Source organism: Mesorhizobium sp. WSM2561, from assembly GCF_000513915.1.
GTDB lineage: Bacteria > Pseudomonadota > Alphaproteobacteria > Rhizobiales > Rhizobiaceae > Mesorhizobium > Mesorhizobium muleiense.
Map to the genome: position 1 here is coordinate 56834 of NZ_AZUX01000004.1, position 113034 is coordinate 169867.

Annotated in this window: 113 protein-coding genes, 1 tRNA gene and 2 pseudogenes (2 of these 116 only partly in view); 55 read left to right on the plus strand and 61 right to left on the minus strand. The window is 62.5% G+C overall.

What is annotated here, in order from left to right; translation table 11 throughout:
* The 7 genes from M727_RS0106745 to M727_RS0106780 form a co-directional block, all read right to left on the minus strand.
* A protein-coding gene (locus M727_RS0106745) for a PAS domain-containing sensor histidine kinase (RefSeq protein ID WP_027152035.1) crosses the window boundary here: on the minus strand, positions 1-639 show its 5' end (the start). Its footprint begins 1941 nt before the window's first position; the window shows 639 of its 2580 coding nt (coding positions 1-639); its start codon is at positions 637-639; the stop codon falls past the left edge of the window.
* A gap of 187 nt (positions 640-826) precedes the next feature.
* The gene (gene ahcY, locus M727_RS0106750; RefSeq protein ID WP_027152036.1) at positions 827-2227 is read right to left on the minus strand and encodes an adenosylhomocysteinase; all 1401 of its coding nucleotides are present in this window, start codon (positions 2225-2227) and stop codon (positions 827-829) included.
* Between the two features lie 191 nt (positions 2228-2418).
* Positions 2419-2715 (minus strand): HPr family phosphocarrier protein, encoded by a 297-nt coding sequence (locus M727_RS0106755; RefSeq protein WP_023796904.1) that lies wholly within the window; start codon positions 2713-2715, stop codon positions 2419-2421.
* Positions 2712-3113: a PTS sugar transporter subunit IIA gene (locus tag M727_RS0106760; RefSeq protein WP_027152037.1), complete on the minus strand. Its 402-nt coding sequence runs from the start codon at positions 3111-3113 to the stop codon at positions 2712-2714. Before M727_RS0106760 ends, M727_RS0106755 begins: the two co-directional genes overlap by 4 nt.
* A 162-nt stretch (positions 3114-3275) precedes the next feature.
* Positions 3276-3737, minus strand: a complete 462-nt coding sequence (locus M727_RS0106770; protein WP_027152038.1) for a type IV secretion system DNA-binding domain-containing protein — start codon at positions 3735-3737, stop codon at positions 3276-3278.
* A gap of 64 nt (positions 3738-3801) precedes the next feature.
* Complete coding sequence (locus M727_RS0106775; RefSeq protein ID WP_023796908.1) at positions 3802-5583, minus strand: sensor histidine kinase; 1782 nt, start codon at positions 5581-5583, stop codon at positions 3802-3804.
* Between the two features lie 194 nt (positions 5584-5777).
* Entirely contained in the window at positions 5778-6479 is a 702-nt protein-coding gene (locus M727_RS0106780; protein ID WP_023796909.1) for a response regulator transcription factor, read from the minus strand.
* Positions 6480-6823: 344 nt separating this feature from the next.
* Here M727_RS0106780 and M727_RS0106785 point away from each other — a divergent pair, with 344 nt between their 5' ends.
* The 4 genes from M727_RS0106785 (at position 6824) to M727_RS0106800 (ending at position 10393) form a co-directional block, all read left to right on the plus strand.
* Positions 6824-8434, plus strand: a complete 1611-nt coding sequence (locus M727_RS0106785) for a phosphoenolpyruvate carboxykinase (protein ID WP_027152040.1) — start codon at positions 6824-6826, stop codon at positions 8432-8434.
* Between the two features lie 131 nt (positions 8435-8565).
* Entirely contained in the window at positions 8566-9003 is a 438-nt protein-coding gene (gene arfB / locus M727_RS0106790) for an alternative ribosome rescue aminoacyl-tRNA hydrolase ArfB (protein WP_027152041.1), read from the plus strand.
* 180 nt (positions 9004-9183) lie between these two features.
* A complete protein-coding gene (gene lysM, locus M727_RS0106795; RefSeq protein ID WP_027152042.1) occupies positions 9184-9663 on the plus strand; it encodes a peptidoglycan-binding protein LysM in 480 nt (159 codons plus the stop codon).
* Between the two features lie 112 nt (positions 9664-9775).
* Entirely contained in the window at positions 9776-10393 is a 618-nt protein-coding gene (locus tag M727_RS0106800) for an alpha-ketoglutarate-dependent dioxygenase AlkB (protein WP_027152043.1), read from the plus strand.
* A 513-nt stretch (positions 10394-10906) separates the two neighbouring features.
* Here the strand turns inward: M727_RS0106800 and coaA are convergent.
* The 9 genes from coaA to hisB all read right to left on the minus strand — a co-directional run bounded on the left by coaA (position 10907) and on the right by hisB (position 16698).
* Positions 10907-11866, minus strand: coding sequence for a type I pantothenate kinase (coaA, locus tag M727_RS0106805; protein ID WP_027152044.1), 960 nt, complete (start codon positions 11864-11866; stop codon positions 10907-10909).
* A gap of 24 nt (positions 11867-11890) precedes the next feature.
* Positions 11891-12208, minus strand: a complete 318-nt coding sequence (locus M727_RS41405) for a phosphoribosyl-ATP diphosphatase (RefSeq protein WP_027152045.1) — start codon at positions 12206-12208, stop codon at positions 11891-11893.
* Between the two features lie 86 nt (positions 12209-12294).
* Complete coding sequence (hisF, locus tag M727_RS0106815; protein ID WP_027152046.1) at positions 12295-13089, minus strand: imidazole glycerol phosphate synthase subunit HisF; 795 nt, start codon at positions 13087-13089, stop codon at positions 12295-12297.
* On the minus strand, positions 13086-13922 hold the full coding sequence (locus tag M727_RS0106820; RefSeq protein ID WP_027152047.1) for an arginase family protein: 837 nt from the start codon (positions 13920-13922) through the stop codon (positions 13086-13088). Before M727_RS0106820 ends, hisF begins: the two co-directional genes overlap by 4 nt.
* A complete protein-coding gene (hisA, locus tag M727_RS0106825) occupies positions 13919-14668 on the minus strand; it encodes a 1-(5-phosphoribosyl)-5-[(5-phosphoribosylamino)methylideneamino]imidazole-4-carboxamide isomerase (protein ID WP_027152048.1) in 750 nt (249 codons plus the stop codon). Before hisA ends, M727_RS0106820 begins: the two co-directional genes overlap by 4 nt.
* Before the next feature lie 3 nt (positions 14669-14671).
* Positions 14672-14962: a DUF1330 domain-containing protein gene (locus tag M727_RS0106830; protein WP_023796919.1), complete on the minus strand. Its 291-nt coding sequence runs from the start codon at positions 14960-14962 to the stop codon at positions 14672-14674.
* A gap of 4 nt (positions 14963-14966) precedes the next feature.
* The gene (gene hisH, locus M727_RS0106835; RefSeq protein ID WP_023796920.1) at positions 14967-15617 is read right to left on the minus strand and encodes an imidazole glycerol phosphate synthase subunit HisH; all 651 of its coding nucleotides are present in this window, start codon (positions 15615-15617) and stop codon (positions 14967-14969) included.
* Position 15618: 1 nt separating this feature from the next.
* Positions 15619-16095, minus strand: coding sequence for a DUF2628 domain-containing protein (locus M727_RS0106840; RefSeq protein ID WP_027152049.1), 477 nt, complete (start codon positions 16093-16095; stop codon positions 15619-15621).
* 3 nt (positions 16096-16098) lie between these two features.
* Positions 16099-16698, minus strand: a complete 600-nt coding sequence (gene hisB / locus M727_RS0106845) for an imidazoleglycerol-phosphate dehydratase HisB (RefSeq protein WP_027152050.1) — start codon at positions 16696-16698, stop codon at positions 16099-16101.
* Positions 16699-16920: 222 nt separating this feature from the next.
* Between hisB and hslV the strand changes: the two genes are divergently transcribed.
* From hslV to M727_RS0106870, 5 genes are all read left to right on the plus strand, one after another.
* A complete protein-coding gene (gene hslV / locus M727_RS0106850) occupies positions 16921-17472 on the plus strand; it encodes an ATP-dependent protease subunit HslV (protein ID WP_023796923.1) in 552 nt (183 codons plus the stop codon).
* Between the two features lie 72 nt (positions 17473-17544).
* Entirely contained in the window at positions 17545-18075 is a 531-nt protein-coding gene (locus M727_RS0106855; protein WP_027152051.1) for a GNAT family N-acetyltransferase, read from the plus strand.
* Positions 18076-18115: 40 nt separating this feature from the next.
* Positions 18116-18715: a DUF2585 domain-containing protein gene (locus M727_RS0106860; RefSeq protein WP_027152052.1), complete on the plus strand. Its 600-nt coding sequence runs from the start codon at positions 18116-18118 to the stop codon at positions 18713-18715.
* Between the two features lie 4 nt (positions 18716-18719).
* A complete protein-coding gene (gene hslU, locus M727_RS0106865; RefSeq protein WP_023796926.1) occupies positions 18720-20033 on the plus strand; it encodes an ATP-dependent protease ATPase subunit HslU in 1314 nt (437 codons plus the stop codon).
* Between the two features lie 245 nt (positions 20034-20278).
* Entirely contained in the window at positions 20279-21238 is a 960-nt protein-coding gene (locus tag M727_RS0106870; RefSeq protein WP_027152053.1) for a DUF1402 family protein, read from the plus strand.
* 100 nt (positions 21239-21338) lie between these two features.
* Here M727_RS0106870 and M727_RS0106875 read toward each other — a convergent pair whose 3' ends face one another.
* Genes M727_RS0106875 through M727_RS0106885 form a run of 3 tightly spaced genes read right to left on the minus strand, consistent with a single transcriptional unit; the run spans position 21339 to position 24053 of the window.
* Positions 21339-22568, minus strand: a complete 1230-nt coding sequence (locus M727_RS0106875) for an FAD-dependent oxidoreductase (protein ID WP_084646659.1) — start codon at positions 22566-22568, stop codon at positions 21339-21341.
* 5 nt (positions 22569-22573) lie between these two features.
* Positions 22574-22888, minus strand: a complete 315-nt coding sequence (locus M727_RS0106880; protein WP_023796929.1) for a MocE family 2Fe-2S type ferredoxin — start codon at positions 22886-22888, stop codon at positions 22574-22576.
* 55 nt (positions 22889-22943) lie between these two features.
* Positions 22944-24053, minus strand: a complete 1110-nt coding sequence (locus M727_RS0106885) for a fatty acid desaturase family protein (protein WP_027152055.1) — start codon at positions 24051-24053, stop codon at positions 22944-22946.
* Positions 24054-24218: 165 nt separating this feature from the next.
* Between M727_RS0106885 and M727_RS0106890 the strand changes: the two genes are divergently transcribed.
* The 7 genes from M727_RS0106890 (at position 24219) to M727_RS0106920 (ending at position 31822) form a co-directional block, all read left to right on the plus strand.
* Positions 24219-25250, plus strand: a complete 1032-nt coding sequence (locus tag M727_RS0106890) for a LacI family DNA-binding transcriptional regulator (protein ID WP_027152056.1) — start codon at positions 24219-24221, stop codon at positions 25248-25250.
* A 371-nt stretch (positions 25251-25621) separates the two neighbouring features.
* A complete protein-coding gene (locus M727_RS0106895) occupies positions 25622-26563 on the plus strand; it encodes a sugar ABC transporter substrate-binding protein (protein WP_027152057.1) in 942 nt (313 codons plus the stop codon).
* Between the two features lie 160 nt (positions 26564-26723).
* Entirely contained in the window at positions 26724-27800 is a 1077-nt protein-coding gene (locus M727_RS0106900; protein ID WP_027152058.1) for an ABC transporter permease, read from the plus strand.
* 2 nt (positions 27801-27802) lie between these two features.
* On the plus strand, positions 27803-28570 hold the full coding sequence (locus tag M727_RS0106905; RefSeq protein ID WP_027152059.1) for an ATP-binding cassette domain-containing protein: 768 nt from the start codon (positions 27803-27805) through the stop codon (positions 28568-28570).
* A 127-nt stretch (positions 28571-28697) separates the two neighbouring features.
* Entirely contained in the window at positions 28698-29699 is a 1002-nt protein-coding gene (gene iolG, locus M727_RS0106910; protein WP_027152060.1) for an inositol 2-dehydrogenase, read from the plus strand.
* A 23-nt stretch (positions 29700-29722) separates the two neighbouring features.
* The gene (locus M727_RS0106915) at positions 29723-30517 is read left to right on the plus strand and encodes an SDR family oxidoreductase (protein ID WP_027152061.1); all 795 of its coding nucleotides are present in this window, start codon (positions 29723-29725) and stop codon (positions 30515-30517) included.
* A gap of 213 nt (positions 30518-30730) precedes the next feature.
* Positions 30731-31822, plus strand: a complete 1092-nt coding sequence (locus tag M727_RS0106920; protein ID WP_027152062.1) for a 3-deoxy-7-phosphoheptulonate synthase — start codon at positions 30731-30733, stop codon at positions 31820-31822.
* 318 nt (positions 31823-32140) lie between these two features.
* Here M727_RS0106920 and M727_RS0106925 read toward each other — a convergent pair whose 3' ends face one another.
* Positions 32141-33250 carry a Gfo/Idh/MocA family oxidoreductase gene (locus tag M727_RS0106925; protein ID WP_027152063.1) on the minus strand — a complete coding sequence of 370 codons (1110 nt, stop codon included), beginning with the start codon at positions 33248-33250 and terminating at the stop codon, positions 32141-32143.
* A 154-nt stretch (positions 33251-33404) separates the two neighbouring features.
* Between M727_RS0106925 and M727_RS0106930 the strand changes: the two genes are divergently transcribed.
* From M727_RS0106930 to phnN, 9 genes are all read left to right on the plus strand, one after another.
* Positions 33405-34250, plus strand: coding sequence for a MurR/RpiR family transcriptional regulator (locus tag M727_RS0106930; RefSeq protein WP_027152064.1), 846 nt, complete (start codon positions 33405-33407; stop codon positions 34248-34250).
* Between the two features lie 130 nt (positions 34251-34380).
* Positions 34381-36315 carry a 5-dehydro-2-deoxygluconokinase gene (iolC, locus tag M727_RS0106935; RefSeq protein ID WP_027152065.1) on the plus strand — a complete coding sequence of 645 codons (1935 nt, stop codon included), beginning with the start codon at positions 34381-34383 and terminating at the stop codon, positions 36313-36315.
* Between the two features lie 35 nt (positions 36316-36350).
* A complete protein-coding gene (gene iolD / locus M727_RS0106940) occupies positions 36351-38201 on the plus strand; it encodes a 3D-(3,5/4)-trihydroxycyclohexane-1,2-dione acylhydrolase (decyclizing) (RefSeq protein WP_027152066.1) in 1851 nt (616 codons plus the stop codon).
* 171 nt (positions 38202-38372) lie between these two features.
* Positions 38373-39290, plus strand: coding sequence for a myo-inosose-2 dehydratase (gene iolE, locus M727_RS0106945; protein WP_027152067.1), 918 nt, complete (start codon positions 38373-38375; stop codon positions 39288-39290).
* Between the two features lie 48 nt (positions 39291-39338).
* A complete protein-coding gene (locus M727_RS0106950) occupies positions 39339-39557 on the plus strand; it encodes a DUF3329 domain-containing protein (protein WP_027152068.1) in 219 nt (72 codons plus the stop codon).
* Between the two features lie 6 nt (positions 39558-39563).
* A complete protein-coding gene (gene iolB, locus M727_RS0106955) occupies positions 39564-40376 on the plus strand; it encodes a 5-deoxy-glucuronate isomerase (RefSeq protein WP_027152069.1) in 813 nt (270 codons plus the stop codon).
* A gap of 154 nt (positions 40377-40530) precedes the next feature.
* Positions 40531-41238 (plus strand): DUF1045 domain-containing protein, encoded by a 708-nt coding sequence (locus M727_RS0106960; protein WP_027152070.1) that lies wholly within the window; start codon positions 40531-40533, stop codon positions 41236-41238.
* A gap of 80 nt (positions 41239-41318) precedes the next feature.
* Positions 41319-42458: an alpha-D-ribose 1-methylphosphonate 5-triphosphate diphosphatase gene (locus M727_RS0106965; protein WP_027152071.1), complete on the plus strand. Its 1140-nt coding sequence runs from the start codon at positions 41319-41321 to the stop codon at positions 42456-42458.
* Complete coding sequence (gene phnN, locus M727_RS0106970) at positions 42455-43075, plus strand: phosphonate metabolism protein/1,5-bisphosphokinase (PRPP-forming) PhnN (protein WP_027152072.1); 621 nt, start codon at positions 42455-42457, stop codon at positions 43073-43075. Before M727_RS0106965 ends, phnN begins: the two co-directional genes overlap by 4 nt.
* 89 nt (positions 43076-43164) lie before the next feature.
* Here phnN and M727_RS0106975 read toward each other — a convergent pair whose 3' ends face one another.
* The 3 genes from M727_RS0106975 to M727_RS0106985 all read right to left on the minus strand — a co-directional run bounded on the left by M727_RS0106975 (position 43165) and on the right by M727_RS0106985 (position 46979).
* The gene (locus M727_RS0106975) at positions 43165-44160 is read right to left on the minus strand and encodes an ABC transporter permease (protein ID WP_027152073.1); all 996 of its coding nucleotides are present in this window, start codon (positions 44158-44160) and stop codon (positions 43165-43167) included.
* Between the two features lie 82 nt (positions 44161-44242).
* A complete protein-coding gene (locus tag M727_RS0106980) occupies positions 44243-45787 on the minus strand; it encodes a sugar ABC transporter ATP-binding protein (RefSeq protein WP_027152074.1) in 1545 nt (514 codons plus the stop codon).
* Between the two features lie 229 nt (positions 45788-46016).
* On the minus strand, positions 46017-46979 hold the full coding sequence (locus tag M727_RS0106985; protein ID WP_027152075.1) for a sugar-binding protein: 963 nt from the start codon (positions 46977-46979) through the stop codon (positions 46017-46019).
* 232 nt (positions 46980-47211) lie between these two features.
* Between M727_RS0106985 and M727_RS41410 the strand changes: the two genes are divergently transcribed.
* The 3 genes from M727_RS41410 to M727_RS35965 all read left to right on the plus strand — a co-directional run bounded on the left by M727_RS41410 (position 47212) and on the right by M727_RS35965 (position 51907).
* Complete coding sequence (locus tag M727_RS41410; RefSeq protein ID WP_156941493.1) at positions 47212-47850, plus strand: hypothetical protein; 639 nt, start codon at positions 47212-47214, stop codon at positions 47848-47850.
* A gap of 135 nt (positions 47851-47985) precedes the next feature.
* Positions 47986-50541: a protein translocase subunit SecDF gene (gene secDF / locus M727_RS0107000; RefSeq protein WP_027152077.1), complete on the plus strand. Its 2556-nt coding sequence runs from the start codon at positions 47986-47988 to the stop codon at positions 50539-50541.
* A gap of 397 nt (positions 50542-50938) precedes the next feature.
* Positions 50939-51907 (plus strand): LysR family transcriptional regulator, encoded by a 969-nt coding sequence (locus M727_RS35965; RefSeq protein WP_051505542.1) that lies wholly within the window; start codon positions 50939-50941, stop codon positions 51905-51907.
* A gap of 137 nt (positions 51908-52044) precedes the next feature.
* Here the strand turns inward: M727_RS35965 and M727_RS0107010 are convergent, their stop codons facing one another.
* A complete protein-coding gene (locus tag M727_RS0107010; RefSeq protein WP_027152078.1) occupies positions 52045-52647 on the minus strand; it encodes a helix-turn-helix domain-containing protein in 603 nt (200 codons plus the stop codon).
* Between the two features lie 230 nt (positions 52648-52877).
* On the opposite strand from M727_RS0107010, the gene M727_RS0107015 reads away from it, so the two are divergent.
* Positions 52878-53270, plus strand: a complete 393-nt coding sequence (locus M727_RS0107015) for a GFA family protein (protein ID WP_027152079.1) — start codon at positions 52878-52880, stop codon at positions 53268-53270.
* Between the two features lie 46 nt (positions 53271-53316).
* Here M727_RS0107015 and M727_RS0107020 read toward each other — a convergent pair whose 3' ends face one another.
* The gene (locus tag M727_RS0107020; protein ID WP_027152080.1) at positions 53317-54834 is read right to left on the minus strand and encodes a winged helix-turn-helix domain-containing tetratricopeptide repeat protein; all 1518 of its coding nucleotides are present in this window, start codon (positions 54832-54834) and stop codon (positions 53317-53319) included.
* A gap of 134 nt (positions 54835-54968) precedes the next feature.
* Here M727_RS0107020 and M727_RS0107025 point away from each other — a divergent pair, with 134 nt between their 5' ends.
* Positions 54969-55214, plus strand: coding sequence for a DUF1127 domain-containing protein (locus M727_RS0107025; protein WP_023796960.1), 246 nt, complete (start codon positions 54969-54971; stop codon positions 55212-55214).
* Between the two features lie 149 nt (positions 55215-55363).
* Here M727_RS0107025 and M727_RS0107030 read toward each other — a convergent pair whose 3' ends face one another.
* The 3 genes from M727_RS0107030 to M727_RS0107040 all read right to left on the minus strand — a co-directional run bounded on the left by M727_RS0107030 (position 55364) and on the right by M727_RS0107040 (position 57326).
* Entirely contained in the window at positions 55364-55636 is a 273-nt protein-coding gene (locus M727_RS0107030; protein ID WP_027152082.1) for a hypothetical protein, read from the minus strand.
* A gap of 324 nt (positions 55637-55960) precedes the next feature.
* A complete protein-coding gene (locus M727_RS0107035; RefSeq protein ID WP_245268499.1) occupies positions 55961-56842 on the minus strand; it encodes an ankyrin repeat domain-containing protein in 882 nt (293 codons plus the stop codon).
* 160 nt (positions 56843-57002) lie between these two features.
* Positions 57003-57326 (minus strand): helix-turn-helix domain-containing protein, encoded by a 324-nt coding sequence (locus tag M727_RS0107040; RefSeq protein ID WP_027152084.1) that lies wholly within the window; start codon positions 57324-57326, stop codon positions 57003-57005.
* A gap of 586 nt (positions 57327-57912) precedes the next feature.
* Between M727_RS0107040 and M727_RS35970 the strand changes: the two genes are divergently transcribed.
* Positions 57913-58692 carry an NADP-dependent oxidoreductase gene (locus M727_RS35970; protein ID WP_198032606.1) on the plus strand — a complete coding sequence of 260 codons (780 nt, stop codon included), beginning with the start codon at positions 57913-57915 and terminating at the stop codon, positions 58690-58692.
* Positions 58693-58739: 47 nt separating this feature from the next.
* Here the strand turns inward: M727_RS35970 and M727_RS0107050 are convergent, their stop codons facing one another.
* The 6 genes and pseudogenes from M727_RS0107050 to M727_RS0107075 all read right to left on the minus strand — a co-directional run bounded on the left by M727_RS0107050 (position 58740) and on the right by M727_RS0107075 (position 65171).
* Positions 58740-59771, minus strand: coding sequence for an S-adenosylmethionine:tRNA ribosyltransferase-isomerase (locus M727_RS0107050; RefSeq protein WP_027152085.1), 1032 nt, complete (start codon positions 59769-59771; stop codon positions 58740-58742).
* The gene (locus tag M727_RS0107055) at positions 59768-60490 is read right to left on the minus strand and encodes an SDR family oxidoreductase (protein ID WP_027152086.1); all 723 of its coding nucleotides are present in this window, start codon (positions 60488-60490) and stop codon (positions 59768-59770) included. The genes M727_RS0107050 and M727_RS0107055 overlap by 4 nt, the downstream gene beginning before the upstream one ends.
* 392 nt (positions 60491-60882) lie before the next feature.
* Positions 60883-61279: pseudogene (locus M727_RS35975) on the minus strand (cupin domain-containing protein).
* Between the two features lie 137 nt (positions 61280-61416).
* Positions 61417-63534 (minus strand): xanthine dehydrogenase family protein molybdopterin-binding subunit, encoded by a 2118-nt coding sequence (locus tag M727_RS0107065; protein ID WP_027152087.1) that lies wholly within the window; start codon positions 63532-63534, stop codon positions 61417-61419.
* Positions 63531-64529, minus strand: coding sequence for a xanthine dehydrogenase family protein subunit M (locus tag M727_RS0107070; RefSeq protein ID WP_027152088.1), 999 nt, complete (start codon positions 64527-64529; stop codon positions 63531-63533). The genes M727_RS0107065 and M727_RS0107070 overlap by 4 nt, the downstream gene beginning before the upstream one ends.
* 3 nt (positions 64530-64532) lie before the next feature.
* A complete protein-coding gene (locus M727_RS0107075; protein ID WP_027152089.1) occupies positions 64533-65171 on the minus strand; it encodes a (2Fe-2S)-binding protein in 639 nt (212 codons plus the stop codon).
* A gap of 341 nt (positions 65172-65512) precedes the next feature.
* On the opposite strand from M727_RS0107075, the gene M727_RS0107080 reads away from it, so the two are divergent.
* A complete protein-coding gene (locus tag M727_RS0107080; RefSeq protein WP_027152090.1) occupies positions 65513-66406 on the plus strand; it encodes a LysR family transcriptional regulator in 894 nt (297 codons plus the stop codon).
* Positions 66407-66465: 59 nt separating this feature from the next.
* Here the strand turns inward: M727_RS0107080 and M727_RS0107085 are convergent, their stop codons facing one another.
* Together M727_RS0107085 and M727_RS0107090 are read right to left on the minus strand one after the other, a co-directional pair.
* Entirely contained in the window at positions 66466-67104 is a 639-nt protein-coding gene (locus M727_RS0107085) for a ribbon-helix-helix domain-containing protein (RefSeq protein WP_027152091.1), read from the minus strand.
* Positions 67094-67240, minus strand: a pseudogene (locus M727_RS0107090) (HlyD family type I secretion periplasmic adaptor subunit); the annotation flags it as partial. The gene M727_RS0107085 and the pseudogene M727_RS0107090, both read right to left, overlap by 11 nt.
* Before the next feature lie 357 nt (positions 67241-67597).
* On the opposite strand from M727_RS0107090, the gene M727_RS0107095 reads away from it, so the two are divergent.
* A complete protein-coding gene (locus tag M727_RS0107095) occupies positions 67598-68134 on the plus strand; it encodes a hypothetical protein (RefSeq protein ID WP_027152093.1) in 537 nt (178 codons plus the stop codon).
* A 204-nt stretch (positions 68135-68338) separates the two neighbouring features.
* On the opposite strand, the gene M727_RS0107100 is transcribed toward M727_RS0107095, so the two are convergent.
* The 10 genes from M727_RS0107100 to M727_RS0107145 all read right to left on the minus strand — a co-directional run bounded on the left by M727_RS0107100 (position 68339) and on the right by M727_RS0107145 (position 76500).
* Complete coding sequence (locus M727_RS0107100) at positions 68339-68926, minus strand: hypothetical protein (RefSeq protein ID WP_027152094.1); 588 nt, start codon at positions 68924-68926, stop codon at positions 68339-68341.
* On the minus strand, positions 68923-69501 hold the full coding sequence (locus M727_RS0107105) for a L,D-transpeptidase (protein ID WP_027152095.1): 579 nt from the start codon (positions 69499-69501) through the stop codon (positions 68923-68925). The genes M727_RS0107100 and M727_RS0107105 overlap by 4 nt, the downstream gene beginning before the upstream one ends.
* A complete protein-coding gene (locus tag M727_RS0107110; RefSeq protein ID WP_027152096.1) occupies positions 69485-70648 on the minus strand; it encodes an AAA family ATPase in 1164 nt (387 codons plus the stop codon). Before M727_RS0107110 ends, M727_RS0107105 begins: the two co-directional genes overlap by 17 nt.
* Positions 70645-71235 carry a TadE/TadG family type IV pilus assembly protein gene (locus M727_RS0107115; RefSeq protein ID WP_245268490.1) on the minus strand — a complete coding sequence of 197 codons (591 nt, stop codon included), beginning with the start codon at positions 71233-71235 and terminating at the stop codon, positions 70645-70647. Before M727_RS0107115 ends, M727_RS0107110 begins: the two co-directional genes overlap by 4 nt.
* A gap of 41 nt (positions 71236-71276) precedes the next feature.
* A complete protein-coding gene (locus M727_RS0107120; RefSeq protein ID WP_027152098.1) occupies positions 71277-71768 on the minus strand; it encodes a TadE/TadG family type IV pilus assembly protein in 492 nt (163 codons plus the stop codon).
* Positions 71769-71775: 7 nt separating this feature from the next.
* A complete protein-coding gene (locus M727_RS0107125) occupies positions 71776-73272 on the minus strand; it encodes a TadE/TadG family type IV pilus assembly protein (RefSeq protein WP_027152099.1) in 1497 nt (498 codons plus the stop codon).
* Positions 73273-73326: 54 nt separating this feature from the next.
* Complete coding sequence (locus M727_RS0107130; RefSeq protein ID WP_027152100.1) at positions 73327-73596, minus strand: hypothetical protein; 270 nt, start codon at positions 73594-73596, stop codon at positions 73327-73329.
* 4 nt (positions 73597-73600) lie between these two features.
* Positions 73601-75049 carry a type II and III secretion system protein family protein gene (locus M727_RS0107135; RefSeq protein ID WP_027152101.1) on the minus strand — a complete coding sequence of 483 codons (1449 nt, stop codon included), beginning with the start codon at positions 75047-75049 and terminating at the stop codon, positions 73601-73603.
* Positions 75050-75093: 44 nt separating this feature from the next.
* Positions 75094-76134, minus strand: a complete 1041-nt coding sequence (gene cpaB, locus M727_RS0107140) for a Flp pilus assembly protein CpaB (RefSeq protein ID WP_027152102.1) — start codon at positions 76132-76134, stop codon at positions 75094-75096.
* A 102-nt stretch (positions 76135-76236) separates the two neighbouring features.
* On the minus strand, positions 76237-76500 hold the full coding sequence (locus M727_RS0107145; protein ID WP_245268491.1) for a Flp family type IVb pilin: 264 nt from the start codon (positions 76498-76500) through the stop codon (positions 76237-76239).
* Positions 76501-76983: 483 nt separating this feature from the next.
* Between M727_RS0107145 and M727_RS0107150 the strand changes: the two genes are divergently transcribed.
* From M727_RS0107150 to M727_RS39120, 6 genes are all read left to right on the plus strand, one after another.
* Positions 76984-78369, plus strand: coding sequence for a CpaF family protein (locus M727_RS0107150; protein ID WP_027152104.1), 1386 nt, complete (start codon positions 76984-76986; stop codon positions 78367-78369).
* Entirely contained in the window at positions 78369-79340 is a 972-nt protein-coding gene (locus M727_RS0107155) for a type II secretion system F family protein (RefSeq protein ID WP_027152105.1), read from the plus strand. The genes M727_RS0107150 and M727_RS0107155 overlap by 1 nt, the downstream gene beginning before the upstream one ends.
* 17 nt (positions 79341-79357) lie before the next feature.
* Entirely contained in the window at positions 79358-80308 is a 951-nt protein-coding gene (locus tag M727_RS0107160; RefSeq protein ID WP_027152106.1) for a type II secretion system F family protein, read from the plus strand.
* Between the two features lie 66 nt (positions 80309-80374).
* Entirely contained in the window at positions 80375-80908 is a 534-nt protein-coding gene (locus M727_RS0107165; RefSeq protein ID WP_027152107.1) for a tetratricopeptide repeat protein, read from the plus strand.
* A gap of 9 nt (positions 80909-80917) precedes the next feature.
* A complete protein-coding gene (locus M727_RS0107170) occupies positions 80918-81442 on the plus strand; it encodes a prepilin peptidase (protein WP_027152108.1) in 525 nt (174 codons plus the stop codon).
* 538 nt (positions 81443-81980) lie between these two features.
* Positions 81981-82781 carry an SMI1/KNR4 family protein gene (locus tag M727_RS39120; protein WP_198032607.1) on the plus strand — a complete coding sequence of 267 codons (801 nt, stop codon included), beginning with the start codon at positions 81981-81983 and terminating at the stop codon, positions 82779-82781.
* A 765-nt stretch (positions 82782-83546) separates the two neighbouring features.
* On the opposite strand, the gene M727_RS0107185 is transcribed toward M727_RS39120, so the two are convergent.
* Entirely contained in the window at positions 83547-84197 is a 651-nt protein-coding gene (locus M727_RS0107185; RefSeq protein ID WP_027152110.1) for a hydrolase, read from the minus strand.
* 155 nt (positions 84198-84352) lie between these two features.
* Here M727_RS0107185 and M727_RS0107190 point away from each other — a divergent pair, with 155 nt between their 5' ends.
* From M727_RS0107190 to M727_RS0107200, 3 genes are all read left to right on the plus strand, one after another.
* Complete coding sequence (locus tag M727_RS0107190) at positions 84353-85246, plus strand: LysR family transcriptional regulator (RefSeq protein ID WP_027152111.1); 894 nt, start codon at positions 84353-84355, stop codon at positions 85244-85246.
* A gap of 265 nt (positions 85247-85511) precedes the next feature.
* Complete coding sequence (locus tag M727_RS0107195; protein ID WP_027152112.1) at positions 85512-86447, plus strand: pirin family protein; 936 nt, start codon at positions 85512-85514, stop codon at positions 86445-86447.
* Positions 86448-86575: 128 nt separating this feature from the next.
* Positions 86576-87829 (plus strand): DUF5996 family protein, encoded by a 1254-nt coding sequence (locus M727_RS0107200; protein WP_027152113.1) that lies wholly within the window; start codon positions 86576-86578, stop codon positions 87827-87829.
* Positions 87830-88011: 182 nt separating this feature from the next.
* Here the strand turns inward: M727_RS0107200 and M727_RS0107205 are convergent, their stop codons facing one another.
* The 4 genes from M727_RS0107205 to M727_RS0107220 all read right to left on the minus strand — a co-directional run bounded on the left by M727_RS0107205 (position 88012) and on the right by M727_RS0107220 (position 91795).
* Complete coding sequence (locus tag M727_RS0107205) at positions 88012-89883, minus strand: tetratricopeptide repeat protein (RefSeq protein ID WP_027152114.1); 1872 nt, start codon at positions 89881-89883, stop codon at positions 88012-88014.
* Between the two features lie 361 nt (positions 89884-90244).
* A complete protein-coding gene (locus tag M727_RS0107210; RefSeq protein ID WP_023796993.1) occupies positions 90245-90730 on the minus strand; it encodes an SRPBCC family protein in 486 nt (161 codons plus the stop codon).
* Positions 90731-90734: 4 nt separating this feature from the next.
* On the minus strand, positions 90735-91049 hold the full coding sequence (locus M727_RS0107215) for a metalloregulator ArsR/SmtB family transcription factor (protein ID WP_027152115.1): 315 nt from the start codon (positions 91047-91049) through the stop codon (positions 90735-90737).
* Positions 91050-91135: 86 nt separating this feature from the next.
* Positions 91136-91795, minus strand: a complete 660-nt coding sequence (locus tag M727_RS0107220; protein WP_027152116.1) for a metalloregulator ArsR/SmtB family transcription factor — start codon at positions 91793-91795, stop codon at positions 91136-91138.
* A gap of 192 nt (positions 91796-91987) precedes the next feature.
* Here M727_RS0107220 and M727_RS0107225 point away from each other — a divergent pair, with 192 nt between their 5' ends.
* Positions 91988-93235: an MFS transporter gene (locus M727_RS0107225; RefSeq protein ID WP_027152117.1), complete on the plus strand. Its 1248-nt coding sequence runs from the start codon at positions 91988-91990 to the stop codon at positions 93233-93235.
* A gap of 152 nt (positions 93236-93387) precedes the next feature.
* On the opposite strand, the gene M727_RS0107230 is transcribed toward M727_RS0107225, so the two are convergent.
* Together M727_RS0107230 and M727_RS0107235 are read right to left on the minus strand one after the other, a co-directional pair.
* A tRNA-Arg gene (locus M727_RS0107230) sits at positions 93388-93464 on the minus strand.
* A gap of 149 nt (positions 93465-93613) precedes the next feature.
* On the minus strand, positions 93614-95101 hold the full coding sequence (locus M727_RS0107235; protein ID WP_027152118.1) for a HAMP domain-containing sensor histidine kinase: 1488 nt from the start codon (positions 95099-95101) through the stop codon (positions 93614-93616).
* A gap of 329 nt (positions 95102-95430) precedes the next feature.
* On the opposite strand from M727_RS0107235, the gene rpmH reads away from it, so the two are divergent.
* From rpmH to yihA, 5 genes are all read left to right on the plus strand, one after another.
* A complete protein-coding gene (rpmH, locus tag M727_RS39755) occupies positions 95431-95565 on the plus strand; it encodes a 50S ribosomal protein L34 (RefSeq protein WP_008833937.1) in 135 nt (44 codons plus the stop codon).
* Between the two features lie 16 nt (positions 95566-95581).
* Positions 95582-95935: a ribonuclease P protein component gene (gene rnpA / locus M727_RS0107245; RefSeq protein WP_027152119.1), complete on the plus strand. Its 354-nt coding sequence runs from the start codon at positions 95582-95584 to the stop codon at positions 95933-95935.
* A 13-nt stretch (positions 95936-95948) separates the two neighbouring features.
* Complete coding sequence (gene yidC / locus M727_RS0107250; RefSeq protein WP_027152120.1) at positions 95949-97772, plus strand: membrane protein insertase YidC; 1824 nt, start codon at positions 95949-95951, stop codon at positions 97770-97772.
* 197 nt (positions 97773-97969) lie between these two features.
* On the plus strand, positions 97970-98608 hold the full coding sequence (locus tag M727_RS0107255; protein ID WP_023801588.1) for a CatB-related O-acetyltransferase: 639 nt from the start codon (positions 97970-97972) through the stop codon (positions 98606-98608).
* Positions 98605-99264 carry a ribosome biogenesis GTP-binding protein YihA/YsxC gene (gene yihA, locus M727_RS0107260; protein WP_027152121.1) on the plus strand — a complete coding sequence of 220 codons (660 nt, stop codon included), beginning with the start codon at positions 98605-98607 and terminating at the stop codon, positions 99262-99264. The genes M727_RS0107255 and yihA overlap by 4 nt, the downstream gene beginning before the upstream one ends.
* Positions 99265-99363: 99 nt before the next feature.
* On the opposite strand, the gene M727_RS0107265 is transcribed toward yihA, so the two are convergent.
* Complete coding sequence (locus tag M727_RS0107265; protein WP_036261701.1) at positions 99364-100083, minus strand: TetR/AcrR family transcriptional regulator; 720 nt, start codon at positions 100081-100083, stop codon at positions 99364-99366.
* Between the two features lie 140 nt (positions 100084-100223).
* Here M727_RS0107265 and M727_RS0107270 point away from each other — a divergent pair, with 140 nt between their 5' ends.
* Complete coding sequence (locus M727_RS0107270) at positions 100224-101405, plus strand: HlyD family secretion protein (protein ID WP_027152123.1); 1182 nt, start codon at positions 100224-100226, stop codon at positions 101403-101405.
* A 34-nt stretch (positions 101406-101439) separates the two neighbouring features.
* Complete coding sequence (locus M727_RS0107275; protein WP_245268500.1) at positions 101440-103020, plus strand: DHA2 family efflux MFS transporter permease subunit; 1581 nt, start codon at positions 101440-101442, stop codon at positions 103018-103020.
* Positions 103021-103060: 40 nt separating this feature from the next.
* Here M727_RS0107275 and msrB read toward each other — a convergent pair whose 3' ends face one another.
* The 4 genes from msrB to M727_RS0107295 all read right to left on the minus strand — a co-directional run bounded on the left by msrB (position 103061) and on the right by M727_RS0107295 (position 105805).
* A complete protein-coding gene (gene msrB / locus M727_RS0107280) occupies positions 103061-103561 on the minus strand; it encodes a peptide-methionine (R)-S-oxide reductase MsrB (protein WP_027152125.1) in 501 nt (166 codons plus the stop codon).
* 217 nt (positions 103562-103778) lie between these two features.
* Positions 103779-104336 carry a fasciclin domain-containing protein gene (locus tag M727_RS0107285; protein WP_027152126.1) on the minus strand — a complete coding sequence of 186 codons (558 nt, stop codon included), beginning with the start codon at positions 104334-104336 and terminating at the stop codon, positions 103779-103781.
* 234 nt (positions 104337-104570) lie between these two features.
* The gene (locus M727_RS0107290; protein WP_027152127.1) at positions 104571-105269 is read right to left on the minus strand and encodes an anti-sigma factor; all 699 of its coding nucleotides are present in this window, start codon (positions 105267-105269) and stop codon (positions 104571-104573) included.
* Positions 105266-105805: a sigma-70 family RNA polymerase sigma factor gene (locus M727_RS0107295; RefSeq protein WP_027152128.1), complete on the minus strand. Its 540-nt coding sequence runs from the start codon at positions 105803-105805 to the stop codon at positions 105266-105268. The genes M727_RS0107290 and M727_RS0107295 overlap by 4 nt, the downstream gene beginning before the upstream one ends.
* A 198-nt stretch (positions 105806-106003) precedes the next feature.
* On the opposite strand from M727_RS0107295, the gene M727_RS0107300 reads away from it, so the two are divergent.
* On the plus strand, positions 106004-107527 hold the full coding sequence (locus M727_RS0107300) for an amidase (protein ID WP_027152129.1): 1524 nt from the start codon (positions 106004-106006) through the stop codon (positions 107525-107527).
* A 75-nt stretch (positions 107528-107602) separates the two neighbouring features.
* Complete coding sequence (gene argB, locus M727_RS0107305) at positions 107603-108496, plus strand: acetylglutamate kinase (protein ID WP_027152130.1); 894 nt, start codon at positions 107603-107605, stop codon at positions 108494-108496.
* Positions 108497-108553: 57 nt separating this feature from the next.
* On the opposite strand, the gene M727_RS0107310 is transcribed toward argB, so the two are convergent.
* Positions 108554-109030: an Lrp/AsnC family transcriptional regulator gene (locus M727_RS0107310; protein WP_023801577.1), complete on the minus strand. Its 477-nt coding sequence runs from the start codon at positions 109028-109030 to the stop codon at positions 108554-108556.
* Positions 109031-109165: 135 nt separating this feature from the next.
* Here M727_RS0107310 and phhA point away from each other — a divergent pair, with 135 nt between their 5' ends.
* Entirely contained in the window at positions 109166-110002 is an 837-nt protein-coding gene (gene phhA / locus M727_RS0107315) for a phenylalanine 4-monooxygenase (protein WP_027152131.1), read from the plus strand.
* A 106-nt stretch (positions 110003-110108) separates the two neighbouring features.
* On the opposite strand, the gene M727_RS0107320 is transcribed toward phhA, so the two are convergent.
* The gene (locus tag M727_RS0107320; RefSeq protein WP_023801575.1) at positions 110109-110870 is read right to left on the minus strand and encodes a GGDEF domain-containing protein; all 762 of its coding nucleotides are present in this window, start codon (positions 110868-110870) and stop codon (positions 110109-110111) included.
* A 162-nt stretch (positions 110871-111032) separates the two neighbouring features.
* Here M727_RS0107320 and M727_RS0107325 point away from each other — a divergent pair, with 162 nt between their 5' ends.
* On the plus strand, positions 111033-111740 hold the full coding sequence (locus M727_RS0107325; protein ID WP_023801574.1) for a pyrimidine 5'-nucleotidase: 708 nt from the start codon (positions 111033-111035) through the stop codon (positions 111738-111740).
* 36 nt (positions 111741-111776) lie between these two features.
* Here M727_RS0107325 and M727_RS0107330 read toward each other — a convergent pair whose 3' ends face one another.
* Positions 111777-112616 (minus strand): LOG family protein, encoded by an 840-nt coding sequence (locus M727_RS0107330; protein ID WP_023801573.1) that lies wholly within the window; start codon positions 112614-112616, stop codon positions 111777-111779.
* A gap of 143 nt (positions 112617-112759) precedes the next feature.
* Between M727_RS0107330 and dapD the strand changes: the two genes are divergently transcribed.
* Positions 112760-113034: the beginning of a 2,3,4,5-tetrahydropyridine-2,6-dicarboxylate N-succinyltransferase gene (gene dapD / locus M727_RS0107335; RefSeq protein WP_027152132.1), read on the plus strand. 580 nt of this gene lie beyond the right edge of the window; 275 of the gene's 855 nt are visible here — the first part of the coding sequence; it begins with the start codon at positions 112760-112762; the stop codon falls past the right edge of the window.

Genomic DNA, 113034 nt, shown 5'->3' on the forward strand with positions numbered 1-113034 from the left:
CACTTCGAGCGGCGCCCCGGCCTGCGATTCGATGACCAGATCGAACGGCTTCGCCTTTTCCCGCAGTCCCGCCACGGCATTCTCGAGCGCCGCCGCCGAGCGCGGCATCAGCCAACGGCCAAAGGCGAGGAAGGCGGCACGGTCTTCCGGAGCCCCGCTTTCAACCGGCAATGTCCCGACGAGCTCGGGCTTTTTGTTTTCCGATGCCCATACGACGACACGCTGGTCGCGCAGGTTGAGCAGCGCCTCGGAGCGCTGCAGCGCAGCGTTGACGTCGGCCAAGCGGGTTCTGAGTTCGCCATTCTGGGCCGAGGTGCGCGCCCGTTCGCGGATCAGGAAAATGGCCGAGACAAGTGCCGCGCCCATGACGCCGACAAACATGGCGAGTTGCATGACCTCGACCGTGCTGACCGACAGCCCGGCTTTGGGCGCAGCCGCTTGGGATGCAGCAGCCGGTCCAGCATGTGCCGAAAGGCCAAGCAGCGGGCCGGCGAGCGCGGAAGAAGCAAGCAAGTTTACGACGCGGGCGCCAGCGCGCCATAAGAGGCTTCCGCCTCTGGCAGCGGAACCCGTGGTCACCATATCGTTGTGGCCGCCGGAAACGGCCTGTCCCGCGCAAGGCGGGTAATCCCCCGGCATGTCCTGGTCCTCTTCGCCGCCTGAATGCAAGACCGCCCTGATGCGGGCCTCGGCCCTCGTCCCCGGGTCCGCGAATCAGCACCATAGCGCTTGCGCGAATCGGCGTGAAGAATCAATCAGCGCAAAAATAAAGCCGGGCGAAAGTCAATCGCCCGGCCTCAATATCTAGTGGTAATTTCCGCTGTGGTTAATAGCGGTAGTGTTCCGGCTTGAACGGTCCCTGCGGGGTCACGCCGATATAGGCGGCCTGTTCGCCGGACAGTTCGGTAAGCCGGGCGCCGAGCTTGTCGAGATGCAGGCGCGCGACCTTTTCATCGAGATGCTTCGGCAGGACATAGACCTGGTTCTGATACTGGCCGGGCTTGGTGTACAGCTCGATCTGGGCCAGCACCTGGTTGGTGAAGGACGCCGACATGACGAAGCTCGGGTGGCCGGTGGCGTTGCCGAGATTGAGCAGGCGGCCTTCCGACAAAAGGATCATCCGCTTGCCGTCCGGGAAGGTGATCATGTCGACCTGCGGCTTGATGTTGGTCCACTTCAGATTGCGCAGCGACGCCACCTGGATCTCGTTGTCGAAGTGGCCGATATTGCCGACGATCACCATGTCCTTCATCGCCCGCATATGGTCGATGGTGACGACATCCTTGTTGCCGGTGGTGGTGATGATGATGTCGGCGGTCGGGGCGGCATCTTCGAGGGTGACGACTTCGAAGCCATCCATTGCCGCCTGCAATGCGCAGATCGGATCGACCTCGGTGACCTTGACGCGGGCGCCGGCGCCCTTGAGCGACGCCGAAGAGCCCTTGCCGACGTCGCCATAGCCGCAGACGACCGCAACCTTGCCGGCCATCATCGTGTCGGTGCCGCGGCGAATGCCGTCGACCAGCGATTCCTTGCAGCCATATTTATTGTCGAATTTCGACTTGGTCACGCTATCGTTGACGTTGATCGCCGGGAACGGCAGCAGGCCCTTCTTCTGTAACTGATAGAGCCGGTTGACGCCGGTCGTCGTCTCTTCGGTGACGCCGCGGATCGCTTCCTTCTGCTTGGCGAAGAAACCGGGCGATGCCGCCATCCGCTTCTTGATCTGGGCAAACAGGATTTCTTCCTCCTCGCTGCCCGGATTGGAGAGCACATCCTCGCCGGCTTCGGCGCGCGCGCCGATCAGGATGTACATGGTGGCATCGCCGCCATCGTCGAGGATCATGTTGGAGGTGCCGCCATCGGCCCACTGGAATATCTGGTCGGTGTAGACCCAGTAGTCCTCGAGCGACTCGCCCTTGACCGCGAAGACCGGAATGCCGGCCTCGGCGATGGCCGCGGCCGCGTGGTCCTGGGTCGAGAAGATGTTGCAGGAGGCCCAGCGGATCTCGGCGCCGAGCGCCTTCAGCGTTTCGATCAGCACCGCCGTCTGGATGGTCATGTGCAGCGAGCCGGTGATGCGCGCGCCCTTGAGCGGCTGCGCCTTGCCGAATTCTTCGCGGCAGGCCATCAGGCCCGGCATTTCGGTTTCGGCGATCTCGATCTCCTTGCGGCCCCAGCCGGCAAGCGAGATGTCGGCGACCACATAGTCATTGCTACCCGTCATGGCAGTGCTCCGATCAAGAATTGTCTTCGGGATGCGCCCGCGCCGGAAGGCGTGTCGAAGGGCGCGGGTTGCCGGCCTGACTAGCAGATCGTCGGTCGGACGACAATGGGATATAAAGAAATCTTTATCCGTGCATGTCTTCGAAGGCGCGCCGGCGCGAAATCGGGTTCAGCCGCGACGCGCTCCAGGCGTCAGGACTCTTCGCCGAAGCGGGAGGCGACCAGTTGCTCCAGCGCGTCGATCACCTGCTCGGCCTCCGGGCCGCTGGCGGTGACGCGGATCGAATAGCCGGGGCTTGCCGCCAGCATCATGAGGCCCATGATCGAGGTGCCACCAACCGTGACGCCGTCCTTCTCGACCTGGACGGAGGCGTCGAAACCGCTGGCGACCTGAACGAATTTTGCCGAGGCGCGGGCATGCAGGCCACGCTGGTTGACGATTGGAAATTCCCGGACGATGTCACCCTTGTTGGCCGACAGCGCGCTCATTTGCTGCTCAGAAGCTGGCTGGCGACATTGATGTATTTGCGGCCGGCCGCCTGCGCCTCGTCCAGCGCTGCGCTCATATTGTCGCCCTTGCGAATGCTGGACAGCTTGATCAGCATCGGGAGGTTCATGCCGGCAATGACCTCGGTACGACCGGATTCCATCACCGAAATTGCAAGATTGGAAGGCGTGCCGCCGAACATGTCTGTCAAGACGATGACGCCCGCTCCCGTGTCGACACGGGCAACGGCGTCGATGATGTCGCTGCGGCGCTGCTCCATATCGTCATCGGCGCCGATCGCCACGGTCTCGAAACTGTCTTGTGGCCCGACGACATGTTCCACGGCATGGCGGAATTCGGCGGCCAGTTGACCGTGCGTTACAAGCACGAGTCCGATCATTCTTTGGTGGCTCCCGTCATCGCCGCTTCACAGGCGTTTCATGCTCGCCGGCCTTTTCAGGCGGCGGGAGCGCTATCTTGTCGACGCGAGGCGCGTTGACAAGCCCAAAATTGCACAGGCACTGGCCATTTTGACGCATTGCAGCAACAATTCGAAATCGCATCATACGAAAGGCGCAATTGGCAGCCGCGCCATCACGGCCGGCAAGGCCGCTGGAACATTGCGTTCGGCAAGATCAATACGCGGCAGCGGACAGCCCGCGATGGGCTCGCTGGCATCTTCCTGGAAGCGGTCCATTTCGCTTGCCGGGACCAGCCGGACGCAAAGGTCGATGACGCCGCCGGGCTCGAACGACAATGGCCGCGGGCCGAATCCGGGCACCTCGGCGAGGCCGGCGATGGGAGCGGGCACCCGGCAGACCAGCCGCCCCGCGTGATCGGCCGCGAGGAGCCTGTCGTCACCGATCAGCCGCGAAAACAATCCACGTTGGCGGCAATGATCGATGAGGGCGAACGCCAGCGTCGTCTTGCCCGAGCCGGACGGTCCCGTGATGAGGACACCACGCTCGCCGATCAGGATCGCCGTGCCGTGAATGTTCTCAGCCTTCACAGTCGGCTCAGGCATTGTCGTGCCCGAAAAAACCGATTCCCACTTTTCGCTGCGCGGATCTTCGGTTCGGGATCATGCGTCAGCCTTCCGCCGGCAGTGTCACGACGAAACGCGCGCCCTTGATCTCGCCGGGTTTGGTGCCCGGGATGTTCTCGGCGGTCAGCGTGCCGCCATGGGCTTCGACGATCTGCCTGCTGATCGACAGGCCAAGACCCGAGTTCTGGCCGAACGCCTCGCCGGCCGGCCGGTCGGTGTAGAAGCGCTCGAAGATGCGGTCGATGTTGTCGGCCCTTATACCGGGACCATTGTCGTCGACGGTGATGATGTTGACCTTGCCGGCGCGCGCCAGCGATATGGCGATGTGGCCGCGCTCCTCAGGAACGAAGGAGCGGGCATTCTCGATCAGGTTGGTGATGACCTGGCCGATCCTCAGGTCATGACCGGCGACAAAATAGCCTTTGACGCCCTGCGGCAGTTTGGCGACCTTGAACTCGATGTCGACCGTCTTCTTGTTGCGCGTGGCCGTGCGCGAAACGTCGACCAGATCCGTGATGAATTTCTTGAGATCCACGGTTCCTGCGTCTTCGCGCGCGAGCTCGGCGTCAAGGCGGGAGGCATCGGAAATGTCGGTGATGAGACGGTCCAGCCGCCTGACGTCGTGCTGGATGATCTCCATCAGCCGGGCGCGCGACGCCTCGTTCTTGGCCAGAGGCAGGGTCTCTACCGCGCTGCGCAGCGAGGTCAGCGGGTTCTTCAACTCGTGCGATACGTCGGCCGCGAAACTTTCGATCGCCTCGATGCGGGCGTAGAGCGCATTGGTCATGTCGCGCACGGCGATCGACAGATTGCCAATCTCGTCCTGCCGATCGGAGAAGTCCGGGATTTCCTCGCGATTTTTGACACCGCGCCGCACCCTGACCGCCGCCGCCGACAGCCGGCGCAGCGGGTTGGCGATGGTCGAGGCAAGCAGCATCGACAGGATGGCGGTGACAAGGGCGGCGATACCGAAGACGCGCAGGATCGCCTTGCGCTCAGCCGCGACGATCTTGTCGATGTCGCCGCCTTCCGTCGACAGCATCAGCACGCCGAGGACGGCGCGGAAGCGCTGGATCGGCACGGCGACCGAAACAATCTGCTCGCCCTGTTCGGAGATCCGCACGATGGTCGACGGGCTGCCGGTAAGCGCCTTGACCACCTCCGGAAATGCAGCGCCGTTGCCGCCCGGCTGCTCATGGTAGACCGGCAGCGCGGTGTTGCGGAAGAAGTCGAAGACGAATTTCTGGATTCGCTCGAGAAGATCGGGCTCTTCCTTGTCGGTCGGCGGCAGATCGTAGCGAAGGATCTGGCCGCGCGAATAGAGGTGGCGCGAATCGAGCAGCAGATTGGCATCGCGGTCATAGATCCGGGCGCGCGTCCGCGTCGGCGAAATCAAGCGCCTGAGCACCGGCGCGACGCGCTCCGGATTGATTGGAAAGTCCAGATTGTCGAGCTGATCGGAGCCGGGGCCCAGGCTTTCGCCGGCCTGCAGTTCAAGCAGCTTTTCCGGATCGATGCTGATCGAATCGGTCTCGACCGTCGCCGATGCCGCGATCGCGCCGGCGATGATCTCGCCCTGGGTCATCAGGCTCTCGACGCGGGCATCGATCAGCCCGTCGCGAAACGTGTTGAGGTAGAGAATGCCGGTGACCAGGACGGCCAGGCCGGCGAGGTTGAGGAAGAGAATGCGCCGCGTCAGGCTGGAAAAGATATGGTGGCCGAGGAAGCGGCGCATCGGCACCGTGATCCTCGACAGGAATGCGGGCAGAATCCGCGACGGGCGCCGGGCGCCCGTCCGTCTCACTCGCTCTACGTCCACTGCCATCGAATAGCAGCCCCCGCTCAGTCCTGGTTTTTATGCATGTCGGTGTCCCAAAACCGGGACCACTTTTGGGCGACATGCATTAAGTTTGAGCATGTCGGTGTCCCAAAACCGGGACCACTTTTGGGCGACATGCATTAAGTTTTGAGCATGTCGGTGTCCCAGAACCGGGACCACTTTTGGCGACATGCATCAATTCATGCTTCGCGAAACCGATATCCGACTCCGTAAAGGGTTTCGATCATCTCGAAGTCATCATCGACGGCCTTGAACTTCTTGCGAAGCCGCTTGATGTGACTGTCGATGGTGCGGTCATCGACATAGACCTGCTCATCATAGGCCGAATCCATCAGCGCATCACGGCTTTTTACCACACCGGGGCGTTGGGCCAGTGAATGCAGGATCAGGAATTCGGTGACGGTAAGCGTCACCGGCTCGCCTTTCCAGGTGCAGGTGTGGCGCTCCTGGTCCATGACAAGCTGGCCGCGCTCAAGCGAGCGGGCCTGCTGGTTGGGCGTCTTGGCCGACGCCTCGCGGGCGCTGGCACGGCGTAGCACGGCGCGAACCCGCTCGACCAGAAGACGCTGCGAAAAGGGTTTGCGGATAAAGTCGTCGGCGCCCATCTTGAGGCCGAAAAGCTCATCGATCTCGTCGTCCTTGGAGGTCAGGAAGATCACCGGCAGGTCGGATTTCTGGCGCATCCGGCGCAGAAGCTCCATGCCGTCCATGCGCGGCATCTTGATGTCGAGGATGGCGAGATTCGGCGGGCGCGCTGCCAGGCCTTCCAGCGCCGACGCCCCATCCGTATAGGTTTCGACGCGATACCCCTCCGATTCGAGGGCGATCGACACCGAAGTCAGAATGTTGCGGTCGTCGTCGACAAGCGCGATTGTTGCCATTTCAAGTGGCTCCCTCATGAGCTGTCCCTTCTTTGGTCGAGAAGGGGCTTTTGCAGGACAAATTAGGTACAAAATGTGGCACAGGCTTCGTCCGCTGTCACGAGCGGCATGCCGGCGGCCACAATCTCACCTCAACATGGATTGGACCGATACAGACCGCCAATCCTTTGGGCACCCGCCTGATTTTTCGCACATATAAACGATTTAAACAACTTTCAAAATATTTAAATCGATTAAATATTTGATATCATTTGGCTTTTCTGGTTCTGACCGTTACAGTCTCCATCGTTGGGGGCTCCGGAAGTTCGCCGGCCAGGATGCTGCAATCGAAGAAGGAACCCCTCATGTCGGAAGCCGGCAAACGCAATCCCGCATGGGCGATCGACCGGATCGGCCTGAAAACCACCGGCGCGGTGTGCTATAATTTCGGCGAGGCCGTCCTTTACGAGGAAGCGATCCGCCGCGGCGAGGCCCGGCTCACCGCGCATGGCGCGCTGGTCGCCGAGACCGGGCAGCACACCGGCCGCTCGCCCAAGGACAAATTCGTCGTGCGCGACGAGACCACCGGGCCGCATGTCTGGTGGGACAACAACAAGTCGATTTCGCCGGCCCAGTTTGACACGCTGCTCGCCGATTTTCGCGTCCACGCGGCGGACAAGGATCTTTATGTGCAGGACCTGGTCGGCGGCGCCGATGAGGACTTGAAGCTGACGACCCGGGTCGTCACCGAGCTTGCCTGGCACTCCTTGTTCATCCGCAATCTGCTCATTCGCCCGCAAGCCGCCGAGCTCGAGCATTTCGTGCCCGAGTTGACGATCATCGACCTGCCGTCGTTCCGTGCCGATCCCGTCCGCCACGGCACCCGAACCGGAACGGTGATCGCCGTCGATCTGACGCGCATGATCGTGCTGATCGGCGGCACCTCCTATGCCGGCGAAATGAAAAAATCGGTGTTCACCGTGCTCAACTATCAGTTGCCGGCGAAGGGCGTGATGCCGATGCACTGCTCGGCCAATGAAGGCGCCGGCGGAGACGCGGCCATCTTCTTCGGCCTCTCGGGAACCGGCAAGACGACGCTGTCGGCCGATCCGTCGCGCACGCTGGTCGGCGACGACGAGCACGGCTGGGGTCCGCATGGCATCTTCAACTTCGAAGGCGGCTGCTATGCCAAGACGATAAAGCTCTCGGCCGAAGCCGAGCCGGAGATCTTCGCCACCACCCAGCGCTTCGGCACGGTGCTGGAGAATGTGGTGCTCGACGCCGGCCGCGTGCCGGATTTCAACGACGGCAATCTCACTGAAAACACGCGCTGCGCCTATCCGCTCCACTTCATCCCCAACGCCAGCAAGACAGGCCGCGCCGGTCACCCGAAAAACATCATCATGCTGACCGCCGACGCATTCGGCGTGATGCCGCCGATCGCCCGGCTGACCCCGGCGCAGGCGATGTATCATTTTCTCTCCGGCTACACCGCCAAGGTGGCAGGGACCGAAAAGGGCGTCACCGAACCCGAAGCGACGTTTTCGACCTGTTTCGGCGCACCGTTCATGCCGCGCCATCCGTCGGAATACGGCAATCTGCTTCGCGAGCTGATCGCCCATCACGGTGTCGATTGCTGGCTGGTCAACACCGGCTGGACCGGCGGCGCCTACGGCACCGGCAAGCGGATGCCGATCAAGGCGACGCGGGCGCTGCTCGCCGCGGCGCTCGACGGCTCGCTGAAAGGGGCCGATTACCGGACCGACGCCAATTTTGGTTTCGAGGTGCCGGTGGCGGTCGCGGGCGTCGACCGTGCCATTCTCGACCCACGATCGACTTGGGCCGATACCTCAGCCTATGACCTGCAGGCGGCGAGGCTGGTCGGCATGTTCGCCGTCAATTTCGAAAAATTCGAACCTCATGTCGACGCCATCGTGCTCGGCGCCGCGCCGCGCATGCGCGAAGCCGCGGAATAGTCGCCGCTGCGTCTCGAGACACCGGACCGGGGATCGGGAACGCCTCCGGGACCGGGATCGGGAAGGCCCGACCCGGGGGAAGGCCCGACCCGGGCCTTTTCTTTTTTCGTTCGCCGCGCCATGACTGCGGCATGAACGCCGACGACAAGATCATCATTGCCGACGATGCGGTGATCCATCCGGATGACCTGCACGAGGACTTCATCCGCTCGTCCGGCCCCGGCGGCCAGAACGTCAACAAGGTGGCGACGGCCGTGCAATTGCGCTTCGATGCAGCGAATGCGCCTGGCCTGTCGGAGCGCGTCCGCGAGCGAACCATTAAGCTGGCCGGCCAGCGCGCCACCAAGGACGGCGTCATCGTCATCGAGGCCGGTCGCTTCCGCACGCAAGAGCAGAACCGGGCGGACGCCCGGGCGCGGCTTGCGGAACTGGTCGCCAGGGCCGCCGAACCGCCGCCGCCGCCGCGCAAGAAGACGAGGCCTTCGAAAGGCGCGGTCGAAAGGCGGCTGAAGACCAAGGCTGGGCGCGGCACGATCAAGAAGCTGCGCGGTCGGGTGGACGACGATTGACGCGCGTCCACCCGGACGCAAAGGGTGCGCGCTCGGGCAGCCACGCATGGTGCTTTTCCAAAAATCGATTCCGAGTTCTGGGCCGATGCGGCAGGCGCGACATCGATCGCGGTCGAGACCGCTTCCAATTCGAGGTTGCAGGTGGCAAGTTCGGTATTCGTCACAGCAAGGAGACCGCAGATGGGCATGTTTGATTTCGTCAAGGGCGTCGGCAAGAAGCTCGGCTTCGGCGACGATGAGCCGGAGCCGACCGCCGATACGCTGAAGAAGGAACTCGATTCGCACGCGCTCGGCACCGACAATGTGGAAGTCGACGTCAAGGGCGATACGGCTGTGCTGAAAGGCGTGGTCAAGGATCAGTCGATCTTCGAAAAAGCCATCATCGCCGTCGGCAACACGCTCGGCGTGTCCAAGGTGCAGGCGGATGAATTGCAGGTCGCCGCACCCGAGGCCGGCACGCCCGCAGCCCCGGCCAAGGAACCGACCTTCTACACGGTCAAGAAAGGTGACAATCTCTGGAAGATCGCCGAAAAAAGCTATGGCAAGGGCAAGGGTGCGAAGAACACGATCATTTTCGAGGCCAACAAGCCGATGCTGACCGACCCGGACAAGATCTATCCAGGGCAGGTCCTGCGCATCCCGGACCTCGATCAGGCCTGACCAGATCGAGCCAGATCGGCAACAGCAATCGACAATGGCGGCGGCTTTCGGGTCGCCGTTTTCGCTTGATGGTGGCATTCTGGTCGTTTGCAGACCAACGGATCAAGCGACCATGCTCGTTCTGCCCAAAGGCGTCCGCCACATGCCGCTCTATCTGTCCCGCGCCGTGCAGGAAGCGCTGGTCGAGGATGTGAGGCAGGTCGTGCAGGAAGCGCCGCTGTTCGTGCCGGCGATGCCGCGCACCGGCAAGGAGATGAGCGTGCGCATGACCAATTGCGGTTCGCTTGGCTGGGTCACCGACAAGCAGCACGGCTATCGCTACCAGCCGACGCACCCGGTAACCGGAACGCCCTGGCCGCCGATCCCGGACGTGCTGCTGGAGCTGTGGCGCGAGGTGTCTGCCTATCCCCATCCGCCGGAGGCTTGCCTGGTCAATTTCTATTCGCCCGACGCGAAGATGGGCCTTCATCAGGACCGCGACGAGATCGATTTCTCTGCGCCGGTCGTCTCCGTTTCACTGGGCGACGATTGCCTGTTCAGGGTCGGCCAGAGCACGCGCGAAGGCGGCACCAAATCGTTCAGGCTGAAAAGCGGCGACGTCGTCGTGCTTGGCGGCGAAGGCCGCCTCTGTTTCCACGGCGTCGACCGTATCTATCCGTCGACCTCGGCACTGCTCGGGAATGGCGGGCGGATCAATCTGACGCTGCGGCGGGTGACCTATCCTGGCTAATGCTGTCGCGCAAAAGCGCGGACTTTCAAGTCGAGCCGTATCGCCGCCCATCACTTTTTTCAGGCATCGGATTTTCCCAAAACCGGCACCCGCTTCGTGTCACGGCCGAGGCCCGCGACTGAGCGACCGGAAAGATTGCCGCGACCGCATAGGCGGCGACGGAGGCTGTGGCCGGTGACAGGTCGCTTGACCCGGCACTGGTGAAGAGGCCGGCGCAAAGCGCATAGAGGACTGTGGCCGCAAGTCCTATCGAGGCGAATTTGAGAAGCCGGCGCGGAGCGTTCCGCGCCAGGCGGAAATGTCAGGCCGGCGCAATGCAGGCATATTGATCACCGGCTGCTCCCGACAAATGCTCTGGAATTGCAATCGAACGATAACGGGCACTGCCTGAAGCGCGTCGCGTTTGACCGGCCTCATGCGACGCGCTTCAAGTTGTTGTTTTATGCATGTCGTTACCGCAAAACCGCTGCACACTTTTGCGCGACATGCATTAAAGCGCCGTTAACCGCTTTGTTACAGCTTCCTGAGCGCCACTTCCTCGACCAGATGATTGGCGCCCTTGCGCAGGATGAGATCGGCGCGGGCTCGCGTCGGCAGGATGTTCTCGCGCAGATTCTTCAGATTGATGTTGGCCCACAGGCCTTCGGCGATGGCGCGGGCCGCTGCTTGCGAAAGTTGCGAATAGCGGTGGAAGAAGGAGTCCGGATCGCGGAAGGCGGTCTCGCGCAGCCGCATGAAGCGGGCGATGTACCATTGATGGATCAGTTCCTCTTCGGCATCGATATAGATGGCGAAGTCGAAGAAATCCGACAGGAAAGGCACGATCTTGCCGTCCTTTGGCAGCTTGCCCGGCTGGAGGACGTTGATGCCTTCGAAGATCAATATGTCCGGCCGGTCGATGGTCTGGAACTCACCGGGAACGACGTCGTAGGTCAGGTGCGAATAGACTGGCGCGCGGACACTGCGCTGCCCCGATTTGATGCCCGACAGGAAACGCAGCAGGGCGCCGACATCGTAGCTGTCGGGAAACCCCTTGCGCTCCATCAAATTGTTGCGGCGCAGGATTTCGTTGGGAAGCAGGAAGCCGTCGGTGGTGATCAGATCGACCTTGGGGCTCGACGGCCAGCGCGCCAGCAATTCCTTGAGGACGCGCGCCGTGGTCGATTTGCCGACCGCGACGGAGCCGGCAATGCCGATGATGAAGGGCGTCTTGACGACATCCACCGCGTTGAAGAAGGCTTGGCGCTGCCTGAACAGCAGTTGGCTGGCCTCGACATGGGCCGACAACAGCCGAGATAGTGAAAGATAGATGCGCTTGACCTCTTCGAGGTCGACCGGATCGTTGAGCGAACGCAGGCGACGGATCTCGTCCTCGCCGAGCGTCATTGGCGTGTCGGCGCGGAACTGCGACCATTCTTCCGCCGAGAAAAAACGGAAGGGCGAATATTTCTCGGTGGGGGCGAGCTGGTCCATCGAGTTTCCTGCCCTCCGCAGCGATCAGCGCCGAGACGCCTTTTCGGCGATGCCCGAACGACCGGTGCGGCGCTCGAGTTCGGTCAGGACATCGGCAAGCGGAACGCCGGCGACGCCCAGAACGACGAGCCAATGATAGATGAGATCGGCGCTTTCCGAAACGAGGGCTTGTCTGTCACCGCCAACGGCCGCGATCACCGTTTCGACCGCCTCTTCGCCGAGCTTCTGCGCCGCCTTGTCGATGCCACGTGCGAACAGCCTTGCCGTCCACGAATCCGGATCGCCGGAATGCGCGCGTTCCCTGATGATTGTCTCCAGATCGGAGAGCGAAAACTCAGCCATGGCGCCATCTATTGTTTAAGCATGATCTTTTCCGAAACCGGTTTCCCCCTCTTGGCTGGCGCGGACCTTCGGTTCGGGATCATGCTTTAGAGCCGATCCCCTGACGAGTCCAGTCGCATCGGCAGGCCGGCTCGGGCCATGTGCGACTTGGCTTCAGCAATGCTGTACGTGCCGAAATGGAAAATCGATGCCGCCAGCACCGCGCCGGCATGGCCGTCGCGAATGCCCTCGATCAGGTGATCGAGCGTGCCGACGCCGCCGGAGGCGATGACCGGCGCACGCACCGCGTCGGCGACCGCGCGGGTGAGCGCGATATCGTAGCCGGCCTTGGTGCCGTCGCGGTCCATCGACGTCAGCAGAATCTCGCCGGCGCCGCGATCGACCATCTGCTGAGCGAATTCGACCGCGTCGATGCCGGTCTTCTCGCGGCCGCCATGGGTGAAAATCTCCCAGCGGTCGGCCTCGCCTTCGCCTGACACTATCTTGGCATCGATGGCGACGACGATGCACTGGTTGCCGAACTTGTCGGCCGCCTCGGCGATGAAATCGGGATTCCTCACCGCCGCCGTGTTGATCGACACTTTGTCGGCGCCGGCCAAAAGCAGCTTTCTTATGTCGGCGACCTGGCGCACGCCGCCGCCGACGGTCAGCGGCATGAAGCATTGCTCGGCGGTGCGGGCGACGATGTCGAAGATGGTCTCGCGATTTTCGGACGAGGCGGTGATGTCGAGGAAGCAGAGCTCGTCGGCGCCGGCGGCATCATAGGCCTTGGCCGCTTCGACCGGATCGCCGGCATCGATCAGGTCGACGAAATTGACGCCTTTGACGACGCGGCCGTTCTTGACGTCGAGACAGGGGATGACGCGGGCTTTCAGCATCAGATCCTCGCATGCGCGGCAAGAAAATCGCCAAGCAATTGCCCAACGACAGGCGGAACCTCGCCTTTGGCGTCAAAGGCAGGATCGTAGGCGGACAGGGTGATGCCGACGATCGGGATCGACTTGGCCAGCCCGCAAACCAGTTGCCGCAGCTGTTCCGGGTTTGGACCTCCCGGCAGCGCATAGCGGTTCACTTGCAGCACATCCGGATCGTGAACATCCAGATCAAGATGCAAATGCGCTTGGGCCGCGCCGGCCGCCTTGAGCTTTCCGACGTTGTCGAGTGCATCGGTCAATTGGGCGCGAATGATCGGCAACGTCTCCAGAAGCCGCTTTTCGTCTGGATCGAGGTCGCGCGCGTCGACCAGCATGCAGCGCGACGGGTCGATCGCCTGGAAGCCGGGAATGGCTGACGTCATCGGCCGCCAGCAGAGCCCCAGCGTCGTCGCCAGCGCCATGCCGTCGAGAAAGCCGTAGGCCGACGTCTCGGGCGTGTTGAGATCGCCATGCTGATCGATCCAGATGATCGAATCAGCGGCGTCGCCGGCCACCGCACCGGCGGCGGTCAGGCAATTTCCGGCGAGCACGATGGGAAAACGCTCATCGTCGCGCGCCATGTCGACCTTGGTGGCGACTGCCCGACAAACCGCGAAACCTGTCGCGATTTCGCGTCTCTGGGCATCGCCGACCTCGCCGATGTCCTCGACGATGACATCATGGCCGCGCAAGGCAAGTTCATCGACAAGGCCGCCGGCAATGATGGCGTCGGGGCCCTGGCCAAAGCCGGCGTGGTAAAGGCCGCTGTCATAGGGTGCGAGGATGATCGAAAGTTTCATCGCGCCCTCGCCCTCTCCGGTCCGGCCGCCAGGATCGCCAACGCCTCGGCCGGGTCGATACGTCCGTCATAAAGTGCACGCCCTGAGATGGCGCCTTCGAGCATTTGCGCATCGGGCATCGTCATGCGCACGATGTCGTCGATCGAGGCGAGCCCGCCGGAGGCGATGACCGGGATGGACACGGCGTCGGCAAGATCGATGGTGGCGTCCCAGTTGATGCCGGTCAGCACACCGTCGCGGTCGATGTCGGTGTAGATGATGGCGGCAACGCCGGCGCCCTCGAACTTCTTCGCCAGTTCGATGACGCCGAGACTAGAGGCCTCGGCCCAGCCCTCGACCGCCACCTTGCCGCCCTTGGCGTCGATGCCGACGGCGATCTTGCCGGGGAATGCCTTGCAGGCCTGCCTGACCAGATCCGGATCGCGCACCGCCACCGTGCCGAGAATGATGCGGGCCAGGCCGCGATCGAGCCAGTCCTCGACCTGCGCCAGGGTGCGGATGCCGCCGCCGAGCTGCACCGGGTTTTTCGTTGCCTTGAGAATGGCGCCGACCGCCGCGCCGTTGACGCTCTGGCCCTTGAAGGCGCCGTTGAGGTCAACGACATGCAGCCATTCAAAGCCTTGTTGCTCGAAAGCCCTGGCCTGCGCGGCCGGGTCGTCATTGTAAATCGTCGCGGTCGCCATATCGCCGTGCTTCAGGCGGACGCACTTGCCGTCCTTGAGGTCGATGGCCGGGAACAGGATCACCGTTCAGGCGCCTTCAACAATGACGAAGTGACCGGTCGAGGCGGCAAGCCTGTACTTCAATGCCTCCCGGTATTCAGGCGATTCGTAGCATTCTATCGCCTTGTCGTAGGACTCGAACTCGACCAGGACGTGGCGGTTGCCTGTCGGCCCTTCCGGGTTCGCATAACGCCCCGCCCGCACGGGAAACTTCGCGCCATATTTCGCAAAAGCCGCCGCGTTCGCCTCGATATACTGCTTGTAGCCCTCGGGATCGCGGACATCGACCATCGCCATCCAGTAGCCTTTCTTGCTCATTTTCTTAGGGCCTCCAGCGCAGGAAATTGGTGATCAGCGCCAGGCCAAGCGCCTGGCTCTTTTCGGGATGAAACTGCGTGCCGGCGAGATTGTCGCTGATAACAGCAGCTGTAACCGGACCACCATAGTCGGCAATCGCCAGCACCTCGTCCGGCTTCTGCGCGTCGAGATGGTAGGAATGAACGAAATAGGCGTGCAGCCCCTTGCTGCCGGTCGGAATGCCGGAAAACAGCGGATGCTTGCGCGTGAGCTCGATCGTGTTCCAGCCGATCTGCGGGATTTTTAGCGCAGGATCGGCCGGGGTGATCTCCTTGACGTCGCCGGCGATCCAGCCAAAGCCTTTTGTGACAGTCTTTTCCAGGCCCCGCTCCGACATTAGCTGCATGCCGACGCAGATGCCGAGAAACGGCCGCGCCTTGACGATCGCGACCTCCTCGACCGCCTCCCACATGCCGGCCACGGCGCGCAGCCCGGCCGCGCAATCGGCATAGGCGCCGACGCCGGGCAGCACGATGCGGTCGGCGGTTCTGACACGCTCGGCATCGGCGGTCAGGTCGATGGCGGCGGCGATGCCGGCTTCGTGCGCGGCGCGCTCGAAGGCCTTGGTGGCCGAGCGCAGGTTGCCCGAGCCGTAATCGATGATCGCGACCCGCATGTCAGGGTCTTCCCGGCGTGTGGGTCAGTCCGAGCACCATGCCAGTCTGTGCCGGCCGGGCATGGGCAGCGTCCGGAACGATGCGCGGCACTGGCGCTGGCTCATCCGCATGCGCTTCGGCTTCCAGCACATAGCGCGTATCGGCATCGTCGAGCCTGTCGGCCTCGACGATGCCCCATTCGTGCCAGCCACGACTGCGCAGTGCGGCGATCCGCAAGGCCTGCCCTTCCAGCCCGACATAGAGCGATACCAGCAGCGACAGCAGCGGGCCGGCCAGCCCAAGGCTCAGCCCTTCGGCAAGCATCGAAAGCAGAGCCATGGCGACAAACGCCAGTGCTGCCTCGATCCACAACCGGTGCCAGAGCAGCCATAGCGGCGGCACGAGGAAGCCGAGCCAGGAAAACCCATCACGGACAAAGGCCGTTGTGTCCGGCTTTTTGCCGCGGCCCGGCGGTTCCATCACGACATAGACGGCCATGGCCTATCCCTTCAGAGATCCCTTGGTGGAAGGAACCGCGTCAGGCTGGCGCGGGTCGCTTTCAAGCGCGAAACGCAGCGCACGCGCCACCGCCTTGAAGCAGGTCTCGGCGATGTGGTGATTGTTGGCGCCATAGTGGTTGGTGACATGCAGCGTGATGCCGGCATTTTGCGCCAGAGCCTGGAAGAATTCGCGCACCAGTTCGGTGTCGAACGTGCCGATCTTCGGCGACGAGAACACAACGTTCCAGACAAGGAAAGGACGGCCGGAAACGTCGATCGCCGCGCGCGTCAGCGTCTCGTCCATGGCGAGATCGATCGAGGCATAGCGCATGATGCCGCGCCGCTCGCCCAGTGCCTTGGCCAGCGCCTGACCGAGCGCGATGCCGGTGTCCTCGACCGTGTGGTGATCGTCTATGTGGAGGTCGCCCTTGGCCTTGACCGTCATGTCGATCAGCGAATGGCGCGACAGCTGGTCCAGCATGTGATCGAAGAAGCCGACGCCCGTCGAAATATCGGATTTTCCGGAGCCGTCGACCTGGAGCGATACGGAGATGTCGGTTTCCCTGGTCTTGCGGCTTGCGTTGGCGGAACGGGGCGGCATGTTCATCCTTGTCCAGAGTTCAGGCGTTCCAAGCGTCCACATGCTTGAAAACGAGAGCCTTCTAGCAGCATGATCCGGCGATTGCCAGTTGCCGTGCCAAGCAGTATCGAGCCTGGCCGATGACCGGTTGGCAATCATCGGACCTATGCATACATAGGGTCGATCAAGTCACTCGTAATGCGCCAAATCGCCTTGTCGGGACCGGTGCTGATCGGAGCAGAGATGTCGAACGAACTGACCATGCACGCCACGACGATCCTGACCGTGCGCAGGGGCGGCAAGGTGGTGATCGCCGGTGATGGCCAGGTCAGCCTTGGCCAGACGATCATGAAAGGCAACGCCAAGAAGGTGCGCCGAATCGGCAAAAGCGGCAATGTCATTGCCGGTTTCGCCGGCGCCACCGCTGACGCCTTCACGCTTCTGGAGCGGCTGGAGGCCAAGCTCGAACAATATCCGGAGCAATTGACGCGGGCCTGCGTCGAACTCGCCAAGGACTGGCGCACCGACCGCTATCTGCGCCGGCTGGAAGCGATGATGCTGGTTGCCGACAAGTCGGTCTCGCTGGCGCTGACCGGCACCGGCGACGTGCTCGAACCCGAACATGGCGTCATGGCGATCGGCTCGGGCGGCAATTATGCGCTGGCCGCGGCGCGCGCGCTGATGGACACCGACAAGGATGCCGAAGAAATCGCCCGCAAGGCGATGCAGATCGCATCCGACATTTGCGTCTACACCAACAACAATTTTGTCATCGAAATCCTCGATGCCGGCTGAGCCGGCCGCTGGCCATGATCCCGAAAAGTGGAAACCGTTTTTGCTTCGCTGACCTTCGGTTCGCATGAGATCATGGCCAAACAAGAAAATAGATATGATTTTCGACCGGTGACCGAGGCGGACCTGCCGATGATCGCGGCATGGCTGGCCGAGCCGCATGTCGCGGAGTGGTGGGACGATCCCGAGACGGAGATCGCGCAGATCCGCGAGCATATCGACAGCATTTCCGTCGAGCCGCTGATCATCGAGCTCGACGGCGAGCCGATCGGCTACATACAGAGCTACGATCCGCATCTGGAGGACGGCCACCCCTACAGCGACCAGCCTTTCGGCACGCTCGGCATCGATCTGTCGATCGGCAGGCCCGAGCTTGTCGGACGCGGCCACGGCTCGGCAATTGTCCGGCAGTTCGTGGAACAGCTGTTCGAGGAAGGGGCACCGCGTGTCATCATCGACCCGGATCCATCCAACGGACGAGCGATCCGTGCCTATCAAAAGGCCGGGTTCAGAGCTATCGATCGCAGGCAATCGGAATATGGCGACGCCGTGCTGATGGCAATTGACGCCGAAGAGGGCGACGCCCAAGAGGGCAATATCGAATAGGGTGACGCCGAATAAGGCGCCGAAGAGGGGCAGTAACAGCATGAGTACAAGCGGCGCCGACAAGACCGTCTCGGCCTATGAAGACAGCTGGCGGATGGGACTTCTGCTCGTCCTCGGCCTGATTATATTCCAGGCTGGAGCCCTTTACGGCATGGGCCGAACGCCTATCTGCGAATGCGGCTATGTCAAGCTGTGGCACGGCATCGTGCAGAGCTCGGAGAATTCCCAGCATATTTCCGACTGGTACACATTCTCGCACCTCATCCACGGCTTCCTGTTCTACGCGCTGGCGTGGGCTCTGTTCCCGCGCTTGCCGATCGGGCTCAGGCTGGCATTTGCGGTCGTCATCGAGGGCGGCTGGGAGCTTCTCGAGAACAGCCCGTTGATTATCGAGCGCTACCGCGCCGGCACGATCTCGCTCGACTATTACGGCGACAGCATCATCAATTCGGTGGCGGACACGCTGGCGATGGTGCTGGGATTTGTGATGGCGCGCAGGCTTCCTATATGGGTGATCGTGACCCTCGCTCTCATCTTCGAATTCGGTGTCGGCTACATCATCAGGGACAATCTGACACTCAACGTGATCATGCTGCTGCATCCGTTCGAGTCCATCCGGCAGTGGCAAAGTGGAATTTAGCGATATGACGACATTCTCGCCCCGCGAAATCGTTTCGGAACTCGATCGCTTCATCATCGGCCAGAAGGACGCCAAGCGCGCCGTGGCCATCGCCTTGCGCAACCGCTGGCGCCGCCAGCAGCTCGAAGGCCAGATGCGTGAAGAGGTGATGCCGAAGAACATCCTGATGATCGGCCCGACCGGCGTCGGCAAGACCGAGATCTCGCGCCGCCTGGCGCGCCTTGCCGGTGCGCCGTTCGTCAAGGTCGAGGCGACCAAGTTCACCGAGGTCGGCTATGTCGGCCGCGACGTCGAGCAGATCATCCGCGACCTGGTCGAGATCGCCATCGGCCTGGTGCGCGAGAAGATGCGCGAGGACGTCAAGGCGCGCGCCCATATCAATGCCGAGGAACGCGTGCTGGAAGCGCTCGTCGGCAAGACGGCGAGCCCGGCGACGCGCGACAGTTTCCGCAAAAAGCTGCGCGACGGCGAGCTCGACGACAAGGAGATCGAGATCGAAGTGAGCGATACCGGCACTGGCGGCATGCCCGGCTTCGAGATACCCGGCATGCCGGGCGCCAATATCGGCGTGTTGAACATCAACGACATGCTGTCGAAAGCGATGGGCGGCCAGAAGACCAAGACCCGCAAGACGACAGTGAAGGAATCCTACGCGGTGCTGGTCGGCGACGAGTCCGACAAGCTGCTCGACCAGGACGAGGTGGTGCGCAGGGCGCTCGAATCGACCGAAAACGACGGCATCGTGTTCCTCGACGAGATCGACAAGATCGCCTCGCGCGAAGGCGGCATGGGCGCCGGTGTTTCCCGCGAAGGCGTGCAGCGCGACCTGCTGCCGCTTGTCGAAGGCACCACGGTCGCGACCAAATACGGACCGGTGAAGACGGATCACATCCTGTTCATCGCATCGGGCGCGTTCCACGTTGCCAAGCCATCCGACCTATTGCCCGAATTGCAGGGCCGTCTGCCGATCCGCGTCGAGTTGCGTGCGCTGGAGAAGGACGATTTCGTCCGCATCCTGACCGAGACCGAGGCCAGCCTGATCAAGCAGTACATCGCGCTGATGAAGACCGAGGGCGTCGATCTCGTCTTCACCGACGACGCCATCGATTCACTGGCCGGCATCGCCGTCGATCTCAACGCCAGCGTCGAGAACATCGGCGCCAGGCGACTGCAGACGGTGATGGAGCGGGTGCTGGACGAGATCTCCTATGACGCGCCGGACCGCCACGGCACGTCCGTGACAGTCGACGCCGCCTATGTGGAGAAGCATGTCGGCGATCTGTCGAGAAACACGGATCTGTCGCGATTCATCCTGTAGCAGGCGATCCATCCGCAAGAGTCGGACCGGCGGAGCCGGCACGTGTGGCCAAATGGAAGCATCTGGCCAGCTTTTGTCTTGCCGGGCGACGGGGCTCTCGACTCCCGTTGCAGCTTTACCTAGTTTGCCGGCAACTCCAGCGCCGCGCAGCTTTTTGGATGCGCAAAGGACGCTGTACAGTTGGTTCTGCGCATGACCCCCGAAAATCGGTTCCGAGGGTCATGCGTTGTTGCAGGCGGCGGCGCATGAAAAAAACGATCCTCGTCACTCTCGGGCTGACGCTGGCGACAACCATGTTCGCCGCCGAAGCGGCGACGATGGTGCCGCCCGGCAACAGTCATGTCGAGCAGCCCAACATACCGGGCGCCTCGAGCCGGCGCACCCAGGCCACCAACACCACCTTCCAGTCAAAATACCGCAAGGTCTATGCGCTGCTGCAGCACGACGCCGGTCTTCGCGGCAAGATCGAGCAGGCAGCAGCGACCTATGGCATCGATCCTATGCATATCGTCGGCGCCATCGTCGGCGAGCACACCTACAACGTCGACGCCTACGACCGGCTGCAGACCTACTACGTCAAGGCGATCTCCTATCTGTCGAGCAAGCTGTCCTTCGCCTATGAAGGCGAGGACATCACCGACTTCGTGCAACGGCCGCAATTCCAGGAATGCGTCGGCAAATCGGATAGTTATGAGCTCTGGGAATGCCGCGAGCAGGTGTGGAACCTTTCCTTTCGCGGCAAGACCGTCGGCGGTGAGAGCTTCCCCGACGACCGCTTCGGCGCGACTTTCTTCCAGCCCTATTATGCCGGCCAGACTTTTGGCCTGGGCCAGCTCAATCCGCTGACCGCCTTGCAGATGAGCGATCTCGTGCACCAGGTTTCCGGCCTGCCGAAGCTCGACGTCGGCGATCCGAATGCAGTCTACAAGACCATCATGGATCCGGATCTGACCTTGGACTATGTCGCGGCGACGATCCGGAAATCGATCGATGCCTATCAGAGCATTGCCGGCTTCGACATATCGGGCAATCCCGGCATCACATCGACCCTCTACAATGTCGGCAATCCTGAGCAGCGCGCCCATGCGCTGAAGGCCGAAAACGACAGGCGCCGCGCCGCGGGCGAACCGGAGAAACTGCCCGAGGAAAATTACTATGGCTGGCTGGTCAACGACAAACTGCCGGAGCTCAACGCGCTGTTTTAGTGGGTATTGAGATCTGGACTTTGAGCTGAAACCGAAGTCGCCCCTTAGGCGTTTGCGCTGCCCCTCATCGCCGGCTTTCGACAATCGGCACGCACCAGGCTCACGCCGCCAGCAGCGACTTCAGCTTGATCGTTTGCGAACCGAGCGCCTCAGGCGCCGGCTTTGCCCTTCTTGCGATCAGCATCTCGGCCAGCCTGATGTCGCGGGCGACAGAATTGCCCGGACCGATGCCGCTCGCTGCGACCAGTCTGCCGTCCTGCGCCAGATGGAACAGGATGAAGGCGCCGTCGTCGAGATCGCGGCGCACGACCTTGCTGCCCTCGTCCGACAGCCCAGCGATCTGCAAGGTCAGGCCGTACTGATCCGACCAGAACCATGGCACAGCCGCGTGGGTCTCACCGGCGCCAAGCATGTTGCTGGCCGCAAGCGCGCCCTGCTCCTGCGCGTTGCGCCAGGCCTCCAGCCGCACGCGCCGGCCGCCATAGACGGCAAGCGGAAACGAGCAGCAATCGCCGGCGGCAAAAATGTCCGGATCGGTGCTGCGAAGCGCGGCATCGACGGCTATGCCGTTGTCGATCGTCAAGCCCGCCTCTGCGGCAAGTCCGGTCACCGGCACGGCGCCGATGCCGATCACCGCTAGGTCGGCGGCGATGTCCTGCCCGCCGGCAAGCGCGATGCGCACTTCGGTGCCGTCGTCGGCGATCGCCGCGATGGCACCGCCGCACAGGATTTTGACGCCTTCGGCTTCATGCGTCTGGTGGATGATTTTGGCGATCTCGGCCGGCACGCCTCGCATCAGGATGCGCGGCTGCGCCTCGATGACGGTGACCACTGCGCCCAGTCTGCGTGCGGCGGCGGCGAGCTCAAGACCGATGAAGCCGCCGCCAACGATGGCGATGCGGTTTCCGGCGCGGAGATGGGCGCGAATGGCCAGCGCGTCGTTGAAGGTCCGGAGATAGACGCTACGCGGCCCGAGGCCCGGCATTGGCAGTCTGCGCGGCAGGGAACCGGTCGCCAGCAGCAGCTTGTCGTATAGCAGCGCCGAGCCGTCCGACAGGCGCACGCCATGCGCAGCGCGGTCGATCGCCACCGCCTGAACCGAATGGATATGCCTTATCGATCTCTCGGCCAGGATTTTGTCGCTGGCGATCGCCTTGATCACCGGCGCATCGCCGGCCATCGCGTCCTTCGACAGCGGCGGCCGCTCATAGGGCAGATGCGGCTCGTCGCCGACCAGCGTCACCGGGCCATCATAGCCGAGATCGCGCAACGCCAAGGCAGCCCGCCCGCCGCATTCGCCGGCGCCGATGATGAGCATTCCTTTCGCCATCACCGTCACCCGATCTGAATGAGGATTTTGCCGGCGTCGAGTTTGACCGGATAGGTCCTGAGATTGACGCAGACCGGCGCGCCCCTGGCTGCGCCAGTCTTGTAGTTGAAGCGGCCATTGTGCTTCGGGCATTCGATGATGTCGTCCATCACCAGCCCGTCGGCCAGATGCACCTTCTCATGCGTGCAAAGACCGTCCGTCGCGAAATATTCGTCGTCGGGACTGCGATAGATGGCGAAGGTGCGGCCGTCATGGTCGAACCGCATCACGTCCTCTTCATCGATGTCATCGGCACCACAGGCCTCGACCCAGTCGCTCATTGGTCCTCCCGGCATAATTTTGCTTGGTCAACATGCCCCGGCACAGGCGCGCATATCATTCGGCTGCTGCCGCGACGGCATCGTTGTCGTTGTGGAATTCCTCGCGATAAGGCTTGGCAGTCGGCGGCAGTTCGCGCTTGAGGAAATAGTCTTCATTGCGCAGCTGGCGCAGGAAGGCAGGCACCATCTCGCGATAGCCGGCCAGGATCGATGGCGTCGGCGCCGGCAGGTCGTGCTTGATCAGCTCATGCAGCCTCGGCAGCGCGTGGTAAGGCACCATCGGGAACATGTGGTGCTCGACATGGTAGTTCATGTTCCAGTAGATGAAGCGGCTGATCGGGTTCATGCGGACCGTGCGGCTGTTGAGGCGGTGGTCGATGACGTTTTCGGCGAGGCCGCCATGCTGCAGCAGGCCGGTCATGACATGGTGCCAGGCGCCGTAAAGCCTGGGCAGACCGACCAGCATCAAGGGCAGGAACGAGCCGCTATAAAGCGCCAGCGCGATTGTCGCGGCATAGATCGCGGTCCAGATGCGGGCAATGCGGATCGCCTTTGGCTGCTCCTGCTCGGGAATGAAGGTCTTTTCGGCCGGGCTGATGATACCGGCCGCGTTGCGCACCATGTCGGTCATGGCATGCCAGGCATCGACAATGCCGAAGAAATTGAGCACGACGCGCAACAGGTCCGGCGGGCGCATCACCGCGATCTCCGGATCGCGGCCGACGATGATCGTGTCAGTGTGATGCCGCGTATGGCTCCAGCGCCAGGTCACCGGGTTGCGCATGATCATGAAGCAGGCGATCTGATAGACCGCATCATTCATCCACTGCGTCCTGAACGCGGTGCCGTGGCCGCATTCGTGCCAGCGTGAATCGGTGGAAGAGCCGTAGACCACGCCATAGACGAAGAAGAACGGCACGCACCACCATGTGCCCCAGAACCAGGCGCCGCCGGCGCCGCTCAGGACCAGGGCGGAGAGCCAGATGATGGTGTCGCGGATCGCCGGCCCATCGGAGCGCTGCATCAGCTCCTTCATCTGCTTGCGGGGCACGTCGGTATGATACCATTCGGCCGCCGCCAGCCCGGTCTCGACGGCGCGCTTCGCGTCGCGGCCGAGCAGGCTGTAGTCTCGCCGCGACGGCATTGCGGATAGTGTCGCTTCCATTGAGGCTGCCTCCGTCGGCATCCGTCGGAATGGATGCCTCTGCCACAGGTGCTTATGCCCTAAAATAACGCCGAGAAGTGATAGGCTCAACATCATGAAGATAGTTTCTATCATTTCCCATCAGAATGATGTATAGTCTGTGCCAGGCAATCAGGCAGGAAGCGTATGGCAAAACGGCCGACCATCACCGATCTGGCGCGTATTTCGGGGGTCAGCGTCGCCACCGTCGATCGGGTGCTGAACAATCGCCTGCCGGTGCGCGAGGAAACCGCGCGCCGCGTCTATGAGGCCGCCACCAGCATCGGCTACCACGCCGCCGGGCTGATCAAGCAGCGGATGCGCCAGGAACTGCCGGAATACCGGCTCGGCTTTCTGCTGCTGAGGGGCAATGACGTTTTCTACAGCGATTTCGCCCGCGAGATCGAACTGGCTGTTTCGCAATCGCAGCGCTTCCGCGGCGTCGCAACCATCGATTTCGCCAGTTCGCTGGCCCCCGACGAGATCGCCGCGCAGATGCGCAAGCTGGCGGCGAAATCCAGGGCAGTCGCCCTTGTCGGTCCGGACCATCCGACGCTGACGGCAGCCGTCGAGACCCTGAAGGCGAGGGGGCAACCCGTCTTCTCCCTGCTATCCGACTTTGCAGCCGGCATCCGCGAGGGCTATGTCGGCCTCGACAACCGCAAGGTCGGTCGTACCGCGGCCTGGATGATCGCCAGAGCGGCGAGGAAGCCCGGCAAGGTCGCCCTTTTCGTCGGCAGCCATCGCTTCCATGGCCATGAGCTGCGCGAGATCGGCTTCAGATCATTTTTCCGCGAGCATGCGCCGGAATTCACGGTGATGGAGACGCTGGTCAACCTGGAGGCCAACCAGGTGACCCATGATGCAATGATCGATCTTCTGGCGCGGTACCCGGATCTGGCCGGCTGCTATGTCGCTGGCGGCGGCATGGAAGGCGCGGTTTCCGCGCTACGGGCGGCCAGGCCGGCAAACATGCCAGTGGTCGTCTGCAACGAGATCAACGCCGACTCGCGCGCGGCGCTCGCCGACAACATCCTGACCATGGTGATTTCAACGCCGCTGGCAGCACTATGCCGCGAGCTTGTCGGGCTGATGGTGCATGCCATCGAGGCAGGCGCCGCCAATGCGCCGGGCCAGACCTTCCTGCCCTTCGACATCTATCTGCCGGAAAACATCTAGGCTCGGGCAGAACGTCTGGGCCCAGCCAAGACATCCTGTTTAGATCGGGGCGGCGGCAGTGATGTAAACCATCAGCCTGATGGATTCTTGCAGAAGGTTTGCCGGCCCTCAGCCGCGTTGTCCGAAAAAACCGGCAGCCGCTTTCGGAATCTCCTTGACGCCCGCCAGTAGAATGGAATAAATATTTCACCAACTAGGTATTTTGGTTCTTTCGTTCCGGAACATCTGTTTCAACGGAGGGCTTGGCGTTCCAGCCAACGCGGAAATCGCCATCGGAAACGGAGAAGCAATCGGGAGAGATTCCCTGGGAGATCGGGGATTCCGGGTAGATCGGTGCAGCCGGACACCAATTCTGTGGAGGAGAGAATAAAATGAAGAAACTGCTTTTGGGCGTCGTGTTTTCGGCGCTGATGAGTTCGTCCGCCCTCGCTGCCAAGATCGGCGTGTCTATGGCGCTGTTCGACGACAATTTTCTCACCGTGCTGCGCAACGGCATGATCGAGCAGGCCAAGGGCATGGAAGGCGTAGAACTGCAGGTCGAGGACGCGCAGAACGACGTCGCCAAGCAGCTCGACCAGATCAAGAACTTCGTCGCCTCGGGCGTCGACGCGATCATCGTCAATCCGGTCGACACCTCGGCCACCCAGGCGATGTCGGATGCCGCCGCTGCGGCCAAGGTTCCGTTGGTCTATGTCAACCGCGAGCCGGTCAACGTCGACACGCTGCCGGACAACCAGGCCTTCGTCGCCTCGAACGAGGTTGAGTCCGGCACTCTCGAAACCCAGGAAGTCTGCCGCCTGTTCAAGGAGGCCGGCAAGACCGAGGCCAATGTCTATGTGATCATGGGCGAGCTGTCGAACCAGGCCGCGGTGCAGCGCACCAAGGATATTGACGATGTGATCGCCACTCCGGAATGCAGCTTCATCAAGATCATCGACAAGCAGACGTCGAACTGGAAACGCGAGGAAGCGCAGAACCTCATGACCAACTGGCTGTCGACCGGCACGCCGTTCGATGGCGTGATCGCCAACAATGACGAAAGCGCCATCGGTGCGATCCAGGCCATGAAGGCTGCCAACGTCGACATGAAGTCGGTTGTCGTCGGCGGCGTGGACGCCACCCAGGACGCGCTTGCCGCGATGCAGGCGGGCGACCTCGACGTGACCGTGTTCCAGGACGCGGCCGGCCAAGGCGCCGGGGCACTGGACGCCGCGCTCAAGCTTTCCAAGGGCGAGGCGGTCGAACAGAAGGTCTACATCCCCTTCCAGCTGGTCACGCCGGCAAACATAGACAAGTTCCTGCAGAAGAACTGAGGCAGAGGAGCGTTCTCGATAGGAGCGGCGCGGCAGAGCATCGGACCGGTTTTTGGAAATCCGACGTTTTAAGAACAAGAAAGCAGCGCCGCTCCCTCTTTTCCCTCATCGCCGAAACAAGCGGCGGGAGGGCGACTGCGGCTGATGGAGGAAGCAAAAGTTGACACAGACAACCCATGGCGTCGGCGGACTCAGCTATGATGCGAAGAAGCGCACATGGCCTGCCGAATTCAACGTTTTCCTGGCGCTCATCATCCTTGTCGGCGCCTTCGAGCTGATAGGCCGTGTCTTTCTTGGCGACAGCTTTCTGTTCAACACCCGCCCCAATGTCGATACGATCTTCAACGAGGCGCGCCTGCAGATCATCATCCTGCAGGTGTCGATCGTCGGCATCATCGCCATCGGCGTGACGCAGGTGATCATTTCCGGCGGCATCGACCTTTCCTCTGGTTCGATCGTCGGCGCCACGGCGATGATCGCCATGAGTTTCGCCCAGGTGGCGACGGTCAACGGCAACCCTAATCCCAAGGCGGTGTTCCTCGCGCAAGGCTGGACCGACCTGCCGGTGATCGTCCCGGTGCTGGTCGCGATCGGCTGCGGCCTGCTGGCGGGCCTGGTCAACGGCTCGTTGATCGCCTACACGCGCATTCCGCCGTTCATCGCCACGCTCGGCATGATGGTGACGGCGCGCGGCATCGCCAAATGGTGGTCCAAGGGGCAGCCGATCTCGTTTCCCACCGAGAGTTTCGCCGCGATCGGCAAGGGGCTGATGCCGGTCATCATCTTCATATCGCTGGCAATTCTGTTCCAGCTGATCCTGTCATACACCAGGTACGGCAAGCACTGTTATGCCATCGGCTCCAACGAGGATGCCGCGCGCATGTCCGGCATAAATGTCCAGAACCACAAGATCCTCGTCTTCGTCATTGCCGGCATCCTCGCCTCGCTCGCCGCCGTGGTGCTGAGCTCCAAGAACCTCACCGCTCAGGCCGGCATGGGTGTAATGTACGAACTGGACGCGATCGCCATGGCGGTCATCGGTGGCGTCTCGCTGTCGGGCGGCCGCGGCTCGATCATCGGAACGGTGATCGGTGCGCTGATCTTCGGCGTCATCATCTCCGGCTTCACCTTCCTGCGCCTCGACGCCTACTACCAGGAGATGGTCAAGGGCGTGATCATCATCGGCGCAGTCGTTCTCGACCAGTGGCGCCAGCGCCTGCGGGCAATGAGGGCTTGATCATGTCAGACATCGTCCTGAAGACCGAAAACCTGACCAAATACTATGGCGGCGTGCATGCGCTCGAAAGCGCGAACTTCGAACTGCGCAAGGGCGAGCATGTCGCCATCATGGGTGACAACGGCGCCGGCAAGTCGACCTTCGTGCGCCAGATCACCGCCGTCGAGCAGCGCACCAGCGGCAAGGTCTGGTTCGACGGCAAGGAAGTGAACTTCGCCGGTCCGATCGCGGCGCGCGAGGCGGGCATCGAAACGGTGTTCCAGAACCTGGCGCTTGCCGACGATCTCGACGTGCCGTCGAACCTGTTTCTTGGCCGCGAAAAGGTGCTTTTCAATCTCGGGCCTTTCTCGATCCTCGATCGCAAGTTCATGCGCAAGGCGACCGAGGCAGCGTTGATCCGCACGGCGGTCAAGATTCCCAACCTTTCCAACACCATCCGACACATGTCGGGCGGCCAGCGTCAGTGCGTGGCGATCGCCAGAACCGCTACCTTTGCGTCCAAGCTCATCATCATGGACGAGCCGACGGCAGCACTTGGTGTGCAGGAGACGATGCAGGTCGAAAACATCATCCGCACGCTGAAATCCAATGGCGAGCCGCTGATCCTGATCAGCCACAACATGCGCCAGGTGTTCGACCTCGTCGACCGCATCGTCGTCTTCCGGCGCGGCCGCATCGTCGCCAATCTGCGCAAGCAGGACACCGACGGCAACGACATCGTCTCATACATCACCGGCGCCAAGACCGGGGAGGCCGAACTTGCGGCCTAGGGCGGATGCCGGCGCGGTCATCGACCCGTCGCCGATCTGCCGCGATAAGAAAATCTACTGCGCCTCGCGCTGAACGGTGCAGGAAAGACGTACTTCCATTTTCGAACAATCCTCAAAGGAAATTCCCATGCCTCTCCGCTTCGCTCTTCTCGGTGCCGGCCGCATCGGCAAGGTCCACGCCCGCGCCGTCGGTTCCAATCCGCAGGCCAGGCTGGTCGCAGTTGCCGATGCCTTCGAGAAGGCGGCGACGGATCTGGCGTCGGCCTATGGTGCGGAAGTTCGCACCATCGACGCCATCGAAAAGGCCGGAGATATCGATGCGGTCATCATCTGTACGCCGACCGACACCCATGCCGATCTGATCGAGCGGTTCGCCAAGGCCGGCAAGGCGATCTTCTGCGAGAAGCCGATCGACCTGGACGCCGACAGAGTGGAAGAATGCCTGGCCGTGGTCGACAAGGCCGGCGCCACTTTGATGGTCGGCTTCAATCGCCGCTTCGATCCGCATTTCGCTGCCGTGCGCAAGGCGATCGACGATGGCGCCATCGGTACGGTCGAGATGGTCACCATCACGTCGCGCGATCCCGGCCCGCCGCCGCTCGACTATATCGGCCGCTCGGGCGGCATCTTCCGCGACATGACCATCCACGATTTCGACATGGCGCGCTTCCTGCTCGGCGAGGAGCCGGTGGCGGTCAGCGCCCATGCCTCGGTGCTGGTCGACAAAAAAATCGGCGAGGCCGGCGATTTCGACAGCGTCAGCGTCATCCTCGAAACCGCCTCCGGCAAGCAGTGCATCATCTCCAATTCACGCCGTGCCACCTATGGCTACGACCAGCGCATCGAGGTGCATGGCTCGAAAGGCATGGTTGCGGCCGAGAACCAGCGACCGGTATCGATCGAACTGGCCAATGAGAAGGGCTATACGCGCCCGCCGTTGCACGACTTCTTCATGACCCGCTACCTCGACGCCTATGCCAACGAGATCGCTGCCTTCATCGCCGCAACGACATCAGGCAAGAAGGCGGCGCCGAGCGGTGGGGACGGGCTCCTCGCGCTGCGGCTGGCGGACGCGGCGCTGAAATCGGCCAAGGAGGGCAAGACCGTCCGCCTCGACAAGACAATCTGAGTATCAAGCACAGGAGCAAGGCGATGAACGATTCCGCCGGTCGCAATTCCGAAACACGCGCAATCGTCACCGGCGGCGCGCAAGGCATAGGCTTCGCCGTCGCCGAGGCGCTGGCCGACGAGGGCTGCCGAGCGCTGGCGCTGATCGGTCGTTCCAAGGAGAAAGGCGACAAGGCTGTCGCCGCACTTGGGAAAAGCGGCGTCGACGCCATCTTCATCAGTGCTGATGTTTCCAAAGTGGCCGACTGCAAACGCGCCGTCGACACGGCGATCAGTCATTTCGGCACCATCAATGCGCTGGTCAACGCCGCCGCCACCTCGGCGCGCGGTTCACTGGTCGAGACGAGCGAAGAGCTTTTCGACACGATCTTCGCGACCAATGTTCGCGGCCCCTTCTTTCTGATGCAGGGTGTGGTGGCGCAGCTGCTCGCCCGCAAGGCGCCTGGCTCGATCGTCAATGTGCTGTCGATGTCGGCGCATTGCGGCCAGTCGTTCCTGGCGCCCTACTCGTCGAGCAAGGGCGCACTGGCGACGCTGACCAAGAATATCGCCAATGCCTATCGCAGCAATCGCATCCGCTGCAACGCCGTGCTGCCCGGCTGGATGGATACCGAGGGCGAGGCGATCGTGCAGAAGAAATGGCACGACGCGCCGGACGACTGGCTGGAAAAGGCCGAGGCCGCGCAGCCGATGGGCCAGTTGGTGAAGCCGGCGCAGCTTGCCCGGCTGATCAGCTATATGATCAGCCCGCAGTCGGGCGTCATGACCGGCTCGCTGGTCGACTACGACCAAACCATTGCAGGGTCTTCGCCGGAGTAGCGTCATCTGAACGTGACAAGCACCCTGGCTTCAGCTATAGGGCTGGCATGATCCACCTGACCGCCTCGTTCTGGTACTTTAGCTACGGCAGCTCGCTGGCGGCGGGAGGATTGCGCTCGATCTGAAGATTGCAGCAACAACATCCGAACAGCCGCCAGACCTGGCGGCTTTTTTGTTTCAGCCGGCAGGTCTCCCAACCAGGAGCAGAAAGCCGTGTTGACCACCACAGATGATCTTCGGGTCAAGGAAATCCGAGAGCTGAGTACGCCGGACGACGTGATGCGGGAGATACCGCGCACGCTGACGGCGACGCGCACCGTTGCCGCGTCACGCAACGCTATCCACGCGGTGCTGACCGGCGCTGACGATCGGCTGGTCGTCGTCGTCGGCCCCTGTTCGATCCACGACCCAGTCGCTGCCGTCGACTATGCCAGCCGGCTGGTGGCGCTGCGCGAGAGCCTGTCGGACCGGCTGGAAATCGTGATGCGCGTGTATTTCGAGAAGCCGCGCACGACGGTTGGGTGGAAGGGCCTGATCAACGATCCCGACCTGGACGGCAGCTTCGACATCGACAAGGGCCTGCGGATGGCCCGTAACGTGCTCTCTGCGGTCAACAATCTTGGCCTTCCGGCGGCGACGGAATTCCTCGACATAGCCACCCCGCAATACATTGCCGACCTCGTCGCCTGGGGCGCGATCGGCGCGCGCACGACAGAGAGCCAGATCCATCGCGAACTCGCATCCGGCCTGTCCTCCCCGGTCGGCTTCAAGAACGGCACCGACGGCAATCTGCGGATCGCCGCCGAGGCGGTGAAGTCCGCCGCCCAGCCGCACCATTTCATGGCGGTGACGAAGGGCGGGCGCAGCGCCATCGCGACGACGACCGGCAACCAGGACTGCCACGTCATCCTGCGCGGCGGCATTGTCCCGAACTATGACGCAACGAGCATAGCTGCCGCCTGCGCGGAACTCGGCCGGATCGGCGTAGCACCACGGCTGATGATCGACGTCAGCCACGCCAACAGCAACAAGAAGCCGGAGAACCAGCCGATGGTGGCGGCCGACGTCGCGGCACAGGTCGCGGCAGGCGACGAACGCATCATCGGCGTCATGATCGAGAGCAACCTCGTCGCCGGACGGCAGGAGGTCATGCCCGGCAAGCCGCTCGTCTATGGCCAGAGCATCACCGACGGTTGCATCGACTGGACAACCACCGAGACGGTGCTGCACGGCCTTGCCGACGCTGTCGAGCGGCGCCGGTCGGCGCGACGCGCCCTGATCGCCAGCCGTCCGGGCGCCGCCTGAAGCGGTTGGCACGGAATTTTGCGGGCGGTTGCTACCTTGCTGCTTGGCTTTGAAAGGCCGGCGCAGCCCCTCATTGCCCTGCCGGGCATTTCTCCCCGTATAGTGACGGGGAGAAAGACGCCGTCATCGACGGTTTCGCCGACTACAAGCGTTGCAGGAAGAGCGCCGAGGGGGCGGTCAGCTTCTTTCTCCCCGTTTACGGGGAGAAATGCCCGGCAAGGCAATGAGGGGCTGCGTCAATATCGACAATTGGCCCTCTCCGACACAAGCTCTCCCTTGCTCTCGCATGGGTGGCGTCGAGGCGCGGATTGCGGGTCGCTACCGCACCGCGATCCAGCGCTGTTCCTCGAACGAGCGCGCCATGGCATGCACCGTCCGCTCGATCTCAAGGCCTTCGTCGAAATCGATGATCCGCGCCGGCTTGCCGGCCAGCCGCGTCAAAAGCTCGCGGCATTCGATGAGCTTGAGGTCGTTGAAGCCGAGACCGTGGCCGGGCGCCGGCAGGAAGGCGTCGTAGGGCTTGTGGTGCGGCGCCACCAGGATGGTGCGATAGCCTTGCTCGGTCGGGCGGTCGGCTGTCAGGTAAAGCTGGAACTCGTTCATCCGCTCCTGGTCGTACAGGATCGAGCCCTTCGAGCCGAAGATCTGAATGGCGATCCGGCCCTTGCGGCCCCAGGCCGAACGGTTGACCAGCAGTGTGCCGGCAATGCCGTTTTCGAGATGCATCAGCACGCTGGCGATGTCGTAGGTCTCGACCGCCCGGCGCCCGCCTGATGCGACGCGGCGATCGGCATAGGGTTTTGCCATGTCGCAAATGACGCGGGCGACGCGACCGAACAGCACCGAGACCAGCGACAGCGGATGCACGGCGAAATCGTCGAGCGCGCCGTAACCGGACGCCGCCTCGTGCTTCCAGAAGAAAAGCGCCTCCGGGTCGGCCATGAAATCCTCGTCCATCTCGATGCGCAGATGGTTGACTTCACCGATGATCTTCTCGTCGAGCAGCGCACCGATATGGCGGATCGCCGGATTCTGGATGTAGTTGTAGCCGAGCGCGGCCACCTTGCCGGATTTCTTGGCCGCCGCCGCCATGGCTTGCGCCTCGGCAAAGCTCGGCGCCATCGGTTTTTCGCACCACAGATGCTTGCCGGCTTCGAGGATGGCGATGGCCATCTCCGGGTGGAACTGGTTCGGCGTGGTCAGCGAGACGATATCGACGTCCGGGTCATCGACGACGGCGCGCCAGTCGCCGGAGCCCTTGGCGAAGCCGAACTCGGCCGCCCGGCGCTTGGCAAGGTCGTCATCGACCTCGCCGAGATGGACCAGCCTTGGCTTGGCCACGTCGGGAAAGACGGTGCCGACCGCGTTCCACGCGATGGCGTGGCACTTGCCCATGAACCCCGTGCCGATAAGACCGACTCCGACCATTTCCTTGTCTCCACTGCCAGAAAGGTTGCGTGGATGAATTAGTCCATTTTTTCCAGAAATGGAACGCATGGCTCATTTTTTATGGCCTTCTTGCACAGGCTCGCTATGATGGGGCATCACACCGCATCGACTGATGGACCTGGGCGGAGCGACGATGGACGAACGGGTGCCCCGCGATTTCGAGACGCTGCGTACGACGATCCTGGAACGGCGCCAGAGCCTGCCCAAGCGCATCGCGCAGATCGCCGCCTATGCGCTCGACAATCCCGACGATATTGCCTTCGGCACCGCCGCCAGCATCGCCGCTTCCGCCGGCGTCCAGCCTTCGACCCTGATCCGCTTCGCCCAGCAACTCGGCTTCGACGGCTTCACCAGCCTGCAGCTGGTGTTTCGCGAGCGTCTGCGCGAGCGCAATTCGTCCTATGATGAAAGGCTGGCGGCATTGCGCGCCAAGGCCGAGGAAGGCGCCGGTCACCGGGCGATTTTCGACGGCTTCGTCGCCGCGGCGAGCACCTCGCTCAACGATATTTCAGGCAGGTTGAACGAAGACCATTTCGAAGCTGCCATCGCCTTGCTGGCAAAGGCGGAGACGATTTACGTGCTGGCCAAGCGCCGCTCCTATCCGGTCGCCTCCTACATCGCCTATGCGCTGGGCAAGCTCAAGATCCGCAACCAGCTGATCGAATCGGCCGCCGGCCTCAACGCCGAGATGATCAGCTTTGCCTCGCCCAGGGATGCCGTCATCGCCATCAGTTTCTCGCCTTATGCCCCGGCGACCATCGAGGAGGCGCGCGTCATCTCGGAGCAAGGCGTTCCGATCGTAGCGATTACCGACAGTTCCTTTTCCCCGCTCGCCCAGTTCGCCAAAGTCTGGTTCGAGGTCGCCGAGGCCGATTTCGCCGGCTTCCGCTCGCTGTCGGCGACGATGGCGCTGGCCATGGCGCTGACCGTTGCGGTTGGCGAAAAGCGGCGCGACACCGGCGGGAAGCGCAAGGCCTGACAGGCTACTTTTCGGCAAAGGAACGCGCGTTCCATATTGACTATCGATTGGAATTCTTATTTCATATTGCCGGCGCCACGCTGCCGCTCGCGCGTGTTACCCAAGACAACAAGGCTGATGGGAGGTTCGAATGAGCGAAGCCGTGGACGCGAAACATGCGCCGCTCGACGTCATCACCATTGGCCGCGCCTCCGTCGATCTCTATGGCCAGCAGATCGGCTCGCGCCTGGAGGACATCACCTCCTTTGCCAAGTCGGTCGGCGGCTGTCCGGCCAACATTTCGGTCGGCACGGCGAGGCTCGGCCTACGCTCGGCGCTGCTCACCCGCGTCGGCGACGAGCAGATGGGCCGCTTCATCCGCGAGCAGTTGACGCGCGAAGGGGTTTCGGTTGACGGCCTCAGGACCGATCCGGACCGGCTGACCGCGCTGGTGCTGCTGTCGGTCGAGGACGAGGGCGTGTCGCCGATGATCTTCTATCGCACCGACTGCGCCGACATGGCGCTTTCGGAAGACGACATCGATGAGACGTTCATCGCTTCGGCACGCGCGATCGTCGTCACCGGCACGCATTTTTCGCGGCCCAACAGCGACGCCGCGCAGCGCAAGGCGATCCGTGCCATCAAGGCCACGGGCGGCAAGGTGGTGTTCGACATCGACTACCGCCCTAATCTGTGGGGCCTTGCCGGCCATGCCGAAGGCTTCGAGCGCTATGTGAAATCCGACCGGGTCTCCGCCCAGCTGAAGACAGTGCTGCCCGACTGCGACCTGATCGTCGGCACCGAAGAAGAGATCATGATCGCCTCCGGTGCCGATGAATGCCTGAGTGCGTTGAAGACGATCCGCTCGCTGTCCAAGGCCACGATCGTCTTGAAGCGCGGCGCCATGGGCTGCATCGTCTATGACGGGCCGATCAGCGACGACCTCGTGGACGGCATCGTTGGCAAGGGTTTTCCGATCGAGGTCTACAATGTGCTCGGCGCCGGCGATGCCTTCATGTCGGGTTTTTTGCGCGGCTGGCTCGGCGAGGAGAGCCTGGAGACGGCAGCGACCTGGGCCAATGCCTGCGGCGCCTTCGCCGTGTCGCGGCTGCTCTGTGCGCCGGAATACCCGACCTTCGAGGAATTGCAGTTCTTCCTGAAGAATGGCAGCAGGCACCTGGCGCTGCGTAAGGACGAGGCGATCAACCATATCCATTGGGCGACGACGCGCCGGCGAGACATTCCATCGCTGATGGCGCTGGCCTGCGATCACCGTATCCAGCTTGACGATGTCGCCGCGAAGGCCGGCGCCGACCCGTCGCGCATCGATGATTTCAAGGTGCTGACGGTCAAGGCGGCGGCAAAGGTTGCCGCCGGCCGCGCCGGCTACGGCATGCTGCTCGACGAAAAATACGGCCGCGAGGCGATGTTCGAGTTCGCCCGCCATTCCTTCGCCTGGCTCGGCCGGCCAGTCGAATTGCCCGGATCGCGGCCGCTTCGTTTCGAGTTCTCGCAGGATATCGGCTCGCAATTGATCGAGTGGCCGATCGACCATTGCATCAAGTGCCTGTGCTTCTACCACCCCGACGACCCGGAGGCGCTGAAGACCGAGCAGCAGCAGAAGCTCAAAAGCCTGTTCGGGGCCGCGCGGAAGGTAGGCAGGGAACTTCTCATCGAGATCATCGCCGGCAAGCACGGCGAGCTCGACGACACGACGATCCCGCGGGCGCTGGAGGAACTCTATGCGCTTGATATCAAGCCCGACTGGTGGAAGCTTGAACCGCAGGCCTCAGCCGGGGCCTGGGCGAAGATCGAAGCGGTGATCCTGAAGAACGATCCGTGGTGCCGCGGGGTTGTGCTGCTCGGCCTCGAAGCGCCGCCGGACGAGCTGGAAGCGGCCTTTGCCGCCACCGCCAAGGCGCCCATCGTCAAGGGCTTCGCCGTCGGTCGCACCATCTTCATCAACGCGGCCGAACAATGGCTTGCCGGCAAGATGTCGGACGAGGAGGCGGTGGCCGACATGGCGTCGCGCTTCGAGAGGCTGACCGAGGCATGGCTCGCCGCGCGCGGCCGCAAAGCAGCATAAGAAGGCGCGGCATAAGGACTGCGGAGGAAAACAACATGACCAAGACAATCCGCCTGACGATGGCGCAGGCGCTGACCCGCTTTCTTGCTCGCCAGATGACCGAGATCGACGGCAGGAAAATGCCGATCTTCGGCGGCGTCTGGGCGATCTTCGGCCACGGCAATGTCGCCGGCATCGGCGAGGCGCTTTATCAGGTGCGCGACGAATTGCCGACCTTTCGCGCCCACAACGAACAGGCGATGGCGCATGCGGCGATCGCCTATGCCAAGGCCAATTTCCGCCGCCGGTTCATGGCGGCGACCAGTTCGATCGGCCCCGGCGCGCTCAACATGGTGACGGCGGCGGCACTTGCGCATGTAAACAGGTTGCCCGTCCTGTTTCTCCCCGGCGACGTCTTCGCCAATCGTATCCCCGATCCCGTCCTGCAGCAGGCAGAGGATTTTTCCGACGGTACCGCGACGGTCAATGACTGCTTCCGGCCGGTGTCGCGCTATTTCGACCGCATCACCCGGCCCGAGCAGATCATCCCGGCGCTCAACCGTGCCATGCAGGTGCTGACCGATCCGGCCGAATGCGGACCGGTGACCTTGGCGCTCTGCCAGGACGTGCAGGCCGAGGCCTATGATTACCCTGAGAGCTTTTTTGCCGAACGGGTCTGGCATCAGCGCCGGCCGCGTCCGGACCGTGGGGAATTGGCGGCCGCGGTGGCGGCGCTGAAGGCGGCAACAAAGCCCTTGGTGATTGCCGGTGGCGGCGTTCTCTATTCGCAGGCTTCCGGCGAACTGGCGCAGCTGGCGCAAGGCGCCGGCATCCCGGTCTGCGAGACGCAGGGCGGCAAATCCTCGCTGCCGGACGATCATCCGCTCAACATGGCGGCGGTCGGCGTCACCGGCACTTTGGCGGCCAACCGGCTGGCTGAAGAAGCCGATGTCGTGCTTGCCGTCGGCACCAGGCTGCAGGATTTCACCACCGGCTCGTGGGCGCTGTTCAAGAATTCCGGCAAGACCATCATCGGGCTGAACGTCCAGCCTTTCGACGCGGGCAAGCACCAGGCGTTGCCGCTGGTCGCCGATGCGGCGGAAGGGCTGGCCGAACTCGGCGCGGCGCTGAACGGCTGGCAGGCGCCGGCAGCCTGGACCGATAATGCGGCCAGCGGGAAGAAAGAATGGCAGGCCGAAGCCGGCAAGGTGACGGCCTCGACCGATGCCGCCTACCCGTCCGACGCGCAGGTGATCGGCGCCGTGCAACGCGCCATAGGCTCCGACGTGATATTGCTTCATGCCGCCGGCGGCCTGCCCGGCGAATTGCACAAGCTCTGGCAGGCGGGCGCACCCGGCTCCTACCACGCCGAATACGGCTTCTCGACCATGGGCTACGAGATCGCAGGCGGGCTCGGCGTCAAGATGGCCAAGCCTGACGATGAGGTCGTCGTCATGATCGGCGACGGCTCCTATCTGATGCTCAATTCCGAGATCGCAACGTCGGTCATGCTCGGCCTCAAGCTGACCATCGTGCTGCTCGACAACAGAGGCTATGGCTGCATCAACCGGCTGCAGATGGCGACCGGCGGCGCCAACTTCAACAATCTGCTGAAGGACGCCCGCCACGAGATTATGCCCGACATCGACTTCGCCGCGCATGCGGCAAGCCTCGGCGCCATCGCCGAGAAAGTTTCGTCGATCGCCGGGTTGGAAACGGCGCTGGCAAAAGCGAAAGACAATAGCAAGACGACGGTACTGGTCATCGACACCGATCCGCTGGTGTCGACCGATGTCGGCGGCCATTGGTGGGATGTCGCCGTGCCGGAAGTTTCTTCGCGGCCGCAGGTCAACGCCGCACGCAAAGCCTATGAAGAAAAGCGGCGGATGCAGAGTGTTGGTGATTGATTTCGGCGCTGCCCCTCACCCTTACCCTCTCCCCGTAAGGACGGGGAGAGGGGGTCGCCGGCGTAGGAGCTTGTCCCTTCTCCCCGGCCTTACGGGGAGAAGGTGCCGGCAGGCGGATGAGGGGCAGCGCCGACGAATGAAAATTGAACGAACTGACATTGGAGTGACGACTTGAAAGCCAAACTGGGCATGTCCCCCATTGCATGGTGGAACGACGATCTTGCGGAACTCAGCGATGATGTGTCGCTGGAGGAATGCTTGGCGCAGTCGCGATCGGCGGGCTTCACCGGCATGGAAATGGGCCGCCGTTTTCCCAGTGATCCGAAAATCATGCTGCCGATCCTGAAGGAGGCCGACGTGACGCTCTGCGGCGGCTGGTTCTCCGGTACTCTGGTCGACGAAGACATGGCCAGGAACAAGGATCGCATCCAGCAGATGATCGATCTGTTCAAGGCGGTGGACGCGCCCTGCATCGTCTATGGCGAGGTCGGCCGCTCCATCCAGGGTGACCGCTCAAAGCCGCTCGCCACCAAGCCGAGGCTTTCGGACGATGAGATGAAAGCCTATGCGAGGCGCCTCACGCAGTTCGGCGAATGGTGCGCCGAGCAAGGCATGCCGCTCTCCTACCACCATCATATGGCGGCGGTCGTCGAGACCGAGCCGGAGCTCGACGCGTTCATGCGCCATTCGGGAGAAGGCATTCCACTGCTGCTCGACGCCGGCCATCTGGCTTTTGCCGGCGGTGACGTGCTGCGCGCCATCGACAACCATCACCGGCGCATCAATCATGTCCATGTCAAGGACGTTCGCATGGACGTGATCGAAAAGCTCGATCGCCAGAAGCAATCCTTCCTTGATGCCGTGGCGCTCGGCGCCTTCACGGTGCCGGGCGACGGGTCGCTGGATTTTGGTGCCATTGTGGAAAGGCTGGCGAACTACGGCTATGAAGGCTGGTTCGTGGTCGAGGCCGAGCAGGACCCCAAGAAGAATCCGCCGCTCAGGATGGCGCAAGTCGGCTACAAGGAATTGATGCGGGTGATGACGGCCGCCGGCTACACGGTTGAAACGCAGGGCTTCCCCAATGCTTGAGCGAGTCTATTCCCGTCGACGGGGTGATCCGATGCGGGGGCTGATCCGATGAAGGACTCTGAGCATCCGTTCTTCCGGCCGCTGTGGCGGCGTGTTGCCATCGTCGCGGTCTGCCTGGGCTGGGCCGTGGTCGAGTTTGCCACCGGCGCGCCGTTCTGGGGCACGATCGCGCTCGGCTTCGCCGGCTATGCCGTCTGGCAGTTCTTCTATCTCTACAAGCCGGCCGACAGCGGCAAGGGTTCGGCCGACGCCGAACCAAAGGAGTGAAGTGCGATGTCGAAACTGCTCGTCAAGGCCGATAAGGGCCATGGCCGCGTCGCCCATGTGACGCCGCAAAACGCCGGCTGGACCTATGTCGGTTTCGATCTGCATCGATTGCGGCCCGGCGAGACCGTCTCCGGACAAACCGCGAGCCGTGAAGTCTGCCTGGTGTTCGTCACCGGCAAGGGCAAGGCCAAGGCCGGCGGCAAGGATCTCGGCCTGCTCGGCGAACGCATGTCGCCCTTCGAAGGCAAGCCGTGGTCGGTCTATGTGCCGCAGGGCTCTGACTGGTCGGTGACCGCCGACACCCGTCTCGAACTCGCGGCCTGCTCGGCGCCGGGACTTGGCGGTGGCCTGCCGGTCCGCGTCATTGCGCCAAAAGATCTCGGCCAGGAGGTTCGCGGCAAGGGCACCAACACGCGCTATGTCACCAACATCCTGCCGGAAGGCAAGCCGGCCGATTCATTGCTGGTGGTCGAGGTCATCACGCCCGGCGGCCACACGTCGAGCTATCCGCCGCACAAGCATGACCAGGATAATCTGCCGGCCGAATCCTATCTCGAGGAGACCTATTACCACCGCCTCAATCCGCCGCAGGGCTTTGCCTTCCAGCGCGTCTACACCGATGCCGACCGGAACGGCGCTCGTTCGCTCGACGAGGCGATGGCGATCGAGGACGGCGACGTTGTGCTGGTGCCCAAGGGTTATCACCCTTGCGCCGCCTGCCATGGCTACGACCTCTACTACCTCAACGTCATGGCCGGGCCGAAGCGGACGTGGAAATTCCACAACGCGCCCGAGCACGAATGGCTGATGAAGGCCTGAGGCGCTGCCCGTCCGGGTCGGCAAACTGGCCCAAGGCGAAAAAAATCGTCGGCTAATGACCCGCCTGAACAAGTTTGTTATCAGGAGCGATCATCAGCTTCGTCATTTCGTCATGCAAATCGCCTATGGCAGCGGGAGTTGACGAGGACTTTCGATGCGCTACGCTATCTATTTCACCCCCCGGCAGGACGAACCGCTGGCGCGGATCGCCGCCAATTGGCTCGGCCGTGACCCGTTCGGCGCCGCCACGAGGCCGGTCGAGGCCATGGGCGAACTGTCGGCGGCGGAAGTCGCCTTCCATACCGCTTCGGCGCGCCGCTACGGCTTTCATGCGACGCTGAAGGCGCCCTTCCGGCTGGCTTCGAACGAGACGGAAGCCGCGCTTCGCGCGGCACTGGACGATTTTGCCGAGGCAACGCCGGTGGTGACGATCCCGCGGCTGGTCGTCAGCCAGATCGACGGCTTCTTCGCGCTGGTACCGGAAGGACCGCTGCCGGCGCTCAACCGCTTCGCCGACGACGTCGTGCGCGACTTCGACCGTTTTCGCGCGCCGCTGAGCGAGGCTGAGATCGAACGGCGCAGCCCTGACTCGCTGAAGCCGGCTGAATTCCGCAATCTCTGCCAGTGGGGTTACCCCTATGTCTTCGAGACCTTCCGTTTTCATATGACGCTGTCCGGCCGGGCCTCGTCACAGGAAAGCCCTCGTCTTCGCGCAGCAATCGACAGCCTGTTTGCGGGAGTCCTGCAACGGCCGGTGCCGGTGGACGCGCTGACCCTGTTTGTCGAAACCGAACCTGGCGCTCCGTTCATGGTGCTTTCCCATCATGCGCTCGGGCGCCGCCCGGCTAGAAAAACTGCCTGAAATGACTATTTGTTTTAACCGCGTTTGTGCGACGCCAATCGATTCCAATTGGCTGCAAAATGCTCCAAGGACTGCCTGAAATGACCGCCGAGACCGTTCTCAACAACGCCCGCATCGTGCTTGCCGACGAGATCGTCGAAGGGTCGATCGTGCTGCGCGACGGCTTGATCGCCGGGATCGATGCCGGTGCCGGCCGGAGCGGCGAGGACATGGACGGCGATTTCATCATTCCCGGGCTGGTCGAGCTCCACACCGACCACCTGGAGGGTCACTACGCGCCGCGGCCGAAGGTGCGCTGGAATCCGATCGCCGCCGTTCTCGCCCACGACGCGCAGGTGGCGACTGCCGGCATCACCACCGTGCTCGATGCCTTGCGCGTCGGCATGGACGACGACGCCGACATGAATTCGGCCGACATGCGCAAGCTGGCCGATGCGATCGAGGACAGCGTCCAGCAGGACCGGCTGCGGGCCGACCATTTCATCCATCTGCGCTGCGAGGTTTCGGCGCCGGATTGCCTCGCAGCCTTCGCGCATTTTGACGGCGATGACAGGATCAAGCTGGCGTCGCTGATGGACCATGCGCCGGGACAGCGCCAGTTCGTTGATTTGGAAACCTATGCCTATTACTACCAGCGCAAGCTGAAGCTGACGGACCGCGAATTCCAGCAATTCTGCGAGAAGCGGATGGCTGAGTCGGCGACGAATTCGGGGGCGAACCGCGCCTTCATCGCTGCCGCCTGCCATCAGCGCGGCATCGTGCTGGCCAGCCATGACGACGCCACGACCGGCCATGTCGACGAGGCGATCGAACAAGGCGTCCGCGTCGCCGAATTCCCGACCACCAAAGAGGCCGCAAAAGCTTCGAAGGCGGCCGGGCTCGGGGTGCTGATGGGCGCCCCGAACGTCATCCGCGGCGCCTCGCATTCGGGCAATGTTTCGGCCCGGACACTCGCCAGCGAAGGCTTGCTCGACATACTGTCGTCCGACTACATCCCCTTCAGCCTGATCCAGTCGGCGTTTTTCCTCGGCGACGTTGTCGACGGCATCTCCCTGCCGCAGGCGGTGGCGATGGTCTCGAAGAACCCGGCCGAGGCAGTCGGCCTCGCCGACCGTGGTGTCATCGAGCAGGGCCGGCGCGCCGATCTGGTTCGCGTCCGTCTCGACGATCATGTCCCGGTTGTCCGCACGGTCTGGCGGCAGGGGCGTCGGGTCGCGTGATGGCGTCGGCGTCGATCGAGCGTGAATTGTCCGCCGCGGCGTTTCCGATCCGCGACGGCGTTTTTGTCGCCGTCGTCGGGCCGAGCGGCGCCGGCAAGGACACGGTGATCGGCTATGCCCGGTCGCTGTTTGCCGACGAGACCCGGCTGGAGTTCGTGCGCCGGGTCATCACCCGGCCGAGCGATACGACGAGCGAGGATCACGACACGCTGGCCGATGCGGCCTTCGTCGAGGCCGAGGCGGACGGCGCCTTCGCCATCGCCTGGGAGGCGCATGGCTTGCGCTATGGCATCCCGGCTGAAGTCGACCGGTCGGTGGCCAATGGCCGCGTCGCCATCGCCAATGTCTCCCGCGCCATCATCCCGGCGCTGCGCGATCGCTATGCCAATCTGGCTGTCGTCGAGATCACCGCATCGCCGCAGATCCTGGCTGAGCGACTGGCGATGCGCGGCCGCGAGTCGCGCGGCGAAGTGCTGGCGCGGCTGGCGCGCAGCGCCAATGTGGCGTTGTCCGGGCCTGGCGTCACCTCGATCGACAACAGCGGCCCGCGCGAGGCGGCCGGCGAGCGTTTTGTCGAAGTGCTGCGCAAGGCAATGGCGTTCTCCGGCCGACCGTGACATCGATCAAAGAATGCAGCGGGGCAAAACTAATCTGTAGCGATCCTTCGCGCGCCCCTCTGTCCCGCCGACTCAAAGTTCGTGAAGCGCTACTCCGCCGCCGCACCGGCCACGCCCTTGCGGGTTGCCTCCAGCATCAGCCGCCGCTCCCGGTACACGCCCCATTGCTGGTCGACCAGCACGCCGATCAAGATCACGCCGCCCATCACCGCGAAATTGAGCGAGGACGGGATGCCGAGCAAGTTGACGAGGTTTTGCAGTTCCTGCAGCAGGACCGTGCCTAGGATCACGCCGATCAGCGAGCCTTCGCCGCCGCGCAGCGAGAAGCCGCCGAGCACGGCTGCGGCAATGGCGTAGAGTTCGTAGAACTGGCCGTGGCTGGCCGGCGAGATCGAGCGCGTGTACATGGCGAAATAGATCGCCGACAGCGCCGTCAGCACACCGCAGATGACATAGGCGGCCATGACGACGCGGCCGGTGCGGATGCCCGAATATTTCGCCGCCTCCTCATTCTTGCCGATGGCGTAGAGGTAGCGGCCGAACACCGAACGGTGCAGCACCACCCACATCACGATGGCGATGACGATCAGCGCGATGAAGCTGTTCGGCACGCCATAGGATCGCCCGGCGGTCAGGAATTCGAGCTCCGGAAAGTTCTGTCCGAAGGCAAAGCCCGCCGTGCCGTCGGCTGTGTAGAACCGCGCCACGCCGCGATAGATCAACAGACCGCACAGCGTCACCACGAAAGGCTGCAATTTTAGCCGCGTGATCAGCCAGCCATGTGCCAGCCCGATGATGCCGCCAAGCACCAGGATCAGCGGCAGTGCCACCGGCCATGCCATGCCGCGCGTGGCGATGAAATCGACGAACAGGACGCCGAGCAGCGCAACCACCGAGCCGACCGACAATTCGATGCCGCCGGTGATGATGACGAAGGCCTGGCCGATCGCCAGGATGCCGAACAGCCCGATCAGGTTCGATGTGTTGGCGAGGTTGATCGGCAGCAGGAATCGCGGGTTGATGATCGCCACCACCGCTCCGACCACAAGGATCAGGATCAGCAGGCCGAGATCTTTCTTGCTCATCGTCTTCTCCCCAATGCCTGCCTAAGCAGTTTCCGCAAAAGTATTGCTCGGTTTTGCGACCGGAACCTGCGCCAAACAAAAGCTATTTCGGCTGCTTGCCGACGGCCAGCAGCAGCACGTTTTCCTGGCTGAACTGTTGCTTGTCGAGGATGCCTGAGATCTGGCCCTCATGCATGACTGCGATGCGGTCGGAGACGCCGATCACCTCCTCCATGTCGCTCGATATCATCAGCACGGCGACGCCGGCATCGGCCAGCGCCCGCATCAGCCCGTAGATCTCCGCCTTGGCGCCGATGTCGATGCCGCGCGTTGGCTCGTCGAGGATCATCACCTTGGGGCTCATGGCCAGCCACTTGGCCAGCACCACCTTTTGCTGGTTGCCGCCGGACAGCGTGCCGGTGCGCGTCGCCACCGAGGGCGCCTTGATGCCGAGATCGCGTTTCTGCTTCTCGGCGGTGACGGCTTCGGCACGGGCAGAGACCAGGGATCGCCGGGCATGGGCCGGCAGATTGGGGAGCGAAATATTCTGGGCAATCGACAGGTCGAGCAGGATGCCGGTCAGCTTGCGATCCTCGGGGACGAGGAATATCCCGTTGGCCACAGCGTCGGCCGCCGAACCAAGAACCAGATCTTTTCCATCAAGCTGGAGCGCGCCGCCAAGGCTCTTCTCGATGCCGAAAAGCACGCGCGCCAGTTCGGTGCGGCCGGAGCCGACAAGACCCGCCAGGCCAAGGATTTCGCCGCGCCTGACGCCGAGAGCGACCGGTCGGTCTGGATAGGCGCTGGTGCGAACGGCCTTGGCCGACAGCGCGACGGCGCCGGGCGGGCGGCCCGATTCTGCGGCCTTCTCCCGCTCCTTCAGCATGCGGCCGATCATCAGCTTGACCATCTGGTCATGGTTGATGGCGTTCTTCGGCAGCGTGCCGGCAAGCATGCCGTCCCTCAGCACGACGACGCGATCGGCAACCCGCTCGACCTCGTGAAGGCGATGGGAGATGAAGATGACGCTGATGCCGTCGGCCTTCAGCGCCTTGATGACATCGAGCAGCTTGTCGGTTTCGGCAAGGGGCAGGCTCGACGTCGGCTCGTCGAGGATGACCAGCCGCGCCTCGATCGACAGCGCCTTGGCGATTTCGACCATCTGCTGCTGGGCAAGCGACAGCGCCGATACCGGGGTGTCGGCCGAGAAATTGGCGCCCACGCGTTTGAGCAGTGGCGCCGCCAGTGTGCGCAGCCTGGTGCGGTCGACAAGCCTGAGCGGACCGGCGCGCAACGGCTCGCGGCCGAAAAAGATGTTGGCGGCAACGTCGAGGTTTTCGAACAGGTTGAGTTCCTGGTGGACGAAGGCGATGCCGGAACCGATGCTGGCCTCGACCGACAGCCCGTCATGGGCGACGCCGTCGACGGTGATCGTGCCGGTGTCGGGTGTGGTCACGCCGCCGAGGATCTTCATCAGCGTCGACTTGCCGGCGCCGTTTTCGCCGACGAGGCCGATAACCTCGCCAGGCCTGACCTCCAGCGAAAACCCGTCCAGCGCGACCACGCCGGGATAGGTCTTGCGCACGCCCTCGAGACTGAGGAACGGGGCAATCGTGGATGCGCCGATGGATGCGTCGGAATAGTTCATCATGCCTGACAGCAGTTGGCGGGCCGGCCTCCCCGCAGATTGACGAGCCTGATCAAGCCCGTCAATAACAAGCGGAGCCAGTCACGCCAGCGTCGCGCTGCCCCTCACCCCTACCCTCTCCCGTAAAGAACGGGGAGAGGGATTCGCCAGCGTTGCAACCACTGCCCTTCTCCCCGTTCTGCACGCGGAGAAGGTGCCGGCAGGCGGATGAGGGCAGCGCCGACGACGCTTAGTTTCCGGACATCGCCTTCAGATTGGCGGCATAGGCGTCGACGTCGTCCTTGCCGATGATCTTGGTCGGGATGATGATCAGGCCGTTCTCCGGAATGCCCGACTTGTCGCCCTCGAGATAGGCTGCCATCAGCTTCATGCCCTGGTAGGCCCATTCGAACGGCTGCTGCACGACGGTGGCGGCAACGGTGCCTTCCTTGACGCCGCCGAGCGTGATCGGATCGTCGTCGAAGCCGACGACCGTGATCTGGCCGAGCTTGCCGGCGTCGCGCAGCGCTTCATAGATGCGCGGGGTGTTGTAGGAATAGAAGCCGACCATGCAGGTGACATCGGGGCTGGCGACCAGCGCGTCCTCGACGTTCTTCTTGGCGCGGGCCTGGTCGATGTCGTCGCCACGCACGTCGATCAGCTCGATCTTGGTGCCGGCGAGCCCTTCCTTCATGCCTTCGATGCGCTCCTTGGCATTGTCGGCGCCGAGCAGGCCGACGAAGCCGAGGCATTTGCCGCCGTCGGGCATCGCCTTCTTGGCGATCTCGGCCGCCTGCTTGCCGGCATCGATGTTGGACGAGCCGATATAGGCGATACGCTTGGTCTGCGGCGCGTCGCTGTCGGTGGTGAACAGCGCCGTCTCCGAGGCGATCTTATTGAGCCCGTCGGTCGAGGTCTTGGGATCGACGGCCGAAACCATGATCGCCTTGACGCCGGCCGTCACCAGATCATCCATCAGCCGCTGCTGGATGGCGACCGACGACTGTTCCGGATATTTGAGCTCGAGATTGTAGTTGGGCAATTCGGCCTGGGCCTTCTTGACGCCGGCTTCGGCCGCCTTCCAGAAATCGGAAGCGCCGTTGACGACGAAGGCCAGCGTCGGTTTGTCCTGGGCACGGGCGATCGCCGTGAAGGACAGACCGAGAGCCAGGGCCGCTGCAGCGACGGACACATTTCGTATCGCAGATTTCATGTTCAACCTCCCATTTGATTCAGTCATTTTCGCTGATCTGAACTTTGTCGAATGCGGCTTGGACGCCCTCCTCCTCAAGGGTGCTGGCAGCGAAAGAACGGCGCCATCCCAGCCACAGTCTGAACTCTAGAGACTCATTGGCTACTCGTAAATAGTCCGATTTGTCTGATATTTCGTGATCGTGGAGCGTTGCCCCGCAGCGCAAACGTCCCGGACGAAGGTGGCCAAAGCTATGCGGATGAGGCTCCTGTGGGAGACAAACTCGCGGATACTGGTATACGAGTATACCAGTATCCAGTTCGGCTACCCGAGAACAGCTTCTGCAGCCACCTTCCAGTCCCGTGAAAGCTGCGCTTCAATTCGCAACGCAAGTGCTATAGTGAGACCAGGAAAGCGGCTCGCCGCTTACCGAGGCAACGAAAGCGAAAGCGTATTGGTCGCAGTGTATGAAAGCCGTAGCGATGGGATGAGACGAGGCGGCCGAGGACGGGCCGGGCCCGGCGTCCTGCTCAGCCTGGGTGCCGGTCTGCGGCTGCTGGCTTCGCTGCTCTTTCTGATCTGGACCATTCCTGCGGCAACAGCCGACCAGGTCGCGCACGACCTTGCCAAAGGCCAAATCGGCGCCACCGAGCCGGTCACACACCCGACTGCCCTTGCCCGCAGCATTGCGCGCCACGTCGGCGCTGAGACTTCCCGTTTCAAGACACCTGTCATTGCGAGAGATGGCAAACCCTTTTGCATTATCCCGGATTTGCGGCTGCCGCCCGAAACCGCGTCAGCCGCGCCGTTTGGCATATGGTCTGAAGGCCGGCCGGAACTGTCACCGATCCGCGCCTTTGATGCGCGCGCGCCTCCGCTTCTCACGGCGTGAACCTGGCCGCGACCGCGGCCCTAGACTCGCAAAACTTTCACATCGCGTTCCGTTCGTCGAGTTGCTCGCCGATCGGAACGCCAAAGCTCTTGTCGGAGGCGGTTTGCGCCCGATATGGGCTGAACGGACAAGAACATGCTGCATTTTTCGCGCTGGAAGACCATTCTCATCTGGCTGACAGTCCTGGCCGGTATTCTTTACGCAGCTCCCAATTTGGTTCCCGCCTCCACTCTGGCATCGCTGCCGAATTGGCTGCCAAAGCAGCAGCTGACGCTGGGGCTCGACCTGCAGGGCGGCTCGCACATCCTGCTCCAGATCGATCGGCAGGACCTTGCCAACGAACGTCTCGAATCGGCACGCGACGAGGTCCGCACGTCGCTGCGCGATGCCCAGATCGGCTATACCGGGCTTGCCGGCACCGCCAATTCCATCCAGGTCCGCATTCGCGACCAAGGCCAGATCGAAGCGGCGAAGAGCGCGCTCGAAAGATTGGCGCAGCCGATCTCGACGGGCATGTTCATGAGCGGCTCGGTGACCGAGATGGAGATGACCGAGCCGGAACCGGGCCTGCTCCGCTTCACGCTGACCGAAGCCGGGATCGACTACCGGATCGCCGCGGCGCTGACCCAATCGATCGAGGTGGTGAGCCGGCGCGTCAACGAACTCGGCACGACCGAGCCGATCATCCAGCGCCAGGGATCGGACCGCATCATGGTCCAGGTGCCGGGCCTGCAGGATCCGCAGCGGCTGAAGGATATCCTCGGACAGACGGCTAAGCTGACCTTCCAGATGGTCGACCAGTCGATCCCGGTCGAGGAGGCGATCTCCGGCCGCCCGCCGGCGGGCTCGACGGTGATGTATTCGACGGAAGAGCCGCGGGTTCCGCATCTGATCGAGAACCGGATCATCGTTTCCGGCGAAAACCTTGTCGATGCGCAGGCAACCTTCGACCAGCGCACCAACGAGCCGGTGGTCTCGTTTCGCTTTGACAGCCGCGGCGCCACCCGCTTCGGTCAGGCTACCCAAGCCAATGTCGGGCGCCTGTTCGCGATCATCCTCGATAACGAGGTGATCTCCGCGCCTCAGATCCGCGAACCGATCCTGGGCGGCACCGGGCAGATATCCGGCAGTTTCACGGTGGAGAGCGCGAACGATCTTGCGGTCCTGCTGCGCGCCGGTGCACTGCCTGCCGACCTCACCATCGTCGAGGAGCGCACCGTCGGTCCGAGCCTCGGCAGCGATTCGATCGAGGCGGGCCAGTTCGCGGCAATCATCGCCGGGGTCCTCGTCGTCGGCTTCATGCTGTTCGCCTATGGGCGACTGGGGCTGATCGCGAATATCGCGCTCCTCGCGAACGTCGCACTGATCATCGCCGTCCTGTCCGTGCTCGGGGCGACGCTGACGCTGCCTGGCATCGCCGGCATCGTGCTGACGATGGGCATGGCGGTCGATTCCAACGTCATCATATTCGAGCGCGTCCGCGAGGAGAACCGCCAAGGGCGCTCGATCGTGCAGTCGATGGATTCCGGGTTCAAACAGGCGCTGGCGACTGTCGTCGACGCCAATGTGACGACGCTGATTGCCGCCGTCATCCTGTTCTTCCTCGGCTCGGGGCCGATCAAGGGGTTTGCTGTCACCCTCGCCATCGGTATCGTCACCACCGTATTCACGGCGTTCACGCTGACGCGTTGGCTGGTCGCGTTCTGGCTTCGCCGGCAGCGGCCGAAAACCATGCCCGCCGGTGTCATGCGGCTGGTGCCCGACGACACGCGCGTGCCGTTCATGGCATTCAGAAAATACGCCTTCACGCTGTCCGTGCTGTTGTCGATCGCTTCGGCGGTGCTGTTCTTCACTGTCGGCATGAACTACGGCATCGACTTCCGCGGTGGTTCGAGCATCGAGGTGCAGGCAAAGGGCCAGCAGGCTGACATCGGCGACATCCGTGAGCGGCTGACGGGTCTCGAACTGGGTGAGGTGCAGGTGCAGGAGTTCGGCTCGGCCCGGGATGTGCTGATCCGCATTGGCACCCAGGGGGGCGGCGACGTTGCCGAACAGTCCGCCGTCGAGAAGGTAAGAAGCGCGCTCGAAACCGACTACGAGTTCCGCCGCATCGAGGTCGTCGGTCCGACAGTGTCCTCCGAACTCGCGTTCAACGGCACAATGGGCGTGCTCGCCTCGCTGCTGGCGATGCTCGTCTACATCTGGATCAGGTTCGAGTGGCAGTTCGGGCTCGGCGCCATCATTTCGACGTTCCACGACGTGATCCTGATGGTCGGCTTCTACGTCGTCGCCGGCATAGAGTTCAATTTGACCTCGATTGCCGCGATCCTGACTATTGTCGGCTATTCCATCAACGATACGGTTGTCGTCTATGACCGGGTCCGCGAGAATCTGCGCCGCTATAAAAGGATGCCGATTGCCGAGCTGCTCGACCTGTCGATGAACCAGACGCTGGCGCGAACGGTCCTGACCGGCGTGACCACGCTGTTTGCGCTGGCGGCGCTTTCGATCTGGGGCGGCGAGGTGATCCAGTCCTTCACGATCGCAATGATCTTCGGCATCCTCGCCGGGACCTATTCCTCCATCTTCGTCGCCGGGCCGCTGCTGATCCTGTTCAAGCTCCGGCCGGGCGCCCTCAGCCAGGAGGAGGCCGCAGTGGCGAAAGAGCCGCCGGCGCAACAGGCCTTGTAATGGGCGGTGCCATCTCTTTGGGTCCGCTGTAGCTTTTGATCTGGCGCATGATCGCTTGCGAAATCGATTCCGATTTTCGGGGTCATGCGCCAACTGGCTAGACCGTCTCTCGCATCGCCTCGTTGCCGTGCAGCCAGTCGGCGGCAATCATTTTGGCGACCGGCAAGGACGGCGGCGGCGACCTTGGGAGCTTCAGAGCGCGGCAATTTCGTCGTGAATGCCGGCACAAGCGTCAGCGGCGGGCCAGCGCGGCCCCCTGCTCCAGGCTGACACCCCGGACGAGCGCGTCTGCATGCCGATGCGCAAGCCGCCATTCGCGTTCGTCCGAGCGATGTACAGCTCAGCCGGCAGAATTGCATGTTGATCTTGATGAAGCCAATGATATGATTTCAGGAATATGCTGAATGAAATTGATCTTTCGCGCACCGATCTCAATCTCCTCGTCCTCTTCGAGGCCGTGCTCGGAGAGGGCCACGTGGGCCGGGCGGCGGACCGGCTTAACCTGACGCCATCGGCAGTCAGTCACGGACTCGGCCGGCTGCGCCGGCTCCTCAACGATCCGCTGTTCCTGAGAACGCCCAAGGGCGTGGTGCCGACGGCGCGTGCAACGGAACTGGCCGCGCCGATCGCCGACGTTCTGGCGCGCGTGCGTAGCGTGATGGCGACTGCCGCGCCCTTCGATCCCGCCACGGCCATGCGCCGGTTCGCAATCGGCGCACCGGACGGTGTCTCAGCCGTGATCCTGCGCCCGCTCCTCGCCGAACTCAGCCGGATTGCGCCACGCATCGACGTCGGCGTGCGTCAGATCTTGCCCTCGCCAGCCCGCGTCTGGCGGAGCGCGATTGTCGATCTCGAGGCGCACGCCATCGATATCGCGATCATTCCGTCCGATGACATCCCGCCTCGCTTCGAAAAGCGCTGCATCTACGAGGAAGACTTTGTAATTGCCATGCGCCCTGGACATCCGTTCGCGCGTGATCCGAGCCTGGAGCGATACTGCAGCATGCAGCATCTGGTCGTCTCGGGCAGCGGCGATCCTTACGGCTTCGTGGATGAACAACTGGCCAAGCAAGGCCGGGCGCGACGGGTTGCGTTGACGGTTCCGAACTTCATGTTCGCGCTTGCCGTCATCGCCGAGACCGACCTCATCTCGGCCCTGCCGCGGCGGTTCGTTGCCATGCATGCGGCGCGTTTCGGCGTGCTGAGCCTCGATGCCCCGTTGCCGTTGCCCGGCTTCCGGCTCAACGCCGTCGCTCCCAAGGTCGCGATGATGGATGCGGGCGTGGCATGGCTCTTCGATCTGCTTGCGGAGCAGACTGCGCAGAAGCACCCCAACGGCTTGCCCGCACGAAGTCGGCAATCATAACTCGGAAAGCTTCGTCGGCGCCGCCAGCGTGGATGAAACTGACAATTGCGTTTCTCCTGCAGCAGGTTCGCCATTTTGGCTCCTCCCGTTTTGCGATGCTTGCTGCATCGACCGAGCGATCGCCGGCAGCATCTTTTTTACTGAACCTCCTTTCCTTGCGGTTTGGCTGGTGACGGATGCGCCGTCACGACAAGGCGATGCGACCGTCCCTGCGGCGCGGTTTCGTCGTGATAGCGTGCCGCCAGCGTGGTGATGGCCTCAGTCAATTCACGCGTGAACGAGGCGCGGTCGGCGGCGGAGCGGAAGCGGATTTCGGTGTCGATCGCCAAGGTCGCCAAGCGCTTGCCGGCATCGGTGGCGGCGCGCTGGAGAGCTCCGATCTCCCGCACCAGCCGGGCGCCGAGCGCGATCAGGTAGCTTGCCGACAGGCGGTCCGGGGTGCGGTCCGGATCGGCGCCGACCGGACCCAGTGCGCTCGTCGAGACGACATAGCTTGTGGCGCTCGCCACCATGAGCCGCTCCGTCAGGCCACCCCATTTGCGCGTGTCTGCAACTTGGACAAGCCCGTGCTCCTCCAGAGCATGCAGGTGGTAATTGATCTTCTGCCGCTTGAGGCCGAGGCGTGTGGCGAGGGTAGCGGCCGAGGCCGGCTCCCGCAGTTCTGAGAGGAGTTGACTCCGAACGGGCTCCAACGCGGCGGCGGCCGCGCTCGGCCGATCTATGACTTCGATATCGAGCATGCAGCCCTCACATTGACAATCTATCCTGTCAATGCGCGTTGACGAGTGTAATTGTCAAGAGGGCCGCTTCGTCCGAACTTTCCAGATGGCATGCGGCTGCAGCAAGCGAGCCAGCTATCGTCCACTGCGGAAGTCGATGCGTCCCGCAGACGGCCCCGCACGGGGCAATTGCAATGACGGTGCCGTTCGTTGTAGCCATTGCGACCGCTTGATTTTGGAGGAGACGCAGCATGGACCGATTCACTGGCGGTTGCCTGTGCGGCAGCGTCCGGATTGTGGCGTCGGGGCTCCCATACCGGGTCGGCATTTGTCATTGTCTCGACTGCCGCAAGCACCATGGCGCCCTTTTTAACGCTTCGGCGGTGTTCCCCCAGGATGCGGTGACGATCGAAGGCGAGACGCGCGACTACGCCGGGCGGTATTTCTGCCCCCGCTGCGGCTCGACAATTTTCGGACGCACCGCAGACGAAATCGAAGTGAACCTGGGATCCCTGGACGCCCCTGACCAACTGATGCCAACCTACGAAAGCTGGATAATCCGTCGCGAGTCCTGGTTGCCGCCATTTCCGCTCACGAGGCGGTACGAGCGCGATCGTGACGCCACGAGGCGCTTTGAGGCGTAGTCGCCACGAACGGTGCGAAAGCGTTTTGGGAGGTCACGCCGGCACGTCACTCCGGAAGACCGGCCTTGCGGAAGCCATCGACGAAATGCTCGAGCGTCACAGCGTCGCGGAATGGCTCCGTCGCGGCCCAGTGGCGGGTGGTGAAATGCGGGTTGCCGACGAGGAACAGTTCGGCCTCGGCGCGCGCCTCGTCGACCTGGCCCAGTTGGGCAAGGCTTGCCGCCAGGAAGCGGCGCGAGCTTGTACGATAAGTCTCGTCCCTGCGCAGTGTTTCGACAGCCGCTTCGTATTGGCCGGCCGCATATTGCGCCTGGCCAAGCGTCAGATAGTACCAACTTGCCGGAAACGGGTTCAACCGGAACGCCTTGCGAATGTGCTCAAGGCCTTCCTTGACCCGTCCGGCCAGGACTGCGATGTCGGACAATGCCGCCCAGGCATCGGCCTCGTTCGGATCGAGCTCGATCGCCCTGGCGAATTCCGCATCCGCCTCGGCGAAGCCGCGCTCATAGGCAAGCAGGTAAGCCAAAACCCAGCGGCAGCCGGCATCGTTCGGATCGATCGCCACGGCTTTGCGCGCCAGTTCCAACGCAACGCTACGGGACGTTTCGGTTGGTCCGCCGGAATGCACCCATCCCATCCAGTGGTTCATGGCAAGCCAGCGATAGGCCTCGGCATATTCCGGATCGAGCGAAACCGCGCGGGTAAGCATCAGATGCGCTTCGCGCGCCGTCTGCGGCGTGTCATCCATCAGCTTGCGCGCCCGCACGCAGAGATCGTAGGCCTCAAGACTTTTGGGCCGGTTGCGCGGCGGCGGTGCGCGCAGCCTGCCGAGCAACGCCTCGACGATCTTGCCGGTGACCTCGTCCTGAACGGCAAAAATGTCTTCCAGGCTGCGATCGAAGCGCTCCGCCCATAGATGGTCGCCACTCACTGCGTCGACCAGCTGGGCGTTGATGCGCACGCGCCCCGCAGCGCGCCGTGCGCTCCCCTCCAGCAGGTAGCGCACGCCGAGATCCTGTGCGATATCGCGCACGTCCATCGCCTTTCCTTTATAGGCGAAGGCCGAGTTGCGTGCGATGACGAACAGCCCGGAGATCCTGGACAGGTCGGTAATCAGGTCTTCGGTCAAGCCGTCCGCGAAGGATTCCTGCTCGGGATCGTTGCTGACATTGACGAAGGGCAGCACCGCTATCGATGGCTTGCCGGGCAGCTGCAAAGGTTTTCGCTTCGCGCCGAGCTGTTCGACGGGCCCCGTGAAGCGGTAGCCGACGCGCGGAACCGTGACGATCCATGCGCCGGCCCCATTACCGGCATCTGCAGCCGGGCCAAGCAGCTTTCGCAGCAGCGCGATCTGCACGGTGAGGTTGCCTTCCTCGACGGCCGTGCCCGGCCACGCCGCGTCCATCAACTCGGCCTTCTCAAGGATCTCGCCGGCTCGTCCAACGAGCGCCGCAAGCAGCTTTATCCCGCGGTAGCCTAAGGCAACGGGGACATCGTTGCGAAGCAGCGTTCCCGCACCGGAATCAAGCACGAACGGACCAAAGGCAAAGCGCGATCCCTGCATGCGGCGTATCTATAGCCCGTTTGGAAGTTTTGAGAACTATTTGGCAGAGCTTAATTACGACGCTGTTCGTATCCTGCAGAGTTCAGCCTCTTTCAGGTCGAAGGTCCCTGGACCTCAAACCTATGGAGGTTGCTATGAACGATACTCTTGCATCGGCCCCGCATCAGGCAGGGGGAACGCCGGTGGAGCCGGCGGGAATCTTGCGTCGGCAACACAGCCTGGCGACCCTGAGAAGCATTATCGCGGCGTGGGACGAGCGGAAACGCTTTCGCTGGGAACTTGAGCAAATGGCGAAGGACAATCCCCATTTGATCGACGACATCGGTCTGACGAGACGGCAGGTCGAGGCAGAGATCGCCAAGCCCTTCTGGCGACGATGATCCTCGTCGCCGCAAGGTCGCGAAGCCGATAACCGTCATCCTCGCCCCTGGTGCGCCAAAAGCATTTCGGAACGGTGGGAGAAGCTGGGCCGCCGATCCGGTCCCAAAATCGAGCGTTCGCGTGCGTCAGCGGGGCGGCCTTTTTCCCCCTAGTCGTCGTCGTCATCATCCGTGTAGCGGTCGCGATAGCGGCGACGATCATAGTCCTGGGAACGACGGGAGGATCGGTCCTCCTGGTAAACCCTGCGCTTGACGTAGGTCTCGCAATAGTCGTCTTCACAGTAGGTCTCGACAATCCGCTCACGCACAACGCCGTTGTTCGACGAGCTATTCGAGCTTGTGTTCGAGGACTGACTGTCCGCGTGGGCAACGACTGTCGCCATCATCGTCGCTGATGTCACCAGTAGGAACTTCATACGCATGGCGGCCTCCAATTTTGGCTAGATAGCGCAACGCAAAGCCAAGTCGAGGTGAAACTCACAATCGGCGTGGGCATGCAGCGCGTGCACCGCAGTCCAGCCCAAAGAAGTGCGCCGGACAGGATGAAACTGGGAATTCGTATATTGTTGTTGCGCCTTTTCTGAGATCACTGCTCGGAGCGGTCCGCCTTGCTCCTCATAAACTGCCCTTGCCGCCCCGGCTGAACAGCCAAAATCGGACCCAACCGGGCGCGAAGTGACCTCGATGCAGAATTCGAGCGCTCATCGGCATCGGCGCAACCCGCGGCCACTCCTGGGAGCGAGGGTTCAGGGTAGCGGGATTGGCTTGTCACTGAGTGTGCGCAAGTAGGCAATCAAGTTTGTTCGTTCAGTCTCGTCCGGAACACCCGGCACCTCCATGTAAACGCCCGGCGTCGTGAGCATGGGCTCAAGCAGAAATTTGTTCAGGTCCTCGTATGTCCAGACACCCTGCCATGTCAGCAAGGCGTCGGAGTAACGTCTCTTGGCCACAGATGCTTTGTCGCGACCGACGACGTTCCACAAAGTCGGTCCCTGGTTGCCCCCTTCGTCCGGCGCGGCATTGTGGCAGTAGGCACAGAGGCGGGAGAAGGAGCCTCGGCCTTTCTCTACGTCGGCGGCAGCCAACTTCTTCGAGATCGGGGCTGGCGTTGGCAAGACGATGCCGTGCGCCATGAGATAATCAGCCACTTCGCGTTGCCCCTTGAATTTTGCCAGATGGAGCGGCGTCTTGCCGTCCTTTGTCTTCGCATTCACATCCGCGCCGGCCTCGACCAGTGCCTTCACGCAATCGAGGCAACCGGATCTGGCGGCGATGTGAAGGGCGTTTTCGCGGTTGCGCTGCGAATTTGGATTGGCGCCCCTCTCCAGCAACAGATTGATCAAATCGATCCGGCGTTTTGCCAGAGCCGGCATGAGGGCAGGACCCAAACCCGGCGTCGGGGCGGCGTTGACGTCGGCACCGCGTTCGATGAGCAGTTTTGCCGCCGCAAAATGCCCGCCCCTGACCGCAAGATAGAGTGGTGTGGCTTGCCCATCGCTCTCATCGACATCGGCGCCTGCGTCGAGCGCTGCCGCAATCGCCGCGACATCGCCCGTTTTCGCGGCGTCGTGGATGGCGGCGGCATGCGATGCAATCGGTGCAAGCACCAACAGAATGAACAGCAACACCCCTCGCATCCGGCACCCCACTGTCAAACTGGAGGACGGCCAACAAGGCGCTGGTTCGACAGTTCGTCGACGATATCCTCGTCATCGGCCGTTGGAAAGACTCGTCGGGTATATCGTCAGCGACGTGAAAGTGCGAACCGCAGTCGCTTCATCGCGGCGATCATTCCGGCTGACCCGAGCAATGGAACTGTTCACCCCAGCGGCATAAGCCCTCTGCCCCGGCACAGAGCGTCGATCCGCTTTCCGTCAACGAATAGACGACCTTCGCCGGAGAACCCGGATGGACTTTTCGGTTCACAAGCCCGTCTGCCTCAAGTTCTCGCAGCTGCTGCGTCAGCATCTTTTCGCTGATCGCCGGAATCGACTGCCGCAGCCGGCCGAACCTGCGTGGTGTCGCGCCGAGTTCGCAGATGATGTCCAGCTTCCACTTGCCGGAGACCATCTTTATCGCGGTTGCAAAACCATTCTCGGTGGGTTTGTTCACCTTGCCCTCCTTACCGGCAGGTAACCACTTACGCCTGCGTGCGTATTGGTGTCGCGCTTCCCAAATCATAACTCTGCCTCGGACGACAAGCGAGCCGAGCGCTGCGCCAATCAGATATGGGATGTCGGAATGATGCCTACAATCGGTGCCCCAGACACTGGACGCGTGGGATCGGCGCTCGCCCGCGAGCTGCTTGAAGCGGGATATCGCACGACCGTCTGGGACAGCAAAAGAGACAGGAGGCGATCCAAGCCTTCATCATCAACCAATCATCGAACGCTTACGAAAAGCGAACTCCTGCTTCGCCGGCTCGAAACAAGAACGGCGAGGCTCGATTCATCACCGCTAGAAGCGGTGGCCGGTTCATGACCAACAATATTCCTAGGAGAAAAAACATGACGAATGCAAAACCGGATACAATGCAGGCCGCCGCCATCGACCGGTTCGGTGGAGCCGAGCTGGTTACTGTGCGAGCCGTGCCAGTGCCCGAGGTCGGGCCGAGCGATGTCCTAATCCGGGTCGAAGTGGCGGGCGTGGCCTCGTGGGACGCGCTCGAGCGTGAGGGTCGCTACGACGGGCTTTCGGAATGCCGTCGACATTCCCCTATGTGCTCGGCTGGGACTGCGCGGGCGCAGTCGTCGCCGTTGGCAGCCAGGTTAGCCGCTTCAAGGAAGGCGACCGGGTGTACGCTGCATCCATGCCACTTCCCAAGGGTGGAACCTACGCCACGTACGCGGTAACGGATGCGGACAACGTGTCGCTCATCCCCGCCAAGCTCACGATCGAGCAAGCCGGCGTCATGGGCTGGGATGCGTTGACCGCCCTCAGCGGCCTGGAAGAGGTCGGCCTAAAGCAGGGCGATACAATAATGATCTTCGGCGCCAGCGGCGGTATCGGGCACATGGCCATCCAACTCGCAAAACGATTGCGCGCCCGTGTTTTGGCGGTGGCTTCGGGCGATGACGGCGTGGCGCTATCGCAGCGGCTGGGCGCCGACGCCATCGTCAACGGGCGCAAGGACGACGTGGTGGCGGCCGCTCGTGAATTCGCCGCCGGCGGCCTCGACGCTGCCCTTGTCACCGTAAGCAGTGAGGCGGCCGACCGCGCGCTGACGTCAGTGCGCGACGGCGGTCGGGTCGCCTGCCCGCACGGCGCGATGCCCGACCCAAAAGTTCGGCCCGGCGTGGAGCTCATTCGCTACAACGGCGCCCGCAGCCAGGACGCGACCGACAAGCTTAACCGCCTGATCGACTCTGGCCCGTTCGACGTCCATGTCGCCCGTACATTCCCGTTCGACAGGGTTGTCGATGCGCACCGGGCGCTTGCCACCCACTACGTCGGCAAGCTCGCTTTGCGGGTGAGTTGAGTAAATGGTGGATTCCAGCAGACATCACCAGGCGTTGCGACGGCGGTTCAATCCAGCGGTTGCCGATCGAGCAGCATGGAATCGCCGAATTCATGCGTGCGGTATCGGTGCGCGGCGAAGGCTGCGGAGGCGTTGGCGAGCAGAGCATCGTCGGCAAAGGCGCGCAGGAGCTCGAAATGGCTTTCGCCGGGCTGGTGGACGCCTGTGAGAATTGCATCGACGACGCGAAGCGGCGTCTCCCGCGCGACGCGGCCCGTCGCAATGCTATTTTTTGCACGCACGCTGCCATCGGGATTGGCGGCCGCCTCAAGCGCGCGCACTACGCTCGTGCCGACCGCGATGATGCGGCTGCCGCGCAGCTTCGCCCGCGCGACCTGCGCCGCGGTGTGCTCGGGGATGCGGTATGGCTCGTCGAAGGGAAGGCGCGAGTCGAGCGCGCGATCCCCGGTGGAGGAAATGCCCGCGGCATGCGTGAGTGTTGCGAAGCCGATTTCGTGGCGCCGCCAGCTTTGAAGCGTGCGCCAATCGAGCGCAAAGCCTGCCGATGGCGCCTCGAACGCGACCGGCCGGGCGGCAATCTTCGTCCAAACATCCCAAAGTGCCAACGGCTCTGGAACATGCGCGTATTGGATCGGCCGACCGTGCTGCGCCAGTCCTGCAAGCACAGCTGCGCCGTTGCCCAAGAAGCGCAGCTCGAGAAGGCGGGGATGGTCGAGAAGGCGCTCCACAACGGCTTCAAGCGGGCCGAGCCGAAGGCGATTGCCCGGTGACAGTGGAGGCGGAGGCAGCCGATCTTCGGTGCGCGTGCGGTGATCGCCCGCACCGAAGGCAATCGCCACGAATCGCGTTGGATCGGCAAGTGACAGCCAGCCCGCCAGGCGGATCTCGATCGCTTCACTGCTGGGGACATGCGTGCCGTGCAAGCTGGCAGGCAAGGTCGCGGCGTCATTGGCGACGACCAGGTCGCCGGGCTCGAATAGCTTCGCGAGGTCAGCGCGCGGCAGGTCGGTCATCGCGCCGTCCGCCATGACGACCAACAGCCTGGCGGAGCGCCGATCCGGATGGTCGGCGGCAATCATCCACGTGCCACGGCGCGGGGCGCTGCGCCAGCCGGCAACGCGTCAAGCAGCTTTTCAATGATCTCGGCAGCTGCCAGATCGGGGTGCTTCAAGGTGGCCGGATCGGCATCAGGAAGCGCCAGCGCGTGCAGCGGGGTGTCCATATCGCCGGGGTCGAGCGCGAGGAACCTTATGCCATCGTCTTTCGCCTCCTCGTCCCAGATCGCCGTCAGATGGGCAAGAGCGGCCTTGCTCGCGCCATACGCGCCCCAGCCAGGATAGGCGTTCATCGCCGCGTCGCTGGAGATGTTGATCACCAGCGCGCCACGGCCCTCGCGCGCCGACGTGGCAAGCGCACCGAACAGCGCTTTCGTCAGCCGAAACGCGCCGACGAGATTGACCGCAAGCGCTTTTTCCAGATCCTCGCACTCGGTGTCGGCAAGCAGCGCAAGCGGCACCGGCCCGAGGCTCGATGCATTGTTGATCAGAACGTCGAGCCCGCCGAGGCTCGCAGTGACCTGCAACGCGATCGGGTAGATTTCTTTCTTCTTGCCGACGTCGCCGACAATGCCGTGTGCGCCGGTCTCGTCAGCGATGCGCTCTACGTTCGCAGCAGTGCGTGCGACGAAGGCGACGCTCGCACCCTGCGCGGCGAGCTGCCGCACAAGCGCCAGTCCGAGGCCGGACGTGCCACCCGTGACCGCTACGCGAAGACCGTGGAAATCCATATTCGTCAGCATTGCCGATGCTCCTTCCATCCGTGCAAGCCAATGCTACAAGCTCAAGTTAACTGGAGGTCAAGCGTTCATTGCGTGGATCGATGCCGACACGATAGGTCTGGCTCGAGGCGTGATCGCGGGTCTTACCTTCTCCCCTTGTGGGAGAAGGTGGATTGGCGCGCAGCGCCAAGACGGATGAGGGGTGCTGGACGGAATGCGGCGGCGCCAAGCTGGAACACCCCTCATCCGGCCGCTTCGCGGCCACCTTCTCCCACAAGGGGAGAAGGGAGAGCGGTGTTGCAGCCGCGATCGGTGCCGTCTGGATGCCTCATCGGGTGAGTTGGCAGCGTGCCGCGACGAAATTCGGAGCAGCGAGACCCTGCCTTGCGCGAGACGCCGGGTGCCGCCAAAGCTTAGCTGCGGTATTCTTCGTCGCTGACTTTCTCCAGCCATTCGACCGGCTTGCCATCAAAGGGATTCCTGAATAGCGAGATGCGTCATCGCCGTGGTCGCAGACGCGCCGTGCCAATGCTTCACGCCAAGCGGAATCCAGACGACGTCACCTGGCCGGATTTCTTCGACTGGCGCGCCTTCGCGTTAGACCCAGCCGAGACCGGCCGTGACGATCAGCGTCTGGCCGAGTGGGTGCGTGTGCCAGGCGGTGCGGGCGCCAGGCTCGAACGTGACGCTGGCGCCACCGACGCGCGCCGGCTCGGGCGCCTGGAAGAGCGGATCGATGCGCACGGTCCCGGTAAAGTAATCGGCCGGCCCGGGGCCGGACGGCTGTGATCCAACTCGCGTGATCTTCATTGTCTCATTCCTTCCTTGGACAGAAGCTGCGCCAACCTGGCCTGCTGCAGCCACGGCGGCGAAAGCACTCGTCGCGGCAAGGACGTCTCTGCGGGTGATGATCATGTCTCAAGCCCCTTCGTTTTCGACGAGGTGGATCAGAGCAGCTTCTCCGGCGTGATCGGCAGTTCGCGGACGCGCTTTCCGGTAGCGTGGAAAATGGCATTGGCGATCGCTGGCGCGACGCCGACCAGCGCGATCTCGCCGAGGCCTTTCACGCCGAGCGGGTTCACGTGCGGGTCGTGCTCGTCGACGAATATCACGTCCATGACAGGCGGCGCGTCGGCGTGCACCGGCACGGCGTATTCGGCGAGATTGGCATTGGTGACGCGCCCGTTGCGGGGGTCGACAACCGAGTGCTCCATGAGGGCCATGCCGATGCCGCCGATCATGCCGCCGATGCACTGGCTGCGCGCGATCTTCGGGTTGACGACGCGGCCGGCGCCATAGGCGCCGACCATGCGCCGCACGCGCGTCTCGCCGAGATCGGGATCGACGGCCACCTCCACGAACACGGCGCCAAAGGCGTGCATGGAAAACCGCTTCGTCTCATCTCCGGGAGCGACGTCGGCGGTTGCCTCGATGACTTGGCCGAGACGCTTCATGGCCTCTTCAATTTCGTTGGCGCCGGCGCGTGCCAGCGCGTCGTCGAGCGCCTTGCGGCAAGCCGCCTGCACCGCACTGCCGACGCTCGCCATGGTCATGGAACCGCCGTGGATAGGGGCGCGCGGCAGGCGGGTGTCGCCAAGCGTGAACTTGACCCGCTCGATCGGCAGGCCCAGCGTGTCCGCCGCGACCTGCGTCATCGATGTCCATGTGCCGGGTCCCATGTCGCTCGCTGCGCTCATCACTTCGGCAGTGCCGTCCGGCAAGAGCCGGGCCATGGCCGAGGCGGGTGCATAGTTCATCGGATAGGTGGCGCTGGCCATGCCCCAGCCAATCAGCGAGCGCCCGTCGCGCATGGAGCGCGGCGCGGCGTTCCTTTGTGCCCACCCGAAACGCTCGGCGGCGGCCCGGTAGCATTCCCTGGTCGAACGGCTCGAGAACGGGAGGTCCTTGAATTCGTCCCGGTCCGGCTCGTTGCGCAACCGCAGTTCGACGGGATCCATGTTCAGCGCGACCGCCAACTCGTCCATGGCCGATTCGAGGGCATACATGCCGCTCGCCTCACCGGGCGCGCGCATGTAGGTCGGCGTGTGGACGTTCATCGGCGCGATGCGATGGCGCGTGTGGACGTTCGGGCAGGAGTGCAGGAACCGGGTCGCGCTGAGCAGCGCCTCGGTGAACTCCTCGTAGGTCGAGGTCTCCTGGTGGCCCTCGTGCCGGATGGCCTGGAGCTGGCCGTCACGGGAGGCGCCAAGCGCGGCCCGCTGGACCGTGTGAGGACGGTAGCCGACGCCGTAATACATTTCGCGCCGCGACAGCACCAGCTTGACTGGCCGTCCGGCTACACGGGCGCCCAGCGCGGCGAGCGTGACATGCGGCCAGCAGCGCAGCGCCGAACCAAACGCGCCGCCGACGAAGGGCGAGATGACACGGACGTTCTCGGCAGCGATGCCGAACACGGCGGCGATCTCCTCGGCGACGTTGTGCACCCATTGTGTCTTGTCCCACAGGGTCAGGCTGTGGCCCTGCCATGAGGCAATGGTGGCGAACATCTCTATCGGGTTGTGGTTCTCGCGCGGGATCACATAGGTCTGTTCGACCCGGAATTCCGCTTGTTCGAAGGCGCTGTCGGGTTCGCCTCGCCGTATCTCCCACTCCGCCGGTTTCCCGGTAGGCAGAACTGGATCGACGCTTTCCATGTCGGTGGCCGCCGCTTCGTGCCGGTAGGTAACCCGCACGACCTCCGCCGCGTAAACCGCCTGTTCAAGCGTCTCGGCGACCACCAGCGCGATCGGCTGGCCCTGGTGAGTCACTCGGTCGTCCTGCAGCACATGCAGGCGCTCGCCAACGGCTGCGTCCGGGAGGCCCTTATGCGGCTGGTAGGCGAGCCTGGGCGCGTTGCTGTGCGTCACAACCGCGGTTACGCCGGGCGCCCGTTCGGCCTCCGCCGTGTCGATGGATGCAATGCGGCCGTTCGCGACAATGCTCCTGACGACGGCGGCATGGGCGAGGTTCGGCACTTCGAACTCGGCGGCATAGGTCGCGGCGCCGGTAACTTTCAGGCGGCCATCGACGCGGCTGACGGATTTTCCGATCAAGGCAGCAGTCATGCGCGTGCTCCCGCGATTTCGACCGCACGCACGATGGCGCGCTGCATGAGTTCGATCTTGAAACCGTTGTGGCCGCGACCCCGTGTGCCGTCTGCTGCGAGCGCCGCCGCCTGGCGGAGCACCGCTGGCTCGAAGTCGGCGCCGGCGAGAACGGTCTCGACGTTCGACAGGCGCCAGGGTTTCGTTCCAACGCCGCCGAGCGCTACGCGGGCCTGCCGGATGCGAGCGCCGTCCGTCTCGATTGCGACTGCGGCCGAGACCACGGCGAACTCGAAGGAGGCGCGATCGCGTACCTTGAGATAGTGAGACCGCAGTCCTGCCGCCCTGGCCGGGACCGTGATCGCGGTGATCACTTCGCCCGGTTTCAGGACGGTTTCGAGGTGCGGCGTATCGCGGGGAAGGCGATGGAGATCGGAGAGCGGCACGGAACGGTCACCGCCAGCTCCTCGGAGCTCGACCGACGCATCGAGCGCCACCAGGGCAACCGCGAGGTCCGACGGGTGAACGGCGATACAGTTGTCGCTCGTGCCGAGCACTGCGTGCCAGCGGTTCTCGCCGTCCAATGCGGCGCAGCCGGAGCCAGGCACGCGCTTGTTGCATGCCTCGTAGCCGACATCGCGAAAGTAGGGACAGCGTGTGCGCTGAAGCAGATTGCCGCCCATGGTCGCCTGGTTGCGGACCTGCGGGCTCGCCGAATTCAGCAGCGCCTGGGATATCAGAGGGAACTGCTCGACCACAGCTTGATGGGCGGCCACCTCCGCCATCGTGGCGGCGGCGCCAAGCCTCAGGCCTTGCGGACCGATCTCGATGCCGTCGTCGAGAACTCCCGCGAGGCTCACAAGCCGATCCGGTCGGCGGACATTCTCCTGCAGAAGCTGCACCATGTCGGTGCCGCCGGCGATGTATTCGACCGGCGCATCATTGCGGCCGGCTTGAGCGCCGAAGCTGAGTGCGGCAGAGAGATCCCGCGGACGTTCGAGCACAAAGGGATGCATGGCTCAGCCCTCCTGCGTCGAGTTGGACACGGCAGCCGCGTCCTGGATGGCCGCGACGATATGGTCGTAGGCGCCGCAACGGCACAGATTGCCGCTCATCCATTCGCGGATCTCCTGCGGCGACCCGGCATGGCCTTCGCTGATGCAGGCGACGCCGGCCATGATCTGCCCCGACGTGCAATAGCCGCACTGGAAGGCATCGCGCTCGATGAAGGACGCCTGCAACGGATGGAGCTCATCGCCCTGCGCCAATCCTTCGATGGTTTTGATTTCGCGGCCCTGAGCGAGCGCCGCGAGCGAGAGGCAGGCCTTCACGCGCATGCCATCCATCAACACCGTGCAGGCGCCGCATTGGCCGAGGCCGCAGCCCTTCTTCGAGCCCGTCAGATGCAGGTGCTCGCGCAGCGCATCCAGCAGCGTCGTGCGCGGGTCGAGCGAAAGCCGGTGCTCCGTCCCGTTGATGCGCAGCGACACATCGAGCGGCGCCGTCGCGGCGCCGGCAGCCTGTGCCAGCGCCGGAGATATAGCTCCGGGCACGAATTGTTCTCCTAAAAGAGCACCGCCAGTCACAGCAGCCGCTTGCATGAGCTCCCGGCGCGTTATGTCCGAACTGGCTGTCGAAGTTCTTTGGCTATCAGACATGTCGATTGTCGCTTTCGTGATGATCCGCCAAATTCGCGGCCCAAGATATGGATGACCCCCCGCCCGAAGACACGCTGGGTGCGTGTGCGACGCTAAAAGCTTAGGGCGCTTGAGGCGCCTTGATTAGCGCCCGCTCCCCGATAGGACCTATCGGTCGGGGCCATGAATGGCAGCGACGCGAATGAACTGCCGCCGGTTCTTCCTTCATCGTCATTGCTCAGACGGGTTCGCGCCACCGTCCGGGAAATTTGCGGTGCTCTCGGCAATCGAGATCGATTGAGTGTGTGCAGTTCGCTCGATTAGTCGTATAATCCGCCCAAACTTATGGGGCGGAACCATAAATGCAGCGCGGACGACTCGATATGCTTCTGGCCTTTCTGGCGGTTGCGCGGGAGGGCAGCTTCACGCGCGCCGCTGCGCAGCTCGGAATTTCGCAGTCCACGCTCAGCCACACGGTCCGCGATCTGGAAGAGCGGCTGGGCATTCGGCTGCTGACGAGAACGACCCGAAGCGTTTCGCCTACAGAGGCCGGCGAGCGGCTGCTGCGCAATATCGGCCCGCGCTTTGAGGAGATCGAGGCCGAGGTCGAGGCGTTGAGCGAATTGCGGGAGAAGCCCGCCGGCACCATTCGCCTCACGGCAAGCGATCACGCGTTCAACGCCGTCATCTGGCCGAAGCTGGCGAAGCTCCTGCCGGACTATCCCGACGTCACCGTCGAGGTCTTCCTCGACAACGCACTGACGGATATTGCTGCCGAACGGTTCGACGCGGGCGTGCGAATGGGAGAGCGTGTTGCAAAAGACATGATCGCGGTGCGCGTCGGACCGGACATCCGCTTCGCCGTCGTCGGGACGAAGTCGTATTTCGCCAGGCGGCCGCCGCCAACGACGCCGCAGGAGCTGACCGAACACGTTTGCATCAACCAGCGCTTTTCCATCAATGGCGGGCTTTGGGCCTGGGATTTCGAGCGCGATGGTCGCGAGCTGAAGGTGCGGGTGGACGGCCAGATTGTCCTCAATGGCACCCTCGAGATTCTCGAGGCGGCGCTGGCTGGTTTCGGCCTCGCCTATGTGCCGGAGGATGTCGCGGAGCGTCATCTGGAAAGCGGCCGCCTGATGCGGGTGCTGGATGAGTGGTCACCGCCTTGGCCGGGATATCACCTCTACTATCCAAGCCGTCGCCAAGCGTCGCCGGCTTTCGCCCTGCTCGTCGATGCGCTCCGCTTCTCGGGTTGAGGCAATGCAGTGCGAAGCGTCTTCGGCCAGGATTGACCGTTCAGTACCGCCGGAACCGGTCAGCCGAAGACGAACGCCATCAGCAGCTCCGGCTCGATCACCGGCGCCCGCACGACGTTCAATTGACCACGGTACCGACGTTCGCCCGTGCCGAGGACAAATCCGCTGGTGACCGGCGTTTCACCGTTGATGTCGAGGCGCGCAAAAATGTCGGCGACATTGAGGTCCAACGCCAGCTTGAGGTCGTGCCGCGCATCGTCCTTTGGTCCGGAAGGCAGTTGGCGCTTCACCAATTGCTGGAACGGAACATTGAAAGTCAGGATCTTCTTCGATGACGTCAAGGCAAATGCAGGCGAGGGGCAGGCAACCAGTATGGCGTTGATTGTCGTTATTGACGCGAGCTTACTCAACGTCACGTTTTCCTTCGCCTGTCCGCGTATGCAGGCTACCCGGATCGCCGATGTCAGATTGCCACTCTGTGCCTGAACTCCGGCTATCTCATCTATGAGCATGCCGATCGTGCACTTCCGGCTCTCAGCCATCTGCTTCAGCGATATCCAAAAAGCCCGCTCCAGACGGATCCCGCGGCGTGTTCCGCCACGCGCCACAACTCGAAATTCCAGGCCAAAATCCTCCTTGGCGAGCGGCAGGAGTCGCTGATCGGTATTGGTGGAGGGAGAGGTGGCGCTAGCGCTCACTCATGGCCTCCTGACGCGCCTTGTTGATCGGCTTCAAAAGGGAACTCAGGATCGTCTTGCGTCTGGTCTTGATGTCGACAGAGCAGATCACGCCCGGGATGATCGGATAAGCCTCGCCATCCCGTTCGATCGTCGAAATCGCAAATGTGATCAGGAGGCCAAGGCGCTTGCCAATGGCCACTTTGATTATCGTATTCGTTTCTACCCCACCCACGCTTCTGCCCGGTACTTTTTATGGCCAAGCCTTCTCACCGAAGCTTTGACAAATTATCCGACAGATTCTTCGAATACGTGAGTGTTTGTTGATCTAGGGCCGGCTAAGAACCGAATTCGGGCCATAAGTTTCGGGAATGTAGCAAAAATGGCACATAAAACGGGCGCTCGCTGCGGTTGCGGCAAGCGCCTGCGCCTGTGATCAATGCTGTTCGCGGCGCTTTCCTTAAGCCTCGCGCAATCTTTGCAGTCTATTCTGCTTGTCGATTGGCGAGGGAACATGACGCGCAAGCCGCTACTGCTTTTTGCCTTCCCGGCTCTCATTCTTCTCATTCTGGCAGGGGAACGAGCAGCGACGTTCCTGCTCGGAACCTATCCGGCCAGCCCTGCCCTGTGGCGGATCTGGCTTGAGTTGCGCCCTTTGGCCACGATGTTCTGGCAGCAGGTCGACCTCTATCTCAGCGGTTCAATGGTCCTTGATGCCGCTATCCTGATCGCCGCATCGATCCTCTGCTGGATGGCTTGCCGGACGAGAAAGTCGGCCGCGTTCTTCCTTGCCAACCACGCCGCTCTGCTCTTCGCCGGGCTGATGATCGCTTCCAGCAGCCATTCTGAAACAGCGAGCACGATAGCGGCGTTCACCGCGCCCAGCGGCCATCCATTCTCGCTGGTGCTCGATTTCACATGGCAGAACAGTCTGGTGCTGGGTCTCGGCACTGCAGCCTGCGCCTACTGTCATTTTGCGTTTCTCAGCGAAGCGCGACAGCGTTCCGAAGCGCTCGCCGTACGCCTTATTGCTCTGCAGCGGGATCTCTAGGACCCCGGGGCACAGCCGTGCCAACTTCGTCATCCCAGGGCGGAGCAAGGAGCGAAGCGACGCGGCGCAGACCCTGGGATGACGAAGTTGAGGTGTTTGGGCTGATCGCAGACGTTGGGTTGGAGATTGGCGGCTGAAGGCTGGCCGACAGCGACCGTCGACAGTCCCTTTCAGGCTAAGAACCAAATCCTCTGTAGAGAGGAACTAGTTGATTTTCTTGTAATGGACCTTGCCGTCAGGCTGCACTATGCGCTGGTAGGAGGCGTTCGGGGGAGGGGGCGCCGCGGCGATCTTCCTTTTGAGCGGGCGCGGCACATCGACGATACTGGGTTCGGTCGCTTCTTCGAGATCGGTGGCTGCTTCCGCCATGGTGCTGGTCGTGATCACGGAAGGCTCCGCAATGCTCGACATGTCGTCGTCACTGTCCAGGGGCAGCTCCTGTTCAAGCCGGGCAATGCTGCCTTTGACTTCGTTGAAGCTACCCTGCAGTTGACTGTCCAGTTTTTCGAACCGGCTTTGAAAGCCGTTGTTGACCATATCGAGCCGGGCTGCGATCCGTTGCTCGAAGGATCCGAGCTGTTCCAGCCGCCGTTCGACAAGGCGCAGATCGTTGATGCCGCGGTAGAAATAGACCGCGGCCGTTATGTTCACCGCCGTGATCAGCAAGGCGCCGGCGGCGACAACGCCGATCATCCTTGCATTGCTCGGTTTCCCCACTGCAGCTTGTTCTTCCGTGTGGGTTGCCGGCCCAATGTCGATTGCCGGCATATCCAGGTCGCTGATCATCGTCATTGGACCACCACCTTTGCGCCGACCGAGACGCGCTTGAAAAGATCGATCACATCAGTGTTGGTAAGACGGAAACATCCCGATGTTCCGTCGAAGCCGATGCCCTTGGGATCGTTGGTGCCGTGGATGCGGTAGAGCGTGTCGCGCCCGTCCCGCAGCAGATAGAGCGCCCTGGCGCCGAGCGGATTATAGGGACCGGCGGGCACCATTTCCGGCAGCTCCGGCTGGCGGGCGCGCATTTCCCTGGGCGGGCGCCATTCCGGCCATTCCGTTTTCGCCCCGACCTTGACGATGCCGGTCCAGCCAAAGCCGTCGCGTCCGACGCTAATCTGGTAGCGCAGCGCCTGGCCCTGCCGGGTGACCAGATAAAGCGCCTTCTCGTCCTTGCGGATGATGATCGTGCCGGCCCGTTCCGCGGTTTGGAGAGCAACCGCCTTGCGCAGGCTGGGACCCATTGCCGGCAGCGGCGGCGCGGATCGGGCATGCGCGAATTCCCAGGCCGGCATCCCCAAGGCCAGGCCGATGATGCAGGCGCCGGCAAGCCTCGGGACGATGCGGTATCTACCGTGCCGCGTCATCGAGCCGCTCTTTGAACATCCGCTTCAGGTCCTTGTTGAAGCGCGCTCGCCCATCCACTTCGGAAGGCAGGATGGCCCGGTTCAGCGCGTCAGTCAGCAGCGCATTGTCCAGGCCGACCGACTTGATGTGCGGCGCCTTGAAGATCTTCTCGAGTTCGCTGCGCGAAAAATGGTTGCCGAACCATTTGCGCTTATGCTTGTTGGCGACCAGCGTGATGCTCACCGAATTGCCGCGCAGTTCGCGGATCTTCGTGTAGAGCCGCTTGCCTTGCCGCAGCGAGGCGACGTTGAGCTCGAAGACGATGAAGATCTCGTCGCTCGTCGAAAGCACGGAATTCTGCCAGGGGGTTTCGATATTCGGCAGGTCGATGACGATATCGTCGAACCGGTAGGCGACGAGGTCCAGCAGCCGGAACACGAAATCGGCGCCCTGCGGCTCAAACGGCAGCTGCGGCCTCTCGAACGAATAGAGGGTCAGGCCTGACGGACGCGAAAGCCTGATGACGTCCATCAGTTCGACATCGAGCCTTTCCGGCTGGCCGATGATGCCGGCCAGGTCGAACTGGTTGAACAGGTTGAGATAGGCGCCGCAATTGGCGCTCTGGAAATCGAGGTCGACGAGGCAGGTCGAAGCCGCCCGTTCGGTGGATTTCGACGCCAGGAATTCGGCCGCCGACAGAGCGAGCGTCGTAGCGCCGGCGCCGCCGCTGGCGCTGACAAAAGTGATGATTCGGCTCTTGGTGCCCTGGTTGCCAGTGTCGTGGAAGGTGACTGCGTTCAGCAGCTCCTTGGCGTCGAGCGGCTTGTGCAGCCAGTCCGAGGCGTTCATGCGAACCAGGATGCGCGTCTTTTCGGAGGTCAACTCGTCGGAGACCGCGATCAGCGGCACGGTTGCCCACAAGGCGCGCGCCGCGACGATGCCGGGCTCGCCGAGCAACTCGCCGTTGGCCAGGTCGAGGATGACGATGCCCGGGCGCGTCTCGGGGGGCGGACCATTGAGGAAGTCAGCCGTCTCGGAAATCCTGACATCGTAGATGGCCAGCGCGTCGAGCCGCGTCGCTACCTCGCGCTTGAATTGCGGATCCGACGAAAACAGCGCCACCTGCTTTCGTTTGGTCGGCAGAACCTTGGTATTGATGGCATTCATGGCCAGGTGCTCTTCATATCTTCGCCCGTGACCGTGCTCCGCATCGAGGGCATGGTGATGTTTCCGAATCCGAGCAGGCCGCCCAGAAAGAAGAACTGGAAAGGATGATTGGTGATGCTGACCGTGACGGTGGGCACAGCGCCTCCAGGGCGCGTCCAGTAGCCAAGACCCATGGCCGTGTACTCGATCCTGACTTCCGACTTCACTAGGGTCGGAAGGAGGTCGTGCATGCCGGCGCGAGTGCTGCTGCCGTCATAAATGAAATCGAAAGAGGCCTGATCGGCATCGAGGTCCTGGCAAGTGCTGCCCGTTCCGCAGACGCATGACGCCACTCCGGCGGCTGTAGCGGTACAGATATAGTTGTACGTCCCGGCCGCTACGGCCTTGCCAACCAGAAGCGGATCGGCAGGTGTTTTCGCCTCCTTGGACAAGCCCTCGCTGGCGACGGGCGTGGAGATCTGAGCCAACCTGGCTCCCATCTGCACCGCCTTGTTGGCGGCATTCCACTGGTAAAAAGCGTGGCCGAAGTCGACGAAACCAAGCAGAAGCGTCAGCAGCAACGGCAGGGCGATGGCCAATTCGACCATTGTCGCTCCGGTCTGTTCGAAGCCAAATTTTCGCCAAGCCATCACCATCCGAAGACACGCTCCTGATGAGATACAGTTATGGTAAGGGCACCGAAGCCAAGGTAACCCCACAGCCCGACGTCAGTATAAGGTAATGAAGTGCTGACCTGAACCACATCCACCGTGCCGGTGCTGCTGAGATAAAGTTCATTCCCGCTGCCGTCGATTGCTGCGTAAGAGTTCTTACTTACCGTGACTTGGGATGTGCTCCATCCCGAAACTCTTGCGCTGCCGCCGGTAATCGCAGCATTCACCGCCAGGTTCTTTCCATAGGTCTCGCAATTGGCCCAGGTAGTGCCGTTGCAGCGCGCCATGTAGCGCGCTGCGTCCTTCACACCTGCTTCGAGAAGCAAGCGCGTGTTCAGGATGTTGGAGAATTCGAATACGCCGGCCGATAACAGCAAAACGAATGGTGCGGCGATCGCGACCTCCACCAAGGCGGCGCCATTCTCGTCGCCTTGGAACCGCCGGATGATGTGGCCGAACCTGGTCATGTCGGCCCTACCGATATAGTTGGGCTTCATTGCGCAGAAGCTTGTCGAGGGTGTTGTTGCCCTTCGGCCCCTCAACGTCCACCACTTCAAGTCTTATGGGCTTTTCGTGGGAGGTAGAGTCTTCATCGTCCTTGCTGCTATCCTGTTTTTCAACTGGATTTGTCAGGAATACGCTTACATAGGCGTCAGGTCGTAGTTCGGTGTGGCCATTGATTTTTGATTGATCAGCTTGGCAGTTTAAGATGGCCATGTTGAGCAGGCGGCGGTCAGGATCGGGCGTCGGCGCGGGGCCTTTGAAGCAGGCCGGGATGCCGGATTCCTTCGATGGTGCCGGCGACTCGTCGCCCACCATGTTATTGGAGATTTCGTACTTGTAGACGTCATACCGGGATGCCAGCATCGACGTTGATGTCGGATGGCTTGAACTAGGGATCGACGGATAAGCGGCACCATTATGGTTTAGGCTCCAGTAGTCAGAGCGATTCCAGGTGGAATCCGTCATCCCGGTTGAACTGTCGTAATTGTCGCCAGGCGGGAACCCCATCGCCGATCCATCTGTCGCAGCGGAAAACTTGTTGCAATTGCTGGTCTTGCTGGCGCCTTTACGCACGTTTGTGGCCGGGCGGTAGAGCGGGTTCTTATCCTCCTTTGTCAGGGAACTGCTATAGATGTCGAAGCGAACATTGAGGCCAGCATTGACTTGGCCCAAAGTGACGCCAGTCTTCGTTTCGAGTGCGTCCAGATTATAGCATGTGCCGGCTGTCCCGATTGCGAAGGCGTCCCGTAGAGACGTCAGGTTGTTGTCGAGCAACCCGAAATTGCCCGGGCCCGGGTTGGAGTCGACCTTCAGGATCCGAAATTCGCGGCTATAGGTAAGCCCTTCCGCAAAAGCCTGCTGGATCGATTTCCCGTCCCCCTCGAACGGGTTGCACATGAACATCGGCACGGTTTCGCAAATGGACTGAGTGAACCCGGCCACCGCCTGTGGCTGCAGGTCCATGGTGTCGTTGCTACCAATGAAGCTGGCAGGAAGGATCGTCGCGAATGCACCCGCACCATCCGATATGCCAGAGGGTTTCACCGTGACTTCGGCGAATGTCACGGCTTTGGGATCGGTGCTTGCCCAGTTCACGCCGTTAGAGTCGACGCCGGCGGGACTCAACGTTATGGTGTCGCTGGCAGGTATCCCGGTCAGGTACGTTATCGTCACGTCAGATGCGGCGAGCGTGTGATTGCCTGAGGTCGAAAATTTTGTGGCGTTGGTAAGGAGATTGGCGACTGCCCGATTGGCTCGGGTGATCGAATCCGATTTGCCGTCGAGTTCCGCCGCGGCGGCAAGCGCAAGCGCATCGACACCCTTCTGTAGATCGTTATGGAGGCCGTTGGCCCGGCTCATGTCGATGGCCAGCAGCGCAAAGCCGACGATTACCGGCAGCATGATGGCGACGAGGATCATCGCTATTCCCCGCTCATCGTGCCAGAACGCGCGAACAAACCGCAGCATGGACCTTACTCCCCTGACGCCAGTCGCCTTGCCTGGCGCTGAACCCGCACCCTTCTATTCAACCCCAGTATTGCCGACGTTGACCGTGATGGCCGGCGGCGGCGGTGGCGGTGGTGGAAATTTGTAGCTCTGGGCAACAGCGGCAGCGCGCGCGCCATCGCCTTCGATCGCCGTGTTCCTCGACGCCGGATTGAGCGGATCGACCGTCTGCAGCAACGAATTGTATTTCTGCGTGTCCCCGGCAGCCAGTGTCACCGTTTCGTAATTGTTCAGGTAGTCGGCGGCGCAGCCCGTCAGCGAGCCGGCGCACAAGAGGATGAGCAAGATCCTATTTCTTTTTGACATAGAGCATCTTGTCCTTGGATTTGAGGTCGAGCATGTGGCCGTAGGGACCGACCACGCCTTGGCCGAGTTCATATTTTCGCACCATGTCCTTGGTCACTTCCAACTGGCCCAGCAGGAACAGTTCCGGATCGTTGGCCGGCCGTGTCTTGTCGAACGGAGTCGCCAGCTGCTCGCCAGGCTTTACCGGTCGCACGATACGCGGCGTCACGATCACGACCAGTTCGGTCTCTTCCTTCTGATTGCTTGAATTCCGGAACAGCGTCCCGACGATCGGGACCTGGCCGAGCCACGGCACCTGCCTCTGGATCTTGGTGTTCTTGCTGGACAAAAGACCGCCGACCGCGAAGCTCTGGCCGTCGCGCAACTCGACGACGGTAGACAGCTTGCGGTTGGTGAAGATCGGGTCACCGGCGGTGGTGAAGCCGGTGAGGTCGCTGACTTCCGGAGCCAACCTGATGTTGATCTTGTCGTTGGCGAGCACGACCGGCGTGAACAGCAGATTGACGCCGAACTGCTTGTATTCGATGCTGATCTCGCCATCACCGTCGTCGACGCGGATAGGTACTTCGCCGCCGGCATTGAAGCTGGCAACCTCACCGGAAAGAGTGGTGAGGTTGGGTTCGGCAAGGGTGCGCACCACGCCCTTGGCCTCGAGCGCCTCGATGATCAGGTCGACCTTGATGTTGCTGTCGATGACGCGGGTGATCAGCGCCGCGAACGGGTTGGTGTTCGAAAGAAGGCCGGTAAGCAGACCGCCCGGCCCCAGCACCACATTGTCCTCATCGACGGCGGCAATCCCCGTCCCGGTGCGGGTCGTGCCGCTGCCATTGGTGCTCCTGATCGAGACGCCAAGATCACGGCCGGCATTGCGCTTGGCCTCCAGCACCCGCACTTCGAGATTTACTTGCTGGCTGTCGTCGACGGTCACTGCGTTTATGATCGCGTCGGGGCCATATTGCTGGGCGACCTCCATGATCGCCGCCAGCGTGGCGCCGTCCTTGACATGGCCGCCAAGCCTGACCTTGCCATTGATCGAGCCGATATCGATGCGCGCCGTGGGAGCGACCTGCCGGATCGCTTGCGCCATGTCGCTCACGTCGACGCCAACTTCGATCTGGATCACGCCAAGCGAGCGCTTGTCTTCTGAAAACAGGTTGACGGTGGTGGTGCCGGCGCTCTTGCCGATGACATAGAGCGTGCGGTCGGTCATTGGCTGGGCGTCGGCGATCTTCTCGTCGCCGACGACGATGTCGCCGAGAGTGGCGTTCACCTGGATTGTCACCGACTGCGACATGGGCAGGAAAATGCGGTGGACGCTGGGGTTCGATACATCGATCCTGCGGTCGGCCGCATGAGCAGCAAGGTCGATCGGCAGTAAAATGACCGAACAGGCCAGCGCGGCAGCCGCCAGTGGTCCCCGGAACATACGCATCTAGACTACCCCCTCTTGCCGAATCGTTCGGCAATACCCTAGCGTTATTTTTGTCGCGGCACGTCGTAGGATTCGAGCTTCACACCCCTAAAGACGCCGATCGTCGCACGCGCCGGCGGCTCCGGCTGCACATATTTGATGACTTCCTTAACCACTTCTTGCACCTGGGGTGCTGAGGCCACTGCCGGAACAGGTTTTGCGCTGCTCAACAGGTCGAGCCTGCTTCCCACCCGTTCCACGGCCTGGGTCAGCCCATTGATCTTGTCGTCTGCGCGCTTGCGCTCGGCTGCGGCCTCAGCCTCGGCTATTGCTTGCTTGGCGAGTTCGGCCTGTCTGGCGGCGACGTCGGCCGGCGTGTCGCCGGTCAGGTCGGAAAGCGTGACGCGTTCGGTCGTCTCGCCCTCGCTGGCGGCTGCCTGACGAAGCGCCAGGGACAGCTGGCCGGCACCGGCGGCCAGGGTAAGCTTCTGGGCGTCCCTGGTACTGGCCTCGAGCGTCACCGATTTCACCACAGTCGGGCTCTCCGTGCTCTCGTCGGCGACCTGGTCGACGGCGAGCACCTTCATGCTCTGCAACAACACGTCGACAAAACTTCTGTCCGCGCCGCCTTCGCCACGCGCCGTGCGCGTCAAAAGCACGTCGACCCGGTCGCCGGGAAAGACAAACCCGGCGACGCCGAGCACGTCGTTGACCCTGATGGAAACGGCTTTCATGCCTTCGCCGAGCACCGCCGACAGCGTGGCGCGCTGGCCGGGGCCGGTAATCTTGGTGGCGAGAACGGGCTCATTGGCGCCGATCGCCTGCAGCGCCTGCCTCGTGCCTTCGCCGGCCAGGGCCTCTTTAGTTGTCTTGAACGCGCCGGTTGGAACGGCACCCGCCGGCCATGCAATTTCGCGTAATTTGTCGGCCGATAGCGTATCGCCGAATTTCAATGGCACTGCCGCCACCACGACCGTGTCACGCTGGACACCGTTCGCCTCCGCCATGGCGCTACGTTGGCTGGCCAGCCAGACATTGATGAGAACCACCGCAAGCACGCCGAACACGCCGGCGAGAACGATCATGATGACAGTATTTGCGCGCATAGCCCCAAGCCCCAAGCCCCAAGCTTACATTACGGGAATTCGCCCGTCGCGATCGGATTCAGGCCCGGATCGAACGATCCGGGCCTGAGCGTGATCAGGCAATCAGGAACCGACACCAGTCACGGCATTACAGCCGCCGACAGTGGTGTCGTCGAGAGCATCGCACAAGCCTGTGAATCTGCCCGAGACCCAGCCGCCGATCGCAATGACCGTCATAACGACGGCGACCGCGATGATGCCGAGAAGGATGGAATATTCGACCATGGCAGCGCCGTTTTCGTCGTCGCGGAACTGCCGGGTCATCGTCATGAGCTTCTTCATGCCAATTTCTCCCTTTGGAGGTTTGAACCCGACGAGACGAGCCAAGGATGAAATCCATACCCAAGCATCCCCCGTCATCTCGATCTAAGTCCCGACGAAAATCAGAGTCAAACGGGATTAAGGGTTTCTTAACTTTCCTATACATGGCCGGGCAAGAATATTGCCGATCTCAAGTGGACCAAAACATTGATTCGGCTCGTTTTTCAACCTATCTTAACCATTCGTTCATAATTTGGCCGTGGGTGTGGCGGAAGTGGGGCAGCATTAGCGGTAGTGCATATTCCTTTATATCTAAAGGGTTTGCGTGGGTTCCATGGCGCCTTCGTGACAAAAAAAGCACTCGGCATCGAAAAGCTAGCCCTCATACTCCATTAGGACAGCGCCGCTCACCAAATAAACGTCGCGTTTTCTGATCCTTGATCTTAACTATGTCTGAAGTATTAAGTTGCATGGTGCGCGGCTGGCGCTTGTGCCATCTGTGGTTAACGCTTAGTTTCAGCGTGGGGATTAAACGGGGGAAGAAGCGTTATGTTGGGCCGATTCACCAAGGGGCCAAGCGAACCGCGGGTCGAGCCTAGGGTTGAGCCGATCGTGACCTCGCCAGTCGCGGCGCTTTCCCTTGCAGCCGACATCGAATCGGAAGGTGACGGTTTCCTGACGCTCAAGGTCGAGCTTCACCGTCATCTGATCGACCGGTTCAATCTTGCCGCGCTTGAAACGGCATCGAAGGATGAGATCCTGAATGAAATCCGGCCAATCGTTCGCGAGTTCGTTCGTGCTCGCGCTGTACCGCTGAACGCACGTGAGCTCGACAGGCTGACCAGTGAGACAGCCGACGAGATGCTGGGCCTTGGGCCGATCGAGCCGCTGCTCAAGGACGACTCGATCACCGACATATTGATCAATACCCACAAGCGCGTCTTCATCGAGCGGCGCGGCATGATCGAGGAGACCGAGATCCGCTTTCGCGACGAGGCGCATCTGCTGCGCGTCATCAACAAGATCGTTTCTGCCATTGGCCGGCGCGTCGATGAATCGGCGCCGATGGTGGATGCGCGACTGGAAGACGGCTCGCGCGTCAACATCGCGGTACGGCCGATCTCGGTCGATGGGCCGCTGGTGTCGATCCGCAAATTCTCGAAGAATCCCTACTCGCTCGAACGACTGATGGTGTTCAATTCGATCCGCCAGCCGATGATCGACCTGCTGCGCATTGCCGTGCAGGCACGCAAGTCGATCCTGGTTTCGGGCGGCACCGGCAGCGGCAAGACCACCTTGCTCAACGCGCTGTCGAGCTACATCCCGGCCAGGGAGCGCCTGATCACCATCGAGGACGCGGCGGAACTGCAACTGCAGCAGCCGCATGTCGGCCGGCTGGAGACGCGTCCGCCCAATGTCGAGGGAAAAGGCGAGGTTCGTCAGCGCGAACTGCTCAAGAACGCTCTCCGCATGCGGCCCGACCGTATCATTGTCGGTGAGGTCCGCGGTGAAGAGGCCTTCGACATGCTGCAAGCCATGAACACCGGCCACGAAGGCTCGATGACAACCATCCATGCCAACACGCCACGTGACGCGATATCACGCCTCGAGCAGATGGTCGGCATGGCTGGCATGCCGATGACCCACGAGTCCATCCGGGCGCAGATTGCATCGGCCATTGATATCATCGTGCAGACACAGCGTCTTGCGGACGGCGGCAGGCGGGTCGTCTCCATATCGGAACTGACTGGGATGGAAGGCAATGTCGTCCAGCTCCAGGAAATCTACAACTTCGTCCGTCGCGAGGTGACGCCAGAAGGCAAGATCATTGGTGATTTTCGCGCCACCGGCGTCCGTCCACGCTTTGCCCCGGAGGCGGCAACCCTTGGTCATCACTTCGCCAAGGACGCGTTCAACCCGCAGGTTGCGCTCTGATGCCCACCGGTCAGACTTTGCTCTACTTCATTTATGTGCTCGCGGCGGCATCGGTTATTCTAGCCGGCGAGGCCATGTATCTTTCCTTTGCCAAAAGCCGGGCACGCATTGGCGCGATCAACCATCGGCTGAAACGGCTGTCCGACGACGTTCCAGCCGAACGGACCCTGCAAGGATTGCTGCGCGAACGCGGGCTGACGGACTCGGGCGACTTTCTCTTTGGCCTGATCGGGCTGAACAGGCTCTATACCCAGTCCGGCATTACCGGAAACCCGCTGACTTTCGCCGCGAAGTTCCTCCTGGCGGGTTTGGCGCTGGCGTCGCTTCTGTGGTTCCTTTTAGGCTTTTCGACCCTGGTGTCGCTTGTTGTTTTTCTGGTGGTTGGATTTGTGCTGCCGCTTCTCGTTCTCCGGCGAGCACGGAGCAGGCGAATTCAGAAATTCGCGAAACAACTCCCGGATGCGCTTGACATGATCGTTCGTTCATTGCGAGCCGGACACCCGGCTTCGGTGGCTGTTGGTCTCGTCGCCCGCGAAATGCCCGACCCACTCGGTACCGAATTCGGCATCGTGTCAGACGAGATCACCTTTGGTCTCAGCATGGAACAAGCGGTGCGGAAACTTTCGCAACGTGTCGGCTTTGAGGGCCTTCATCTGTTGTCGGTGTCGCTGTCGATCCAGGCCAAAACTGGCGGCAATTTGACCGGAATTCTGTCCAACCTTTCGTCAGTGCTGCGCGAAAGGCAAAAACTCAGGATGAAGATCAGGGCGCTTTCGGCCGAGGGCCGTGTATCGGCATGGATCATCTCGCTGTTCCCGATCGTGATCTTCCTGATACTCCAGCTTGTTGCCCCGGCCTACTACGGCACCGTCTGGGGCGATCCGATCATCCTTCCTGTGTTCCTGATTTTCGGGACATGGGCGCTGTTCGGTGACTTCATCATGTATCGAATGGTCAATTTCGACTTCTGACAGGGCGAGACATAATCTTGTTTTCGACTATTCAGGATCTCAGCGTTCTGGTCTCCATTGCCGTCTTCGTCGCGGCGGTGGCTCTGTTCCTGTTCGGCTCCCTCGTCCTTTTGCCGGCGCTGCAGACGCGAAAGCTGGTCGCGCAAAGCCTGATGGCCGAAGGTATTGCCGATCGGCGTTCGCTTGTTGGACAGGAACAGCTTGCCAGGATCGCAGCGCAGCGGCCGGTCGATGCCTATTTTCGATCGATAGAGAAGGAACGGGACCAGCCCAGCGCCTTGGACGCGAAGCTCTTCCGCGCCGGCTTTTATCAATCGAGCGCTCCGCTCATTTACACGTTGTCGCGGCTGGCTGCGGTCTGTGTCGGCTTTCTGGCCGCCTATGCGCTTTTGTCCCGGGTGCTCCCACCGCAACTCCCCAGTTTGGTAGCCTTGATCGGTTCCGCCTTGTTCGGGCTCGCCTGCCTCGTGGTTCCAAGCGTCATGCTCGATCGCTTCGAGAAAGGGCAAAAGCAGGTCTACCGCCGCGGTTTTCCCGATTTCATGGACATGATGATAACCTGTGCCGACGCCGGTATGAGCCTGGAGGCTGCGGTCGAGCGCGTAAGCCAGGAACTGGCCGGCACCCACAAATGGCTAGGCATTCAACTGTCGATCATGACGCTGCAATTGCGGGCCGGCAAGCCGTTGCGGGAAGCACTGCGCGAACTCGCTGACCGCGTCGGACTTGACGAGGCGCGAGCTTTGGCAGTGCTGTTTCGGCAATCGGAAGAACTCGGCACCAGCCTGACCGAGGCTTTACGCGTCTATAGCGACGAAATGCGCAGCCAGAGAATTCTGAGTGCCGAGGAGCGTGCCAATTCGCTGCCGGTCAAAATGATGATTCCGTTGGGACTGTGCATCTTCCCGGTGGTGATGATGATCATCATGTTGCCGGTGATCATTCGAATGAGGGGTGTTTTCTTCTAGGCACGTCTGTGCTTTGGTCGAAATACAGAGTCGGGGAACTCTTTGAGGGACAAAATGACAGGGCCAATGCGCCTCGCGGCCGTAGCCGGTTTGCTGCTTATCGTGCTTTCCGGCTGTCAGACGGCTGATACCAGCGGCGTCGTCCGTACCAACGAGCCCTCGAAAGGTGATGTGACAGCCTTTGGCGATGCCTTCGACGGGCTGAAGACGGTCAGCGACGTCGAATATTATGCCTCGGACCAGGCTGTTGCCGAAGCCAAGAACCAGTTCCGCGCAGAAAACTACGGCAATGCCGGCGCCCTGTTCTACAAGGCGACGCAACTGGCGCCCAATGATGGCGTTGCCTGGATGGGCCTGGCCGCCTCCAGCGATCGGATCCGCCGCTTCGACCTCTCCGACCACGCCTATCGCCAGGCGTTCCGGCTGGTCGGCGGGACGCCCGAATATTACAACAATGTCGGCTATTCCAATCTATTGCGCGGCAAGCTGCAGGACGCGCGCAGCAGTTTCCTCAAGGCCTATGAGCTGGCGCCCAACGATCCGACCGTGGCCAACAATCTGAAGCTGCTGTCGTCCAGCGTGAAGAATCTCGAGCGGTAAGGCGACGACATGTTGCTTGCCGCATCGCTGCTGCTGAAGGGGCTAGCCATTCCTTTGCTGGCAAGGATCGCCTGGCTCGACTTCACCACCCAGAAGATATCCAACCAGAATGTGCTGCTGCTGCTTTGCCTGGGTTTGGGCTCGCTGCAGCTCCTATCGGTGCAATCCGGGTCGTGGTGGGACATGAGCCTGAGCGCGCTCGCCGGTCTTTTGCTGTTTGTTGCGCTGTTTCCGTTCTGGGCCCTGCGCAAGGTCGGGGCCGGCGATGTCAAGCTGATGGCGGTGGTGCCGTTACTGATCGGCGGCAGCGGCCTCGTCGTATTTTCCGTCCTGCTGCTGGTTTTCGCCCTCGCCACGGCGTTGATCGTGAAAAATCCGTTCATGCTGCCCGCGGGCGCCTTCCGCCTGTACGTTCAGCACCTGGACCGCAAGGGCGTTGTGCCGTTTGGCGTGCCAATCTCGCTCGCAGCGATCTGCACGATAGCGTTTCAGATCTACGTCACCTTGATGCCCCATCCTGGTCCGGCGATCTGACCAGACAGGAATTGCCGCAACTGCTTGGCTGTACATCTCGGGCGTCTATGTTCCCAAGCGGCTCGCGTCAGACGCCAGTGTTGAGGTCGATGAGCAGTAGGTTCCGTTCAATGACGCCCAAAGACCGTCTCACGTTAACCGCTAGGGAACGACGGTCTTGTTAAATGAGTTTTCCCAAGGGGCATAAATATGGCACCCCGCGCAGCTCTGAGGCGCGCAGATCAGTGAAGATGGCCGCCAGCAGGACAGGCCTCCAGCGCCCAATAAGTGCGCCGACAAGCGCCTTTATCTCCTCGCGCGCCGGGTTGCGCTAACTGCTTATACCAAATCAAAGAAGGGGCTATGAGTCGCTATTGGTGATCTCTGGTATAAGTGTCTGCTATGAAGGTAATCATGGACAACCGTTACCCGCCAGACTCGGACTTCGTCTGATGGCGGCAAACGAATTCGGGCCGAGACCTGCGATGCCTTCAGGGCTTGTGTGGCGGCGCCGATCAATCGCGCCGGAATGTCCGTGATGGATCGGAGCAGGCGCAATGTGCTGATCGGTGCGTCTATCTTCGGAGCCCTGAGCCTTGCGGGGCTGCTTCCTACCATGTGCGCAATGCGGCAAATCAGGACAAAATCCCCCATGGCCGAAACCAGCCGTCCCAAACGGCCGCCGGGACAGGCGAAGCCGTTGCTGGAGGAAGATATCGCGCCGGTGCTTGCGCGCCTTGATGCCTGGTATGCTGCTCATCTGCCGCCAGACAAATATGTGTTCAATCCGCCGGCCACGGACGCGCAACTGGATGCGTTCGAGCGCCTGATCGGCCTCAAGATGCCGCGCGCCTATCGCGACCTATACCGATGGCACGACGGCGAAAACGACGACAGTCGGGGCCATATCTATGGGCATCCGCTGCTGCCGCTGCATCAGGCAGGGGCGCAATGGAAAGCCTGGGTCGATGTGCTCGCCGATTTCGGCGGCAATCGCTATGAAATTCCCGGAGGGGCGTGGCCTGAACACGCGGTTGACCCGGCCTATATCAATCCGCGCTGGATACCGCTGACCCATGATGGCTCAGGCAATCATATCGGTCTCGATTTCGATCCGTGGCCCAGCGGTCGCGTCGGCCAGGTCATCCTCTTTGGGCGCGACCAAGACCTGAAAGCGGTGCTTGCGGAAACCCTTGGCAAGTTCCTCGAGTGGATCGCCGGCCTGCTGGAAAGCGGCAATTTCAGATTGGAAGCGGCGGAAGAGCCAGTGCTGCGCCGGTTCCGATTGAAAGCCCCCCCATCAAACGACTTCCACGAAGGCGCACGAAGCCTTCTGGGCGCACCTGGCCCCTTCCTATGACGGCACGTATTTCGGTGACGCACTGCGAAGCGGGATAGGCATGGCGCGTCACCGATCGAAGCGACTTCATCACAACGAAGGGCGACAATCGCAATTGAGTCAGGGCATGAAGGCGTACCGGCGCGAAAAAGGCTCGGCAAGAGGAAAGGCGGAATCGGATCCGAACTGGCCTTTGGTCGCGCAAATCCGCCCGGAAACTACGGGAAGCGTCCGAGAAGAAATTTCTTGCGGGACCGAACAGATGTGTTGGCTGGAAAATAGGAAAATCAATCGCTCCGCGAAGGTGATGGCTGAGGCTGAGCGCGCCGAACGCGCCGCGAAGACAGCAAGATTGAGGTCGCTTCGTATGGCCACTCAGAGTGACCTAAGGTTTTCGTTCCCTGAGGAATTGGATTGTTCTCTGCTTATCGCGGCACTGACTCAAGGCGAACCACCGGCTGATCGGGACCGCCAAATTCCGGGGGGTGTGAGCGAACAGGCTCCCGCCGCCAGATTTTTTTTGACGTTCTGATTACCAAATTCTGGCGCAATGGTAGCGATCCCGGATCAAATCTCGCTGTGAGTTCAACGGGCTGCCTCGATGACAGTTTGCGAACTGATGCCTATCCAAAGCGGCGAGAGCCGATGGTTAGTTGCTGGAGCGCTGTCTCGCCTGACCTACAACGCGTCGGTATCCGGCATTTTAAAATTCGAGCGCTTATCGGCATCGGCGCAACCCGGGCCGCGGCCCGACGCTCACCGAAATGCTCGCCATCCCGGCCCGGATCAGCCTTCGCTCGGCACCGGCGTGTTGAGCAGCTGCTGCTCCCACAGGTACGCCATGCCGCTGCCGGCCATGTGATCCTTGAGGAGCTCGATCAATGCAGGCAGGGTCTCGGCCCTCGTGTAGTCGCGCTGCCATTCGCACGCGAGCGCCATCCACGTTATCATGTTGCAGCCGGCCGCGATCATGCGCTGGATCGCCACCTCATGGGCTTCAGCCGACACGCCGCCGCAGGCGTCCGTGATGACCGTGACGTCCCATCCTTCGCCGGCAGCCTGGATCGCCGGCATCGCGACGCAGATCTCCGTGAACAGACCGGCGATGATCAACTGCTTGCGGCCGGTCTTCTTGACCGCGTCGACGACCTTCTGGTCTTCCCAGGTGTTGATAAGCATCCGGTCGATCACCTCCTGGCCGGGGAAGACGTCGGTGATCTGCGGAAAGATGAGCCCGCCTCGGTCAGCGAGCACGCTCGTGAGGATGGTCGGTACGCTAAATGCCTTGGCGGCCTTCGCCAGACCCGTAGCATTGTTGACCGCCATATGCGGGTCGTGGCTGTTCAGGTTCGTGAGCTGGTAAGGCTGGTGGTCGATCAGAACGAGGACCGAGTCTTCGGGACGAAGAAGCGAATCAAGGCCGTTACGGGGGGTCATCAAGACTTCCTTTCTCTGCCGTTGTGGACGGCAATGGGTTCACGGGGAAACATTCGCCGGCGGGCGACGTTGCCTTGCCGCAATTTGCTGTTCCTTTGGGTGATGGGGTAGTGCCATAGTCAGGCAAGCTGTGTCGCGAAACGAGGAACGCCGAATTGGACATCGAAGATCTACAGACATTCGTTGCAGTGGCCGATGCAGGGGGCGTATCGGCCGCCGCGCGCCGGCTCGGCGTCTCCAAGTCAATCGTCAGTCGGCGGCTCTTTCGGGTTGAAGCGGAGCTTGGCGTCCAGCTTCTTGCCCGCACGACCCGCGGCGCCGCGCTTACGGAAGCGGGGATCACCTTCAGGGATCATGCGGCCCGAGCCAGCGCCGAGATCGACACTGCCAGGGAAACCATCCTCCCAGCCGGTGAGCTGCGCGGCCGCCTGCGGGTTGCCATGCCACTTACTTTCGGCCCGACCCACTTCGCCCCCGTGCTTGCGGAAATGGCGCTACACCACCCGCAGCTCCACATCCATACCTCCTACAGCGATCGCTTCGTTGATCTCATCGCAGAGGGTTTCGACTGCGCGATCCGGGTCGGGTACCTTCAGGACTCCAACCTGATCGCGAAGCGCATCGGACCGATCTATGGAAAGCTCGTCGCAAGCCCGGATTATATCAGAGCAAACGGTTCACCTCAGACGCCGGATGAGCTCGTCACCCATCAGGCCCTCATGCAAGGGACAGAAGCCTGGCAGTTCATGGATGGCGACAAGATCGTCACGGTTCAGCCGCAGGGCAGATTCAAGGCGGATAACGCTACGGCGCTTGCCGCCGCCGCAGTGGCAGGGCTCGGCATCGCCTGGCTCCCCGATTGCATCACGCATGAATATGTGGCCTCCGGCGCGCTGGTCCCGATCATGACACGCTATCCGGTACCTCCGGGGGCCGCGTATGTCGTCCGCCCGCCGGGTCAGCATCCCACGCGGAAAGTGCGGGTGCTCACCGAGATGCTGATCGAGTATTTCAAACGCAACCCGGATCTTTGGGGTCTTGACGGCTAGGACACGAACGGTTCGAGTCAAGGAACCGTGTTCGTCGTTCGCACTACTGCGAGCCGTCGCGTTCGGCGACATCGCCCGCACGTTCCACTTGCTGCGACACAGCTTGACGTATCACAGGACTAGTTGGGCAGACGGTCGCTCGCCAGTTTAGGCATTCGTCGGGCCGAAAGCGCTCTTCCCGCTCGCACGGTCCGGATTGATCGCAATCGGGCGTTCGCATCGGCAAGGGCGAGGCCTCCCGAAAACCCAAGAGAGGATGAGGCGCATGAGTTGGAACCCGGCAATCGAACCGGGCTGTCCCGATGAGGTTGGCCTCGACGCGATCGAAACGCTCATCGTCCCGCGCGCTCGAGACCTGGGCGGCTTCGAGGTTCGGCGCGCTCTGCCCGCACCCAAGCGGCAGATGGTCGGACCGTTCATCCTCTTCGATCAGGCCGGCCCGGCCGAACTGCTGACCGGGCAAGGCGTCGACGTCCGGCCGTATCCGCATATCGGTCTTGGCACTGTCACGTACCTCTTTCGCGGCGACTTCCATCACCGGGACAGCACCGGGGCAGACCAGATCATCCGTTCCGGCGAATTGAACTGGATGGTCGCCGGGCGCGGCGTGACCCATTCAGAGCGCACTTCCTCGGCCGCCCGGAGCGGTCCGAACAGCCTGTTCGGAATACAGACCTGGGTCGCGCTGCCCGACAGCCACGAGGACATGGCGCCCATGTTCGAGCATTATGGCCAGGAGGCGCTGCCGGCGATCGTGGATCGCGGCGTCTCGGTCCGGCTGATCCTCGGGGAGGCCTATGGTGAGAAGGCCCCCGCGACAATGTACTCGGAGACGTTCTATGCCGACGTGAAGCTCGACGCCGGAAGCCGGTTGCCGATGCCGGACGATCACGAAGACAGGGGAATCTACATCGCCGAAGGTTCGATCTCGATCGCCGGCCAGGTTTTCGAGGCAGGTCGGATGATGGTCTTCCGTCCCGGCGACAGGATCACGGTCGCGGCCGGCGGCCAAGGTGCACGGTTGATGATTCTCGGCGGCGCAACGCTCAGCGGACCGCGCTATATCTGGTGGAACTTCGTCGCCTCCTCGAAGGACCGCATCGAAGAAGCGAAGGCCGAATGGCGCGCCGAGGACTGGGGCAAGGGACGTTTCGATCTCCCGATCGATGACCGAGATGAGTACATTCCCCTACCGGACTGACCGGTGCTAAGACTGACCGGTGCTAAGACTGGCCGGCGCCAGGAAGGAGGTCGCCTGGGCACGAACCCGGGCGGTTCAGACGAGATGACGCGTCGCATGCCGGGTGTGTTCTGAATGGAGAAAGCAGAATGAGCAACAAGTGGCCCCACCTGGACTACCTCGGCTGGCGCGAGACGTGTTCGGCCCTGCATCTCTATTTGCAGATCGCCGGGAAATATCGCCTTGCTCATACCCCGTGGCTCAACCATTCCTGGAACGCGACCTTCTATGTCACACCGCTCGGCCTGACCTCCTCGCCGATCCCCGACGGCCCAGGCATTGAGATCCTCTTCGATCTTCGGGACCATATGGTTGTCGGCACATGCGGCAATGGTCGCAAGGCATCGTTTGCGCTCTGGCCATCCACAGTCGCGGCGTTCCACGCCAATTTCGTGCAGTTGATTTCCGAACTTGGAGGCACGCCGACCTTTAACGGCAATCCGAACGAGGTGCCCCACCCCGTGCCGTTCACCGAAGATCATCGCGACCGGCCCTATGACCGGGAAGCCGTTCAGCGCTTCCATCACGCATCGGTGGCGGTCGACAGGATATTCAATCGGTTCCGGACCTCCTTTCTTGGCAAGGCCAGTCCGGTTCACCTGTTCTGGGGCAGTTTTGACCTGGCCGTCACCCGCTTTTCAGGGCGGCGCGCGCCTCTCCATCCCGGCGGCATTCCTTCATTGCCCAACGATGTGGCACAGGAAGCCTACGACCGCGAGGTCTCCTCAGCAGGTTTCTGGCCCGGCGGTGGCGGCATCGATTACCCCGCCTTCTACGCCTACGCCTATCCGGCGCCGAGTGGCTTCCGGGGCGCGTCGGTCCGGCCCGAGGGCGCGTTCTGGCATGAGGGCCTATCGGAATTCATCCTGCCGTACGATGCCGTTCGGTCGGCTGCAAATCCCGACGCGGCGCTTATGGAGTTTCTTGTCTCGACCTACGACGCTGCGGCCGATCTCGGAAGATGGGACCGCGACCTGCTGGACTGCATGCCGGGGCGGCGGGGTGAGGTGCGGCCGCATGATGCCGAGCAGCCGGATCCTGCCTCTCCCTTGACCGTCGAAAAGGTCGAGCGGGAGGATACCGCATCGAAGGGACGCTACCGGATGCTCGTCGACGGCGTCGAAGCTGAGATGACCTATAGCCGGGCCGGCGAAGGGTTGATCATCATCGACCATACCGAAGTTCCAGCGGCGTTGCGCGGCCGCAAGGTCGGCGAGCGACTGGTACGCCAGGCGGTCGAGGATGCCCGGCGCGAAGGGGTCGCCATCATTCCGCTTTGTCCGTTCGCAAAAGCGCAGATCGACCGTCATGTCGAATGGCAGGACGTGCTGCGTCGGTCATAGGCTGCGCGTAACTCCCTCCGCCCCGCCGACGCACCGGCTCCTGCCACCGTAAGCGGCGGACGTAGTTCCGGCGGCGACTGGCGGCAATTTCGGTGTTGGCGTCGTGGAATGGCAAAAATTGGCGCGCCGAAGAGAATGAAACCGGCACCGCTATATGATTGAAGTCGCTCTGTAAAAAACTTTCAGGCGGATTCAGGGGCCTTCGCCTTTGCGAGGTCCTGCAGGAACTCTTCCATCAGCGGCCTGTCACCGAACCGGCGGTAAGTGCGCTCTGCTTCCAGCGAGAATGCCGGATGCGCCTCGACCAGCTTTGCCATCGTCTGCTGGGCTGCCTCGACCTCGCCGCCCCCGCTCTGCAAAGCGGCCTGAATCAGAAGGCAGTTTGCATCGCGCGGCGCCCGGATCAGGCATTCTTCTATGACGGAGGAAGCCTCATCGCGGCGGTCAGCCGCGTAGAGCGCCTGCCCGTGCACATAGGCGTAGTACTCGGGCGCCATAGGATGAAGGCGGCGGGCCCGCTCTGCGTTGGCGACGGCATCATCATATTGCCCGAAGCGAACCTGCGCCTTTGCAAGCGCCATCATGCTGTCGGGATCGTTAGGGTTGAGCTCGACAGCGCGCCGCGCGGCCTGCAAGCCGCCTGAATAGTCGCCCTGCAGGGCAAGCCCGAAGCTGATGACCTGATAGCCAAGGCCAAGATTGGGGTCGAGACGGACCGCCTGCCGAGCTTCGCTAAGCCCAAGATGGAGTTCCGGTGCGTTTTCCCGGCCGTCACCGCTCTGCGCCACGCTGGCGATAAAGGTCAGCGCGAGGCCTGCGCGGGCGGCCGCATAGGACGGGTCCATTTCAAGGGCGCGCTGGTAGAGGCCCCGCGCCTCCAGAATGTCCTGCGGGTCATCGCCGCCGTGCCGGTAGCGGTTGCGGGCCTGCAGCACGAGGTCATAGGCCTGCAGATTGTCGGTCGGGCGTTCCGCTGCCGCCGCCGCCTCGCTCCTGCCGATATAGGGCGCGATCTGCGCGACGATTTCAGTGGTCAGCTCGCTCTGGACGGTGAACACGTCGGCGACCTGCCGGTCAAAACTGCGCGACCACAGATGCGCGCCTGTCTTTACATCGATCAGCTGCGCCGACACGCGAAGCTGATCGCCTTCACGGCGGGCGCTGCCTTCAACCACATAATCAACGCCGAGCTTCGCCCCGAGCTTGCGCACGTCGGTACCCTGCCCGTGCACGGCGTAGGTGGAATCGCGCGCGATTACCTGTAGCTCTGAATTGCGGGCAAGGGCTGTCGTCACATCCTCGGCCAGTCCGTCGGCGAAATACGATTGCTCGCCGCTGCCGCTCATCGCGGCAAAAGGCATGACCGCCACTGACGGCCGGGGGTCGGCGCGGCCCTGGTCCATCGACAAGACAGCCGGGATGCGGCTGACCATGGCTGCCAGGGGGAGCGGCTGGATTTGGGTGCCGATGAGGATGAGGGCTATGGCGGCCGCGCCATAAGACCAGCGTGCGGCGGTGCCGCGCAGCACCTGCGGCAGCTGCCGCCATGGCGACCAGGCAGAGCCCACGCGCCTTACGCGGTAGACGTTGAGAAGTTCGGGAATGTTCTTGGCCCGCCTGCGGCCGATGCGGACGAACCTGTCAGCGCTGTTGCGGTCGGCCGCCATCACCACGGCGCCGCTGACGAATATCTGCCCCGGATCGCACATGGCCTCAAGCCGAGCGGCCACATTGACGCCGTCGCCGTATACGTCGCCGTCATCTTCGATGACATCGCCAAGATTGATGCCGATGCGCAGCTCGAACGGGCCCTTGTCGAAGCCTTCCTGTATGGCCAGCGCCGCATCAACTGCTTCGTTGACGCTTGGAAACATGGCGAGAAAGCCGTCTCCCGCCGTCTTTACGATGCGCCCGCCATGGCGGGCAGTGGTCGGGTCAATGAGCTCATCAAAAACAGCGCGCAGCTTCGTGTAGGTGGAAGCCTCGTTTTCAGCCATCAGCAGGCTGTAGCCGACGATATCGGCGGCCATGATTGCCGCGAGCTTGCGTTCCATCAGCATTATTCCTGAGCGGCGGTCCTGCAGGGACTATTACTAGTGACACTTAAGACGACGCACGCTTCAAGATTAGACCCATAATCCCGAATACGCTTATCATACAGCTCACAAATGCGTGACCATTGTGGCCTATACCGTTCTGACCTTCGTCAGCCATCATCCGCTTCGCGCGGAGCCGTCCCCGCATCCGAAGCGGCGTTGGGCATGCTGGTCAGGCAATTATTGCGCCTACGCTGGTCGGGCTCCGGGTAGGCAAGGGACGTTATTCGCGGCAGTGTCGCCACCGCGAATAACTCCTGAGCTTACGGGATTGCAGGCCGCGAGACCGGATTCGGTCTGATGCTTGCGGATGTGGCCGTCACGCCCGACGCCCGAACAGGTCGGCGTATCGCTGCAGGTAGAGCGGCCAGCCTTGATCGGCGGCGACACCATCGCGCACGCTTTCCCAGCCGGCGCCGTGGCGCTCCAGTTTGCGATGCTCGAGATCCAGGCGGGTCCGATTAGCCGTCTCGGCAGTGAAGCGGACTTCCCACTCGCTGGCCTTGTTCGGATCGGTCTCCAACCGCCATTGCGGACTGATGTCCCAACTTAGCAGCACACGGTGCGGCGGCTCATAAGCCAGCACGCGCGCCCAGCGGCACTCGCTGCCGTCGGCGCCGCGATCATAAATATGGCCGCCGACGCGCGGCTCGAACACGGTCTCGGCGATCGGCACGGCAAGCAGATTGTGCTCCCTGGGTTTGAACTTGCCAAAATCCTCCGTGAAGACCTCGAAGGCGCGCTCGATCGGCGCCTCGACCACGATCGAGTGCCTTACCAAGGTGTCTGCTGCTTGCGTGTTCATTTTTTCACTCCTTTCGCGGTTGTTCGACAGCTTGCTTGAAGGCAGCGAGCGTCTTCATCCAGAACCGGTCGAGCTCTGTGCGAAGCGCCGCCAGCCCGTCGGGTTCGACGCGGTAGATGCGGTGCTTGCCAGCCGGCGTGTCTGCAACGAGCCCTGCCTCTTTCAACACCTTCAGATGCTGCGAGACCGCCGACCGGGTCACCGGCAGGGCACGCGCCAACTCGGTAACCGAACGCGGATGCTCGACCAAGAGTTCGAAGATCGTGCGCCTGGTGGGGTCGCCCAGGGCGGTCCAGCTGTTGTTCACGTTAGTCACCACTAACGCGTTAGCACGGACTAACGTGATGAGTCAACCTTGCTACGGCAAAAAGGACTGAGTGAGGGGGACTTTGAAGTTGAAGTCGATCAAGCCTCGACAGCTAAGCCCGCGTCACGCCATTCGGGCAGGCCATCTTCCATGCGGCGTGCGCGGAAGCCGTGCTCACGCAGCAATGCGACCGCCTCGAATGACATCACGCACCACGGTCCGCGGCAGTAGGCGACAATCTCGGGCTTCGCCTCGAGTTCGGTCAACCGCTGCTCCAGTTGGCCGAGGGGGACGTTGATCGCGCCCGGCAGATGTCCGAGCGCAAACTCATCGGGCGGTCGGACGTCGATGACTGTAACGAGCCCGTCTTTCATTCGCGCGGCCAGTTCTTCCCGGGACACGGGCTCCATATCGTCGCGCCGGTCGAAATAGCCCCTCACGATGCGTTCGACCTCGGCCGAATGCCGCTCGGCAACGACTCGAATGGAGGCGAAGGCGGCAAGTACGCTTTCATCTGCGAGCCGGTAGTTGACGAACTTGCCATCGCGCTCTGACGTCACGAGTCCGGCGCGGCGCATCGCCTGGAGATGCTGCGAGACATTCGCCACCGGACGCGCAAGCTTGGCGGCCAAGGCTTCCACGCTGCGCGGACCCTGCGCGAGTTGCTCGATCAGTTCCAGCCTCTGCGGATTGCCCAGAGCCTTCGCGACAACCGCGAACTGCTCGTAAAGTGCCTGCTTCGGATTGCGGATTGACATCAGGGTAGCAGCCACGCTAGTCATTCAACATAATTATTGAATGATGCGTATCACACGGCCCCCGAGGAGACAAGTCCGTGGCCGAGAAGCCCCTTCAATCGCTTAGCAGCCTTGGCTCCGGCTCTGACGGCTCCCGAACGGGATTGATGTAGTGATGGCCGCACGCACCCGAGCCATCAATGCCGGTGCCGCATGACAACGATCGCGGCGCCAGCAGTGAGCCTCGGTCTCAAGGCCAACTGGCGGCAGTTCGCGCTGCTTGTGCTTATCAATGCATTCGTCGGCGGCATGGTCGGCATCGAACGCACCGTCGTGCCGTTGATCGGCTCAGAGGAATTCGGGCTCGCCTCGACCACGCTGGTCGTCTCCTTCATCGTGAGCTTCGGCGTCGTCAAGGCGCTGGCCAACCTTGTCTCCGGACAGCTCGCCGACAAATGGGGGCGCAAGCGCGTGCTGGTTCTCGGCTGGCTGTTCGGCCTGCCGGTGCCCTTCATGATCATTTGGGCGCCAGACTGGAACTGGGTCATCGCCGCCAACGCGCTGCTTGGCATCAGCCAGGGCTTCGCCTGGTCGATGACCGTCATCATGAAGGTCGACCTTGTCGGCCCGAAGGGGCGTGGCCTCGCCGTAGGGCTCAACGAGTTTGCCGGTTACCTCGCAGTCGGGATCACCGCCTTTCTCACCGGCTATCTCGCCAGCCGCTACGGTCTGCGACCAATCCCGATCTATCTCGGCGTCGGCTACGCGGTGGTGGGCACGGTGCTCTCGATCCTGCTCGTGCGCGACACGCGCGATCATGTGCGCGCAGAACTGGCGAACCATCCGCGCGAGGCATCATCCCTTTCCTTCCGCGAGGTCTTTGCGTTGACCTCTTTTCGGGATCGCAACCTCTTTGCCGCTTCGCAGGCCGGTTTGGTGAACAACCTCAATGACGGCATGAGCTGGGGCATCTTTCCGCTCTTCTTCGCAGCCGGCGGGCTTGGCGTGGAGCGCATCGGCATTCTGAAGGCCGTCTATCCCGTCACCTGGGGTGTGCTGCAGGTCGTGACGGGACCGCTCAGCGACCGCTGGGGCCGCAAGGGCCTGATCGTCGCCGGCATGTGGGTGCAGGCGGCGGCGCTCTTTCTCACGGCGCTGACCGCGAATTTCGGCTGGTGGCTGGTGGCCTGCCTCCTGCTAGGACTTGGCACGGCGATGGTCTATCCGAGCCTGATCGCCGCGGTATCGGATGCGTCGCATCCTTCATGGCGCGCCCGCTCGCTCAGCGTCTACCGCTTCTGGCGCGATCTCGGCTACGCGATCGGTGCGCTGTCGGCGGGACTGATCGCCGACTTCTTCGGCCTGGCGTGGGCGATTGCCTCGATCGCCGCCCTCACTTTCCTGTCCGGTACCGTGGTCGCTTTCATGATGCGCGAAGGTCATGCCGGACGAAGCAGTTGAACGTCGCCCCGGATGCGTCCGCCTCCGCCGCGCCAGCGTCGGGTTCCTGACGCTGCCACTCGCGCGAAATCACACGAAAAAGCATCCGGCCGTTCAAACCGTTTCAAAAACCGATTTGAAACGGTGTCGCGCCGCTAACTGATTGAGATTATTGGCGCGCCCGAAGAGATTCGAACTCCTGACCCCCAGATTCGTAGTCTGGTGCTCTATCCAGCTGAGCTACGGGCGCGCAACAGGCCATGCTTTGAATGGCCCGCGATCCGATCCTTAACGACCGGCCGCGATGTGACGTGTTCCCTAGCGACTGAATTTCCGAAAAGCAAGCCGATCCGGCAAAAGTTTTGCTGTTGTGCCTTGACGAGGATCAGGCGGCGAGGATCAGGCGGGACGGCGCAGGCCGTTGCGGGCCTGGTCGAGCCGGACCGGCTGGTCGGGAATGGTGACCGCGAATGTGGTGCGGCCGCCTCTGCTTTCGACAAGCTCCACCGTGCCGCCATGGGCGCGGATCAGTTCATAGGCGATGGCCAGGCCAAGGCCGGTGCCACCGCTGCGGGCCGAGCCGCGGAACGCCGCGAACAGGTTCTCGCGCGCCTTCGGCGGCAGGCCGGGGCCGGTGTCGGTGACGGTGATGCGGCTGACGCTGCCGACGCGCTCGGCCGACACCTCCAACCGACGCACCACCGCGCTTTCCGCGTCCGCCGCCATCGCCTGGACGGCGTTGCGGCAAAGATTGGTGAGCACGCGAAAAAGCTGATCGGAATCGGCATCGACCTCGAAAGCCAGTTCGACGGCATTGACGAATTCTATGCCGCCTTCGGTGTCGAGCAGGCCGTGGACGTCATCGACCAGCTGGCGCAGCCTGAGCCTGCGGCGCGAGGGCGGCGGCTCCTGGGTGCGGCCATAGGCAAGCACACCTTCCGAATAGGATACGGCACGATCGAGCGCGCGCAGCAGTTTTGGCGCGAAGGCCTGCACGGTCGGGTCCTTGACCTGGCGCAGACGGTCCGACATCAGCTGCGCCGACGCCAAGATATTGCGCATGTCATGGTTGATCTTCGATACCGCGAGGCCAAGGTCGGCGAGATGCTTCTGCTCGGAGAGCATCTTTTGCAGCCGCTCCTGCATCTGCGAGAGCTCGCGCTCCGCAACGCCGATTTCGTCGGCGCGGGCAGCAGGGCGGATGATCCGCCCGGGGTCGTCGGGAGCCTCGGAGAAGGCCAGCATCGAGCGCGTCATCGTCCGGATCGGGCCGATCATGATCAGGTCTATGGCGGCATAGACCAGCATGGCGGTGAACAGCGAGATCAGCAGCGAGACGAAGGCGACGTTGCGCGAATAGATGAGCATGGCATTGCGCAGGCTGTAGTCGGGCATGATCAGCTCGAATTCCTTGTCGCTGTCGCCGACCGGCCCGAAAACGCGCAGCATCCGCTCGCCGCCGAACAACAGCGTGTCCAAGGCGCCGGTCATGCCCTCGATCAGGCCGACATTGGCAATGTCGATATGCTCGTCGACGTGCGGCGGCATCTCAGCCACCACCAGAAGCCGCGAGACACCGCCGTCGCGCACGGCGATCGCCTTGGCGCCGATCGCCATCAGCACGTCGTTCTGGGCGGCGCGCGACAGCGAGGCGGGCTCTCCCTGCACCAGCACGATCGAGACCGCCGCGGCAGTGCTCAGCCTCTCCTTCAGCCAGCTCAGCCGGTAGCTGGCGATCCAGGGCAGAAAGATGAGGACCTCGGCCAGGAGCACGAAGACGATGGTGAGCAGCAGGAGCTTTGTCGACAATCCACGCGACAACGGCACCCTGCGGGCGGCTGCGGTCGCCCGATCGGTGCTTTCGTCCGCGGATGGGATTTCACTCATACTGCTTTTTCTTCACGATCACTTGATCGGCCAAGATTAGGCTATTGCGGCTTTTTTGCCAATTTCATCCTTCGTCCCAATACGCGATAAGACCGCCTAGACCTCGGCCACACGCCAGCCGCTGGCCCGAGACGCCGGAATGTCGAGGCCGGATGTCGAGGCCGGATGTCGGGGCCGGATTGACTTCCAAAACCCTTCTTTCTATAAGCCCGCTCACGCTCGGGCCATTCGTCCCGGCGCGGTTTCGATCGCGCCAAAGCCGGCCGGGCAAAGCTCCTGTTACAGAGTGACAGAATCAAGAAGGGCCGCACGCCGCGGTATTAAAACAAATGAAGCGTACCTACCAACCGTCCAAACTCGTCCGCAAACGCCGGCACGGTTTTCGTGCCCGCATGGCCACCAAGGGTGGTCGTGGCGTCGTCGCAGCCCGCCGCAACCGCGGCCGCAAGCGGCTCAGCGCCTGAACGGAAGACGAGATCGTTGCCCGCAACCGGCAAGCCAGTGGGAGCACATCCCAAGCGGCTTCTGAAGCGCGCGGAATTCCTGGCCGTCCGGCGTGGCGAAAAGCGCCGCGGGCGGCTTTTTCTCGTCGAGGTTCTCGACCGCAGCGACGCAGCGGCGCCTCGCGTCGGCTATACGGTCACCAAGAAGGTCGGCAACGCAGTCGTCCGCAACCGCATCCGGCGGCGGCTGAGAGAAGCCGTGCGCACGCATGCCGCGGGTGACATGAAGCCAGGCAATGACTATGTCATCGTCGGGCGCGAAGATGTGCTTGCCATTCCGTTCGGCCAGTTGAAGGCCGAACTCTCACGCCGACTGCGCGGAACACGATAGGCCAAGGCTTTCGATGGAAAACAACCGGAACTTCTTCATCACCATCGCGCTGTCGGTGCTGATCCTGTCGCTTTGGCAGTATTTTTACGTGCTGCCGCACAGCGAGGCGCAACGCGAGGCGGCCCGTATCGAAGAGCAGCGGATAGCGGAGCAGAAGAAGGCGGCCGAAGCCGCCAGTCCGGGCAGCAGCGAAACGCCGGTGCCGCAGCAAGGCGCCATTCCTAATGCACCCAATGCACCGGGAACCGACGGCACGACGCTGGCCAGCCGCGAGCAGGCGCTGGCGTCGACGAAACGCATCAGGATCGACACGCCGAGCCTGGAGGGTTCGATCAATCTCACCGGCGCCCGTCTCGACGACCTCAAGCTCAAGCACTACAGGCTGACGGTCGACAAGAACTCGCCCGAGATCGAACTGCTCAACCCGGCGGCGCTGCCCACTGGCTACTATGCCGAGATCGGCTTTGTCGGCAGCGACAAGACCGGCACGGTCCCGGGCCCGGAAACAGTGTGGACCGTCGACGGCAATGCGACGCTGACGCCGGCGACCCCGGTCACGCTGAGCTTCACCAACGACAAGGGCCTGACCTTCAAGCGCACCTTCTCCGTCGACGGCGACTACATGTTCACGGTCGCGGACACGGTGCAGAATTCGGGTTCAGTTCCTGTCACCCTGTCGAATTACGGCCGTGTCACGCGTTTCGACAAGCCTGCCGTTGCCAGCATCTATGTGCTGCATGAGGGGCTGATCGGCGTCACCGGCACCGAAGGCTTGCAGGAACATAAATACGCGGCCGTCGAGGAGGACAAGCAGTACACGCCGGGCAAGTCGACCGATGGCTGGCTGGGCATCACCGACAAATACTGGGCGGTGACGCTGGTGCCGACCGAGAAGCAGCCGTTCCAGCCGCGTTACGCCTATTTCGAGGACGGCCGCCCCCGCTACCAGGCCGACTTCCTCACCGACCCGATCACCGTCGATGCCGGCCAGTCGGCGACAGTCGAGAGCGAAATCTTCGCCGGCGCCAAGGAAGTGGCCAAGGTCAACGCCTATGCCGAAGACCGCAACATCAGGCTGTTCGACCGTTTGATCGACTGGGGATGGTTCATCTGGATCACCAAGCCGATGTTCTATCTGATCGACACGATGTACAAATTCTTCGGCAATTTCGGCCTGGCCATCCTGGCCACCACCGTCGTCGTCAAGGCCGTCTTCTACCCGCTCGCCAACAAGTCCTACGCGTCGATGGCGAACATGAAGAAAGTGCAGCCCAAGATGCTCGAGATCCGCGAGAAATACGCGGACGACAAGATGAAGCAGCAACAGGCGATGATGGAGCTCTACAAGACCGAGAAGATCAATCCGCTCGCCGGCTGCTGGCCGGTGGCGCTGCAGATCCCGGTCTTCTTCGCGCTCTACAAGGTGCTCTACATCACCATCGAGATGCGGCACGCACCGTTCTTCGGCTGGATTCAGGATCTGGCGGCGCCCGATCCGACCTCGATCTTCAACCTGTTCGGCCTCATCCCGATCGCGCTGCCGGATATGTTGATGATCGGCGTTTGGCCGCTGATCATGGGCCTGACCATGTTCCTGCAGATGCGCATGAACCCGACGCCGCCGGACCCGACGCAGGCCATGATCTTCACCTGGATGCCGGTGGTCTTCACGTTCATGATGGCGGGTTTTCCGGCCGGCCTCGTCATCTACTGGGCCTGGAACAATCTGCTTTCGATCATCCAGCAAGGCGTGATCATGAAGCGGCAGGGCGCCAAGATCGAATTGTGGGACAATCTGGTCGCGCTGTTCCGGAAGAAACCGTCACCGGCGGAATAGCCGGCGCTCCCCTTTTGCGAATCCAGGAAAGCCCCGGTCCGATCGGGGCTTTTTCGCACAAGCCGAGCCGTCGGCGAACAGCGAAACCAGTCGGCCCGGCGGTAGACGCCGCCGCGGATGATCCGCTGCGCACGCGGTTGGTGTTGCCGGGCGGATCGCACTATTTTGACCTGTTGTTTCGTCGATGGAGCCAGACCATGATCGGACCCAACCCCAACATCAAGCACCCGATCCCGATGCATAGCCGCGTCGGCTTCCTGAAGGGGCTGGTCACGGCGCCGAACATCGAGATCGGCGACTTCACCTATTATGACGATCCGGACGGGCCGGACAAATTCGCCGAGCGATGCGTGCTGCATCACTATCCATTCATCGGCGACCGGCTGATCATCGGCAAGTTCTGCGCCATCGCCGAGGGCGCGCGCTTCATCATGAACGGCGCCAATCATGCCATGTCCGGCTTTTCGACCTATCCGTTCAACATCTTCGGTCATGGCTGGGAAGAGGGTTTCGATCCGGCGACCTGGTCGAAGGAATTGCGCGGCGACACGGTGATCGGCAATGATGTATGGATCGGCATGGAAGCGGCGATCCTGCCCGGCGTGGCGATCGGCGATGGCGCCATCGTTGCGGCAAAGTCGGTGGTGACGCATGACGTGGCGCCCTATGCGATCGTCGCCGGCAATGCGGCCAAGGTGGTGAAGATGCGTTTCGACGACAGGACCATCCGGCGGCTTTTGGCGGCGGCGTGGTGGGATTGGCCGGTGGAAAAGATCAGCCGCAACCTCAATGCCATTCGTGGCGCCGATATTTCTGTTCTGGAGGCAGCGGTTTGAACGCGTTGAACAAGTCCGTGATCGGCATCGAGCTGTTCACGCGGCCGTGGATCTTCATCCGCGGCGTGCCGGCGATGAAGTTCCTGCCGCCGGAAGGACCGCCGGAGATCGCCTTTGCCGGCCGCTCGAATGTCGGCAAGTCGTCGCTGATCAACGCGCTGGTCAATCAGAAGGGACTGGCGCGCACGTCCAATACGCCGGGGCGAACGCAGGAACTCAACTATTTCGTTCCGGGCGGGTTTTCCGGCGAAGGCGCCGACCTGCCGCCGATGGCGCTGGTCGACATGCCGGGCTACGGCTACGCCACCGCGCCCAAGGAAAAGGTCGACGACTGGACGAAACTCGTCTTCGACTATCTCAAGGGCCGCGTCACGCTGAAGCGCGTCTACGTGCTGATCGACGCCCGCCACGGCATCAAGGCCAAGGATGACGAAGTGCTGTCGCTGCTCGACAAGGCGGCGGTGTCCTATCAGATCGTGCTGACCAAGACCGACAAGATCAAGGCGGCCGGCGTGCCGCGATTGATCGAAGAGACACTGCAGAAGATCAAGAAGCGGCCGGCGGCGTTTCCGTTCGTTCTCGCCACGTCGTCGGAAAAGAGCGAGGGCCTCGAGGAATTGCGCGCGGCGATCGTGCTGGCGGCCAATGGCGGCTAGAGCGGGATGCGTTCAAATTGAACTGGCATCCCGCTCTATCTATTTGTTTTTAGCCCCATTTCTGCGACGCCAAGTGATTCCACTTGGCTGCAAAATGCTCTAGGACTTTGCCTCCAGGGCGATCGTCTGGGTGCTTTCTTCCGTGGCAAGCCTTTCGGTGCCGTAAGCCTTCAGGAACATGCCGACGCCCGACCTGACGATGTGGTCGATTTCATCCTGGCTCGGGGCTTTGGTGCGGTAGGCGAATATGCACTGACGGAAAAGACCCGCCAGGCACAGTTCGGTGAACTGATAGGCGGCAAGATCGACATCGTCGATCTTGAGCAGGCCGCGCTCGACGGCGGCATTGAGAAAAGCAACAACCTTGTCGTGGCCGCGTTTTGGGCCGCGTTCGTAAAAACGCGCACCAAGTTCGGGCATCCTGTCGGACGCGCCGATCACGGTGCGCTGCGCCTGGACGACCTTGGCCGAGGTGATCTTAAGGGACAGCACCTTGCCGAACTTCACCAGAGTCTCGCGAAGGTCGTCGGCGCGGTCGAGCAGATCGTACATATTCTTGAAGATCGTGCCGCGCTCTTCCTCGATCAGCGCCTCGAACAGCTCTTCCTTGTTGGCGAAGTAGACATAGATCGTGCCCTTGGAAACGCCGGCCTCACGGGTGATGTCGTTCACCGACGCCGCTTCGAAGCCCTTGTCGATGAAGACACGACGTGCGCCCTCGATGATCTGGCTGCGCTTGACCGGGTCCTGTCCCGCCGCCGGGCGGCCGCGACGCAGGCCATCCAGCGGATCGCACTGGTCCTTGTCGGGCTCGGTCATAACGTCACACCTCGAAAAAATTCGAACCGATCGGTTCGATCATCCTTGATATGGGCCTCTCACCGCGCTAAGTCAACGTCAACATCGAACCGAACGGTTCAGTCTGATGCCCGGTTTTTAGCGATGCCAAGAGAGATGCCATGTCCTCGAACGCGACCCCAACCGCCGAAGTCCGTCCCTTCCCCAACGCCAAGGTTGCGCCGGCAATCGAAGCGCCGAACCCACCGACTGAGCCCGCAACAAGCCCTCCGGCCGAGGCGCCGGCCAAAAAGAAACGCTCGGCACGCTCCTTTCTGTTGCCGATCATTGCGCTTGGCTTGCTAGGCGCAGGCGCCTGGTATGGCTATGATTACTGGACCGACGGGCGTTTCATGATCTCCACCGACGACGCCTATGTCCAGGCCGACATGGCGTTCATTTCGCCGAAAATTTCCGGCTATGTCGATCAGGTCAAGGTGACCGAGAACCAGCAGGTCAAGGCCGGCGACCCGCTGCTGGTCGTCGACAATGGCGACTACAAAATAGCGGTCGCCCAGGCCGAGGCGCAGATCGCCACCTTGAGCAAGACGCTCGATCGTATCGACGCCCAGACCGAGGCGGCGCGCGCCTCGCTCGAGCAGGCGCAGGCGCAGAAGACCGCCGACCAGGCCGCCGCCGCCAATGCGGCGCGTGTCCAAGCGCGCGCCGCCCAATTGCTCAAGACACATGTCGGCACCCAGGCCCAACTGGACGATGCCCAGACCGCGGTCGAGCAGGCCAATGCCGCCCTTGTCGGTGCCGACGCCCAGATCGCGGCGGCTGAGGCCAATATCGGTGTGCTCCAAGCGCAGCGCGCGGAGACGGCAAGCACGCTGGCGTCGCTGCAGCTTGCCAGGGACAAGGCCGCACGCGACCTGTCCTTCACCGTGCTGCGCGCGCCCTATGACGGTGTCGTCGGCAACCGCTCGGTCGAGCAGGGCGACCTGATCAGCCCCGGACAGAAGCTCGCCGTCATCGTGCCGATGGACAAGCTCTATATCATCGCCAATTTCAAGGAGACCCAGCTTGCCCGGCTGGTGCCTGGTGAAAAGGTCAGGATTTCGGTCGACGCGATCGACGGCCAGGATTTCGAAGGCACCGTCTCGTCGCTGGCGCCGGCATCCGGCGCGGTGTTCTCGCTGCTGCCGCCGGAAAACGCCACCGGCAACTTCACCAAGGTCGTGCAGCGCGTCCCGGTTCGCATCGACGTGCCGGCGGATGTGCTGAAGACAGGCAAGCTGCGCGCCGGCCTCAGCGTCGTCGTCGCCGTCGACAGCCGCACCGCACCTTCGGCGTCGAACTGAGCGGCCGCTTGGGAGCAATGCCGTGGCAACCGCAATCTCGACAGCAGGATCGCCGCCGGCGAGGCCGGCTACGCCTGATGCCATTCCCACACGCCGCATCATCGCCTTCCTGGCGATGGTGTTCGGCATGTTCATGGCGATCCTGGACATCCAGATCGTTTCGGCCTCGCTGGCCGAGATCCAAGCCGGCTTGAGCGCCAGCTCCGACGAAATTCCGTGGGTGCAGACCGCCTATCTGATCGCCGAAGTCATCATGATCCCGCTGTCCGGTTTTCTCAGCCGGATGCTGTCGACGCGTGTGCTGTTCACCGTCTCCGCGGCCGGCTTCACCGCCGCGAGCGCGCTGGCGGCGACCGCCACCAACATCGACCAGATGATCGTCTACCGCGCCGTCCAGGGTTTTATCGGCGGCGGCATGATTCCAAGCGTGTTCGCTGCCGCCTTCACCATCTTTCCGCCGTCCCGCCGCGCCATGGTGTCGCCGATGATCGGCCTGGTGGCGACGCTGGCGCCGACCATCGGCCCGACTGTCGGCGGCTATATCAGCCATGCCATGTCCTGGCACTGGCTGTTCCTGATCAATGTGGTGCCCGGCATCATGGTGACCGCCGCGGCATGGTCGCTGATCGATTTCGACAAGCCCGATCTCAGCCTGTTCCGCAAGTTCGACTGGTGGGGCCTTGCCGGCATGGCGGCTTTCCTCGGCTCGCTGGAATATGTGCTCGAGGAAGGTCCCAACAACGACTGGCTTCAGGACCAGGCCGTGTTCATCTGCGCCATCCTGATGACGGCCGGCGCGGTGCTGTTCTTCTGGCGCGCCCTTACAGCCGAGGAGCCGATCGTCGACCTGAAAGCCTTCACCAACATCAACTTCGCTTTCGGCTCGCTGTTCTCCTTCGTCATCGGCATCGGCCTCTACGGCCTGACCTATCTCTATCCGGTGTATCTGGGGCGCATCCGCGGCTACGATTCCCTGATGATCGGCGAGGCGCTGTTCGTCAGCGGCCTGGCGATGTTCGTCACCGCGCCGATTTCCGGCATCCTGTCGCGCAAGATGGATCCGCGGCTGATGATGATGATCGGCTTCTTCGGCTTCGCTGCCGGCACCTGGCGGATGACCTATCTGACCGCCGACTGGGATTTCTGGGAGCTTTTGCTGCCGCAGATCCTGCGCGGCGCCTCGATGATGCTGTGCATGGTGCCGATCAACAATATCGCACTTGGAACACTGCCGCCTGACCGGCTTAAGAATGCATCCGGTCTGTTCAACCTCACCCGCAATCTCGGTGGCGCCGTCGGCCTTGCCGTCATCAACACCGTGCTGATCGATCGCAGCGCCTTCCACTACGCAAGGCTGGCCGAGCATGTGCAATGGGGCAGCGCCGAGGCGCAGACCAGGCTGCAGAACATGACGCTCGACTTCCAGCAGAATGCCGGCCTCGACGCCTCCAAGGCGGCGATCTCCAAACTGTCCGGCATGGTCCAGCAGCAGGCTTCGCTGCTGTCCTTCATGGACGTGTTCTATTTGTTGACGGCGCTATTCGCGACGCTGGCGATCTTCACCATGGTCATCCGCAAGCCGGCAGAGCCGGCGGGCGGAGGCGACGGACACTGATTGAGCAACTTTGCGCGCCCAAAGGACGCGGCGCTGTGGGTCAGGCCGTGGCCGGCTTAAAAGTCAAGGCGACGCCGTTGATGCAATGACGCAGGCCGGTCGGCGGCGGGCCGTCGTCGAAGACATGGCCGAGATGACCGCCGCAACGGCAGCAGTGGACCTCGGTTCGGGTCATGCCCAGGGACCTGTCCGCGGTCATGCCGACGGCGTTGGGAATCTCCTGCCAGAAGCTTGGCCAGCCGGTGCCGGAATCGAACTTCGTATCGGAGGAATAGAGCGGCAGGTCGCAGCCGGCGCAGGCGAAGATGCCCTTGCGGTGTTCGTTGAGCAGCGGGCTGGTGCCGGGATATTCGGTGCCTTCCTTGCGCAGCACATTGAAAGCCGCATCGGACAGGATGGCGCGCCACTCGGCCTCGGTCTTGGTGACCTCGAAGGTTTCGGCCGCGTGTGCATCCTGCGGCCGGCCGATGCGCAGCGCTGCCGCCGTGCCTGCCAACAATGCCACAGCGGCACCGCTCCAAAGAAAGTCGCGCCGGATCATCACCATTCCTCCTCTTTCCGTTTGCCAAATTCGACCGTCACATGGAAATCAAAAGCCGGTGACGGCCAGCTCCCGACAACGGGCACTCCGCACCTGCCCCACGCTTACAGCGGACGGTGCGGAGTGTACGCCTGTCGATTGCGCGGGTCACGCAAGCGGAAACCCGCGCACTCGGCATGGAGCCTCAGCCATATGTTCGCTGGCGACGGGCGCTTCGTTACATCTTCGGCAGGAGAACCGTGTCGATGACGTGGATGACGCCGTTCGACTGCTCGACATCGGCGACGGTCACATTGGCGACATTGCCGTTCTCGTCGGTCGCGGTGACCTTGCCGTTTTCGGCCTTGAGCGTCACCTTGCAGCCGCCAACCGTCTTGACCTTGTGCGCGCCACCATCGTCCATGGCCATCTTGGCAACGTCGGCGGCCATCGCCTTGGCACCGATGACGTGGCAGGTCAGGATCTTGACCAGCTTGTCCTTGTTTTCGGGCTTGAGCAATGTATCGACGGTGCCGGTCGGAAGGGCGGCAAAGGCCTCGTTGGTCGGCGCGAACACGGTGAAGGGACCGGCACTCTGCAGCGTGTCGACGAGACCGCCGGCCTTGACGGCCGCGACCAGCGTCGTGTGATCCTTCGAATTGACGGCGTTCTCGACGATGTTCCTGGTGGCATACATGGCGGCGCCGCCGACCATCGGATTTTCGGCATAGGCGGCGGTGGCGAGCGCGGAGACGGCGACCGTTCCGGTAAGCAAAAGGGTGGCGAACTTACGCATTATTTCTATCTCCTCAGTTTATTTCTTCCCCTCTTTGGGGCGCAAGGAGATACGGTGGATAAATGCCCGAGTTTCGCCCGTTCAGGAGAAAATTTTATTTTTTATAACGGCGAGCATGATTTTCAGGGCAGGACTCCTACAGCCTGCATGCTTCCCCGCTAAAGTCACCACAGGCGTAGATTTAAAATCTTCTCGAAAAATCGGCAGATAGGGGTGATTTGCAGACAGGCGCGATCAGATGCTCTTCAGATCGCCCGCAGCGACCACAGGGCCGGTCGGCTGGCCGGTCGGCGAACCGCCGGTCGGTTCAAGGCTGACCGCAAGCACGGCGCCTTGCGCAAGTTTTTCCTGCACGGCCGGGGAGATGGTCATACGCGCGGTCTGGCCGGCCGGGATGACGCCCATAGAGACCGGCGCATTCTTGCCCTCGATCATCCAAAGCTCGAAATCCTTGCCGGCGGCGCGCTCGCCGGAGACATGCGACAGGCCGACCTCGCGACGGGCGGCATCATAGACGGCGAGGTATCTGACGTCGCTGCCATCGGCAGCCAGCGAGGCGATGAGCCGCGGCGGCTCGGCCGGCGGGTTGAGGTAAGGCACGGCGATATAGATCGCCAACGCCGCGACGGAAGCGGCGGCAAGACCGCGCCAGAAGGCAAGGCTTGACCAGAGGCCGGCGCGAGGCTCTGCGACGAACAGCCGGCGATCCAATGCCTCCTTGACCCTGATCGGCGGCTCTGTCTCCGGATAGGCGTCGGCCATCGGCGAAAGACGCGCCTCCCAGGCATCGACAAGGCGCGCGAAAGCGGCGTCCGCGTCGATGCGGCGTGACGCAATCTCGCGTTCGTCCGCGGCCAGGACGCCAAGAACGTATTCGGCGGCGAACAGGTCGTCGCCCCCAGATTCCGGTCCGTCATCCTCTGCCAGCGTCATCTTTCAAGACACTCTCTGAGCTTCAACAGGCTGCGCCGCAGCCAGGTCCGCATCGTGTTCAGCGGCACGTCATGGCGCGCCGCCAGTTCGGCATAGCTTTCGCCCTCCAGATAAGCGCCCCGGACGGCCGCCGCCCGGTCCTTTTCCAATTCATCGAGACAACGATAGATGCGCCCGGATTCACCGCCCGCAACAGCCGCAGCCTCCGGTCCCGGCGCCGGATCGGCAACGTCGAGCGCAGCGTCGATATAGGCAGCAGGCTCTCGCCGCGCCCTTATCCGATCGATCGCGTGATTGCGCGCAATGGCCACCAGCCAGGAAATCGGGCTTAGCTCCGAAACGGCGAAACGGTCCGCCTTCGTCCATATCTTGACGAAGACCTCCTGCAGCGCCTCTTCCGCCTCTCCTCGGTCCTTCAATACACGAAGGCAGACGCCGAAAAGTTTCGCGCTGGTCTGCCGGTAGAGCAGATCGAACGCAGCCCGGTCCTTCATCGAAGTCCGGACGATCAGGTTGCTGATGTCCTGCGGCGTCATCGGCTGCCAAATTAAGCAATTGCCCAAATTAGGCAATTGCAATGTATTGCGACCACGGAAGCGTCCTGTGCACCGGGAGCGCCGTCGGCTTCCATTGACACGAAAACAGCCGACCTTTTGAGCATCGGATTTTCCCAAAAACCGGGTTTCCACTTTTGCATCCGATGCTCTAGCTTGCCGATAGTTGGGGGAGCAAGAATGTCGGTCGAACGGGCCCTGTGGGAACATGACGCTATCGGCTTGGCCGGCTTGGTACGCAAAGGAGAAATCTCGCCGCAGGAGCTCGTCGACGCGGCGATTGCGCGGGCCGAGGCCACTCGCCCGGACATCAATGCCATCGCCGAGCCGCTTTACGAGGCGGCGCGGACGCGGGCGAAAACCATCGACCGCAAGCTGCCGCTGGCCGGTGTGCCCTTCGCGCTGAAGGATCTCGGCATCGCCATGAAAGGCGTGCCGACGCACGGCGGCAGCCGCATTCCGGCTTTCGTTGCCGATTTCGACTCGGTGATGACCGAACGCCATCTGGCCGCCGGCCTCGTCCCGATCGCCACCAGCACCTCGCCCGAACATGGGCTGAGGCTGATGACCGAATCCGCCGCTTTCGGCATCACCCGCAATCCGTGGAATACAGCCCATACCAGCGGCGGCTCGTCTGGAGGTGCGGCGGCGCTGGTCGCGGCCGGCGTCGTGCCGGTGGCACATGCTTCGGATGGCGGCGGCTCGATCCGCGTTCCCGCCGCCTGCACCGGGCTGGTCGGGCTGAAAACCTCGCGCGGCCGCGTGCCGCTGACGCCGCTGGTCAGCGAAAGCTGGTACGGCCTGGTCATCGTCCATGCCGTTTCCCGCTCGGTCCGTGATTCGGCCTTGCTGCTCGACCTGACGCATGGGCCCGATCCGCTGTCGCCGTATGCGGCGCCGACGCCGAAAGGAACTTTCGCCGCCGCAGCAGTGCGTGACCCCGGCAAGCTGAAACTGGCGGTCTACCGAAAATCGCCGCTCGGCCTGCCGATATCGACCGAGACGCTGGCGGCGCTGGACACTGCGATAGGTTTGGCGCGCGAAGGCGGCCATACGATAGGGGAGATCGACCTGCCCTATATCGATCGCGATTTCATCGCTGATTTCGCCAGAACCGTCGCCGCGGCGGTGGCCGGCACGATGCGCGGCGAGGTCTTGCGCGTTGGCCGCTCCATTTCGGGTGATATCGAACGCGCCACGCGGGTGATGAGCGCCTTCGGCGAAGTCCTTTCGGCCGGCGAGATCTATGCCAGCCTGCAGCGGCTGCATGCCACCTCGCGCCGGCTGATCATCGAGACCGCGCGGTACGATGCCGTGCTGATGCCTGTCATCGCGCATCCGCCACTCGCCTGCGGCGCGATGGATCCAAAAGGCGCAGATGCGTTCCTGGAAGAAATGATCGACAGGCTGCGGCTTGCCCGCCTGCTGAAATTCAAGCCGCTGTTCGGCCGGTTGATGGACAAGAGCCTGTGGTTCACCCACTGGCCGGCAATCCAGAACGTCAGCGGCCAGCCGTCGATCGCGCTGCCTGTTCATGTCACCGATGCAGGCCTGCCGCTCGGCATCCAGGCCGCCGGCCGCCCCGGCGACGAGGAGACCTTGTTGTCCCTCGCCGCGCAAATGGAAAAGATTTCGGGATGGCTGACGCGGCGGGCGCCACTGCAGGTGCCCGGGATGAAAGCAGGCCGATTTCACCTGACGTGACAGCAAAGCCGTTTGCCCCCTGCTCCAATTCCCGCTAAGACGCCGCCGTTCATGCCAAGCTGGGAACCAAGCCGAATGACGGACCTCGCCGCCACCGCCGAAATGCAGGCCGCGCTGCTTTCGAGGGCGCTGCCCTATATGCAGCGCTACGAGAACAAGACGGTGGTGGTGAAGTATGGCGGCCACGCCATGGGCGACATCGCGCTCGGCAAGGCCTTTGCCCGCGACATCGCGCTGCTCAAACAATCCGGCGTCAACCCGATCGTCGTGCATGGCGGCGGGCCGCAGATCGGCGCCATGCTGAGCAAGATGGGCATCGAATCGAAGTTCGAGGGCGGATTGCGCGTCACCGACCAGAAGACGGTCGAGATCGTCGAGATGGTGCTGGCCGGCTCGATCAACAAGGAGATCGTCGCGCTGATCAATGCCGAGGGCGAATGGGCCATCGGCCTGTGCGGCAAGGACGGCAACATGGTTTTCGCCGAAAAGGCGCGCAAGACCATGGTCGACCCGGACTCCAACATCGAGCGTGTGCTCGATCTCGGCTTCGTCGGTGAGCCGGTCGAGGTCGACCGCACCCTGCTCGACCTTCTGGCGCGGTCCGAAATGATCCCGGTGCTGGCGCCGGTGGCGCCGGGCCGTGACGGCCACACCTACAACATCAATGCCGACACCTTCGCTGGCGCCATCGCCGGCGCCTGTCAGGCGACACGCCTTCTGTTCCTCACCGACGTGCCCGGCGTGCTCGACAGGAACAAGAAGCTCATTGACGAACTGACCGTCGCCGAGGCAATGGCCTTGATCAAGGACGGCACGGTGTCGGGCGGCATGATCCCCAAGGTTGAGACCTGCATCGATGCGATCGAGCGCGGCGTCGAAGGCGTCGTCATCCTCAATGGCAAGACGCCGCATTCGGTGCTGCTCGAACTGTTTACCGAACACGGCGCCGGCACACTGATCGTGCCTTGAGCGCAGGCTGCAACTTGTCGGCCAGAAATCCAGGGTTGAGCAGGCGTCAGGGCGAATTTATCGCCTGAGGTGCCCAAGCGGCACGTGGCCCGGCCCCTTGATGTTCTGCAGCACGAGCTGCGTGTGGACATCGCGCACGCCGTCGAGCCGCATCAGCCGGTGCATGACAAAGGCGTTGAGCTCGTCGACCGACGGCACCATCACATGCAGCAGGAAATCGTAGTCGCCAGTCATCGTCCAGCACGACGACACCTCGTCCATGCGCTGCACGGCGGCGATAAAGGTTTCGGGCGACCCGTCGCTGTGGGTCACCAGGCGCACCTGAATGAACACTTCGACCATCAGGCCGATGGCGCGGCGGCTGAGCACAGCGGCAAAGCGCTTGATGATGCCGGCGCTCTGAAGAGCCTCGAAGCGGCGCGCGCATGGCGTCGTCGAAAGCCCGATTTCCTGGGCCAGTTCGGACACAGGCTTGCGCCCATCGCGCTGCAAGATATCGAGCATCTTGATCTCAAAATCATCAAACTGAGGCACTTTCACTCTCCTGCAGCTCTGCTGTGGTGGCTTTTACCTCAAATCGCCTGTTCGAGCCATCATCAAAGCGGATTCGCCTCACCGGACCCGGCTAAACTTTCAAGATGTTAGTCGTGATTTCCAGGGAGAACAGCCATGACGATGAACGTTGCCGATTACGCCCGCGAATGCGCGGCGCAAGGCCTTCGCGGCGACTATTCGGTCTGCCGGGCCGATTTCACCGTTGAGCAGAGCTACAACTACACTGCTGACGAGCAGGCAGTGTGGCGGACACTGTGCGACCGCCAGACGAAGCTGACCAAAAAGCTGGCACACCGGTCCTATCTCGACGGCATCGCCACGCTGGGCCTGCTCGACAGGATTCCGGATTTCGGTGTGGTCAGCGAGAAGCTGCGCAAGCTTACCGGTTGGGAAATCGTCGCCGTGCCGGGCCTCATTCCCGCACCGGCCTTCTTCGTCCACCTGGCCGCCCGGCGCTTCCCGGTGACCAACTGGCTGCGGACGAAACAAGAGCTCGACTACATCGTCGAGCCGGATATGTTCCACGACTTCTTCGGCCATGTGCCGGTGCTGACCCAGCCGGTCTTTGCCGATTTCATGCAGATGTATGGCGAGAAGGCCGAGCATCTGATCGCGCTCGGCGGCGACGAGATGATCAGCCGCCTCTACTGGTACACCGTCGAATACGGGCTGATCCAGGAGGCCGGCCAACCGTTGAAGGCTTTCGGCGCCGGGCTGATGTCGTCCTTTGCGGAACTTCAATTCGCGGTTGAAAGCAAGGACGCGCATCATGTTCCCTTCGATCTGGAAACGGTAATGCGCACCGGCTACGAGATCGACAAGTTCCAGCGCGCCTATTTCGTGCTGCCGTCCTTCGACGTTTTGCGCGATGCCTTCCACAACGTCGCCGACATGGCAGCGATCATCGGACGCCACAAGGGCAAGCCGGCGCTCGACCCGGCGAAACTTTAGACGCTGGCCAGGCTCGGACGCTCGCAGCCGATCGGCGCGGGCGTTATTGGTGGCGCGCTGGAATGACGATCCATCGGCAGGCCGGAAGCCGAGAAGATGGGACCGTTCAGGCCGCTTCGGAAACGTCCCTGTCCAGGATGGTCAGATTGCGGCCGCGATCCTTGGCCTGATAAAGGCGGCGGTCGGCGACACGCATCAGATCCGATACGCCGGCATCCTCGCCGCAGGTGACACCGCCGATGCTGACGGTGAGGGGTATGACCCGCTCATCGACGGGACGGAAGCGGATCAGCTCGACTTCACGGCGAATGCGTTCAGCGACGCGTTTGGCTTCCTGTTCGGTGGCGCCGACCAGAAACGCACCGAATTCCTCGCCGCCGATGCGGCCGATCACGTCGCCGCTGCGCACGCCGCGCTCGATCGCGCTTGCAATCAGGAGCAGCGCATCGTCGCCGGTCAGATGGCCGTAGCTGTCGTTGATGAGCTTGAAGTGATCGGCGTCGATGATCAGCAACGCACCGCGATCGGATTTACGCCGGGTGGCCTCGAGGGCGGCGAAGAAGCTCTCGCGGTTGAGCATGCCGGTCATGTCGTCGCGGCTTGCCTTCTCCGACAGGCGCCGATGCGCAGCGGCGAGCTGGGCATGAGCGCGGGCGAGGTCGCGATGGGCGCCTTTCAACCTCTCGCCCTGCCAGAACGTGTAGGCGCTGGCGATCCAGGCGAGCACCAGCGGGCAGACCGTGGATGTCAGCCAGATCGTGCGGTTGATCGGAAAGCCCATTGCCGGAACGACGATCAGCGTCAACAAAAGCGAGACTGCGAGGGAGGCGAAAGCGACGGCGGCAGACTTCAGAAATATGCGGCTCATCGCTGGTTCCCCCTGGACCGTCTGTGTGCCAGCAAGCCCTGAATGGCACCTTTCGGCGATGCCTAAAATTTGAACCATCGCGCGATTTTCGCCACCCATGACGCGCATAAGTTGTGGATAAAGCCTCTGCCAAAAGCATTGTTTCGTGCCATAAGGGGTTGCATGACCACGCTCCCGGACCCCGCCCGCTTTGCCCATGTCACCGACTGGGTGTTCGACCTCGACAACACCCTCTATCCGCACCATTCGAACCTGTTCTCGCAGATCGACGTAAAGATGACCGCCTATGTCGGAGAACTGCTGACGCTGCCACGCGACGATGCCCGCAAGCTGCAGAAGGAACTCTACCGGGAATATGGCACGACGCTGAACGGTCTGATGGCGCGCCACGGCATCGATCCCGACGACTTTCTCGAGAAGGTCCATGACATCGACTATTCCTGGCTGGTTCCCGATCCCGTTCTCGGCACCGCCATCCGCCAGCTTCCCGGCCGCAAGTTCATCTTCACCAATGGCGACCGCAGGCATGCCGAACGCACCGCGCGCCAACTCGGCATCCTCGATCATTTCGACGACATCTTCGATATCGTCGCTGCCGGGCTGAACCCCAAGCCGGCGCGCCAGACCTACGAGAAGTTCGCGGAACTCCACGCGGTCACCGGCCACAATGCGGTGATGTTCGAGGATCTGGCCCGCAACCTGTCCGTGCCGAAATCGCTGGGCATGACCACGGTGCTGGTTGTGCCGCGCAACTTCGAGCCGACCTTCTCGGAAATCTGGGAACGTGACCCGGGCCACGAGGACGATGTGGATTTCGTCACAGACGATCTTGCCGAATTCCTCACCGCGATCGTCGACATCACCGCTTGAGCCGTTGCTTCGTAAAGCCGGATCGAAGCCCGCGGCCTAAAGCTGATAGAAGCGGCTGATGATCCCCCAGGCTTCGTCGGCGGTGTCGACGAAATCGATGATGTCCTGGTCGCCAGGGGTGATCGTGCCTTGCTCGGCGAGGAAATCGAGATCGATCGCCCGTTTCCAGAAAGCCTTGCCGAACAGGATCACCGGCACGCGCTCCATGCGGCCGGTCTGGATCAGGGTCAGCGTTTCGAAGAATTCGTCCATCGTGCCGAAGCCGCCGGGAAACACCGCGACAGCCTTGGCGCGCATGACGAAATGCATCTTGCGGACCGCGAAATAGTGGAAGTTGAAACAGAGCTCCGGCGTCACATAGGCATTCGGCGCCTGCTCGTGCGGCAACACGATGTTGAGGCCGATCGACGGGGCGCCGACATCGTCGGCGCCGCGGTTGCCGGCTTCCATCACGCCGGGTCCGCCGCCTGTCACCACGACGAATTCGCGATAATAGGAGGTGGCCGACTGCTGCGAGCAGAGCCGGGCGAATTTTCGCGCTTCCTCGTAATATTTGCTGTTTTTCTCGAGGTTTTCCTTCTGCGTCTCGTTCTTGGCCGCCCAGGCTTCACCGCCCGGCTCGGGTATGCGCGCCCCGCCGAACAGGATGACGGTCGAGCCGATGCCGCGCTCGGCCAGGATCATCTCCGGCTTCAACAGTTCGAGCTGCAGCCTGACCGCGCGCAATTCGCGCCGTGTCATGAAGTCGGGATCGTTCCAGGCCAACCGGTAGGTCTCGGCACGCGTCTGCGGCGTGTCCGGCACGCTTTTCGACCGCTCCAGATCCTCGTCCGAATGCGGCAGCGGCGTCCACCCCGCCTTTTCCATAGGAGTCATAATGCCTACCCGTCCAATTATTCAGTTGCGCCGTCCCGCGACGCAGCCGCGATTGACCCTCACCAAGCCTTCACATAGGGTCCGGCGACTTTCAAAACAGGTTAAGGTGCGGCCCCTTAACAGCTTGGTAATGGAGCGAATTCATGTCAAAGCCCGATCTGGCGAGCCTCGAAAAGACCATCGAAACCGCCTTCGAGGAACGCGAGACGATTTCGACGGCAACCCGCGGCGCGACGCGCGACGCCATCCAGGCGGCGCTCGACCTGCTCGATCGGGGTGTCGTCCGCGTTGCCGAGCGCCAGGCCGACGGCACATGGCATGTCAACCAGTGGCTGAAGAAAGCGGTGCTGCTGTCGTTCCGGCTCAACCCGATGGAGATCATCAAGGGTGGTCCGGGCCAGGCCGTGTGGTGGGACAA

Excerpts from the sequence above, each read along its gene's own strand:
- M727_RS0107330 (WP_023801573.1), bottom strand. The coding sequence starts at position 112,616 with ATGACTCCTATGGAAAAGGCGGGGTGGACGCCGCTGCCGCATTCGGAC.
- M727_RS0106775 (WP_023796908.1), bottom strand. The coding sequence starts at position 5,583 with ATGGCAGTGGACGTAGAGCGAGTGAGACGGACGGGCGCCCGGCGCCCG.
- M727_RS0107225 (WP_027152117.1), top strand. The coding sequence starts at position 91,988 with ATGACAACGATCGCGGCGCCAGCAGTGAGCCTCGGTCTCAAGGCCAAC.
- coaA (WP_027152044.1), bottom strand. The coding sequence starts at position 11,866 with ATGGACCAGCTCGCCCCCACCGAGAAATATTCGCCCTTCCGTTTTTTC.
- M727_RS0106880 (WP_023796929.1), bottom strand. The coding sequence starts at position 22,888 with ATGAGCGACTGGGTCGAGGCCTGTGGTGCCGATGACATCGATGAAGAG.
- M727_RS0106890 (WP_027152056.1), top strand. The coding sequence starts at position 24,219 with ATGGCAAAACGGCCGACCATCACCGATCTGGCGCGTATTTCGGGGGTC.
- M727_RS0107025 (WP_023796960.1), top strand. The coding sequence starts at position 54,969 with ATGAACGATACTCTTGCATCGGCCCCGCATCAGGCAGGGGGAACGCCG.
- M727_RS0106820 (WP_027152047.1), bottom strand. The coding sequence starts at position 13,922 with ATGAAACTTTCGATCATCCTCGCACCCTATGACAGCGGCCTTTACCAC.
- M727_RS41405 (WP_027152045.1), bottom strand. The coding sequence starts at position 12,208 with ATGGCTGAGTTTTCGCTCTCCGATCTGGAGACAATCATCAGGGAACGC.
- M727_RS0106800 (WP_027152043.1), top strand. The coding sequence starts at position 9,776 with ATGCTCGTTCTGCCCAAAGGCGTCCGCCACATGCCGCTCTATCTGTCC.
- M727_RS0107070 (WP_027152088.1), bottom strand. The coding sequence starts at position 64,529 with ATGCATCCCTTTGTGCTCGAACGTCCGCGGGATCTCTCTGCCGCACTC.
- iolC (WP_027152065.1), top strand. The coding sequence starts at position 34,381 with ATGAGCGAAGCCGTGGACGCGAAACATGCGCCGCTCGACGTCATCACC.
- M727_RS0107075 (WP_027152089.1), bottom strand. The coding sequence starts at position 65,171 with ATGTCTGATAGCCAAAGAACTTCGACAGCCAGTTCGGACATAACGCGC.
- M727_RS0107010 (WP_027152078.1), bottom strand. The coding sequence starts at position 52,647 with ATGCTCGATATCGAAGTCATAGATCGGCCGAGCGCGGCCGCCGCCGCG.
- M727_RS0107050 (WP_027152085.1), bottom strand. The coding sequence starts at position 59,771 with ATGATTGCCGCCGACCATCCGGATCGGCGCTCCGCCAGGCTGTTGGTC.
- M727_RS0106830 (WP_023796919.1), bottom strand. The coding sequence starts at position 14,962 with ATGAGCAAGAAAGGCTACTGGATGGCGATGGTCGATGTCCGCGATCCC.
- M727_RS0107055 (WP_027152086.1), bottom strand. The coding sequence starts at position 60,490 with ATGCTGACGAATATGGATTTCCACGGTCTTCGCGTAGCGGTCACGGGT.
- M727_RS0107105 (WP_027152095.1), bottom strand. The coding sequence starts at position 69,501 with ATGACGCGGCACGGTAGATACCGCATCGTCCCGAGGCTTGCCGGCGCC.
- M727_RS0106785 (WP_027152040.1), top strand. The coding sequence starts at position 6,824 with ATGTCGGAAGCCGGCAAACGCAATCCCGCATGGGCGATCGACCGGATC.
- M727_RS0107165 (WP_027152107.1), top strand. The coding sequence starts at position 80,375 with ATGCGCCTCGCGGCCGTAGCCGGTTTGCTGCTTATCGTGCTTTCCGGC.
- M727_RS41410 (WP_156941493.1), top strand. The coding sequence starts at position 47,212 with ATGCGGATGAGGCTCCTGTGGGAGACAAACTCGCGGATACTGGTATAC.
- M727_RS0107100 (WP_027152094.1), bottom strand. The coding sequence starts at position 68,926 with ATGACGATGATCAGCGACCTGGATATGCCGGCAATCGACATTGGGCCG.
- M727_RS0107205 (WP_027152114.1), bottom strand. The coding sequence starts at position 89,883 with ATGGAACGCAAGCTCGCGGCAATCATGGCCGCCGATATCGTCGGCTAC.
- M727_RS0106870 (WP_027152053.1), top strand. The coding sequence starts at position 20,279 with ATGAAAAAAACGATCCTCGTCACTCTCGGGCTGACGCTGGCGACAACC.
- M727_RS0107155 (WP_027152105.1), top strand. The coding sequence starts at position 78,369 with ATGCCCACCGGTCAGACTTTGCTCTACTTCATTTATGTGCTCGCGGCG.
- M727_RS0107065 (WP_027152087.1), bottom strand. The coding sequence starts at position 63,534 with ATGACTGCTGCCTTGATCGGAAAATCCGTCAGCCGCGTCGATGGCCGC.
- M727_RS0106960 (WP_027152070.1), top strand. The coding sequence starts at position 40,531 with ATGCGCTACGCTATCTATTTCACCCCCCGGCAGGACGAACCGCTGGCG.
- hisB (WP_027152050.1), bottom strand. The coding sequence starts at position 16,698 with ATGCCGCCCCGTTCCGCCAACGCAAGCCGCAAGACCAGGGAAACCGAC.
- M727_RS0106975 (WP_027152073.1), bottom strand. The coding sequence starts at position 44,160 with ATGAGCAAGAAAGATCTCGGCCTGCTGATCCTGATCCTTGTGGTCGGA.
- secDF (WP_027152077.1), top strand. The coding sequence starts at position 47,986 with ATGCTGCATTTTTCGCGCTGGAAGACCATTCTCATCTGGCTGACAGTC.
- hslV (WP_023796923.1), top strand. The coding sequence starts at position 16,921 with ATGTCGAACGAACTGACCATGCACGCCACGACGATCCTGACCGTGCGC.
- M727_RS0107015 (WP_027152079.1), top strand. The coding sequence starts at position 52,878 with ATGGACCGATTCACTGGCGGTTGCCTGTGCGGCAGCGTCCGGATTGTG.
- phhA (WP_027152131.1), top strand. The coding sequence starts at position 109,166 with ATGACGATGAACGTTGCCGATTACGCCCGCGAATGCGCGGCGCAAGGC.
- M727_RS0107150 (WP_027152104.1), top strand. The coding sequence starts at position 76,984 with ATGTTGGGCCGATTCACCAAGGGGCCAAGCGAACCGCGGGTCGAGCCT.
- M727_RS0106965 (WP_027152071.1), top strand. The coding sequence starts at position 41,319 with ATGACCGCCGAGACCGTTCTCAACAACGCCCGCATCGTGCTTGCCGAC.
- rpmH (WP_008833937.1), top strand. The coding sequence starts at position 95,431 with ATGAAGCGTACCTACCAACCGTCCAAACTCGTCCGCAAACGCCGGCAC.
- ahcY (WP_027152036.1), bottom strand. The coding sequence starts at position 2,227 with ATGACGGGTAGCAATGACTATGTGGTCGCCGACATCTCGCTTGCCGGC.
- M727_RS0107125 (WP_027152099.1), bottom strand. The coding sequence starts at position 73,272 with ATGCTGCGGTTTGTTCGCGCGTTCTGGCACGATGAGCGGGGAATAGCG.
- M727_RS0107290 (WP_027152127.1), bottom strand. The coding sequence starts at position 105,269 with ATGACGCTGGCAGAGGATGACGGACCGGAATCTGGGGGCGACGACCTG.
- M727_RS0106840 (WP_027152049.1), bottom strand. The coding sequence starts at position 16,095 with ATGGCCGTCTATGTCGTGATGGAACCGCCGGGCCGCGGCAAAAAGCCG.
- M727_RS0106860 (WP_027152052.1), top strand. The coding sequence starts at position 18,116 with ATGAGTACAAGCGGCGCCGACAAGACCGTCTCGGCCTATGAAGACAGC.
- M727_RS0107210 (WP_023796993.1), bottom strand. The coding sequence starts at position 90,730 with ATGAACACGCAAGCAGCAGACACCTTGGTAAGGCACTCGATCGTGGTC.
- M727_RS0107285 (WP_027152126.1), bottom strand. The coding sequence starts at position 104,336 with ATGCGTAAGTTCGCCACCCTTTTGCTTACCGGAACGGTCGCCGTCTCC.
- M727_RS0107095 (WP_027152093.1), top strand. The coding sequence starts at position 67,598 with ATGACGCGCAAGCCGCTACTGCTTTTTGCCTTCCCGGCTCTCATTCTT.
- M727_RS0107120 (WP_027152098.1), bottom strand. The coding sequence starts at position 71,768 with ATGACCAGGTTCGGCCACATCATCCGGCGGTTCCAAGGCGACGAGAAT.
- M727_RS0106780 (WP_023796909.1), bottom strand. The coding sequence starts at position 6,479 with ATGGCAACAATCGCGCTTGTCGACGACGACCGCAACATTCTGACTTCG.
- M727_RS0107135 (WP_027152101.1), bottom strand. The coding sequence starts at position 75,049 with ATGCGTATGTTCCGGGGACCACTGGCGGCTGCCGCGCTGGCCTGTTCG.
- M727_RS0106950 (WP_027152068.1), top strand. The coding sequence starts at position 39,339 with ATGAAGGACTCTGAGCATCCGTTCTTCCGGCCGCTGTGGCGGCGTGTT.
- M727_RS0107115 (WP_245268490.1), bottom strand. The coding sequence starts at position 71,235 with ATGGTCGAATTGGCCATCGCCCTGCCGTTGCTGCTGACGCTTCTGCTT.
- M727_RS0107320 (WP_023801575.1), bottom strand. The coding sequence starts at position 110,870 with ATGAGCCGCATATTTCTGAAGTCTGCCGCCGTCGCTTTCGCCTCCCTC.
- M727_RS0106905 (WP_027152059.1), top strand. The coding sequence starts at position 27,803 with ATGTCAGACATCGTCCTGAAGACCGAAAACCTGACCAAATACTATGGC.
- M727_RS0107270 (WP_027152123.1), top strand. The coding sequence starts at position 100,224 with ATGTCCTCGAACGCGACCCCAACCGCCGAAGTCCGTCCCTTCCCCAAC.
- M727_RS0106915 (WP_027152061.1), top strand. The coding sequence starts at position 29,723 with ATGAACGATTCCGCCGGTCGCAATTCCGAAACACGCGCAATCGTCACC.
- M727_RS0106980 (WP_027152074.1), bottom strand. The coding sequence starts at position 45,787 with ATGAACTATTCCGACGCATCCATCGGCGCATCCACGATTGCCCCGTTC.
- M727_RS0106930 (WP_027152064.1), top strand. The coding sequence starts at position 33,405 with ATGGACGAACGGGTGCCCCGCGATTTCGAGACGCTGCGTACGACGATC.
- M727_RS0107300 (WP_027152129.1), top strand. The coding sequence starts at position 106,004 with ATGTCGGTCGAACGGGCCCTGTGGGAACATGACGCTATCGGCTTGGCC.
- arfB (WP_027152041.1), top strand. The coding sequence starts at position 8,566 with ATGAACGCCGACGACAAGATCATCATTGCCGACGATGCGGTGATCCAT.
- M727_RS0107030 (WP_027152082.1), bottom strand. The coding sequence starts at position 55,636 with ATGCGTATGAAGTTCCTACTGGTGACATCAGCGACGATGATGGCGACA.
- M727_RS0107080 (WP_027152090.1), top strand. The coding sequence starts at position 65,513 with ATGCAGCGCGGACGACTCGATATGCTTCTGGCCTTTCTGGCGGTTGCG.
- M727_RS0107255 (WP_023801588.1), top strand. The coding sequence starts at position 97,970 with ATGATCGGACCCAACCCCAACATCAAGCACCCGATCCCGATGCATAGC.
- M727_RS0106770 (WP_027152038.1), bottom strand. The coding sequence starts at position 3,737 with ATGCCTGAGCCGACTGTGAAGGCTGAGAACATTCACGGCACGGCGATC.
- M727_RS0107220 (WP_027152116.1), bottom strand. The coding sequence starts at position 91,795 with ATGTCAATCCGCAATCCGAAGCAGGCACTTTACGAGCAGTTCGCGGTT.
- M727_RS0107265 (WP_036261701.1), bottom strand. The coding sequence starts at position 100,083 with ATGACCGAGCCCGACAAGGACCAGTGCGATCCGCTGGATGGCCTGCGT.
- hisH (WP_023796920.1), bottom strand. The coding sequence starts at position 15,617 with ATGCGGGTCGCGATCATCGATTACGGCTCGGGCAACCTGCGCTCGGCC.
- M727_RS0107185 (WP_027152110.1), bottom strand. The coding sequence starts at position 84,197 with ATGACCCCCCGTAACGGCCTTGATTCGCTTCTTCGTCCCGAAGACTCG.
- M727_RS35970 (WP_198032606.1), top strand. The coding sequence starts at position 57,913 with ATGCCGTCGACATTCCCCTATGTGCTCGGCTGGGACTGCGCGGGCGCA.
- M727_RS0106985 (WP_027152075.1), bottom strand. The coding sequence starts at position 46,979 with ATGAAATCTGCGATACGAAATGTGTCCGTCGCTGCAGCGGCCCTGGCT.
- lysM (WP_027152042.1), top strand. The coding sequence starts at position 9,184 with ATGGGCATGTTTGATTTCGTCAAGGGCGTCGGCAAGAAGCTCGGCTTC.
- argB (WP_027152130.1), top strand. The coding sequence starts at position 107,603 with ATGACGGACCTCGCCGCCACCGCCGAAATGCAGGCCGCGCTGCTTTCG.
- M727_RS0107170 (WP_027152108.1), top strand. The coding sequence starts at position 80,918 with ATGTTGCTTGCCGCATCGCTGCTGCTGAAGGGGCTAGCCATTCCTTTG.
- M727_RS0107295 (WP_027152128.1), bottom strand. The coding sequence starts at position 105,805 with ATGACGCCGCAGGACATCAGCAACCTGATCGTCCGGACTTCGATGAAG.
- M727_RS0106885 (WP_027152055.1), bottom strand. The coding sequence starts at position 24,053 with ATGGAAGCGACACTATCCGCAATGCCGTCGCGGCGAGACTACAGCCTG.
- M727_RS35965 (WP_051505542.1), top strand. The coding sequence starts at position 50,939 with ATGCTGAATGAAATTGATCTTTCGCGCACCGATCTCAATCTCCTCGTC.
- M727_RS0106925 (WP_027152063.1), bottom strand. The coding sequence starts at position 33,250 with ATGGTCGGAGTCGGTCTTATCGGCACGGGGTTCATGGGCAAGTGCCAC.
- msrB (WP_027152125.1), bottom strand. The coding sequence starts at position 103,561 with ATGATCCGGCGCGACTTTCTTTGGAGCGGTGCCGCTGTGGCATTGTTG.
- iolB (WP_027152069.1), top strand. The coding sequence starts at position 39,564 with ATGTCGAAACTGCTCGTCAAGGCCGATAAGGGCCATGGCCGCGTCGCC.
- M727_RS0107020 (WP_027152080.1), bottom strand. The coding sequence starts at position 54,834 with ATGCAGGGATCGCGCTTTGCCTTTGGTCCGTTCGTGCTTGATTCCGGT.
- iolG (WP_027152060.1), top strand. The coding sequence starts at position 28,698 with ATGCCTCTCCGCTTCGCTCTTCTCGGTGCCGGCCGCATCGGCAAGGTC.
- hslU (WP_023796926.1), top strand. The coding sequence starts at position 18,720 with ATGACGACATTCTCGCCCCGCGAAATCGTTTCGGAACTCGATCGCTTC.
- M727_RS0106855 (WP_027152051.1), top strand. The coding sequence starts at position 17,545 with ATGGCCAAACAAGAAAATAGATATGATTTTCGACCGGTGACCGAGGCG.
- yidC (WP_027152120.1), top strand. The coding sequence starts at position 95,949 with ATGGAAAACAACCGGAACTTCTTCATCACCATCGCGCTGTCGGTGCTG.
- M727_RS0106895 (WP_027152057.1), top strand. The coding sequence starts at position 25,622 with ATGAAGAAACTGCTTTTGGGCGTCGTGTTTTCGGCGCTGATGAGTTCG.
- M727_RS0107235 (WP_027152118.1), bottom strand. The coding sequence starts at position 95,101 with ATGAGTGAAATCCCATCCGCGGACGAAAGCACCGATCGGGCGACCGCA.
- M727_RS0106755 (WP_023796904.1), bottom strand. The coding sequence starts at position 2,715 with ATGAGCGCGCTGTCGGCCAACAAGGGTGACATCGTCCGGGAATTTCCA.
- M727_RS0107195 (WP_027152112.1), top strand. The coding sequence starts at position 85,512 with ATGAGTTGGAACCCGGCAATCGAACCGGGCTGTCCCGATGAGGTTGGC.
- M727_RS0107110 (WP_027152096.1), bottom strand. The coding sequence starts at position 70,648 with ATGAATGCCATCAATACCAAGGTTCTGCCGACCAAACGAAAGCAGGTG.
- M727_RS0106760 (WP_027152037.1), bottom strand. The coding sequence starts at position 3,113 with ATGATCGGACTCGTGCTTGTAACGCACGGTCAACTGGCCGCCGAATTC.
- cpaB (WP_027152102.1), bottom strand. The coding sequence starts at position 76,134 with ATGCGCGCAAATACTGTCATCATGATCGTTCTCGCCGGCGTGTTCGGC.
- iolD (WP_027152066.1), top strand. The coding sequence starts at position 36,351 with ATGACCAAGACAATCCGCCTGACGATGGCGCAGGCGCTGACCCGCTTT.
- M727_RS0107200 (WP_027152113.1), top strand. The coding sequence starts at position 86,576 with ATGAGCAACAAGTGGCCCCACCTGGACTACCTCGGCTGGCGCGAGACG.
- M727_RS0106875 (WP_084646659.1), bottom strand. The coding sequence starts at position 22,568 with ATGGCGAAAGGAATGCTCATCATCGGCGCCGGCGAATGCGGCGGGCGG.
- M727_RS0107325 (WP_023801574.1), top strand. The coding sequence starts at position 111,033 with ATGACCACGCTCCCGGACCCCGCCCGCTTTGCCCATGTCACCGACTGG.